Here is a 114,104-nt window from a genome sequence, read left to right on the forward strand (position 1 = left end):
CATGCTCAAGGTCGCCGTCGACAACCCGTCGCTCATCACCTACCTCGTCGGCGAGCTGCTCAAGGACCACTCCAAGAAGATGGACAGCCTGCGCACGTTCATGCCGACCGCGCAGGACGAGGACTGGGAGCTCTTGCAGGCCGGTCAGCGCGCGCAGGTCATGAAGAAGGACCCGAAGAAGGGCGGCGTGCTGCAGTTCGGCACCGAGGTCGTGACCTCCGAGGACGGCAGCATCGCCGGACTCCTCGGCGCCTCGCCTGGGGCCTCGACCGCCGTGTCGATCATGCTCGGACTCCTGCGCCGCTCGTTCCCCGACCAGATCGCCGGTTGGGAACCGCGCCTGCGCGAGCTGATCCCCAGCTACGGCGAGACGCTGAACGCACGACCCGAGGTGGCGCGCGAGGTTCTCGAGGAGACGTCCGAGGCGCTCGCCCTCACCGCCTGAGGCGCTCGCCGCCACCGCCTGAGGCCACTCGCCGCAGCCGGCTGGGGCTCGGCGCCGCCTCCTCGGATTCGGTGCCCCGGGCACGTCGATGGGCATCTCTGCCCATCCGGAGAGGTCACGCGGCGAGGTTAGGATGAACATCCGCGCCGACCGAGGTCGGCGTGTGCCGCGGGTGGGCGGCGAACCGAGGGGGAGACCGGTACATGAAGGCTTTGTCGTGGATGCGCACGCGCCCCAAAGCCCTTGCATCGGCCGCCGGTGTCACCGTCGGCGTCATGGCCATCACGACGATGGCGTTCGCCTACGAGGGCTTCCCCACGACAGAGGTCGACCTCAACGACGGCGGAGTGTGGATCACCAAGACCTCCAGTCTGCTGGTCGGCCACTTCAACCATGAGTCCACCGTGCTCGACGGAGGCCTGCGCACCACCGGTGAGAACTACGACGTCCTCCAGGACGCCGCGAACATCCTCGTCGTGGACCAGGGCAACTCCACCGTCACGGCCGTCGACCCCGCTCGCGTCTCGCTCGGCGACTCCGCCGGCATCCCTGGCGCCGCGAAAGTCGCGCTGGGCGACAAGACGGCCGCGATCCTCGATCAGAAGTCCGGTTCCCTGTGGGTGGTTCCGGTCCAGACGATCGCCTCTTTCGAGATCGAGGCGGCCGAGCCGAACGCGGAGCTGGGCGAGAACGCCGACGTCGTGGTCGCGGACGACGGAACGGTCTTCGGGCTCTCCAGCGCCCGCAAGGAGGTCGTCACCGTGGCCGTCGACGCCAACGGCGAGGCCCAGGAGCCTTCGACCGCGTCTCTCGATGAGCTCGACACCTCCGGCGCCGCGACGATCACCGCCGTCGGTCGCACGCCCGTGGTGCTGGACCCGGTCGCCGGCGAGGTCATGACGCCCGGCGGGTTCCGCACGGCGATCCCCGACGCCGACGGCGCGGTGCTGCAGCACGCCTCCGCGCAGACGGGGGCCGTCGCCGTCGCGACCGCCTCGTCGCTGCTGAGCGTGCCCCTCAAGGGCGGCGAGCCGGTGGTGACGGATGCCGGTGGCCGGGGTTCGCCCGCGGCGCCGGTGTGGCTGCGCGGCTGCACCTACGGCGCGTGGGCCGGGTCGGCGGCGTTCGTGCGGGACTGCGACCGCACGTCCAGCGACGTCCGTGCGACGATCCCGGACGGAGCCGACTCGGCGAGCCTCGTCTTCCGTGTCAACCGAGACGTCATCATCCTGAACGACGCCGTCGGCGGCGCCGCGTGGCTCGCGAACGAGAGCCTCCAGCGCGTCGACAACTGGAACGACCTCACGCCGCCCGAGGGCGAGACGGAGAACGAGGAGGACTCGACGCAGGAGACGGTCGAGTCGACCCTCCCCGAGCGCAGCGAGATCAACACGCCCCCCGTCGCGGAGGACGACTCGTTCGGCGTCCGGCCCGGCGGCTCGGCGCTCCTCCCGGTCATCGACAACGACAACGATCCCGACGGCGACGTCCTGGTCGCGACGGTGGTGGGTCAGCAGCCGTCCATCGGCACGGTGCAGCAGATCTTCAACGGCGCGTCGCTGCAGATCGCGGTGCCCGAGGACGCCTCGGGCACGTCGAGCTTCCAGTACGAGGTGGATGACGGCCGCGGCGGCAAGGACACCGCGACGGTGACCCTCGAGGTGCACCCGGACGACGAGAACTCGGCACCCGCCCCCAAGCGCAAGACATCGCTCACCGTGGAGACCGGCGGCACCGTCTCGTACAACATCCTCCCGGACTGGATCGACCCGGACGGCGACGACATCTACCTCAAGGAGGTCGTGGCCGCCCCCGGCGACGAGGTGGACTTCAGCACCGACGGACAGCTCACCTACAAGGCGACGGCCAGCCTGCAGGGCCGCAAGGACGTGCAGGTCACCGTCGCCGACGGCCGCGGCGAGTTCGCGTCCTCGACGATCCTCCTCGACGTGCGGCCGCAGGGATCGACCAAGCCGAAGACGAACGCCGATCACGTCGTCACCCGTGTGGGCGAGCAGATCACCGTGGCGCCCCTCGCCAACGACACCAGCTCCGGGCGGGAGCCGCTGCGCCTCGGCCGCGTGGACGAAGTGCCCGGTGCGACCGTGGTGCCCGACTTCACCAACAAGACCTTCACGTTCAGCGCCCCCACGGTGGGCGTCTACTACGTGCAGTACCTCGCCACCGCCGGACCCGAGAACGGCGAGGGTCTCGTGCGCGTCGACGTCATCGAGGCCGCCGACGTCGACCTGCCACCGGTCGCCGTGCGCGACGTGGCACTCCTCCCGACGGGGGGCGACGTGCTCGTCGGCGTGCTGAACAACGACGCCGACCCGGCCGGCGGCATCCTCGTCGTCCAGTCGGTGTCGATCGAGCCGGGGGCGGGCGTGTCCGTCTCCGTCCTCAACCACGAGACGCTGCGCATCACCGATCAGGGCACCCTCGACCAGCAGATCCGCATCTCCTACCGGATCTCCAACGGCAAGCAGTCCGCCGACGGCGAGGTCGTGGTGGTGCCTATCCCCGCCCCGGAGCAGATCCTGCAGCCGGTCACGGCGCCCGACACCGCCTACGTCCGCACCGGCGACGTCGTGACGATCCCGGTGCTCGCCAACGACACGCACCCAAGCGACGACGTGATGCACGTCGCGCCCGAGCTCATCGAGCCGCTCGTCGACCCGGAGGACGGCGAGGCGTTCGTCTCGCAGGACACCGTGCGGTTCCGCGCCGGCCCCGTGGCCAAGACCGTCTACCTCACCTACGAGGCCGTCGACTCGCGCCAGCAGAAGGCGGCGGGCTACGTCACCATCCAGATCCTGCCTGTCGACGAGGAGACGAACGCGGCACCGCGTCCACGCGATCTCGTCGCGCGGACGCTCTCCGGCACCGCGATCGACATCGCCGTCCCGCTCGACGGCATCGACGCCGACGGCGACTCCGTCGAGCTCATCGACCTCTCCTCCAGCCCCAGCAAGGGACGCGTCGTGGAGGTCGCGCAGAACTACCTGACCTACGAGGCCTTCGAGGGCTCGACCGGTGTGGACGTGTTCACCTACCGCGTGCGCGACCGGCTCGGCAAGGAGGGCACCGGCACGATCCGCGTCGGCATCGCCCCGGCGGAGCAGATCAACCAGGCGCCGTACGCGGTCAAGGATGCCGTCGTCGTGCGTCCCGGCCGCGAGATCGCTGTCCCCGTGATGGCGAACGACTCCGACCCCGAGGGCGACAAGATCTCCCTCGTCGAGAACGGGCTCGAGGTGCCCGCCATCGAGGGGCTGTCCGCTCGCGTGTCGGGCGACCGAGTGCTGGTGAAGGCGCCGGACCGTGCGCTGGAGACCTCCCTGCAGTACACCGTCACGGACACCCGCGGCGCCACGGCCACGGCCGTGCTGCAGATCACGGTCGACGAGAACGTCCCGCTGCAGGCGCCGATCGCCCGCGACGACCGACTGCAGCCCGCCGACCTGGTCGAGGGGAGCCTGACGGCCGACCTCGACATCCTCGAGAACGACGAGGACCCCGACGGCACGACCGACAGCCTCGATCTCGAGCTCGGCGCGGGCGCGACCCGGCTCGAGGACGGCAAGGTGCGGGTCAGCGTCACCGATGAGCTCCAGCTCATCCGCTACACGCTCACCGACCAGGACGGCCTGCAGTCCTCGGCGTTCATCTTCGTGCCCGCCGTGTCGGGCCTTCGGCCCACCCTGACCTCCACCGCACCGCTCGAGGTGCTGAGCGGAGAGACGAAGGAGGTCCCGCTCGCGGACTACGTCACGGTCGCCGGCGGCGGTCAGGTCGTCATCACCGAGCACGCCAAGGTGAGCGCGGTCAACGCCGACGGCTCCGACCTGGTGAAGGACGAGCGGACGCTGGTGTACACCTCCGCGCCCGGCTACTTCGGCGAAGACGCTCTCACCTTCGAGGTCACCGACGGCACGGGCCCCGACGACCCCGCCGGGCGCAAGGCCACGCTCAGCATCCCGATCACCGTCCTGCCGCCCGCCAACCAGCCGCCGACGTTCACCGGCGGACAGGTCAGCGTCGCCCCGGGCGAGGACGCCAGCACGCTCGACCTCGCGGCCCTCACCAACGACCCCGACCCCGAGGACGAGGGCAGGCACCAGTACTCGCTCGTCGGCGGCGAGGGCAAGGGCATCACCGCCCAGGTGGACGGCTCGACGCTCCGCGTGCAGGCCGCCACGACCGCGCAGAAGGGAGCGGCCACCACGCTCACCCTGCGCATCACCGACGGTGTCACCGAGGCCGTGGAGGGGTCGGTGCTCGTCCAGGTGACCGCGTCGAACCGCGCGATGCCGGCCGCCAACACCGACACCATCGCCGAAGCGGACCAGGGCAAGGCCGTGACCGTGCCGGTGCTCGCCAACGACTACAACCCGTTCCCCGAGACGCCGCTCAAGCTGCGCGCCGCGAACGTGGAGACGGGCGCCGGCAGCGCGCGGGTCGAGGGCGACAACGTCGTGGTCACTCCGTCCGCGGACTTCGTGGGCACCCTCGTGGTGCGGTACACGATCCAGGATGCGACGGGTGACCCCGATCGCGAGGCGACCGGCCAGGTCGTGCTCACCGTCCAGGGCAAGCCGGCCGCCCCGGGCGCGCCGACGGTCACGAGCGTGCAGGACCGCACGGTCGTCGTCTCCTACGGCGCCCCGTCGAACAACGGTGCCGAGATCACGAAGTACACCGTCAAGGCGGTGCAGGGCGGCGCGTACTCGAAGGAATGCCGTTCGACGACCTGCACCCTCGACGGACTGACGAACAACGTCGAATACGTCTTCCAGGTGACCGCGACCAACCGCGTCGGCGAGTCCGACCCCTCCGGTTCGTCGCCGGTGGCCCGTCCCGACGCGCGTCCCGACACCCCCAACCCGCCGTCGCTGAAGTTCGGCGACAAGTCGCTGCAGGTGGCGTGGACCACGCCGACGACGCCGGGCTCGCCCGTCGAGCGCTACACGCTGGAGATCTCGCCGGCTCCGCCGTCGGGCGTCACCCGCAAGGAGGTGACCGGCAACTCCGTCACCTGGGAGGGGCTGGAGAACGGCGGCAACTATCAGGTGCGCGTACAGGCGCACAACCGCGCGCCGGAGCCGTCGAGCTGGAGCAACTGGTCGGCATCCGAGATCCCGGCGGGCCCGCCGCTCGCGGGGTCCGCGCCCACCACGGCGGAGCTGCAGCCGGTCGGAGATCAGGCGCAGATGCAGGTGAACTGGGGCACGCCCCCGGCCAACGGCGACGCGATCGACGCCTACCAGCTCGAGGTGCGCGAGGGCTCGAGCGTGCAGAAGACCCTCACGCCCGCGCCGGGCACCAACAGCCAGGCCGTGGTCGTGCCCACCTCCGAGGCCGCGTACACGTACCGGATCCGCGGTCACAACAAGGCGGGCTGGGGCGAGTGGAGCGAGCTGTCCGCGCCGCGACGCGGTGTGGTCGCGCCCTCCGCGCCCACGGTCACCGCCGTCCGTCCCGCAGACCGCTCGGTGAGCGTCGACTTCAGCCCGGGGTCGCGCAACGGCGCCCGCGCCGAGGAGATCACCTACCAGTACCGCCTCAACGGCGGCAACTGGGCCGGCTTCCCCGGCAACGGTGTCATCGGCGGCCTGACCAACGGCCAGTCGTATGCGGTCGAGATGCGCGCCGTCGCGACGGTGGACGGAACGACCTATGCCGGCGGCGTCTCGAACAGCGTCAGCGAGATCCCCTACGGCGCGCCGACCACGCCGCGGGCCAACGCCAGGAACCTCGGCGAGAGCGTGGAGCTGAGCTGGGATTCCAGCGGCTCGAGCAACGGCCGACCCATCACTCTGACGCAGATCCGCATCGACGGCGGGGGCTGGCAGGACGTCGGGCAGAACAACTCCCGCACGGTCGGCAACGGCTATTCGGAGACCCACAGCATCGACGTGCGGGCGCAGGACAGCACCGGCGCCTGGACGCCGGTGGCCTCCGCCTCCGCGCGGACCGACGACCCGCCGCCGGCCAAGGTCTGGGTGACCCAGGGCGACGCCGCGGGCAGCTGCGTCAACGGATGCCGGCAGTACGTCGTCAACTGGGAGAACCTCAACATCGGCAATGCGACGGTGTGGTGCTACTCCAGCAACGACGGCCGCATCGCATCGCTGACCTACACGGTCAACTTCGACGGCAAGGGCAGCAAGCAGCTGGGTTGCTACGTCGGCCGCGACGGCCAGGACGTGTGGGTCGACATCCGCGGCTGGGGCGGCGACGTCGACACCGAGAAGAGATTCTGGGCGCGACCGTAGCCCTGCCCGACCTCCCCTCCACGACAGAGAGCATCACGACATGAGCATGACCCCCGAGCAGGCGGCCTGGTTCCACTCGACCTTCGACCGCCTGGTGAGCAACATCGACAAGGCGGTCCAGGGCAAGGGCGAGGTCATCGGGCTCGTGCTCGCGGCCATGCTCGCCGAGGGGCACGTCCTCCTCGAGGACGCCCCGGGCACGGGCAAGACCAGCCTCGCGAAGGCTCTGGCCGCCACCGTGCAGGGGACGAGCGCGCGCATCCAGTTCACGCCCGACCTCCTGCCGTCCGACGTCACCGGCGTGACGATCTACGACCAGCAGTCGCACCGCTTCGAGTTCCACAAGGGCCCGATCTTCGCCTCGATCGTGCTGGCCGACGAGATCAACCGCGCCTCGCCGAAGACGCAGTCCGCGCTCCTGGAGGTCATGGAGGAGTCGCGGGTCACCGTCGACGGCGTCACGCACGAGACGGGCCGCCCGTTCCTCGTCATCGCGACGCAGAACCCGATCGAGCAGGCGGGAACCTACAAGCTCCCCGAGGCGCAGCTGGACCGCTTCCTCATCAAGACCTCGATCGGCTACCCCGACCTCGCGGTCACCGAGAAGATCCTGGCAGGGGCATCCGATCGCAACCCCTCCGCCGGACTCTCGGCCGTCATCACGACCGGTGCCGTGGCCGACATGGCCGACCTGGCGGCATCCGTCCACGTCGAGCCCGCGGTCCTGCGCTACGTGGCCGAGCTCACCGCCGCGACGCGCGAGGACACCGCCACGCGTCTGGGCGTGTCCGTCCGCGGCGCCATCGCGATGATCCGCATCGCCAAGGTGTGGGCGGCCGCGCACGGGCGCCACTTCGTGCTCCCGGACGACATCAAGACCCTCGCCCACCCGGTGTGGCAGCACCGCCTGGTGCTCGACGCCGAGGCGGAGTTCGCCGGCACGAGCAGCGCCACGGTCATCGCCCGCGCTCTCGACGGGATCGCCGCCCCGCAGGCGCGAACGGCGGCCTGATGGTCGCGGAGGCACTGCCGGCGCAGGGGGACCGCGACGCCGGATGGCGTGACGTCGCGGCGCTCCTCGGCGCGCGTGCGCTGACGCGCCTCCGCATGATCGGCTCGGTCGTCCGTCCGCTGGCGTGGGTGCTCGCGGGGATCGCCGTCGGCTCGTGGATCGTCGGCCAGATCATGGGGTGGCGCGAGCTCATCGTCGTCGCCGTCATCCTGGCCGTGACGCTCGCCGTCTGCGCGCTGTTCCTGATCGGCCGCACCGCGTACGACGTCTCGCTCGACCTCGCCCGCACGCGCGTCGTCGTAGGCGAGCGCGCGGTCGGCGCGCTCACCCTGGCCAACCGCGGGACGCGCGCCATCCTGCCGTCGCGCATCGTGCTGCCCGTCGGATCCGGGCGCGGCGAGTTCGGCATCCAGCGCCTCGCGCCGGGGGAGGAGGCCGAGGAGCTCTTCGCCATCCCGACCCAGAAGCGCGGCGTGGTGAAGGTCGGCCCCGTGAGCGTCGTACGCGGCGACCCCCTCGGCCTGTTCGAGCGCGCTCATCGCCGCGACGAGCCCGTCGACCTCTTCGTGCACCCGCGCACCGTGGCCTTCGGCGGCCAGTCGCTCGGCTACCTCCGCGACCTGGAGGGCCTGCCGGCCGCAGACCTCTCGCGCGACGACGTCTCCTTCCACGCCCTCCTCGAGTACCAGCCGGGTGACGACCTCCGCCACGTGCACTGGCGTTCGACGGCGCGCACCGGCACCATGATGGTCCGCCAGTTCGAGGAGACCCGCCGCTCCCACTTCGTGATCGGCCTGTCGCGCTCCGGCGCCGACTACGCCTCCGCCGACGACCTCGAGCTCGGGATCTCGGCCGCGGGCTCCATCGGCCTGCGCGCGCTCCGCGATTCGCAGCGCGTCGACATGCGCGTGCAGGGCCGCGAGCTGCCGGCCGCCACCGGCAAGCAGCTCCTCGACTCGCTGTCGGCCGTCGAGACGGGCAAGGCGCGCGAGGGCGGCATCGCCGACCTCGCCGGCACCGTCGCGGCCGCGATGCCGCTCGCGAGCGTGGTCGTGCTCGTCTGCGGAGCGACCGTGCCGTCCGACGATCTGCGCCTCGCATGCTCCCGGCTGCCGTTCGGCGCACGCGCCCTGGTCGTCATCGCCGACACGCGGGCCGACGCACCCGCCCTGCGCCGCATCGGCGACGCCGACGTGATCACGATCGGCGCCCTCGAGCAGATCCCGCTGGCCCTCCAGAAGGTGCTCGCATGACCGCGCCCGCACCCGCCACGATTCCGCGCTGGCGCTGGTTCCTGGATGTCGCGGCATCCGCCGTGCTCCTCATCGTCGCCCTCCTCGGGTTCTGGCCGACGTTCGCCGGTCCGGCCTTCCTCCCGGCGGCGCTCGGCGGACTCGCCCTCGGGATCGGCGTCGCGGCGGCGGCGGCCTGGCGCCGGTGGGGCATCCTCGTCATCACGGGACTCGTGCTGGCGGCGTACTTCGTCTTCGGCGGCGCCCTCGCGCTGCCGCAGACCACCCTCCTCGGCGTGGTTCCCACCGTGGACACGCTGCAGAGGCTGGCCCTCGGCACGGTGACGTCGTGGAAGCAGATGCTGACCACCGTGGCGCCGGTCGCGGCATCCGACGGCCACCTCATCGTGCCGTTCCTCCTCGCCCTCGTGTTCGGCGCTCTGACAGGCTCGCTGGCCCTGCGTCTCCGGCAGGCGGCGTGGGCGCTCATCCCGGTGGGCGTGCTGGTCATGCTGGTCATCGCGCTCGGCACGCCCGACCCGGCCTTCCCGGTGCTCCAGGGGCTGGTGCTCGCGGCCGTGAGCATGGTGTGGCTCGCGTTGCGTCAGGTGTGGGCACCGCAGAACACGGCCGTGTCGGTCGGCGAGGTCGACCCCGCGCGGGCCTGGCGGATGCGCCTGCGCCGGCTGCTCGCGGGCGTGGCGGTGCTGGCGGTCGCCGGTGGCGTGGGTGTCGCCGCGAGCGCGCTGGCCGTCCCGGCGGAGCCGCGGCACGTGTTCCGCGACGTCATCATCCCGCCCTTCAACATCCGCGACTACCCGAGTCCGCTCCAGGCCTTCCGCAAGAACGTGCGCGACGAGGCCGACGAGACACTCTTCACGGTGCAGGGTCTGCCGAAGGGTGCGCGCATGCGCACGGCGGTCATGGACGAGTTCGACGGCACGGTCTACAACGTCACCGACGGCGGTCCGACCACGTCGAGCGCGTTCACCCCGCTGCGCTCCGGCATGTCGCCTGATGCCCGGGGCGTGCCCGTCACGCTGAAGATCGCCGTCGACGCGTACGACGCGGTCTGGCTGCCCACCGCCGGCGCGCTGGAGGACATCCGCTTCGACGGCGACCGCGCGGACGAGCTGCGTCGCGCCACCTACGTCAATGCCGCGACCGGAACGACCGTGACGACCTCCAGGCTGCGGGCGGGAGACGAGTACACCGTCGACGCCGTCATCCCGGCGACCCCTGACGACGACCAGCTCGCCGACGTGGCCTTCGCCGCCGTCCCGCAGTCGAAGCAGCAGAACGTCCCGGAGGAGCTCGCCTCCCTCGCCGCCGAGATCGTGGCCGACGCGGAGTCCCCGATCGAGCAGGTGCGGGCGCTGGAGACCTACCTCGCGGAGGAGGGGTTCTTCAGTCACGGACTCGAGGGCGAGGTGCTCTCCCGCGCCGGCCACACCTCGGAGCGCATGACCACGCTGTTCGGCGGCGATCAGATGATCGGCGACGACGAGCAGTACGCCGTCGCGATGTCGCTCCTCGCGGGCGAGCTCGGCATTCCGGCGCGGGTGGTGATGGGGTACTACCCCGACGAGAACCAGGAGGGCGACGCGTTCTTCGAGGCGTCCGGCGATGACGTGCACGCGTGGGTCGAGGTCGACTTCGCGGGCGTCGGCTGGCTGCCGTTCGACCCGACGCCCCCCGAGGACCAGGTCCCGAACGACCAGAACACGAAGCCGCGGGTGGACCCGAAGCCGCAGGTGCTGCAGCCGCCCCCGCCGCCGCAGGAGCCGGTCGACCTGCCGCCGACCCTTCCCGACGACCGCGAGTCCGAGGACGAGACGCTGAACATCGCCGGCATCATCGGCACCATCCTGCTCATCGCCGGCATCTCGCTGGCCATCCTCGCCGTCCTCCTGTCGCCGTTCATCGCGATCGGCGTGTGGAAGGCGGCCAAGCGCCGGTCGCGCCGGACGGCACCGCGCACGGCCGACCGCATCAGCGGCGGCTGGGACGAGCTGACCGACCGCGCCGTCGACTACGGCGCGCGGCTGACGCCGGGCAGCACCCGCACCGAGGAGGCCGCGTCGGTGGTCGCCACGCTCGCCGTCCCGCAGGTCACGTCGCTGGCCGACCGGGCGGACGCCGAGGTCTTCGGACCCGCGGATCCCACACCCGACGACGTCGACGCGTTCTGGCGCGAGGTCGACGAGATCGTCGGCGGCCTCGGTGCGGGCGCAGGCTTCTGGAGGCGCCTGAAGGCGCGCCTCAGCCTCCGCTCGCTCCTGAGCGACACGAGGATGTCGAACGGCGTCCGCAGCCTGCGCGACGCGGCGACCGCGCGCATGCGCCGCGAATCGGGCACGATCGGAAGCAGCAGCACGACGCCACCCGCCGCCCCCGAGAGCGAGACCCCATGACGGAGCCCGCAGCCGTGACGATCGCCCCGATCTCCCGCCGCGCGATCGGCTACCTCATCGACGCCGTGATCGCGGCCGGTCTCGCGATCGTGCTCTACGGGATCGTCGTCGTGATGGCGACGGTCGCGGGGGCGGACGGGATGCTGGGCGCCCTGCTCGTCGGGATGCCCGTCGCCTCCGCGCTGCTGCTCGCCTGGTTCCTCGTCTACACGTTCATGCAGTCGCGCTCCGGGTCGATCGGCATGCGCGCGCAGGGGCTGCGCCTGGTCCGCGCGCGCGACGAGGCCCCGCTCGGCTTCGGCCGCGCGCTGCTGCGCAACCTCGTGTTCGGGCTCGCGTGCTCGATCGTCGTCGGGTACTTCACACCGCTGTTCGACGGCTCGGCCCGTTTCCAGGGCTGGCACGACCGGGCGGCCGGTGCGCTGATGACGGATGCCCGGGCCACCGGTCCCGGGTCGGTGCCGGCGCGCCGCGGGAAGGCCGCTCCGGTGACTCCGGTCGCGCCCGCCGCCTCCGCCGCGGCGTCGAGCGCTCCCGCAGCGGGAACGCCCGCCGCGCCCGCTCCGGGTAGGGCTGCGCCGGCCGTGCCCCCGCTGCCTCCCCGCACCCCGGTCGCAGAGCCCCGCCCTGCGAGCCCCGTGCCGCCGCGGCCTTCCACCGCCGCGCCCGACGGCGCTGAGCCGCTGATCGCCTTCGTGCCGGGCATCACGCAGGACCCCGCCCCCCGCGCCACGCCGCCGGTCGCCCCCGCGACGCCTGCCGCGTCGGGCACCGCGGTGCCGCAGCATCCGCTCGGTCGGGGCGGCGACATCGCCGAACTCGATGCGACCGTCGTCGGACAGCGCGTCGCCGCCGAGGCCCCGCCGGCCCCCGCGGCTCCCGCCGCGTCCGCGCCCGAGGTGCCCGCACCCCCGGCCAGCGCGCGCGAGGTCGAGCCCATCGAGGACACGAGGATCAGCATCCCCGGTCACCGGCTGGTCTTCACCTGGGACGACGGCACGCGCGTGTCGGTCTCGCGGCTCACGGTCTTCGGGCGCAACCCCGCCCCCCAGGAGGGGGCGGTGATCGTGCCCGTGCGCGACGAGACGCTCTCCCTGTCCAAGACGCACTTCGAGGCGGCAGCCGAGACATCGGGCGGCTGGATCATGGACCGGCACTCCACGAACGGCATGACGCTCGTCCGCGACGGGCAGCGGATCGCCTGCCCGGCCGGTCAGCGGGTTCCCGTCCGGCTCGGCGACGCGATCGAGATCGGCGACCGCATCGTCACGATCGGGGGCTACGCGTGAGGCCCGCGGCGCTCATCGTCTCGACCGGTGCGGCGACGCACACGGGCCTCCGGCGTGCGCTCAACGAGGATTCCCATCTGGCCACCGCTCCGGTCTTCGTCGTCGCCGACGGCATGGGCGGCCACGAGGCGGGGGAGCGGGCGAGCGCCGCGGTCATCGCGGAGTTCTCGAGCTCCGTCGGGCGTGCCGCGCTGGAGCTCGACGACGTGCGGCTCGCGCTCTCGCGCGCCCGGGCGAGCGTAGAGGAGCTGTCGGCCTCGGGCAACGGCCGCGCCGGCACGACGCTCAGCGGGGTCGTCATCTCGTCCGTCGACGGCATGGGCTACTGGCTCGCCGTCAACATCGGCGACTCCCGCACGTACCGTCTCGCCGACGGCGAGCTCGAGCAGATCAGCGTCGACCACTCGGTCGTGCAGGAGCTCATCGACGCCGGCGAGCTGACCGCCGAGGACGCGCTCGCCGACCGCCGCCGCAACATCATCACCCGCGCGATCGGCGCGAGCAGCACGGGCGACGCCGATTACTGGCTGTTCCCCGCCGAGCTCGGCGACCGGATCATGGTGTGCTCCGACGGACTGACGTCGGAGGTGCCCGACGCGCGCATCCGCGCAGTGCTCCACAGCGAGCCCGACCCGCAGCGGGCCGCCGACGTCCTCGTCGAGGAGGCGGTCGCCGCCGGCGGTCGCGACAACATCACCGTGGTCATCGTCGACGCCGTCTCGGTCGCCTCACGGCCGGGCACGCTCCTGGAGACCGACGACGACATCGATGCGGACACGCGCCCGCGCGAGACCGCAGCTGGAGGAGTGCGCTGATGCAGACGACCTACCGATCCGGAGACTGGTACGTCATCGTGCTGCCGGGCGCCCTCGTGGCGCTTCCGCCGGACGCGCCGGCCGACGTCGTGACGGGGATGTGGGAGCGGATGCCGCACCAGCCCGCCCTCGCGACGGTGCTCGATGTGCTCGCCTCGCAGGCGGGCGGGATGCTGGCATCCCTGCCGCCCTTCGCCGCCGCGATCTCCGAGGGCGACGACGTCCGCATCGCCGTCCGCGGCGACGCCGTCGTGCGCGTCCGCACAGCCTCGGACGTGCGCGAGTTCTCCGGAGCCGACGCGTCGACCTGGAACGAGCGCTTCGTGTCCGACGCGACCCGCGTCGAGCTGACGATGGATGCCGCGGCCCAGGGTCCCGCCCTGCCGGTGCGCAGCGCGGTCGTGCGCGCGGCGGACGTGACGGTGGAGCTCGGTTGGGACCCGGCGGCCGGACAGGCGCCGGTGGTCGAGGCTGTGCCGGTCGTCGCGCAGGGCGCGCCGGTCGTTGCGCAGGGCGCGGAGCCGGAACCTTCCCCGGAGGTCGAGCCGGTGTCCGTCGACGACTCGGTCGGCGAGTCGTCCGACGAGTCTCAGCCTGCTCTCGAACCGGAGCCCGCCGCCGAGCCCGAGCCTGAGCCCGAGCCCGAGCCCGAGCCCGAGCCCGAGCCCGAGCCCGAGCCCGAGCCCGCTCCCGAACCCGAGCCTGCTCCCGCGCCGGAGCCCGCACTCGAACAGGAACCCGCTCCCGCCTCCGAGCCGGTCATCGACGCCGCCCCGGCCGAGGACGCCGCCCTCCCCGAGCCGAGCGAGCTGACCCTCGCCCCCCCGAGCGACGACTCCGACCAGCTCTGGGGAGCGACGGTGCACTCCGTCCCCGCCGTCGCGGTTCCGCCCCTGCCGCCCCTGCCGGCGGCGCCGCTCGCCGGCGATCACGACGGCGAGACGATCTCCGCGGCGCAGTTGCGGGCCGTGCGCCCCCAGCCGACAAGCGACGACACCCCCACCGCCGTGCTCCCGGTCGCGACGGCGGCCACCGGCCGCATCCGCGTCTCCACGGGCCAGGTCGTCACGCTCGACCGCACCGTGGTCATCGGCCGTCGGCCGCGCTCCACGAGGGCGAGCGGTGCGAACATGCCGCACCTGATCGCCGTCGACAGTCCCGAGCAGGACATCTCCCGCAGCCACCTCGAGATCCGTCCCGAGGGCGACACGGTGGTGGTCATCGACCTGCACACGACCAACGGGTCGACCCTGCTGCGCCCCGGCGCCGACCCGGTGCGGCTGCATCCGGGGGAGCAGACCCTCGTGCTGTCCGACGACGTGGTCGACCTCGGCGACGGCGTCACGGTCACCTTCGAGGGACTTCCGTGAGCCGTCCCCCCTCCCCGCCGCCGGACCTGCCCGGCTTCCGCTACCTGGAGCCGCTCGGCACGGGCGGCTTCGCCGACGTGTTCCTGTACGAGCAGCAGATGCCGCGGCGCGAGGTCGCGGTCAAAGTGCTGCTCGCCGACCGCCTCACCGCCGGTGCGGCGCAGGAGTTCGCCGACGAGGCGAACGTCATGGCGATGCTCTCGACGCACCCCGCGATCGTCACGATCTATCAGGCGGGCGTCGCCGGCGACGGCCGCCCCTACCTCGTCATGGAGTACTGCCCGCGGCCGAACCTGCAGCTGCGCGCGCGCAAGGAGACGTTCTCCGTCGCCGAGGCGCTGCGCGTCGGCGTGCAGGTGGCGGGAGCCGTCGAGACCGCCCACCGCGCCGGCGTGCTCCACCGCGACATCAAGCCGGCGAACATCCTCGTCACCGCCTACAACCGCCCTGCGCTCACCGATTTCGGCATCGCCTCGACGACCGGTGCGACGAGCGAGGCCGCGGGCATGTCGATCCCGTGGTCGCCGCCGGAGTCCTTCGCCGAGCCGCCGCGCAGCGGGCCGCGGACGGACGTCTGGGCGCTCGGTGCGACCCTGTTCACGCTGCTCGCCGGCCGGTCGCCCTTCGAGCGGCCCGGGGAGCGCAACTCCAGCGCCGACCTCATCGAGCGGATCGAGCGCGCCGCCGTCCCGTCGCTGAACCGCCCCGACGCCCCGGAGAGCCTCCAGCGCGTGCTCGACCGCGCCATGGCGAAGAATCCCGACGACCGCTATCCCAGCGCCGTCGCGTTCGCCCGGGCGCTGCAGAAGGTGCAGATCGAGCTCTCGCACTCGGTCACGCCCATCGACATCGTCGACGACCACCCGCCTGCCGAAGACCTCGACGACGACAACGACGGTCTGACGCGCGTCCGCGAGATCGTCAGCATCGATCCGGATGCCGCGGGTCTCACCCGTCCGTCCGCCACCACGGAGCGCAAGCCGTCGTCGCCGGTGGGACCGGCCGTTCCTCGCTTCGACCCGCCGCCGCCCTCGGGGCCCGTCGACGACGCGACGCAGATCCGCACGTCCTCTCGACCGGCCGCCCCCGCGCCGTCGACGGCGGACGACCGCACGATCGCCCGGCCGCCGATGGTCGTCGCGCCGCATCCGTCCCCGTCGCCCGTCCCGGCGGCGCCTCCGGCCGCGGAGGCACCCGCACGTGCGGGGCGGAAGGGGCTGTGGATCGGCCTGTCGGCCGCGGCCGCCGTCGTGATCGTCATCGCCGCCTTCATCGGCGTCAACACGCTGGCCGCGGGCATCGACAGCACGCCGGTGGCGAGCCCGACCGCGGAGCCGCAGGACGTGGTGACCGACTTCGTCCCCAAGGTGGCGGAGCTCACCGGCACGCGCCAGGGCGAGCAGACCGTCTTCACCTGGGTCAACCGCGACCCGCAGGACGGCGACACGTTCATCTGGAACGTCGTGGACGTCTCGGGTGCGGTCGACACGCAGCAGTCCGCGAACGCCGTCGCCCAGGTGCCGGCGAGCTCGGGCACGACCTGCATCGACGTGATGCTCCGGCGAGAGGACGGCCGGGTGTCCGAGCCCGTCCGGGGGTGCGTCGACGGATGATCTGGGAGATCGACGAGAAGCGCTCCGAGATCGAGGGGGTCGACGCGCAGGGACGAGCGGATCCCGCATACGCCGCGGCGCTCGGCCTGCTCCGTGCGCCGTTCGGTCGTCGTGCCCTGGCCGCCGTCATCGACGCGGCTCTCTGGCTGATTCTGGCCATCCCGTTCGTCGTGGGGGCCGTCCCGCTCCTGCTGAAGCTCGCGACGGGCTCGATCTCGGCCTACGGCTTCCTGAACCACCCGGATTTCGTCCTCGCCGCGGTCCTCGCCGCAGTGTCGACCCTGTTCGGCCTCATCTACCTCGTCGTCCAGCTCATCCTGCACGGCGTCAAGGGCCGAACGATCGGCAAGTCGCTCACCGGCATCCGCAGCGTCGACGTGCGCACCCTCGCGAAGCCGCGCGTCAGCCGCGTGCTGCTGCGCTTCCTCCTGCTGGTCGCCGCAGGCGTCGTGCCCGTCATCGGCGTCGCGCTGCTGCTCGTCTCGCCGACGTTCGATCCGGAGCGCCGCGGGCGGGGGCTGCACGACAAGGCCGTCGGGATGTGGCTCGTCGACGTGCGCCGCGGGCTCAACCCCTACGACGAGAAGCGCATGCGCGTCGCGCGCAAGATGGTGAAGGCCGAGCCGGTCCTCGGGCGCTCGGCGCTGCCGTCGCTGGCCACGCCCACCGCGCCCGGCGCGCAGCCCGAGTACCGTCCCGGCAACAGGGTCAGCGCGGGCATCCTGGGCCTCGCGAGACCGCACGACTCCCGAGAGCGGCCGAGCGTCGGACTCTCGCTCGCCACGCCCGTCGTGCCGTCGGCTCCCGCCGAGCCCGGCCGGCCGGTGCTCGGCGGCTACCGGCCCCTCGATGCGACGGGGTCCGACGCCGTTGCGCCGGATGCGGCGACGTCCGCGGTCGCCGCGCCGTCGGCCGTTGCGCCGCCGGCGGATGCGCCGGCACCGGCACCGGCACCGGCATCCGCCCCGCCGGTCGCGGCGCCGAGACCCGCGCCCATCCCGACGCCGGAACCGGCGGCTACGCCCGCCGCGATGCCCGAACCCCAGCCCGAACGCGACCTAGCTCCCGAACCCGGTCCCGCACCGGCGCCCGGACGCGCGCCCGGCTACGGCCTGCGGTTCGACTCGGGAGAGGACGTGCCGATCGAGGGTCCCGTGCTGATCGGACGCAACCCCGACCCTGCCGAGCACCCGGGCGCAGCCGCCGTCCCCCTGGTGGACGACAGCAGGTCGCTGTCGAAGACCCACCTGCTGGCGCGGCCGCTGGCGGATGGCATCGAGATCACCGACTGGCGGTCGACGAACGGCTCGGGCCTCGTGCGCGGCGGCACCGAATACGCCGTCGTCCCCGGCACGCCCCTGCACATCGCCGTCGGCGACGTGATCCGGCTCGGCGATCGGGTGGCCACCGTGGTGCTGCTGCCGTCCCGCGCCGACGCCTGACGATGACCGACGCACCTTCCCGCAACACCAGGAGACATCCGTGAGGCTCAAGCTCACCCTGCGACGTCCGTCAGGCGACCCCGTCAACATCGTCATCACCACCGATTCCACCGCCACGACGGGTGACGTCGCACGGCACGTGGCGATGGCCGATCCGACGCGGTCGATCCCCGTCGTGGAGGGCGACGTGCTCACCCTGGCGGTCGCTCCGCCCACCGGGGAGCGGTTCGTCACGCTGCAGCCCGACGTCCCCATCGGCGAAGCGCCCATCGGGTCGGGCTTCGCAGCATCCATCGTCAATCACGGCCGCGACTACCGCGGCGCCGATCGGCGGGAGAGCGCCGGTGTGCTCGTGGCCACCGCCGGAGCGCTCGCCGGCCAGGAGTTCCCGATCGCCGCGGGGCATGTCTTCATCGGGCGGGAGCCCGGCAACGACGTCGTGCTCGCCGACCCGATGGTCTCGAAGCGTCACGCACGACTGGAGGTCGGCACGCACATCGAGGTCGTCGACCTGAACTCCGCGAACGGCGTGCTCGTGGACGGGATCGCCGTCCAGCGCGTCCGCGTCGAGGAGGGGGAGCCGTTCGTCATCGGCGGCACCACGCTGGTGCTGCGCCTGGCCCGCTCGTTCGACGGCTCCGCGTCGGAGGAGCCCATCATCGAGCGCGGCGGCGACCTGCTGTTCAACCGCAGCCCGCGCGTGGAGGTGCGCTACCCCGGCACGCTGTTCAAGGTTCCGCGGATGCCCACCGAGAAGATCGGGCGGATGTTCCCGTGGCCGATCCTCGTCGCGCCGATCCTGATGGGCATGGCGCTGTACGCGCTGAACGGCAATCCGCGATCGCTGCTGCTGATCGTGATGACGCCGCTCATGGCCTTCGGCAACCTCATCAACCAGTCGGCCCAGAGCAAGAAGGGCGAGAACCACGAGATCCTGCTCTTCGAGCGCCAGTTCGAGAAACTCGAGGAGGACTTCTTCCACGGCAAGCCGGAGGAAGAGCTCGCGCGCAACGCGGAGGCGCCGCCGGTGGCCGAGATCTTCGACCAGGCCATGCGCCTCGGGCCGATGCTCTGGACCCGGCGCCCCGAGCACTGGAACTTCCTCGGCCTGCGCCTCGGCAGCTGCCGTCTCCCGGCGCGCAACAGCATCGACGAGACCGAGAGCCCTGAGGGTCTGCCAGACTTCATCGACCGCGTCGACCGGCTGCGCGAGCGCTACGCCTTCGTCGACGACGTGCCCGTGTTCGAGACGTTCGTCGACGCCGGCTCCATCGGCATCGCCGGTCCGCCGCAGCCGGTGGCCGACGCGATGCGCGGTCTCGCCGTGCAGCTGTTCGGCCTGCACGCCCCCAACGACGTGGTCGCGGTCGCCTTCGCCGATTCCGCCTGGACGCCGGAGCTCGACTGGCTGACCTGGATGCCGCACACCTCCAGCGACAAGAGTCCGTTCCGCGACATCGCCCTCGCCGACTCCGCGCCGACCAGCGCTGCGCTCCTGAGCACCCTCGAGGAGTACGTGCAGCGAGCGGAGGGGGGCGTCGGCGGAGGCGGGGAGCCCCGAGGTCCCTTCAAGGAGGACTGGAACCCGCTGCTCTACGGCACCGACGTGTCGCGCGCGGCCGAGGAGCACAAGAAGACCCCGGCGCTGTCGGTCGTCGTCTTCGTCTCCAGCGACGCCCCGGTCGACCGCGGCCGGCTTCTCGACGTGCTCGAGCGCGGTGCCGACCACGGCGTGCACGCGGTCTTCGTCGCGCCGACCGTCGAGTCGCTCCCCGCGGTCTGCCGCAGCTACATCGACGTCACGGCCGGTCTTGAGGACGCGGAGGTCGGGCTCGTGCGCAACGGCGAGAACTTCGACCACGTGCGCGTCGAGGGCGTCTCGCACGCCTACATGGAGATGCTCGCCCGGCGACTCTCGCCGGTGGTGGATGCCAGCACCGGCGTGCACGACTCGTCCGACATCCCCAACTCGGTCATGTTCCTGCAGCTGGTGGATCCGGCCATCGCGGAGGATCCGCAGGTCGTCATCGAGCGGTGGCGGCAGAACAACACGATCGTCGACAGGTCCGCCGCCCCGCGTCCGCGGCTCAAGAAGGCGGGCACGCTCCGCGCCATCATCGGTCAGGGGCAGAGCAACGCGATGGTGCTCGACCTGCGCACCCACGGACCGCACGCGCTCGTCGGCGGCACCACGGGTGCCGGCAAGTCGGAGTTCCTCCAGGCGTGGGTGCTCGCCATGGCCGCCGCGCACAGCCCCGACCGCGTGACGTTCCTCTTCGTCGACTACAAGGGCGGGTCGGCCTTCGCCGACTGCGTCGAGCTGCCGCACTGCGTCGGGCTCGTCACCGACCTGAGCCCTCACCTCGTCAGTCGCGCGCTCACCAGCCTCCGTGCCGAGCTGCAGAACCGCGAGCACCTGCTCAACCGCAAGAAGGCGAAGGACCTCCTCGAGCTCGAGAAGCGCCAGGACCCGGAGTGCCCGCCGGCGCTGGTCCTCGTGATCGACGAGTTCGCCGCCCTGGCGTCGGAGATGCCGGAATTTGTGGACGGCGTCGTCGACATCGCCCAGCGCGGACGCTCCCTGGGCATCCACCTGATCATGGCGACCCAGCGGCCGGCCGGCGTCATCAAGGACAACCTGCGCGCGAACACCAATCTGCGCATCGCCCTGCGGATGGCCGACGAGGCCGACTCGCGCGACGTGGTCGACGACCCCATCGCCGCGAGCTTCCCCGCGACGATCCCCGGCCGGGCGATCGCCAAGACCGGCCCCGGCCGTCTCGTGCCGTTCCAGTCCGCCTACGCCGGCGGCTGGACCACGGAGGACGACTCCGACACGGCCGACGTGCGCGTCGCCGAGCTCGGGTTCGGCGCGCGCGGGGAGTGGGAGCCCGATCGACCCGCCGACGCCGACGCGCACCTCGAGGACCTCGGTCCGAACGACCAGAAGCGCATCGTCTCGACGCTGATCCGCGCCAGTGAGCGGGCCGAGCTGCCCCGTCCCCGACGGCCTTGGCTCGACGACCTGCCGCCGCTGGTCGATCTCCTCGATCTGCCGAACGAGGGCGATGCGCGCATCCCCCTCGCTCTCGTGGACGTGCCCGAGAAGCAGCTGCAGCAGTCGGCGGTGTTCTCTCCCGACCGCGACGGCTCGCTCGTGATCTACGGCACGTCGGGCTCGGGCAAGTCGACCCTGCTGAAGACCATCGGCACCGCGGCGGGCATGCGCCCGGACCTCGGGCGGGTGCAGGTGTACTGCCTCGATTTCGCCTCCGGCGCGCTCGGCGCGCTCGCCGCCCTTCCGCACGTCGGCTCGGTGGTGGACAGCTCCGACGTGGAGCGCATCCAGCGGCTGCTGCGCACCCTCGACGGGGAGATGGACCGCCGGGCGGCGGCGTTCTCGGCCGCCAGTGCCGCATCCGTCCAGGAGTACCGCGAGCTCAAGGATCCGCGGATGCCGCGCATCCTCCTGCTCATCGACAACTACCCCGAGTTCAAGAAGGACTGGGAGGTGGCTCCGGGACGCGGACCGTTCTACCGGATCTTCATGCGGATCCTGGGGGAGGGTCGCACCCTGGGCCTGCACACCGTCATCACCGCCGATCGCGGCAACGCGGTGCCCAGTGCGGTCGCGGCGAACATCTCGCGGCGTGTGGTGCTGCGCATGGGCGACCCCAGTCAGTACATGCTGCTGAGCGTGCCGCGCGACGTGCTCGACGAGCAGTCCGCGCCCGGGCGCGCCGTCGTCGACGGCCACGAGGCGCAGATCGCCGTGCTGGGCGGCACGGCGAACGTCGTCGAGCAGACCAAGGCGCTGCAGGCGCTCGGCGAGCGGCTGCGCGCCGAAGGCGTGCGCGACCTCCCCGAGATCGGTGCGCTGCCGACGACGGTCATGGCCGACGAGATGCCCGCGCAGGCGGACGGGATGCCGGTCTTCGGCGTCGCCGACGACACGCTGGCTCCCCGGGGCTTCGAGCCGGTCGGTTCGTTCGTCATCTCCGGGCCGCCGGCATCCGGTCGCACGAACGCGCTCAAGGCGCTCGTCGTGGCGATGGAGCGCTTCGATCCGCAGGTGAAGATGTACCACTTCGGCAACCGCCGCTCCGAGCTGAAGGACTTCCGTCCGTGGGTGCGCAGCGCCATCCGACCCGAGGACGAGAAGGAGCTCGCGACGGAGCTGGCGGAGCTGGTCGTCAGCGATGCGCCGGGAGGCCGCATCCTGATCGTCATCGAGGACATGCCGCACCTCGCCGACGGACCGGCCGACCGGCCGATGCGGGCGCTCCTGCAGGCGATGAACAACAGCGATCACCTGCTCCTGGGCGAGGCGGAGATCTCTCGCGCCAGCGGCAGCATCGGCGTGCTGGGGGAGTGGAAGACGGGGCGGCAGGGCATCGTGCTCAAGCCCGACACGTACGACGGCGAGTCGGTCTTCAAGCTCGCGTTCGGCCGCGTCAAGCGATCGGACTTCCCTGCGGGTCGCGGCATCTTCGTGCAGGCCGGACGCGCCGTCACCCTGCAGATGCCGTTGGTGCCGGACGCGTGATGGGCAGAGGTGCATGGGTACCACTCCCCGTGTGCCGATTCCGGATCATTGGCTAGCCTCGACACCAGAGGGGCCGCAGGGCCTGAACACGACGAAAGACGGAGGCGGTTCTCATGGCCGGACATGATTTCGGAGCAACGTACAGCGAGATGGAGAGCGCCGCTGCGCGCCTCCGCGACGGACGCAGCACCGTCACCGACACCCTGAAGGAGCTGCAGGGCGTCATCGATGACCTGGTGCAGGACGGGTTCAAGACGGAGAACGCCTCCGACGCGTACTCCACGGCCTATGGCGAGCTCACCTCGTCGCTCGACGACGCCGCGGAGGCCGTGAACGACATGGCGGACGCGCTCGACCGCATGGCGGACTCCATCCGCGACAAGGACGCCGAGCTCGCTGCCGGCTGAGTCCTGACGCAGCAGACGGATCGTGGCCCTGGTCTCCGGACCGGGGCCACGACCCGTTCGACGGCAGAGGGAGGCGCGCGACGTGACGAATAGGATCGTGGAGTGAACGGGGAGCAGAGCAGATGAGTGGTGGGCAGGCCTACTGGTACAACCTCTCGACGCAGGCGGTCGAGCGTGCCGACGCACGACCCTCGGAAGACACACTGGGGCCGTTCGCCTCCGCCGCCGAGGCCGAGGACGCGCCGGCTCTCTTCCTCGAGCACGCCCGCGCGTGGCTCGAGAGCGAGGAGAGCGAGCGCTTCCGCGAGATGGCCGAGGGTGACGACGTCGATCTCGCGTGAGACGACGCCGATGAACGCTCCCCGCCGTCTCGCGGCCGCGCTTCTGAGCGCCGTCCTCGTGCTGGGGCTGGCTGCCTGCGCGCCGGGGCTTCCCGAGACGGTCGTGCCCGGCACCACGGTGACGGCGGGGTGGAGTGGTGAGCTGACCTCGACCAACGCGGCCGCGGATCCGACGTCCGGCAACATCGATGTCGCCGCCGCCACGCGCGGCGGCTTCGGACGCGTCGTGTCCGGGGACTACGTGCCCGATCCCTCCTTCGGCACCGTCACGATCGTCAGCGAGAGCCCGTTCACCGTCCGCTACGACCTCGCCGAGCCGACCTGGTCGGACGGCATCCCGCTCGACGCCGCCGATCTGCTGCTGGCGTGGGCCGCAGCATCCGGACTTCTGAATCAGGATGCCGCGGGCACAGGATCGACGGAGGCGGCGGATGTCCTGGTTCCCGTCGTCGACGAGTTCGCCCGGTCCATCGACGTGACCTATCCGCAGCCGATCTCGGATTGGCAGCAGCGCATCGACGTCGCGGTCCCGGCGCACGTGGTGGCCCAGCGTGCCTTCGGTCAGGACGATCCGATGGAGGCCAAGCAGGCGCTTCTGACAGCGATCCGGAATCGGGATGCCACGGCGATCGCTCCGCTGGTCGACGTCTGGAATGACGCCTTCGCCGTGCCGGAGGAGGGTGAGCCGGCGAGCGACCTGCTGCTGTCGAGCGGGCCTTTCCGGGTCGACTCGGTGCAGCGCGACGCAGAGGGGCAGAGTGTGACCCTCGTGCCCAACGCGTCGTATCGCGGACCCGTGGCGCCGAAGGTGGCGACCATCCGACTCGTGCCCGCGGGGCCGGATCCGATCGCGGAGATCGGTGATCGCCTCGATGTCGCGCAGGTCGCGCCGCTCGCCGCGAACGCCGCCCCGATAGACGCCCTGGAGCGACGGGACATCCCGATCGCGACCACCCACGACGGCACGGTGTGGGCGCTGCTCCTCCGCCCGGCCGGGCTCTTCGCCACTCCCGCGGCGCGCGCGGCGTTCCTGCGGGCCGTCCCGGCGCGGCAGCTGATCGAACGCGGCGGCGGCGACTGGGCGTCGAGCTACACCAGCTCCTCGTCGATGCTCACCGCCCCCGGTACACGCGCCTACGACATCGCGACGGAGGACTCCGGCTTCGACGCCGCCCTCACCGGGGCCGACGACGCCGCGGGCGAGCGCACGGCGGCGGGCGTCGCCGCCGGGACACCCGTGTGCGTGCTCTTCGACCGCCGCAGCGAGTTCGCGTCCGGCGCCTTCGCCGGACTCCGCGACGCGGCGCAGGAGGCCGGCTGGAGCGCGGTCGACTGCGGTACGGACGACGTCGACTCCGCGCTCGGCCAGAACGGGTGGGACGCGGTGATCACGCGGGTGCCGATCCCGCAGACCGCCGGCGACGTCGCCGCTCAGTGGGGCACGGGCGGGTCCTCTCCGCTGGTGGGGGTCACGGACGCTGAGCGCGACGCGCTCATCGCCCAGCTCGCCGAGACCACCGACGTCTACGCCGCGCGTGACGTGCGCGCGCAGATCGAGGCCTCGATCGTCCGGGCGGCCGTGGCGCTGCCGATCGCCGTGAACCCGGTCATCACGGTGACCGACACCGCGGTCACCGGGGTGACGCCGCGCGACGGCGCCGCCGCCCCGCTCACGTGGGACGTGGCCCAGTGGGCGGTCGTGCCGTGATGCGCCGACAGCGGCGATCGCGTCCGGCGGTGGGGAGTGCTCCCCATCGCAGGGGTGCCGGCGGGACTTCTAGGGTCGTGGGTGTGGAGGTGCTGTTGTGGGGATGATGTTGCCGAATGAGCTTGTCTGGGTGATGGAGAAGCTGGGTTTCGAGTGGCCGGATATCGATGAGGATGAGGTCCGCAAGGGTGCGGTGCTGGTGCGCAATCTGGGGACGGATCTGGAGGCGGCGATCCAGGCGGTCGATTCCCGGATGAACGGGGATGTGTCGGCGGCGATGCGCGGGCAGACGGGGCCGGCGACGTTGGGGGCGTGGAATGCGAACCGGTCGCAGAATCTGCAGAAGCTGATCGACATCATGCCTCCTGCGGCGGTGGCGATGGATGTCGGGGCGGAGGCGATCCTGGCGTTGAAGATCAAGGTGATCGTCGATGTGACCTCGACGATGATCGCGTTGGTGGCGATGCTGACGAATCCGATCTCGGCGTTGGGTGCGGGGCCGATGCTGCTGATCAAGAAGAAGCTGTTGAACGCGGCGGTGGACATCGCGGTGGAGCAGCTGCTGAATCAGCTGCTGCCGATGGCGATCGAGCCGATGGCGGAGCAGCTGCCGGCGGTGGTGGATGCGATCCTCGATGCGCCGGTGGTGGAGGCGACGGCGGGGGATTCGGATGAGTTCTACGCGGATCTTGCGGCGTTGGAGGAGGCGCAGGCGACGTTGAAGCTGCACGGTTCGGACATCCAGGCTGTGACGTCGACCTTCTATGCGGAGTTCTCGGCTCTGGATTTCGGTGGGGATTCCTGATGTCGGCGATCAAGTCGGTGATCCGGGAGCTGAAGGATGCCGTGCTGAAGGGCATGGCGCACAGCAAGGACAGGCTCCATCAGGTCACCGACAACGTCAACACGCACCTCGATGACGTCGTCCGCCAGGTCCGCGCCCAAGACACCTTCACCGACGCGCCGGCACTCACAGGCAACAGCACGAACCGCGTCGACCGCACATCGACCGAGATGCTCTACCGCTCCGACAACCGCCCGCCATCGGCCATCTTCGAGGAGGGCTTCCAGGTTCGGGACCCGTCGAACAACGATCTCGAAGGGTTCGTGCGGACGAACGGTCCGTCCAACTTCGTCAGCACGACCAGGGACGAGAACCTCTACCGGCGCTGGGGCTCCGCGTATCGGTACAGCGTCGATGCTCCCGGCGGAATCGATGTCGACGCGACGATGCCCCACGGGCCGTACGCCCCGCACACCCCCAACCCGGAGTCGGAGGTCGCGTTCCAGGGAGGCATCCCCGCGCAGAACGTCGTCGGCGCTCACCCGGTCCTGCCCGGCGGCGATCTGGGGGGCTGGATCCCGAATCCGAACTACGGTGGTTCTCGATGACCTCTCCGGAGGAAGGGACGGATATGACCGCGTCGACGACGCCGCCCGTGACCGAGGCGCTCAGGGCAGAGGCTCGCGCCAACCCGGGTGCATGGATCTATGCCGTCGACCCGGGCTTCGCCGGTCAGGCGGAGGTGCCGCCGGAGGGCATCGTCGGCGCATGGCGATCTGATGAGAACGGTCGTCTGACGGACGAGTTCACGCCGAACGCGCGCCACCTCCCCACGCCGCAGGCGCGCGGGTGGGACGAGCCCCGCTCGGCACTCGAACGCGTTCTGCAGCTGGTGCTGTCGGGCTATCTTTCCGAGACGCAGCTCTGGGAGGCGTTCGCGCATGAAGTGGTCTTCGTCTTCTCCGGGCCGGATCAGGCGCTCTTCCTTGCTCCGGCGCAGGATGCGGGACGCCTGGTCTACGCGTACACGGACGAGGAGAAGGTGTCGGCCACAGGGGCCGGGGACTATCGTGCGGTCGTCGGTGGTGAGCTCGTCCCGACTCTTCCCGAGGACGTCAGGATCGCGATCAACCCCGGCGCTGCGGTGTCCGCCGTCATCCGTCCCCAGGATGTGCCCCGAGCATGATCCACAGCCCTCAGGCGATACAGGTCGCGCGCGACGGGGAGGTGTCCGACGCCACTGTGGCGTGGAGCTACTCCCGGGGATTGTGGGCGGTGACGGTCACCTCGCCCGCTTTCGGAACGATGGAGGCGAGCGCCGACGACGCTTTCGAGGCCCTGTGGCGCATCCGTGAGGAGCTCGAACCCCTCGGATGGCGGATCGGGGTCGCCGGTGCGCAAGCGGATGTCTGGCCCAGTGGTATGGCTCGCGATCAGGGCGGCGGGCTGAGTGCGTACCGTGTCGGCGGCGGTGACGGCGAGAGCGTGGTCGACACCTTCGCGCCGGTGGATCCGCGCACGGTCACCACCACGACGACGCAGAAGGCCGAGATCGATCGCCTCATGGGGTGACGGAGCACGATCCGTTCGCGGCCGCGAGCATCGTCTAAGGGGGAAGACGGGTCCCGCCGCACTCGTGGAGCAGACGCCGATCGTCTCGCACCCTGTCCCGTCGTGGGAAGGGCTACCCATGGCCGCCCACGGTCCCGCCTTCTAGGGTCGTGGGTGTGGAGGTGCTGTTGTGGGGATGATGTTGCCGAATGAGCTTGTCTGGGTGATGGAGAAGCTGGGTTTCGAGTGGCCGGATATCGATGAGGATGAGGTCCGCAAGGGTGCGGTGCTGGTGCGCAATCTGGGGACGGATCTGGAGGCGGCGATCCAGGCGGTCGATTCCCGGATGAACGGGGATGTGTCGGCGGCGATGCGCGGGCAGACGGGGCCGGCGACGTTGGGGGCGTGGAATGCGAACCGGTCGCAGAATCTGCAGAAGCTGATCGACATCATGCCTCCTGCGGCGGTGGCGATGGATGTCGGGGCGGAGGCGATCCTGGCGTTGAAGATCAAGGTGATCGTCGATGTGACCTCGACGATGATCGCGTTGGTGGCGATGCTGACGAATCCGATCTCGGCGTTGGGTGCGGGGCCGATGCTGCTGATCAAGAAGAAGCTGTTGAACGCGGCGGTGGACATCGCGGTGGAGCAGCTGCTGAATCAGCTGCTGCCGATGGCGATCGAGCCGATGGCGGAGCAGCTGCCGGCGGTGGTGGATGCGATCCTCGATGCGCCGGTGGTGGAGGCGACGGCGGGGGATTCGGATGAGTTCTACGCGGATCTTGCGGCGTTGGAGGAGGCGCAGGCGACGTTGAAGCTGCACGGTTCGGACATCCAGGCTGTGACGTCGACCTTCTATGCGGAGTTCTCGGCTCTGGATTTCGGTGGGGATTCCTGATGTCGGCGATCAAGTCGGTGATCCGGGAGCTGAAGGATGCCGTGCTGAAGGGCATGGCGCACAGCAAGGACAGGCTCCATCAGGTCACCGACAACGTCAACACGCACCTCGATGACGTCGTCCGCCAGGTCCGCGCCCAAGACACCTTCACCGACAAACCCGACCTCCCCCACGGGACCCCGCACGGCCCGCAACTGCCCAACCCGCACGGAGACGGTCCGGTGGAGTTCTACGTGCCGGAGGGTGCGACGCCCGCCGAGGTCGCCCAGTTCCACGACTACGTCAACCGGAGCAACCAGTACCTGGCCGACGGCTCGCTCTCCGGATCCGGTCGCGTCAGCACGGCCGGAGAGATCTCCCGCGAGGCCCGGCGCGAGGCGCGCCTGGAACGCCTTCGCGCCACCCAGGCCGGGACGCCGTACCAGGGCGTCGTGGCGCACATCCCCGATTCCACCTGGGTCGGTCACGGCAAGCCGCCCGGCTGGGGTGATTACACTCAGAACGTGAATTCCAGCCTCGCCGGGCAGGTCAACCGTTACCCGGTGGGGCACGATCCGACGATCTTCATTGTGAGGGAACGATGACCGACTGGCCTTCCAAGATCGTGGAACTCGTCCGCATCAAGGAGCGCATCGCCCGCCTCGACGTCGACAAGATCTTCCCGTACACGCTGCCCGCGGTCGCAGCGGATCCGGACCGGCTCACCCTCTTCGAAGAGCGCACCGGAGTGACCCTCGACGCCGGCCACCGGTCGTTCCTCGCCGCCGCCGACGGCTGGCCGGCGTTCTTCGAAACGCAGGACCTCCTCAGCATCGAACAGCTCGCCGGCGGCGAGCACCGGGATGCCTTCACCGCCTGGATGGAGTCCGCTCCGCCCCAGGCGCGCGCTGAGGGCTACACCGCTGCGACGCTGCTGCCCATCGCCGTCGACCTCGACATGCCGCTGTTCGCCGCGATGCCCGTCGTCGACGGGCGCGTGGCGAGTCAGGTGCTCTCCCTGGACCCGTCCGGGATCATCGACGACTTCGACTCCTTCAGCGCGTATTTCGACTCGACGATCGCCTACACCGAGCGCAACCTCGCGGACTTCGAGTCCGGCGCCTACCGCCTCTGACGCCACCTCGGACGAGCAGAGCGACGAGCTTCGTCCGAACCTCGCCTGACGGCGACGTCCGCCGTCCGAGCGCGGCGCCCCGTGGCAGGATGATCCGCGGGGGCACGACGTGACTGATGTGAATGCTGCGACGGAGACCGGACGCGTCGACGGAGACGAGGCGGACGGCGTCGCGCCGCTGCGCCTCGAGTTCGCGGGGGAGTGGCACGACCTCCCCGCCGACAGGCCGTTCGTCATCGGACGCGAGGGCGATCTGGAGGTCGACGACAACCCGTACCTGCACCGGCACTTCCTCGAGCTGCAGCACCGCGACGGCCTGTGGTGGATCTCCAACGTCGGAGTGCGGCTCGCAGCGACGATCTCCAGCGCCGGCGGCGCCGTGCAGTCCTGGCTGTCGCCGGGCGCGCGCATGCCCCTCGTCTTCGAGCGCAGCGTGATCGTCTTCACCGCCGGCCCGGTGACCTACGAGCTCAGCCTGCACACCGAGCAGGCACCGTACGAGGTCTCCCGTCAGGTGCAGGAGTCGATGAGCGGCGAGACCACCGTCATGCCGGTGAGCTTCACCCCCCTGCAGCGGCAGCTCATGGTCGCCCTCGCCGAGCCGATGCTGCGCCGGGAGGGCGTGAGCATGAACGAGCTCCCCTCCTCCAGCGACGCCGCGAAGCGGCTCGGCTGGACCATGAGCAAGTTCAATCGCAAGCTCGACAACGTCTGCGACAAGCTCGACCGCATGGGCGTCCAGGGGCTCCGCGGCGGTGCGGGGAAGCTGGCCACCAACCGTCGCGCGCGCCTTGTGGAGTATGCGGTCACCTCGCAGGTCATCACCCGCGCCGACCTGCCCATCCTCGACGACGCCGCGCTGCGCGCGCAGGCCGCCTCCGACGACGACTGACCCGCGACGGCGGAGCGCAGCATCCTGTTCCGTAGACTCGGCGGGTGGCCAAACTGTACTTCCGCTACGGAGCGATGAACTCGGGCAAATCGACCGCCCTGCTCCAGGCCGCGCACAACTACGAGGAGCGCGGCCAGCGAGTCCTCCTGGCCAAGCCGCGCATCGACACCAAGGGCGCGGGGCAGATCTCGAGCCGTCTCGGGATGACCCGTCCGGTCGACTTCCTGATCGACGCCGACGACGATGCGCGCGGTCTCTTCGCCGAGCACCAGGCCCGCGTCCGCTACACCCACGACGAGCTCGCCGGACTCAGCACCGGCCCCGCCGAGGTCTCGTGCCTCCTCGTCGACGAGGCGCAGTTCCTCACCGCCTCGCAGGTCGACGACCTCTTCCGCGTCGCCGTCCTCGATGACATCCCCGTGCTCGCCTACGGCATCCGCACCGACTTCCGCACCGAGGCGTTCCCCGGTTCTCGACGGCTCATGGACGTCGCCCACGCGCTCGAGGAGCTCAAGACGATCTGCCGCTGCGGCCGGAAGGCCCTGTTCAACGGTCGGCTCGTCGACGGGCACTTCGTCTTCGACGGCGATCAGGTGGCCATCGACGGCGCCGAGGTGACCTACGAGTCGCTGTGCGGTGAGTGCTATCTCCGCGAGTCCGGCGGCCGACTGGCGAGCTGACGCTCCTCCGAACCTGCGCTTGCCTGTGGTCTGACCACAAGCTACTGTGGTCAGACCACGACGGGCGAGCAAGGAGGCACCGTGACCGCGATCGATGACGCCGCGCCGACGACGGCCCGCGCCTGGCGCGCGGTGCTGGAGCGCATCGAGACGCAGCTGCTCGAAGGCGTCCTGTCTCCCGGTGATCGCCTTCCACCGGAGCGCGAGCTGGCCGCGACACTCAGTGTCGGACGGTCGAGCGTTCGCGAAGCACTCCGCGTGCTGGAGGTCATGGGACTCATCCGCACCGGGACGGGATCGGGCCCGACGTCGGGCGCGATCATCGTCGCCACACCTCGCGGGGGCATGGCCGCGCTCCTTCGGCTCCAGGTGGCCGCGCACGGCTTCCCGCTCGACGACGTCGTGCGCACCAGGTTGGTGCTCGAGGCCGCCGTGGTCTCCACGCTGGCGGCCGATCCCGAGCGTTCCATCGAGACCGCGCGCGCCGCCGCGGACGCGATGGATGCCGCGGCTCTGACGTCCGCGGAGTTCCTCGTGCTCGACGCGCAGCTGCATCTCGCGCTGGCCGAGGCGTCGGGAAACGTCGTCATCGCCGCGATGATGGCGGGGCTCCGCACCTCGATCGAGTCGTACGTGCAGGCGGGAGCGGCCCGGATCCCCGATTGGGATGCCGCGGCCACCCGCCTGCGCCAGGAGCACCGCGGGATCCTCGACGCCATCGACGCGGGGGATCCCGAGCGGGCCCGCACGCTCGTCGAGGAGCACATCAGCGGCTACTACGCCGGGGCCGCCCTGGGCGGCTCCGCCGGAACGCACGCCTCCGGCTGACGCCGACCTCACCTCTCCGGCTCACGCCGACCCCACCTCTCCGGCTCTCACAGAACCGCCCGACCTCACCTTCCCGGCGCACGCCGACCCGATCCACGAAAGGCCCGACGATGGTCACCCGACAGCTGCCCAAGGTCACCGAGCTCCTCGAGCTCATGCAGTTCAAAAAGCCCGAACTCGACGCGCGCAAGCGCCGGCTCGACGCCGCCCTCACGATCAGCGACCTGCGCGCGATCGCCAAGCGGCGCACGCCGAAGGCCGCGTTCGACTACACCGACGGCGCCGCCGAGGGAGAGCTCTCGATCACCCGCGCCCGCCAGGCGTTCGAAGACGTCGAGTTCCACCCCGACATCCTGCGCCCGGCGGCGGTGGTCGACACCTCGACGCAGATCCTGGGCGGACCCAGCGCGCTGCCGTTCGGCATCGCGCCGACCGGCTTCACCCGGCTCATGCAGACCGAGGGTGAGAGCGCGGGCGCCGGCGCGGCCGCCGCCGCCGGCATCCCCTTCACGCTGTCGACGCTCGGCACCACCTCGATCGAGGACGTCAAGCGAGCCAACCCGAACGGCCGCAACTGGTTCCAGCTGTACGTCATGCGCGACCGCGACATCTCCTACGGTCTGGTCGAGCGTGCCGCGAAGGCGGGCTTCGACACCCTGCAGTTCACCGTCGACACCCCGATCGCCGGCGCGCGGCTGCGTGACAAGCGCAACGGCTTCTCGATCCCGCCGCAGCTGACCGTCGGCACGATCGTCAACGCCATCCCGCGTCCCTGGTGGTGGTACGACTTCCTCACCACGCCGAAGCTCGAGTTCGCCTCCCTGTCCACCACGGGCGGAACGGTGGGGGAGCTACTCAACGCCGCCATGGACCCGACCATCAGCTACGACGACCTGAGTGTCATCCGCTCGCTGTGGCCGGGCAAGATCGTCGTCAAGGGCGTGCAGAACGTCATCGACGCGGCACGCCTCGTCGACGAGGGCGTGGACGGCATCGTCCTGTCCAACCACGGCGGGAGGCAGCTGGACCGCGCCCCGATCCCGTTCCACCTCCTGCCCGAGGTGGTGCGCGAGGTGGGCTCCGACGCCACCGTGATGGTCGACACGGGCATCATGAACGGCGCCGACATCGTCGCGTCGATCGCCCTCGGCGCGAAGTTCACCCTGATCGGCCGCGCCTACCTCTACGGCCTCATGGCCGGCGGGCGCCAGGGCGTCGACCGCACGATCGAGATCCTCCGCAGCGAGATCGAGCGCACGATGACTCTGCTCGGTGTCGCGTCGCTCGAAGAGCTCGAGCCGCGCCACGTCACGCAGCTCGTGCGGATGGTGCCGCGTCCGCGCGACGGCGCGCGGGAGAGCACCGTCTGACGGGGGTCAGCCCCGCGGGGGAAGGGTCGGGAGCAGCGCGTCGAGGAAGTCGGCGGTCTGCTCCCACCCGTGCACCGCGTGGCAGGTGACCCCCATCGCGAGCACGGGATAGTCGTTGCCGTCGACGTCGAGACGGTCGCCGACGAAGAGCATCTCGTCGAGCGCGACCCCGGTGGCGGCGGCGAGCTTCTCCATGCCGTAGGCCTTGTCGATGCCCTGGTGGGTGATGTCAACGGACGTCGATCCGCCCGAGCGCACCTCCAGCCCCGGGAGGCGGGCGGCGACGGCCTCGCGCAGCGCGGACTTCTTCTCACCCGTCGGGTCCCAGGCGGTCTTCGCCTCCAGCGGGGCGTTCTGTCCCAGCGCCGAGAAGGTGATCTGCGAGCCGCGGTCCTCGAGGATGTCGCCCCACGGCTCCGCCTCCCAGAGACCGAGGCGGCGGGCCTCCTCCTCGACGGCGGCGAGGGCCTGAGCCTTCTCGTCCTCCTCCAGGACGTTGGCGTAGACCACGTCGAACGAGGTGCCGTCGTGACGGTAGTACTGCGTGCCGCAGGTGGGCATCAGGTGCACGTGCGCGAGGACGGATGCCGCGGCATCCGGCAGCCGGTCGATCACCTGCGTGCGGAACTGCACGATCTGGCCGCCGGAGATGATCGCGACCTCGACGAATTCGGCCAGCGCGATGAGCTGCGCGCCGATGCGGGGGTTGATGGCGGTCTTCGACGGGGCGAGGGTGTCGTCGAGGTCGAAGGCGACGAGCTTCGGAGGAACGCCGCCGGCGGACGGATCGTACGAGGGCAGTGAGGCGGTGTCCGGCACGATGTTCCCGTTCGTCGAGTCGAGGCTCCTGTGGAAAAGGCTCCACCCGGATGTGCCGGGTGGAGCCTCTGTGCTGTCGGGGTGACAGGATTTGAACCTGCGGCCTCGTCGTCCCGAACGACGCGCGCTACCAAGCTGCGCCACACCCCGTGGCAACCCTCCGAGTCTACCCGATCGGAGAGCGTGCGCCGAACCGGCGCCGCATCCGAGACCTCATCGGCGGGGGAGCAGGGTGATGACCGACGCCTCCGGTCGGCAGGCGAAGCGCACCGGAGCGTAGATCGAGTGACCGAGGCCGGCGCTCACGTTGAGCGGCACCGTGCGACCGTCGTGCGTCCACTCGCTGAGACCGCGCGCCTGGTCCAGCGGGATGTCGCAGTTCGCGACGATGGCGCCGTAGCCGGGGATGCGCACCTGCCCGCCGTGCGTGTGTCCGCCGAAGAGCACGTCCGCGCCGAGGTCGGTGAAGGAGTCGAGCACGCGCCGGTAGGGCGCGTGCGTCACGCCGAGGTGGAGGTCCGCGTCCGGCTGTGCGTCGACCAGGGCGGGGAGGGCGTCGAGATCGTCCCAGTCGCGGTGGGCGTCGTTGACGCCGAAGCCCGCGACCGAGAGGTCACCGACGGGGACGGTGCCGGCGGCGTTGTTGAGGTCCGTCCACCCGAGCTCGTCGCTGAGGTAGGAATCGAGTGCCGGCGTGTCGAGCGGCTCCGGCTTGTGGACGGCTCCCGACGGTCCGGTGAAGTAGAGGAACGGGTTGCGCGGCGCGGGCGCGGCCGTGTCGTTCGACCCGTGGACGAAGAAGCCGGGTACGCCTCGGAACGGCTCGAACGCGGCACGGATGCCCGCCAGCCCGTCGCGGTGCCCGAGGTTGTCGCCGGTGTTGATGACGAGGTCGGGACGGTAGGCGGCGAGTCCGGCGATCCAGCGCTGTTTGCGGTGCTGCCACGGAGCCATGTGGGCATCGGAGAGGTGCAACACGCGGAGCGGTCGCGCCCCGCGGGGCAGCACGTGCAGCGTGTGCACGCGGGTGGTGAAGAGGTACCGCTCGATACCGATTCCCCAGATGCCCGCGGCCGCGCCCGCCGCTCCCAGCGCCGCCGTGGCGGTCACCAGGGAGCGGACGGGTCGGGGCCCGCGTCCTCGACCGCGCCGGGTCACGGACAGGTCTTCGCGGAGTAGTTGACCGTGATCGCGGCGTTCTTGCTGACCGCCGTGCCGCTGGCCGGGTTGGTGCCCGTGGCGATCTTCTTGTTGCCGTCGGTGTTCGGGTCGACGGTGCACGTGCCGGGTTGGACGTTGCCGAAGCCCGCCGAGCGCAGATCGCTGATGGCCTTCTGAAGCTCTCCGGACACGCCCGGCACCGTCGCGCCCTGCCCGTTGCTGGGGCTGATCGTGACGTTCGAGCCCGCCACCACGCGTCCGGCACCCGGATCCTGCGCGGCGATGGTGCCCTCCGGCTCCGCCGAGTCGATCGCGTCGCCCACGGTGACGTCGAAGCCGGCGTTGCGCAGCGTCGAGGTCGCCTGGTCGATCGACTGACCGATCACGTTCGGCAGGTCGTCGAAGCGCTGGCGGGTGTAGCTCGAGTCGACCTGCGGGAAGTCGTCGCCGCCGTAGATCGAGTCGACGACGCTCTGCACGCCTTCGGCGATGCCGAAGCGGAGCTGCGAGAGCTTCGTCCCGTTGTAGTACTTCGAGAAGATGTCGGCGGTGCCCTCGGAATTGCCGACCCATGTCGCCGTCGCGACCTTGTTGCTCGACTCGATCATCCAGGTGTTCCACTGCTCGTGCGTACCGGTCTTGCCCAGCAGCGGCGTCCCGTCACCGGGGTTCGCCTGGCTTCCCGTGCCGCCTCGCTGCATGACGCCCTGAAGCGCGGATGCCGCGGCCGCCGCCACCTTCGGATCGATCACCTGGGTGCACGTCGTCGCCGGGAGCTGCTTCTCGTTGCCGTCCTTGTCGACGATGCGGTCGATGGCCTTCGGCTGGCAGTAGATGCCGTTGTTGGCCACGGTCGCGTAGGCGCCGGCCATCGCCATGGGCGAGACGTACTGGATGCCGATCACCGAGGTCGCGACGCCCATGTTGAGGTCGGTTCCATCGGCGTTGGTGACGCCCATCTTGTTGGCCACCTTGCCGATGTCGCAGAGGTCGAGCTCCGAGGCCATGGCGAGGTAGCCCGAGTTGAGCGAGTCGCGGGTGAACTGCATGGGCGTGCCGTAGTAGCCGGGCGCCTTGTCGAAGTTCAGGACCTTCTCATCGGTGTAGTTGATCCAGTCGCCGGTGCAGCTGTTCGGAATCTTGTCGATGACGCGATACCGGCCGTCGACGCGCTCGTTGAGGGAGTGGCCCTTCTCCAGCCAGTCGACGAGCGTGAAGATCTTGAACGTCGACCCCGCGCCGAAGCCTCGCGAGTTGCCGTTCTTCAGCGTGCCGGCGTAGACGATCGACGTGAGGTTCGGATCGGTCTCGGCCGCGGCGGTCTCATTGAACGCGGTGTTCTGCGTGATCGACAGGATGCGACCCGTCGAGGCCTCCAGGCTCACCGACGTCGCGCCGAACTTCATGCCCTCGACCGAGGACGGGGCGTTGTCCTTCATGATCTGCTCGGCGGGCCATTGCACGCGCATGTCGATCGTCGTATATACGTTCAGACCCCCGCGCTGGAGTGCCTTGTCGCGGTCTTCCTGCGTCTCGCCGAAGGCGGGATCCGTCTTGATGATCGACTTCACGTACTGGCAGAAGTAGGCGGACCCCTGCGCAGTGATGCAGCCCGTGTTGGCGGGCTGAATGTTCGGGGTGATCGGCTCGATCGCCGCGGCGACGTAGGCGTCGCGCGTGATCTTGCCGTCGTTGAGCAGGCGACTGAGCACGTAGAGCTGACGGCTCTTGGTCGCGCTGTAGCCGTCGGCTGCTGCGACGTACTGCTCCTGCGTGATTGTGCCGTCGTTCAGCAGTGCGGTCAGACCGGTGATCGACTGCGGATCGACGTCGTCGATGGATCCGTCCGGTGCCTTGTTGTACAGGGTGCCGTCGTTGCCGGAGATCGAGCCGCCCGGCTTGTCGATGCGGTAGGTGTTCGGGTTCTGCACGATACCGGCGAGGATCGCGGCCTGGGAGAGGCTGAGGTCCTTGGCGGCGACGCCGAAGTAGTGGCGTGCCGCGGCGTCGATGCCGTAGGTGGTGCCGCCGAAGTTGGCGATGTTCAGGTAACCGAGCAGAATCTCGGTCTTCGAGTACTTCTGCTCGAGGGCGATGGCGTAGCGCATCTCCTGCAGCTTGCGCTGGATTCCCTCAGCGCCGGTGGCGTTGGTCGCGTCGGTGAAGCAGTTGGCGAGCACCTGGTCGCGGGTGAGGGTCTCCGTGGCCTGCGCATTGGACTCGCAGTTCTGCACGAGGATGTTCTTCACATACTGCTGGCTGATCGAGGATCCGCCCTGGGTCTCTCCGCCGCCACGGGCGTTCTGCAGCAGGGCGCGCGACGTTCCGATGAGGTCGATGCCGCCGTGCTGGTAATAGCGCGGGTCTTCGCTGGAGAGGATCGAGTCGTACATCACCGGCGCGACCCCGTCGAAGCCGACGGGGGAGCGGTTCTGGTCGTAGAACTGCGCGAGGACCTGCTGGTTGCCATCGGGGTCGGTGTACCAGAACGTCGTCGGCAGCTGAAGGTCCTCGATGTCGAGGATGCTGGGCAGGTTGTCGAACATCGTGATGGCGCTCGACGCAGCCGCGCCCGACACGGCGATCGCGGGGGTCACCGTGGCCGCGATGAGCACTCCGGCGACCGTGCTGAGGCCGACGAGGCCGGCGATCCCGCCGAGCACACCGGTGGCCGTCCGTTTGGTATCAGGCATAGGCTGATCGTAAGGGAGTTAGCTGGGGGAAGCCTTGAGAGCACGCGGCCTGACGCTGGTGTGCGCCTCCGTCTTCCCAGATCAGCCGCCCTTTCCGTCGACCGCCCGCCACGCCGAGGAGTCCAGATGACGACGTGGGAGTACCTCACCACGCCCCTTCTCATCCACAACACCGCCGCCATCCTCAACAACTGGGGCAAGCAGGGATGGGAGCTGGTCCAGGTGGTCCAGGGACCCGAGGGCGGGCTCGTCGCCTACCTCAAGCGCCCCGTCGGCGGAGACGACACCCGACAGAACGCCGGACTGGATGCTGCGGCTCAGGCCGCGCGTCAATTCGACGGTCAGTGAACCGACCGACAGCGAGGATCGAACGATGACCAATTCCGACCGTCTCGCCGAACTCGGCATCGAGCTGCCGGCCGTCGCCACACCAGCCGGCTCGTACGTGCCCGCGAAGGCGCACGGCGACCTCGTCTTCACCGCGGGGCAGCTGCCGCTCGTGTCCGGTGCGCTCCCCGCGACGGGGAAAGTCGGCGACGGCCGTCGTCTGGTGGATCCGTCCGACGCCCGCGACTACGCCCGCCTGTGTGCGTTGAACGCGATCGCCGCCGCAGCAGCGGCCGTCGGAGACGTCGACCGGCTGACCGGCGTGGTGAAGGTCACCGGCTTCGTGGCATCCGTCCCCGAGTTCAGTGGACAGCCCGGAGTCATCAACGGCGCGAGCGACCTCCTCGGCGAGGTCTTCGGCGACGAGGGCCACCACGCCCGCTCGGCCGTCGGGGTTCCGGTGCTGCCGCTCGACAGCCCCGTCGAGGTCGAGGTCATCTTCTCCTTCGCCTGACCCCGCCCGCCCGCGCGCCCGCCCGCCCGTTCGCTGACCGCGAGACTGCAACGGGACGTCCAGACGTAGGGGTTTCCCCTCGGACTCGCCGACCGGATGCAGTCTCGGCGATGAAGGCCCGGGTGGGCGGCGGGGAATGCGAAGGGCGGCGCTCGAGCCGCCCTCACGATGAGGATGCCGCGGCCCGGGGCCGCGGCATCCGTCGTCCGTCAGCGCACCTGCGCCGAGATGACGCTCATCACCGCGGTGTCGGCCAGCGTCGTCGTGTCGCCGACCTCACGACCCTCGGCGACGTCGCGCAGGAGGCGCCGCATGATCTTGCCCGACCGCGTCTTGGGCAGCTCCTCGACGATGTAGACGTCGCGGGGGCGTGCGATCGGGCCGATCTGCTCGCCGACCCACTGCCGCAGCGTCTGCGCCAGACCCTCGGGGGAGTGCGCCTTCAGGTAGCTCTGCTTGATGATCACGAACGCGGCGACGGCCTGGCCGGTGGTCTCGTCCGACGCTCCCACGACAGCCGCCTCGGCAGTCGCCTCGTGCGCGACGAGAGCCGACTCAATCTCGGCCGTCGACAGGCGGTGACCCGAGACGTTCATGACGTCGTCGACGCGGCCGAGCAGCCAGACGTCGCCGTCGTCATCCAGGCGCGCGCCGTCGCCGGCGAAGTAGTAGCCCTTGTCGGCGAACTTCTCCCAGTACGTCTCGACGTAGCGCTCGGGGTCCCCCCAGATGCCGCGGAGCATCGACGGCCACGGCTCGGTGACGACGAGCAGTCCGCCGTTGCCCTCGCCGACGGGCTCACCCGCGTCATCCACCACGTCGATCGAGATGCCGGGGATCGGAACCTGCGCCGATCCGGGCTTGGTCTCGGTGACGCCCGGCAGCGCGGAGATCATGATCGCGCCCGTCTCGGTCTGCCACCACGTGTCGACGATCGGCGTGCTGTCGTGACCGATGACACCGCGGTACCACATCCACGCCTCGGGGTTGATGGGCTCGCCCACCGAGCCGAGGAGGCGCAGCGACGACAGATCGAAGCCCCCGGGCACATCGCGGCCGATCTTCATGAACGACCGGATCGCCGTGGGCGCCGTATAGAAGATGGAGACGCCGTACTTCTGGATGATCTCCCACCAGCGACCCGGATGCGGCGTGTCGGGCGTGCCCTCGTAGAGCACCTGGGTGGCGCCGTTGGCCAGCGGGCCGTAGGTGACGTAGGTGTGGCCGGTGACCCAGCCGATGTCGGCCGTGCACCAGTAGACGTCCGTCTCGGGGTGGACGTCGTGCACGACGCGGTTGGTGAAGGCCGCCTGCGTGAGGTAGCCGCCGGAGGTGTGCAGGATGCCCTTCGGCTTTCCGGTGGTCCCGGACGTGTAGAGGATGAAGAGGGGGTTCTCGGACGGGAAGGGCTGAGCCTCGTGGTCGGCGGATGCCGTCGCCACAGCTTCGTGCCACCAGAGGTCGCGTCCCTCGGTCCACTCGATCTCGTTCCCGCCGCGCCGGACGACCAGCACGTGCTCGACGCTCTCCTGCACGCCGCAGCCGTTGCGGTCGGCGAGGGCCTGGTCGACGGCCGGCTTCAGCGCCGACACCTTCCCCTTGCGGTAGCCGCCGTCGGCGGTGATGACGAGCTTCGCGCCGGCGTCGTCGATGCGAGCGCGCAGGCTGTCGGCCGAGAAGCCGCCGAAGACGACCGAGTGGATGGCGCCGATGCGTGCGACGGCGAGCATGGATGCCACGGCCTCGGGAATCATCGGAAGGTAGATGGCGACGCGATCCCCGGCGCCGATGCCGAGGCCCTCCAGCACGGTCGCGAGGCGCTTGACCTCGTCGGTGAGCTCGGCATACGTGACGCGACGCTCATCGCCGTTCTCGCCCTCCCACAGGAGTGCGACCCGGTCGCCGTTGCCGGCTTCGACATGACGGTCGAGGCAGTTGTAGGCGACGTTGAGCTCGCCGTCGCCGTACCAGGAGGCGAACGGGGGGTTCGACCAGTCGAGCACCTCCGTGAACGGCGTGTGCCAGTGCAGCAGCTGACGCGCCTGGTCGCCCCAGAAGCCGAGACGGTCTTCGGCGGCGCGGGCGTAGAGGTCGGCTGTTCCGACCGCGTCGGCGGCGAAGGCGGCCTCCGGCGCGAACCGCCGCGTCTCGGTGAGAAGGTGATCGATGTTGCTGCTCATGCGGCGCTCCTTTGCGGGCCGTGCGTCTGTCACTCGCGCCGTCCGGAGAGGTCGGTCGCGACAGCACCATTCAGCCACCGGCGCATCCTCGGCGCTACCGCCGTTAGTTGGTGGGGCTGGGCCGATGGCGCTCTATACCCCCTTGTCGCTTAATGGAGCAGAAGAGATCCATTTTGCGACACCAGCGATATATCGGAAAGAACCGCTGGATGCGTTTGAATGGGCGCGGAGCCTTGCGTATGCTCAGGTTTCGGCCGAACTTCGATTCTGGCATCGCAGCCCCTAACCCCCCTGGGGCGCTGCACGCGGCGGCATCCCATTCCCCCCATGGGATGCCGCCCTTCTTATGACTACTGCGCCCTGTCGCGTGGGCGTCCTCCACATGCGGAGACGGCTGCGGACAGTCCCCGAGGCGGCTCTCCCAGGCGATGACCGTCGGATGCCGCGGCCTACCGTCGTGGCATGTCCGAGCCGTTCGTCGTCACGCCGAGAGTCACCGCCGTGCCGGTGGTCGGCAGGGCGGCGACGAGGGGGCGGGTTGCTGCTGAGGAGGACCCCTCGACCGTGCGGGCTGCGCGGCACCGAGTCGTGGGGGAGCCGGACGAACCCGCGCTCGACGGCCCGCGTGCAGTGGCGTTCGTCCCGGCCGCCACGAGGCGGAAGCGAGAGGTGCCCCCTCCGGTGCCCGCAGACAGGCCCGCGGCGCTGGAGCCGCTGGGTCGGTACCTCGACGACGTCCTCGTCACCGACCTGTTCATCAACGGTGCCGCCGGGCTCTTCGTCGACCGGGGGGACGGCCCCGTCCGCCAGCCGGCGTGGCGCGCGGGAGAAGACGAGGTGCGGGCGCTCGCGGTCGCCCTGATCGCGCTGGGCGGCAGACACATCGACGACGCCACACCGTGCATGGATGTGCGGCTGGACGGCGGCATGCGCGTCCACGCGGTACTCCCGCCGGTGTCGGCGGAGGGGACGGTCATCTCCATCCGCGTGCCCCGCGTCGGCGTCGCCGATCTCGACCGGCTCGAGCGGCGCGGCATGTTCTCCACCGCGGTCGGTGTGCGGCTGCGCGGCATCGTCGAACGCCGGGAGAACGTGCTCATCACCGGAGCCGCCGGCGCGGGCAAGACCACCCTGCTCGCCGCCCTCCTCGCGCTCACCCCCTCCCAGGAGCGGATCGTGACGATCGAAGACGTCGCGGAGCTGCGCATCGACCATCCGCACCACGTGCGACTCGAGGCGCGTCAGCCCAACTTGGAGGGCGCGGGCGCGATCGGACTGGCTCGTCTCGTGCGGGAGGCGCTGCGGATGCGACCCGACCGGCTCGTCATCGGGGAGTGCCGCGGCGACGAGGTGCGCGAACTGCTGTCAGCGCTCAACACCGGGCACGACGGCGGCGCCGGCACGGTACATGCGAACGGACTCGACGACGTGCCGGCACGCCTCGAGGCTCTCGGCGCGCTCGCCGGACTCGACGCCGTCGCGCTCGCCCGGCAGGTGGTGAGCGCGATCCACTGGGTCATCCACGTGTCCCGCGACGACACCGGCCGGCGGATCGTGTCCGGCCTGGGGCGGCCGACAGTGGACGACCGAGACCGGCTGACCGTCACCGTCGAGGACCTGTCGTGAGCGCGCGCGTGACGGCCTTGCTGCGCACGTCGCTGTTCGGACGATGGCGACGCGGTCGCCCGGCCGACGGCGACAGCCGCGGCGCTGCCGCGGAGGTCGTGCTGCAGCTCGCCGTGCTGCTGCAGGCGGGCATCGCACCCGCTCGCGCCTGGCAGCACCTCGCCGACGGCGGTGACGAGACGGCCCGGGCGGTCGTTGCGGAGGTGACGCGGGGCGTCGCCCTCGCGGATGCCGTCGCCGCGCGCGGCGACGAATGGCGCGAGGTGGGGGCGGCCTGGCACGTCGCATCCACCGTGGGGGCGCCGCTCGCGCTGAGCCTGCGCTCCATCGCCGCGGCCCTCCGCGACGCGAGAGAGGCTGCCGACGAGGTGCGGGTCGCGCTCGCCGAGCCGGCCGGCACGGCCCGGCTCATGTCCTGGCTTCCTCTGGTGGCGGTCGGGCTCGGGGTCGCCCTCGGCTTCGACACTTTGCGGGTGCTCCTGACCAATCCGATCGGCATCGTGTGCCTGGTCGCCGGTGCAGGCCTCATCTTCGCCGCCCACCGCTGGACCCGTGCCCTCGTGCTCAAGGCGCGCCGGACGAGTGGTGTCCCGGGGATCGACGCGGAGCTCGTGGCGATCGGCCTCAGCGGGGGAGCGTCCATCGACCGGGCGCGCAGCATCGTCCAGACGGCCACCGGCCGCGAGCGGGACGACGCCGTCGAGACGGTCCTCACGCTGTCCTCGACGGCCGGCGTGCCGGCGGTCGAGCTGCTCCGCGCGTCTGCGACTCTCGCGCGTCATCGAGCCCGCACAGAGGGACGACTGCGCGCCGCGGTGCTCTCATCCCGACTCCTCCTGCCTCTCGGCGTCTGCACCCTGCCGGCGTTCCTGCTGCTCGGTGTCGCTCCGATGCTGCTCAGCGTCCTCTCCTCGACCTCGCTCACGCTGTGACCTCGACGTGTCCACCCGCCCATCCCTTCCAGAGAAAGAGTTCGCATGTCCACCCTCACCACTCCGACCGCACGCCGGCACCGATCGATCCCGCGCCGCCTCAGCTCCTCCGCGTCGCTTGCACCACGCGGGAAGAATCGTGTTCCGACTCTGAGCAACCGGCGCGCGGCTCTTCTTTTCGGCGACGAGACCGGAGCCGCGACGGCCGAGTACGCCATCGCCACCATGGCGGCGGTGGCGTTCGCCGGGCTGCTGGTCGTCATCATGCGCAGCGATGAGGTGCGCGGCATCCTGACCGATCTGGTCCGTCGCGCGCTCACGGTCGCGTGACCGGCGGGGCGGCTACGAGCGTCATCGGGCGCGCGCGGGCTCTCGCGTCCACCACGCTCCGGGCGGTCGCCCACGACAGGGGAGCGGTGGCGGCGGAGTTCGCCGTCGCCCTCCCCGCGGTCGTCCTCGTCGTGCTGCTGACGTCAGCGGCGCTCGGTGCGTGTGCCACGCAGGTCCGGCTGCAGGATGCGGCGGCCGACGCGGCGCGTCTCGCCTCGCGCGGCGAGGACCCTGGTCGCATCGCGCAACCCGTCGCGGCTATCGGCGGCACCGTCGCGGTGGGCGCACGCGGCGACCTGGTGTGCGTCACGGCGACGGCCGAGGCGGGCATCATCCCGGTCACGCTGACGGCCAGTTCCTGCGCGCTGGACGGCGGCCGCTGATGGCGGGGACCGTGCTGTCGGTCGGCATCGCCTTCTGCACAGCGACCCTCGCCGCCTCCTTCGTGACGGCCGGAGCCGCGGCCGCCTTCGGTCAGCGAATGGCCGGTGTCGCCGATGCCGCCGCCCTCGCGGCGGCAGACACGGCGTCCGGGGCCGTCACCGGCATCCCGTGCGACCGGGCTGCCGAAGTGGCCTCCGCTGCCGGGGCCGACATCGCCTCGTGCAGCCTGGACGGGCTCGTCGCGACGGTCGGGATCGCCTCGTCCTTTCTCCGGCTTCCGGCCTCCGCCACGGCACGTGCGGGCCCCCCGCCGTCGTGAGGGCAGTGCATTCCGCCGCGCAGGACCGCCGCGGCGGCGCGGCCTGATTCACAGTGTGCGGTGTGTATGGTGTGCAACGAAGAAGGGACCACCAGTGCCACAGAAAGCGTCGACGGGCAAGAAGCTCGTGATCGTCGAGTCGCCGACCAAGATGAAGTCCATTCAGGGCTACCTCGGCGACGGGTACGAGGTGCTGAGCTCGGTCGGCCACATCCGCGACCTCGCCGACCGCCGCGACATCCCCGCCGAGCTGAAGAAGACGTCCGTCGGCAAGTACTCGATCGACATCGAGAACGAGTTCGCTCCTTATTACGTGGAGTCCGAGCGCGGCAAGAAGACCGTGGCCGAGCTGAAGCGCGCACTCCGCGGCGCCGACGAGCTCCTGCTCGCCACAGATGAGGACCGCGAGGGTGAGGCCATCGCGTGGCACCTCCTCGAGGCGCTGAAGCCGAAGGTCCCCGTCAAGCGCATGGTGTTCCACGAGATCACCCAGGATGCGATCCGCGCGGCCGTCGACAACACGCGTGAGCTCGACCTCGACCTCGTCGATGCGCAGGAGACCCGCCGCATCCTCGACCGGCTCTACGGCTGGGACGTCTCGCCCGTGCTCTGGATGAAGGTGCAGCAGGGCACGTCGGCCGGCCGAGTGCAGTCCGCCGCCATCCGCCTCGTCGTCGATCGTGAGCGCGAGCGCATGGCGTTCGTGTCCGCGTCCTACTGGGACGTCGAGGCGCAGGCGTCGAAGACCTCCGACTCCTTCGGCGTCAAGCTGTCCCGTCTCGCCGGTGCCCAGATCGCCCGCGGCTCCGACTTCGACGACACCGGTTCGCTCAAGAAGGCCGTCGTCGTCCTCGACGAGGCCCAGGCCGCCGAACTCGCCACGCAGGTGACGGCGGCGGGCGAAGCATCCGTCTCCTCCCTCGAGTCCAAGCCGGGCACCCGTCGCCCGTACGCCCCCTTCACCACCTCCACGCTCCAGCAGGAGGCCGGCCGCAAGCTCTCGATGAGCGCGAAGCACGCCATGAGCGTCGCCCAGCGACTCTACGAGAAGGGCTTCATCACCTATATGCGCACCGACTCGCAGTCGCTGTCGGCGCAGGCGATCGGTGCGGCGCGCGAGCAGGCCGTGCAGCTCTACGGCAAGGACGCGGTGCCGCTGCAGCCCCGCCTCTACAAGAGCAAGAGCAAGAACGCGCAGGAGGCTCACGAGGCGATCCGTCCGTCCGGTGAGCACTTCCGCACGCCTTCCTCGATCTCCGGGCAGCTCGACCGCGACGAGCAGCGCCTCTACGACCTGATCTGGAAGCGCACCGTCGCCAGCCAGATGTCCGACGCGAAGTACGAGACCACCACGGTCACGCTCGAGGTGAAGGCGGGCGACCGCATCGCCGAGTTCACCGCCTCCGGCACGGTCTACACCTTCAAGGGCTTCCTCGAGGCTTACGAGGAGGGGTCCGACGAGAAGCGCGGCGACGCCGACAAGGCCGACGACCAATTGCTGCCGCAGCTCGCCGTCGGCGACACGCTGCGCCTGCACGACGTCGAGGCGAAGGGCCACGCCACCAACCCGAAGCCCCGCTACACCGAGGCATCGCTGGTCAAGGCACTCGAGGAGCGCGGCATCGGCCGTCCCTCCACGTTCGCGAGCATCATCGACACGATCATCGCGCGCACCTACGTCTCCAAGCGGGGCCAGGCGCTCGTCCCCAGCTGGCTCGCCTTCAGCGTCGTCCGGCTGCTCGAGGAGCACTTCCCCGACCTCATCGACTACGACTTCACCGCCGCGATGGAAGACGACCTCGACGCGATCGCCCGCGGCGAGCAGCGACGGGTCGAATGGCTCACCGAGTTCTACTTCGGCTCCGAGGGACATGTCGGACTGCGCAACGTCGTGGAGAACCTCGGTGAGATCGACGCGCGCGAGCTCAACTCCCGCCCGATCACCGACACCGCCACCCTCCGCATCGGCCGCTACGGACCGTACCTCGAGGTCGTCGACCCGGAGGCGCCCGAGGCCAAGCCGCGGATCGTCAACATCCCCGAAGACCTCGCACCCGACGAGCTCACGCCCGCGAAGGCGCAGGAGCTGGTCGACGCGCCGGTCGCGGGCGACCGGGTGCTGGGCACCCACCCGGAGTCGGGCAAGCTCATCGTCGTCAAGGACGGCCGCTACGGCCCCTACGTGCAGGAGCTCGAGCCGGAGGAGCCCGGAACGGTCGATGAGGCGACGGGCGAAGTGCTCGAAGCCGCTCCCGAGCCGCCCAAGAAGCGGGCGGCGAAGGGCACCAAGGCGGCTGCAGCGAAGAAGGATGCTGCGCCCAAGCCGCGCACCGCGTCGCTCTTCAAGTCGATGACCGTCGACACCGTCGACCTCGAGACCGCCGTCAAGCTGCTGTCGCTTCCTCGCGAGGTGGGCGTCGACCCGGAGTCCGGCGAGATGATCACCGCCCAGAACGGCCGCTACGGTCCGTACCTGAAGAAGGGCACCGACTCGCGCACCCTCGACAGCGAGCAGCAGCTGCTCGACATCGAGCTGCCCGCCGCCCTGGAGATCTACGCGCAGCCGAAGTACGGCGCCCGCCGTGCGTCGAGCGCGCTGGCGGAATTCGAGGCGGATCCGGTGAGCGGCAAGCCCATCCGCATCCGCGACGGCCGCTTCGGCGCCTACGTCACCGACGGCGAGACGAACGTCACGATCCCGCGCGGTCAGATGCCCGCCGACATCACGTACGAGATCGCGGTGCAGATGCTGGCCGACAAACGCGCGAAGGGCCCCGCGCCCAAGCGCGCGACGACGCGCAAGCCCGCGGCGCGCAAGACCCCGGCGAAGAAGTCCTCGTGACCCAGGCCGCCTCCGGCGGTCGCCCGACGAACACCGGGCGAGGACTGTTCATCACGCTCGAGGGCGGCGACGGCGCGGGCAAGACGACTCAGGCCGCGCTCCTCGAGGCGTGGCTGACGGATGCCGGACGCACCGTGGTGCGCACGCGCGAGCCCGGCGGCACCGAAGTGGGCGTGCTCGTGCGCGACATCGTGCTGCACCACCGCGGGGGAATCGCTCCGCGCGCGGAGGCGCTCCTTTATGCGGCCGACCGCGCCCATCACGTGGAGACCGTGGTGCGGCCTGCGCTGGAGCGCGGCGACGTCGTGATCCAGGACCGCTACCTCGACTCGTCGGTCGCCTACCAGGGCGCCGGGCGGGTGCTGGGCTCGGCGGAGGTGCGCGACCTGTCGGTGTGGGCCACCGGGGGACTGCTGCCCGACGTGACGGTGCTGCTGGACGTCGACCCCTCGGTCGCCCGGGGCCGCCTCGACGCCGATGACAAGCCGTTCGACCGGCTCGAGTCGGAGAAGAGCGCGTTCCACGAGCGGGTGCGGTCGGAGTTCCTGGCGCTCGCCGCCGCCGAGCCCGACCGGTTCCTGGTGCTCGACGCCGCGCGCCCGATCGACGACCTCGCCGCCGTCGTACGCGACCGCGTCGCCCGCGCGCTCGACGCCTGACCCGTCGCGCGTTTCGACTCGCTTCGCTCGCTCGACGAGCGTCGCCCGGCTCACCCCGCTCGTTGAGCGAGGAGCGCCGGCGACGAGACGAAACGCCCCGACGTCTGCACCACCGTCGCCGCGCGGGCGCCTCATCCTCCACCGAGTCCGCACCGGCACGACGGGTCGTACAGACGTCGGCCCAACCGGCGGGGCCGTCCGGGGCCGCGGTTAGGCTGGGGACCATGGACGCCCCCGCCGCCGCCCCCGCGGTCGAACGCCACGCCGCGTTCCCGTGGGACGAGGTGGGGGGTCAGGACGATGCCGTCCGCACGCTGGCGGCCGCGGCATCCGATCAGGCCGGCATGACCCACGCGTGGCTCATCACCGGCCCGCCCGGCTCCGGCCGCTCGACGTTGGCCCACGCCTTCGCGGCGTCGCTCATCGCCGAGCCCGGCGACGAGGCCGCGATGCGGCAGGTGCTCGCGGGCACGCATCCCGACCTCACCGCGCTGCGCACCGAGGGCGTCATCATCACCATCAAGGACGCACGCTCCCTCGTCGAGCGCTCATACTTCTCGCCGTCGCTCGGGCGCTACCGCGTGATCGTCATGGAAGACGCCGACCGCATGGTCGAGCGCACGTCCAACGTGCTGCTCAAGGCTCTCGAGGAGCCGCCGGAGCGCACCGTCTGGATCCTCTGCGCTCCCAGCGAGGCCGACCTCCTGCCGACCATCCGCTCGCGGGTGCGGGTGCTCCGCCTGCGTGAGCCCGACGTCGAAGACGTCGCGCGCCTCATCGAGCAGCGCACCGGCGTCGACCATGCCACCGCGGAGCAGTCCGCACGGCACGCACAGCGTCACATCGGCATGGCCCAGAGGCTGGCGACGGATGCCGCGGCCCGCGGCCGTCGGGATGACACGCTGCGCGGCGTGCTGCAGGTGCGCGGCGTGAGCGGCGCGGTCGACGTCGCCGGGCGCATCGTCCAGGCGGCGACCGAGGACGCCAAGGCCCTCACCGCGGAGCGCGACGAGGCCGAGCGGTCGAGTCTGCTGCGCACCGTCGGGGTCGCCCCGGGTGCCGCTGTGCCCCCCGCCGTGCGCTCGCAGATCTCCGCCCTCGAAGACGAGCAGAAGCGCCGCGCGACGCGCAGCCTCCGCGACGGCATCGACCGGGTGCTGACCGACCTCCAGTCGCTGTTCCGCGACGTCGTGCTGCTGCAGTTCGGGCGCGCCGACGACCTCATCAACCGCGAGCTCGAGTCCGAGCTGAGGTCGGTGGCCGAGGCCTGGGACCCGCGTCGCACGATGGTCGTCCTCGATCAGATCGCCGAGACGCGGCGCAACCTGGAGCAGAACGTCGCTCCCGTCCTGGCTCTGGAGAGCATGCTCGTGACCGTCGCCACCGGGAGGACCCCCTGAGGATGAACAAGCCCACCGCCACCCCGCGCCGAGCGCGTCGGCTCGTCGCCCTCGTCGCGGGGCTGGCGGCGGCATCCGTCGTCCTGTCGGGCTGCCTGTACGCGGTGATCCCCGAGGCCGGCCCGACGTCCACCGCGAGCGCCGCCCCCGACACCGAGGGCGTGACGACCGAACTGCTGCCGTACTACGGGCAGACGCTGTCGTGGGAGTCCTGCGGCGGGTCGGGCTTCGACTGCACGACGGTCCGGGCGCCGCTCGACTGGTCCGACCCGTCGAAGGGCGACATCGACCTCTCCGTCATCCGTCACCGTGCCGAGAGCGGCACGGCGATCGGCTCGCTGCTCACGAACCCCGGCGGTCCGGGCGCGAGCGGCGTGGCGCTCGTGCGCGACTCGCTCTCCTTCGCCGTCGGTGACCAGCTGGCCTCCGACTTCGACGTCATCGGCTTCGACCCCCGCGGAGTCGGCGAATCCACCGCGGTCACGTGCCTCGATCCGGCGGGGATGGACGCCTACCTGTTCGACATCCCCTCCGCGCCGCGCGGCTCCGATGCCTGGACCGCCGAGCTGCAGGCCGCCAGCGCGACGTTCGCCGACGCGTGCGAGGCGAACAGCAACGGGATCCTGCCGTACATCACCACCGACGCCGCCGCGCGCGACATGGATCTGCTCCGCGGCGTGCTCGGCGACAAGACGCTGAACTACCTGGGCTACTCGTACGGCACGTTCCTCGGCGCCACCTACGCCAAGCTCTTCCCCGAGAAGGTCGGTCGGCTCGTGCTGGACGGCGCGATCGACCCGGCGATCTCGGGTCTTGACGTCGGCATCACGCAGGGCGTGGGCTTCGAGTCCGCGCTCCGCGCGTACATGGCCGACTGCATCGCGGGCAGCGACTGCCCGTTCCGCGGCACGGTCGACGACGGTATGGCCGACCTCGGCACGCTGCTGGCCAGCGTCGACCGCACGCCGCTGCCCGCGTCCGACGGACGCGAGCTGGGCTCGAGTTCGCTGCTCACGGCGATCATCGCCGCGCTGTACTCGCAGGACAGCTGGCCCTACCTGTCGCAGGCGCTGTCCGGTGCGCTGCAGGGCGACCCGGAGGTCGCCTTCCAGCTCGCCGACTTCTACTACGGCCGTTCGAACGGGTCGTACGACGACAACTCCACCGAGGCGTTCAGCGCGTACAACTGCATGGACTACCCCGACGACGCGACGCAGGAGCAGAAGGACGCCGCCGACGCGCGCCTGGCGGCCGAAGCCCCCACCATCGCTCCCTACTGGCAGGGCGGCGACGCCTGCGCCGTCTGGCCGTACCCGCCCACGGGTGTGCGCGAGCCGATCGCAGCCGAGGGCGCTGCTCCGATCGTCGTCGTGGGCACCACGAACGACCCCGCGACGCCCTACGAGTGGTCGGTCTCGCTGGCGGATCAGCTCTCGTCCGGTGTGCTCGTCACCCGGGTGGGGGAGGGACACACCGGCTTCAACAAGGGCAACGCCTGCGTCGACGACGCCGTGATCGCCTACCTCACCGCGGGAACCGTCCCCGACGACGGGCTGCGCTGCGAATGAGATGAGGGGATGCTGCGGCCGCAGCATCGCCTCATCTCGCTCGATTCCGCCTCAGCGCCGGAGCACCCTGCGCGCGAGCGAGTTGCCGAAGAACTGCACCGCCTGCACGATCACGACGATGACGAGCACCGCCGCCCACGTCACCGCGGGGTTGAACTGGCGGAAGCCGTTGACGATCGCGAACTGACCGAGTCCGCCGGCCGCCACGACGCCCGCCATGGCCGTCATGTCCACGAGCGCCACGACGATGAACGTGTAGCCGAGGATGAGCGGGCCCAGCGCCTCCCGCGGCACGAGCCGGAACAGGATGCGCGAGCGGCTCGCCCCCGCCGCGCGGGCAGCCTCGATCACGCCGGGCCGCACGGTCAGCAGGTTCTGCTCCACGACGCGGCCGATCGCGAACATCGATGCCAGCGAGATGGCGAAGATGCCGAACTCGATGCCGATGCCGCGGATACCGAGGCCGCGGGCGAGGGGCTGCACGGCGGCCAGCAGGATGATGAAGGGGATCGGACGGAACGTGTTGACGAGCACGTTCAGCACGGTGAAGGCGATGCGCTGCGGGAACAGACTGCCGGCGCGGGTCGCATACAGCGCGAGGCCGACGAGCAGCCCCGCGATGCCGCCGAACACGAGGCTGAGGGTCACCATCAGCAGCGTCTCGGCCGTCGCCGACCAGAGCTGGGGCAGGAGCTCGATGAGCCTATCCACGGGCGTCCTCCTCGATGAGCGGCGCGACGGCGCCGGCGGCGGCCACCGCGCGGTCCAGAGCCGCGGGATCGCCGGTGAGCGCGAGCGTGAGATGTCCGAAGACCCGCCCGCCGATGTCGTTGATGCCGCCGTGGATCAGCTCGAAGCGCACGCCTTCCGCCGACAGCGCGGCGAAGACGTCGGCCTGGGGCACGTCGCCGTCGCGCACGGTGAACGTGACGATCCGACCGGGATGCCGCTCCCGCAGCGCCCGCCACTGCTCGCCGCGCGGCACGTCCTCGACGATGCTCGACACGAAGCGGCAGGTCGCCGCCTGCTGCGGCGCGGAGAGGATGTCGAAGACCGCGCCCTGCTCGATGATGCGTCCGCCGTCCATGACGATCACACGGTCGGCGATGGAGCGGACGACGTCCATCTCGTGGGTGATGACCAGGATCGTCACGCCCAGTTCGCGGTTCACTCGGCGCAGCAGCGCGAGGACCTCCGCGGTGGTGTCGGGATCGAGTGCGCTCGTCGCCTCGTCGGCGAGCAGGATGCGGGGGTTCGTCGCCAGCGCCCGGGCGATGCCGACGCGCTGCTTCTGCCCGCCGGAGAGCTGCTCGGGGTGGCTGCCCGCCTTGCCGGAGAGGCCGACGAAATCGAGGAGCTGGGCGACGCGTGCCGTGATCTCGGCCTTCGGGCGGCGGGCGACCTCCAGCGGGTACGCCACGTTGCCGGCGACGGTCCGCGAGTCGAAGAGGTTGAACTGCTGGAAGATCATGCCGATGTCGCCGCGGAGCGCACGCAGTTCGCGCTCGCCGAAGCGGGTGATGTCGGCTCCGTCGACCTCCACGCTGCCCGACGTGGGCTTCTCGAGCGCGTTGACGAGGCGCAGCACGGTGCTCTTGCCGGCGCCGGAGTAGCCGACGATGCCGCAGACCTCGCCCGCGGCGACGTCCAGGTCGACGTGGTCGACGGCGATGACGGGCGCGGCGCCCTTCCGGGTCGGCGGATACGACTTCGTGACACCGCGCAGTCGGATCAGGGTCATGGGGTGCATCTCCTCGGGATGACGCAGCGGCGGCCCGCCGGAGCGGGCCGCCGCCGAGGGTGTCTACTGGTTGGCGCGGATGTCGTCCTCGACGTCGGTCAGCGCCTTCTGGAGGTCGGCGACCGGCGTCTTGACGAACACCGCCGTCCCGCCCGCGGCCTCCTGGGCGCCGTCGAGCACGCCCCGCGTGTTCTGGTAGATCTCGACGAGCTTCTGGTACGTCGGGTTGTCGGCATCCGCGGCCTTGGCGGCGAAGATGTTGACGTACGGCACCGCGTTCGGGTCGGACGGATCGTCCTTCGCGATCGCGTCGTCGAAGGAGAGCCCCGCGTCATCGACGAAGTCGTTGTTGATGATCGCCGCGGCGACATCGGGCAGCGAGGTCGCCGTCAGCGCCGCATCCAGGGCCTCCACCTTCACCTTCGAGTCGGGCTGGACGTCGGCCACCGTCGAGAAGATCGAGCCGCCGTCGGCCAGCTCGATGAGTCCGGCCGACTGGAGCACGAGCAGACCGCGGGCCTGGTTGCTGTCGTCGTCGGGCACGACCACGGTCGATCCGGCGGGGATGTCGGCGACGTCGTCGTACTGCGTCGAGTAGAGCGCGAGGGGGTAGATCGCCGTTGCGCCGATGGGCTGCAGGTCGTCGTCGGAGGCGACGTTGTAGGTGGCGAGGTAGACGATGTGCTGGAACTGGTTGAGGTCGAGCTCGTCGGCCGACAGCGCCGGGTTGGGCTGGGTGTACTCGGTGAAGTCGACGATGTCGACCGAGATGCCCTCGGCGGCCGCGGCCTCCTTGTAGGTCTCCCAGTAGGGGTCGCCCGCGCCGACGACGCCGATGCGCACCGGGGCAGAGGAGGAGCCGTCGGAGCCGGCCGTATCGGATCCGCCGGCGCAGGCGCTGAGCAGGAGAGCGACGGGGAGGGCGAGTGCCGCTGCTGTGATGAGTCTTCTGGACGTGGACATGGGGGGAACTCCTCGGATCGACGTCCGCGACTGCGGTCTCGACCGCAAGCGCGACCAGGTGCCGCACTCGCCTCGCCGCGGAACCGTCACGACGCTACGTGCCGGTTCCGCGTCCGGAGAATCGGCCGTAACACGTCGACACGCGGCCGAACCCGCCGCCGAGCGCGGTTCGCGAGGGCCGTGGCGACAGGGTAGGATTGTGGATCGTGCATCGCGTCAGCGAGGCGCGCCACCTTAGCTCAGTCGGCAGAGCGATTCACTCGTAATGAATAGGTCAAGGGTTCGATTCCCTTAGGTGGCTCGGATGATTCGGGCCCGCTGCGGCGGGCCTTCGTCGTACTCGTCCGGAACGGCGGGCCCATGGACTCGACGCTCGATGCCGTCGTGGAGATCTTCGCGCGGGCGGGTTTCGGACTCGGCGCCCTCATCGCCGGCGTCGCCCTGGTGCTCTTCCTGCTCGACGGCACCTGGGTGCCGGTGCAGGCGGTCGTCGAGGAGGGCGAGCACGGCCTGCTCGCGCGCTGGTTCGGCGAGGACGGCGCGGTCAACGAGGCGCCGCTGAGCGCGCACGACCACGCCGAGCTCGGCGGTCGCGACATGGTCGAGGTCTACGCGCGACGCGGGTGGATGAACCGGATGCGCACGACGCCCGGCTCTCCGGCGGTGCGCGCCGCCAAGCTCCTGTCGCTCGGACTCATCGGCGTCGGCGTGGTGGCGCTCATCACCTCGTGGATCCTGCTGTTCGTGCGCGGCTGACCCGGTTCGCGGCCCGCAGCCGACACACAGACGTCGGTGCCGCGCCTCGGGTGGCGCGCAGAGCCCTTCGCTAGATAAGCTAGCGAAATGACTCCGCCTCCGTCCCGCCGCACCCGCGCGTCCGTCTCGCCGTCACGCTGGCTACGCGTCGGCATCCCCGCGCTCCTCGTCCTGATCTGGCTCGTCGGCGGATCGATCGGCGGACCGTACTTCGGCAAAGTCGACGAGGTCTCCTCGAACGATCAGTCGAGCTTCCTCCCGCAGAGCGCGGACGCGACCCAGGTCAGCGAGCGCCTGCCCGAGTTCCTGGGCGACGAGAGCATCCCCGCCGTGGTTGTCGTGACGGGCGACGGCGCGCTCACGGAGACGCAGGTCGCCGACATCCAGTCGCTCGGCGAGACCATCGGCGGCGTCGACGGCGTGCAGGACGGCGTCTCGCCGCCCATCGTCTCCGACGACGGCGAGGCGGCGCAGATCTTCGTGCCGATCGACGCGTCGGGGGAGGTCCGCGACAGCGTCGAGGCGGTGCGCACGGCGGTGCAGGCCGCCCTGCCCGACGGCCTGCAGGCGTGGGTCACCGGCCCGGCGGGCTTCACCGCCGATCTCGTCAAAGGCTTCCTCGGCATCGACGGCCTCCTGCTCGGCGTCGCCCTCGGCGCCGTCTTCGTGATCCTCGTGATCGTCTACCGCTCGCCGCTGCTGCCGATCCTCGTGCTGCTGACCTCGGTCTTCGCGCTCTGCGTGGCGCTCCTCACGGTCTGGTGGCTGGCCAAGGCGGGCATCTTCGTCCTCAACGGCCAGGTGCAGGGCATCCTCTTCATCCTCGTGATCGGCGCCGCCACCGACTACGCGCTGCTCTACGTCGCCCGCTTCCGCGAGGCGATCGGCGAGGGCGAGAAGCGGTGGGATGCCACGACCCGGGCCTGGCGCGGAGCGTTCGAGCCGATCGTCGCCTCCGGCGGAACGGTGATCGCTGGCCTCCTCTGCCTGCTGTTGTCCGACCTCGCGACGAACCGCGCCCTCGGGCCGATCGCGTCGATCGGCATCGTCTTCGCCGTGCTCTCGGCGCTCACCTTCCTCCCCGCGCTCCTCGCCCTCTTCGGGCGCGCCGCGTTCTGGCCGTTCATCCCGAAGCGGGCCGGGGCCGGCATCCCCGACGACCTGACCCAGCCGGTGACGGGCATCTGGCCCCGTCAGGCGCGGTTCGTCGCACGCCACGCCCGCCCGGTGTGGATCGTCTGCACCGTCGTGCTCCTGGCGTCCGCGGCGGGGGTGCTCCAGCTCAAGGCCGACGGCGTACCGACGAGCGACCTGGTGCTCGGCGCCTCCGAGGCCCGCGACGGCCAGGTCGCGCTCGCTGAGCACTTCCCCGGTGGTTCGGGCAGCCCTGCGTACGTCATCGTCCCCGAAGACCGCGTGGCGGAGGCCGTGACGGTGCTCGACGGGAACGACGGCGTCGAGTCGGTGGCCGCGGCATCCGCGGATTCCCCCACAGGACAGGCCGCCGTCACGGTCGAGAACGGCGCGCCGGTGTTCGCGGCCGTCGGTCCTCCCGGCACCGCCGCGCCCGCGCCGACCGTCGCGAACGGCGACGTGCTGCTCGTGGCGACCCTCACCGACGCTGCCGATTCGGTGCCCGCGGAGGACACGGTGCGCGAGCTGCGCACGTCGATGGACGACGCGCTCGGAGCGGGCACGGCCCTGGTGGGCGGCGTCACGGCGACCGACATCGACTCCAACGCCACGTCGATCCGCGACCGGACGCTCATCATCCCGATCGTGCTGCTGGTGATCCTGCTGATCCTCATGCTGCTGCTGCGCGCCGTGCTGGCTCCCGTGCTGCTGGTGCTGAGCGTCATCCTGTCGTTCGGTGCCTCCCTCGGCGTGAGCGCGCTGGTGTTCGACTTCGCCTTCGGCTTCGCCGGGGCCGACCCAGCGGTGCCGCTCTACGGATTCGTGTTCCTGGTCGCGCTGGGGGTGGACTACAACATCTTCCTGATGTCGCGCGTGCGCGAGGAGTCGCTGGTGCACGGCACGCGGTCGGGACTCCTGCGCGGCCTCGTGGCCACCGGCGGCGTCATCACCTCGGCCGGCCTGGTGCTGGCCGCCACCTTCGCGGCGCTCGGCGTGATCCCGATCCTGTTCCTCGCGCAGCTCGCTTTCATCGTGGCGTTCGGCGTGCTGCTGGACACCTTCCTCGTGCGCTCGCTGCTCGTGCCCGCCGCGGCCTACGACATCGGCCGCGCCATCTGGTGGCCGTCGAAGCTGTGGCGTCGAGGTCCGGAAACCGTCGACGCACCGCCGGCGTCGCGCTCGCCCCGCTCGCGCCGGGAGATGCGCGCCCGTCGCGACGGCTGAGGCAGGGGGCTCGCGGCGTACTGTCGAGGTATGACGCGAGCCCTCTTCATCGTCGACGTGCAGAACGATTTCACCGAGCGCGGCGCGCTGGGCGTGGAGGGCGGGGATGCTGCGGCCGCGCGCATCTCTGAGTTCGTCGCCGCGCACGCCGCCGACTACGAGATCGTCGTCGCGTCGCGCGACTGGCACGACGGCGACGGCGACAACGGGGGGCACTTCTCCGAGACACCCGACTTCGTCGACACCTGGCCCGTGCACTGCGTCGCGGGCACCGATGGTGCGGCCTACGACGACGTCTTCGACACCGCGCCGGTCACCCATCACCTCAAGAAGGGGCAGGGTCGGCCCGCCTACTCGCTCTTCGAGGGCGTGACCGACGACGGGCGGACGGCCGCCGACCTCCTCGACGCGGACCGGATCCGCGACATCGACGTGGTCGGCATCGCGACCGACTACTGCGTGCGTGCCTCCGCCCTCGACGCTCTGGCGGCGGGGCGGACCGTGCGGGTGTTCACCGACCTCATCGCGGGCGTGCACGCCGACTCCTCTGCCGCCGCGCTCGACGAGATCGCCGCGGCCGGCGGGCGTCTGCTCCCGTCGACACAGGCCGGGGACTCCGACGAAACGCCGGCACGATGAAGGTGCGGCGCATCCTGGCCACCGACGCGGAGCGCGTGCGCGCCCTGCGCCTGGAGGCGCTCGACGACCCGGCTGCCGGACTCGCGTTCCACGAGACGCGGCAGATCGCCGAGGCGCGGCCCATGCCGTTCTGGACGGACCGGGCCGTCACGGGCTCACTCGGAGACGACTCCGGTCAGTTCATCGCCGAGGACGGGCCCCGGTGGGTCGGCACGGCGACGGTCTTGGCAGCGCGGCCCGGGCGGCGGGCGCTGCTCGTCGGCGTGTTCGTGTCGGCCGATCACCGCGGCGCGGGTGTCCTGGACGCGCTCGTGGATGCGGCGGGGGAGTGGGCTCGGGTGCGCGGCGCCGACGAGCTCGGCCTCGAGGTGCACGTCGACAACCACCGCGCCCAGGCGGCGTACCGGCGGCTCGGGTTCACGCCCACCGGCGTGACGGTGACCGGACCGAACGGGCAGGAGCTCGCGATGGCCCGCCCGCTCGTGGGGTGAGAGGCCGCGGCATCCGTTGATCCATTCGGACGAATGGTTCTATCGAGCGTGCGTGCGCTCTGTCAATACCCAGTTTCGGGTTTCGGCATCCGGTAGTCTCGCAAGTCCAAGGGGAGTACTCCCGACCGCGGTCGGCTCGTCAATACGGATGCACTCGCATCCCGGGTCGCCGGTCCTCATCTCGAGGATGGAGGAGACCTTGGCGTCACTCTCGTCAGCCACGCCACCCCTTGGAGTCTTCCGTGGAAATCACCCCGCTCATCTGGATCATCACCATCGCGGTGACCATCCTGTTCTTCGTCTACGAGTTCTTCGCGCACGTCCGCAAGCCGCACGAGCCGTCGATCGGCGAGTCCGCCCGGTGGTCGGCCTTCTACATCGGCCTCGCGCTGCTGTTCGGCGTCGGCATCGGCGTCGTGTCGGGATGGACGTTCGGCGGTGAGTACTTCGCCGGCTACCTGACGGAGAAGGCGCTGTCGATCGACAACCTCTTCGTCTTCCTCATCGTCATGACCGGGTTCGCCGTGCCGAAGATCTATCAGCAGAAGGTGCTGATGATCGGCATCATCATCGCGCTGATCCTGCGCGGCATCTTCATCGCCGTCGGTGCGACGCTGATCGAAAACTTCTCGTGGATCTTCTACATCTTCGGCGCGCTGCTGCTCTTCCTGGCCTACCGCCAGGCCTTCTCGCACGGTGAGTCCGACCCGGCCAACGGCAAGTTCATGCAGTTCGTGCGCCGTCACCTGCCCGTCACCGACGAGTACCACGAGGACAAGCTCACGGTGAAGAAGGACGGTCGCCGCTTCGTCACCCCGATGCTGCTGACGATCATCGCGATCGGCTTCGTCGACCTGATCTTCGCGGTGGACTCCATCCCCGCCATCTACGGCCTGACCGACGAGGCGTACATCGTCTTCACCGCGAACGCCTTCGCGCTCATGGGGCTGCGCCAGCTGTACTTCCTCATCGGCGGACTGCTCGAGCGCCTCGTCTACCTGGCGCAGGGTCTGGCCGTCATCCTCGCCTTCATCGGCGTGAAGCTCGTGTTCCACGCCCTGCACGTCAACGAGCTGCCCTTCATCAACGGCGGCGAGCCGCTGCTGTGGGTTCCGGAGATCCCCATCTGGTTCTCGCTCCTGTTCATCGGCCTCACCATCACGGTGGCCACGGTCGCCAGCCTCATGAAGACGCGCAACGCTCCCCAGGCGACCGCCGCCGAGACCTCGGCGGTCGAGCCCGAGGTCAGCGTCGCCGCCGGCAGCGAGGGAGCCGTGACCGGCCAGGTCGAGCCCACCAAACCGGTGCGGCCGATCGACGAGCAGCGGAAGCGCTCCCGATGACGCGCGGCTCCACGGCGGCGTCGCCTGACGGCGACAGTCCCCGTACCCGGGTCCGGCCGGGTCTGCACGCCTCCGCGACGGGGGAGATGCGCTGATGGGCGATCTGCTGCTCAACGTCGTGCTGGTGCTGGTGTTCGTCCTCGTGGGCGGCGTGTTCGCCGCCACCGAGATGGCCCTGGTCACGCTCCGCGAGAGCCAGCTGAACCAGCTGGCCGCACGGGGCAAGCGCGGCGAGAAGGTCGCGGGCCTCGCCCGCAATCCGAACACCTTCCTCTCCGCCGTCCAGATCGGCGTGACGGTCGCCGGGTTCGCGTCGGCGGCGTACGGCGCGGCATCCATCGCCCCGTCCGTCGCGCCGCTGCTCGAGGCGGTCGGGGTGGAGGCTCCGCTGTCGACCACGCTCGCGACGGTGCTGCTGACCCTCGTGATCGCGTATCTCTCGCTGGTGCTCGGCGAGCTGGTGCCCAAGCGTCTGGCGATCCAGCGCAACGCGCAGTTCGCCTACGCCGTCGCGCCCGTGCTCAACGGCTTCGCGATCGTGATGCGCCCGGTGATCTGGCTGTTGTCCGTGTCGACCAACGCCGTCGTGCGGCTGCTGGGCGGCGACCCGCACAAGACGGTCGACGAGCTCAGCGAGGAGGAGTTCCGCGATATCGTCGCCAGCCAGCAGGGACTCCCCGAGGAGGAGCGCCGCATCCTCGACGACGTGCTGTCGCTGCGCGGACGCCAGCTCAGCGAGGTCATGCGGCCGCGCCCCGAGGTCGTCGCCCTCGACGAGTCGGGCACGGTCGCCGACGCGATCGAGCAGGTGCGGGACCTGCCCTTCTCCCGCTATCCGGTGTCGGAGTCGTCCATCGACGACATCGTCGGGTTCGTCCACGTCCGCGACCTCTTCGAGGCGGCTGCCGCCGATCCCGAGCGCCCGCTCGACCGGCTCGTGCGGTCCATCCCCTACCTCCCGTCCACCGCCCGGGTGCTGCCGACGCTGTCGCGGATGCGCGCAGACGGCAGCCACATCGCTGTCGTCATCGACGAATACGGCGGAACGGACGGCATCGTCACCCTCGAGGACCTGGTGGAGGAGGTCGTCGGAGAGATCTTCGACGAGTACGACACCGACGTCGCGGCGATCGCAGAGGGCGGCGAGGTCGACGGCCGCCTCAACCTGCAGGACTTCGAGGAGGCCACGGGCCTTGCGCTGCCGCGCGGCGCGTCCGACACGGTCGCGGGGTTCGTGACCGAGCAGCTCGGGCGTCTCGCCGTCGTCGGCGACAGTGTCGAGGTGCCGGGCGCGACCATCCACGTGACCGCCATGGACCGCCGCCGCATCGCGACGCTGCGCGTCGCGGCGCACGCCGACGAGGAGCGTGCTGCGGCCGAGCCGGTCGCCTGATCGGGCGGTCGCCGTTGTTCACCTGACGCGTGTGGTGGGTACCGACGGGTTCCTGCGGCGAGACGCGTCAAGTGAAGCGGATGCTGCAACCCGGCGCCGCAGCATCCGTCGCGTCAGAGCGGCTGTGCCAGGAAGGCGAGCGTCTGTCCGATGAGGCGTCCGGGCGCCGCGGGTTCGGGAGGTCCGGGCGGCTGTTCCCACTGCGAGAGCTGCAACGACGTCTCGACGACCGCTCGGGCTCGCTCGAAGCGCCGCGCGGCGAGCTTCTCCGCCAGCTCGGGGAACGCCAGGCCTGATGCCGCCAGCTCGCCGAGCACGACCGCATCCTCGATCGCGAGCCCGGCCCCGTACGAGATGTGCGGCGTCGTGGTGTGGACGGCGTCGCCGATCAGCAGCGTCCGGCCGGCGTGCCAGGGCGGTGCCATCAGCAGCCACGTCAGAGCACGGAAGTCGACCTGGTCGGTGTCCGTCAGCTGCGATGCGACGGCAGGGGCGAAGCCCCCGAACCGTGCGAGGCGTTCGTGGAAGAGCCGCAGAAGGTCCTCCCGCGGCGGCCGCGCCGCGCCGATGCCAGAGTCCAGCATCCAGAGATAGAGGCGACCATCGGGCAGCGGCACCAGGCCGAGGCGGATCGGCCCGTCGAGCATCATCGTGTAGCGGTCGAGCCCCGGCGGGCAGACGGCGGCGGCTCGCCAGATCGACTGTCCCGCGTAGGCCGGCTCCGCGGCATCCGGGAAGAGGCGTTGCCGGAGTGCCGAATGCGCTCCGTCCGCGCCGATGACGTAGTCGACGGCGACGTGCGTCCCATCCGACAGGGCGACGTCGGCGTGATCCTCGGAGGTCACCATGTCCTCGACGGTGGTGCCGAGGCGCACGGCGATGCGCGCGCGCTCGACGGCCGACACCATCACGTCGTGGACCGCCTCGCGCGTCATCCCGAGGAGCGGCGGGTCCTCCGGGGTGTTGACGTTCAGCTGGGGCATCTGGGCGATCGGGGTGCCGTCGGCCGCGCACATGTCGATCACGTCGTGTCGTCGACCGACGTGCACCAGGTCCTCGTGGATGCCGAGACTCTTGGTCGCGCGCTGCGGCGCGCTCTGCAGTGCCAGCCCGATGCCGCCGGGTCGCCAGTCCGCGGAGGCCTCCACGATCTCGACATCCGCACCCGCTTGGGTCAGCGCCAGTCCTGAAGCCATCCCGGCGGGTCCGCCGCCCACGATCAACACCTTCGTCACGCCGTCACCGTAGTGGGCGGAGGGCGGCCTTCGTAAGCGAAAGTTTTCGGGAGTGCGCCCTTCCGGGCCTTGTCTGCCACCCCTCGGGGTGTGGTGCACCGCCGCGACGGGATGTCACGCTGAGTCGTGGGATCGGCGGATCTGGGGTTCGCCCCCACCCGGCACCGTCCCGTCTCGGTGGGGCGGTGGGACGGTGCCGATTCCGCGGTCAACCCCGCCGCCCGGTGCATCATCGACGGTAAAATCGCGCATGGCGTCTCATCGGACGTGCCGTGCAGCGACAGCCCGAGGAGCAGCGACATCGACGACCACACCGTCCCGCCGGCGCAGCCGTCGGCCGGGTGTCGCCATCGCTGATCGCAGCGGGGCTGAGCCCCGCACCCGCACCCGCACCCGCACGGCGTGGTCCACCGTGTCCCGGCTCGTGCACATCTCCCGGCCGGTGCTGTGGATCAACGCCATCGGCACCGGTGTCGTGGGTATGTGGCTGACCGGACAGCTGTTCGACCTGCAGGCGCTGCCGATCCTCGTGTGGCTCACCCTGCCGTTCAACCTGCTGATCTACGGCGTCAACGACATCTTCGACCAGGACACCGACGCGCTGAACTCGCGCAAGGGCTCCATCGAGGGCGCGCTGATCGAGCCGACAGAGGTGCGGCTCATCGCGTGGGCGGTCGCCGTCACGAACCTCCCGTTCCTCGTCTACTTCGTCATCGCGCTGCCGCCGCTGGCGGTGGCGGTCATCCTGCTCTACACGCTGATCTTCGTGTTCTACTCGGCTCCGCCGCTGCAGTTCAAACGGCGCCCGTTCCTCGATTCGCTGAGCAACGCTGCCTACGCACTGCCGCTGCTCATCCTCCCCGTCGCGCTCCGCGCCGACCCCGTGTGGCCGGCCGTCATCGGCCTGATGGCGTGGAGTGTCGCCAAGCACGCGTACGACGCGGTCCAGGACATCGAGGAGGATCGCGCGTCGGGCATCACCACGACGGCGGTGCGGCTCGGACCGCGCGGCACCGCGATCTGGAGCGGGATCTGGTGGCTGGTCTCGACCGCCCTCTTCGCCCTCGTGAGCGTGCCCGTCGCCATCGTCAACATCGTCCTCGCGGGCTTCCTGGTCGTGCAGCTGCTGCGGCGTCCTCTGCCCGCGACGGGCCGTCGCCTCTACCCCGTGTCCGTCGCCTTCCCGTACATCGCCGGCTCCGTTGCGAGCGGTCTCCTCTTGGCCGCGATGTTCCTCGGGATGTATCCCTGATGCGGCCCGCTCTCCGCAGACGAGGAGTCATGTCGTGAGTCGTATCGTCGTCATCGGAGCGGGGCTCGGTGGGCTCGCAGCATCCGCTTTCCTCGCCCGCGCCGGTCATCAGGTGACGGTCCTCGAGGCGGCCGCCACCGTCGGCGGCAAGAGCCGTCGCATCGAGATCGACGGGGAGCGGATCGACACCGGTCCGTCGCTGGTCACCTTCCCGGGTGTCTGGGACGAGCTCCTGCGCCGCCTCGACGCCGGCGGTCGTCCGATCTCGGACGCGGGCGCCATCGAGCTCGAGCGCCTGCCCGAGGTGGGGCGTTACTACTACGACGGCGAGACCGTCTCGCTGCCCGTGCCACCCGATCACCCCTGGTACCCGGCGTGGCGCCGCTTCAGCGATCTGCACGCGCCTCTCGCCGACGACGTCACCGCGCTGCTGATCGCGGATCCGCTCGACCGTTCGTCCTTGCCCGCCCTGCGCCGCCTGCTCGCCGTGTACGGTCCGCGACTGACCACCCGCGCCTACCTCGACAGCCTCGACTGGCTCCCCGACGGCCTGCGCGAGATCATCGCCATCCACACGCTCAACGCGGGCGTCTCGCCCTCGCGCACGCCCGCGCTGTACGCGAGCATGCCGGCGATCATGGCCGAGACCGGGGTCTGGGTGCCGCGCGGAGGCGTCTACGAGGTCGCGCTCGCCCTCGCGAGACTGGCGGATGCTGCGGGTGCCGTGGTGCGGACGGGCGAGGCCGTCACGCGGGTCGAGCGCGGTCGGGTGACGACGACGCAGGCCTCGTACGCCGCCGATCTCGTGGTCAGCTCGCTCGATGCCGACCGGCTGGAGCAGCTGCGGGGGGACCGCGCCCGCGGCTCGCACACGCTCTCGTGCTCGGCCCTCGCGATCTACGGCGTGCTGCGAGACCCGCTGCCCGAGCACATCGCGGCGCACAGCGTCATCCTCCCGACGAAGCCTGCCGCGCTGCACCGCAGTCTCGCCGCGGGCGACGAGCCGGCCGACACGATGGCCTTCGTCAACCACTACCGACCCGGCGAGGTGTACCCGAACGGCCGGAGCACGCTCGGCATCCTGCTGACCGCGCCCGCCGACGGCGGCGACTACACGCTCGAGCACCCGTTCGTGCGACGCGAGGTCGAGCGCATCTCCACCACGATGGGCTTCGACGCGCCGCTCACCGACGCGATGGTGGGCAGCACGGTGCTCGACCCGCAGTACTTCGGCTCGTTCGGCGAACCCCACGGTGCGCTCTACGGCGCGGCGCGTCCGCTCTGGATGAGCGGCCCGCTGCACCAGCCGGGCTACCGGGATCTCCGCGCGCCTTGGCTCTGGCGCGTGGGCGCCTCGGTGCACCCCGGCGGCGGCATTCCCGCCGTGATCGGGGGAGCGATGATCGCCATGTCGAAGCTTCTGGCCAAGCACCCCGCCTGATGCCTGCTCAGTCGTGGGTTCGCGCCGGGCGGTATAGCGCGGCCGTGACCCCTGAGCTGAACGCGCGCCTGTCGACCGACTCGAGCTCCACGCGCTCGCCGAGTCCGGCGAGGAGCGTCGGACCATGGCCGGCCAGAACCGGGTGCACGAGGAACTCGTATTCGTCGATGAGTCCGAGGTCGGCCAGCGCGGTGGGGAGGGTCACGCCGCCCACCCAGAGTCGCCCGCCCGGCTGATCCTTGAGCCGCTGCACGTTCTCGCGGAGGTCGCCCGAGAGCAGCTCGGCGTTCCAGTCGACCTCGCTCAGCGTGGTCGACACCACGTGCTTGCGCGCGCCGTCGATCGCCTCCGCGAAGGCGACGGCCGCGGCATCCATCCATGTGGGCCACACTCCGTCAGCCGGCCGGCGCCATGCCGACCGCATCATCTCGTACGTGGTGCGGCCGAAGATCAACGCGTCCGCATGCGCCATCTCATCGGTCCAGAAGCGCATGGACTCCTCGTCCGGCGGGAGGCCGGCTTCGTGGTGGCAGCAGCCGTCGAGCGTGACGTTGATCGAGTATCTGAGCGTCCTCATCGCGACTCCTTCGTCGTCGTGCGGGTGGTCCTCGATGGCGCCGACTCCACTCGCGTTGCCCTCCCACCGAACAGGATCTACCGGGGAACGGGGCCCTGTCGAGAGTTCTCGCTCAGAAGCGGTCGTAGAGCTCCTGATCGGTGACACCCGTCTGTCCGACGGCGTGGACGCCACGGACCGGCCGCAGCTCGAATGTGCCGTCGGCGCTCCGGTGCAGCGTTGCGGTGTAGTCGCCGCGAGTGTCCAGCTTCACCTCCCAGAGGTCGGAGTCCATCAGGCGCAGTGTGACGATGGCGCCGCTGCGGGCGACGAAACGGGTCTCCGTCTCTGCGGCGGAGGGGAGGGGGATGAGCGAGTCGGCGGACGCCATGGGTGAAGTGTAGAAGCACGGTCGGACCATCGGCTTCGCGCTCCGGTCACGACTGCAGAGCTCTCCCGCCGACACGGCTCGCTAGCATGCGGAGCATGACCATCAGCATCGCGAATGTCGGGATCGCGGTCCGCGACCTCGAAGCGGCCGTGTCGTTCTTCACCGATCTCGGGTTGGAGGTCGGCGGGCGCGACACCGTCAGCGGCGCCTGGGCCGACACCGCCGTGGGTCTCGACGGCAACCACGCGAAGATCGCCGTCCTTCGACCACCGGAGGGCGGCGGCGAACTAGAGCTCTTCGAGTACGTCCATCCCGATGCGGTCGAGAGGGAGCCGATCCGGCCCAACGAGATCGGCATGCACCGAGTCGCTTTCGCCGTCGACGACATCGAGGGGGCGCTGGCCATCGCCGGACGTCACGGCTGCTTCCCGCTGCGGAGTGTCGCGACGTACGAAGACGCCTACAAGCTCACGTATCTCCGCGGACCGAGCGACATCATCGTGATGTTCGCCGAGGCATTGCATCGGGGCTGATCAGGCCGCATCCTCAGCAGTACTCCACTCCGTCGTCGCGCGCGTACATCCGGTGCTTAGGTGGAGGGCCCGCCTTCACCTAGGCCCGGGTGCGCCAGTCGGGCAAGGCGGACGCGCATACCGGTGAGCAGCGCTTCCAGCCCCGCCTCGAAGGACGCATCGGACGCACGTCGGCCGCCCGCGGTACTGCGCCTCGACTGGATCACGCGGCTGAGGGCGGGAGCGTCGTCGGGGTCGCTCAGGTCGAACATCTCCGCGGGAGCGACAGCGTCCAAGGCGGCACCGAGGATGAAGTTCTCCAGCGCCACGAGGGCGACCATGACATCGCTGTCGGGCCATCCGGCGTCGAGGAACGCCTGGACGACGTGCTCGTACATCTCCGTCGTGCGGACCGCGCCGTTCAACGGTGTGGTGGCGAAGACGGCGATGGTCGCCGGATGACGGGCGAAGGCATCGCGGTAGGACCGCCCCCAGAGGTACAGGGCCTCGAAGAACGGCGCGGTCGCGAAGACGGAGGTGTCGATGCGATCGCTCACCAGCTCGCGGACCCGCGCGAGGACCTCTTCCTTGCCGGCGACGTGGTTGTACAGAGCAGAAGGGCCGACGCCCAGTCGGCGCGCGAGCTCCGACATCGTGAAGTCGCCGGATTCATCGAGCAGACCGATCGCGGCAGACGCGATGCTCGCGACGCTGAGCAACGGCGCCGTCGGGCGGCCTGCGCGCCGCGCGATGCTCGACCCTGCTCTTGATTCGCTGTTCACGAGAACTCCAGCGTATCGATGTCGGCCCCCTCGCTTCGCGACGGAACGATGCCGCACGCCGCCCTCGTCACAAATGAAGACTGTTCATATGATCACGAAGAAGACCTCGTACACAAGCTTGGAACACGTTCGTAACATGCCGTTCTCACCCGTAATTCCGGTGCTTGTGGAAGCGGCGCACGTCGGTCTACTATCAAGCCTCAACAAATGAATTGCATTCATTTGACGGGGAATGCGGCCGTCACCGTCGTCGGTCGGCCCCCTACGGCTCGCTCACGAAGCACCAGCCGCCCCCACCGAAGCTCCACCCGCTGCACCTCCTGCACCCTGTCGAGTTCCATTCCCTCACTCAGAGAAAGTTCGCCCATGCGCAGAACCATCCGTCTTACCGCCGCCGCCGCCATGGTGTCGGTCCTCGTGCTCACCGGCTGCACCAATCTCGCCGCCTCGTCCGGCTCCTCGGCCGCCCCCGCACCCGCGGACAGCGGATCGAGCGACAAGGGAGCCGTCGCGCTCAGCTTCGGCGGTCTCGATATCCAGGTCTGGAACACGCTCCTCGACAAGGTCGGAACTTCCGTGGAGGCTGCCGGTTACGAATTCCTGAGCGATGACCCGCAGTGGGACTTGCAGACGCAGATCTCCGACTGGGAGTCCTGGATCGCCCGCGGTGATGTCAAGGCCATCATGGGCTACCCCGTGCAGTCCGACTCCATGGTCACGGTGACCCAGCAGGCCCAGCAGGCCGGTGTGCAGGTGCTCGGCTATGCCAGCGCATGGGAGGGCACGAGCGCCGCGGTGCTCATCGATAACCGCAACGACGGCATCCACCTCGGCGAGTCGATGGGCGAGTGGGTCAACGACAAGTACGGGAAGGACGCGGAAGTGCCGGTCGCCCTTCTCGGGTACTGGGATACCGACCTGGGACGAGAGCGCTCCGAGGGCATCGTCGAAGGGCTCAAGAACGTTGGCGCCAACGTGTCGATCACCGAGCACTCGGTCATCTCGCTCGATGACGGATACAAGGCCGCGCAGAACCAGCTCGCCGCGAAACCCGACACGAAGATCTGGCTGTCGATGGGCAATGACCCGGCGCTCGGCGCGTACCAGGCGCTGCTCGACTCCGGTGTCAACCCGCAGGACCCGGATGTGACCCTGGGCAGCATCGACGCCACCGACGAGATCCTCGACATCGTCAAAGACCCCCAGTCCTTCTGGCGGATCCTGTACTCCCCGAACCTTCAGGACATCGCGGACGCGATGTCGGCGCTCCTCATCGCATCGGCCGGCGGCACCGAGCTGTCCGACACGACGCTCGCCTCGGAGCGTGTCACGGCGGACAACATCGACACCTTCTACGTCAAGTGACGCACGCGATGACATCGGAGACGGTCGTGCGAGATATCGATCGAACACCCCGTCTCGCATTGACGGACATCGGCGTGCGGTTCGGTGCCACCCTGGCGCTCGACGAGATCGACTTCGAGGTGCCCGCCGGTCAGATCGTCGGTCTGCTCGGTCATAACGGAGCGGGCAAGACGACCCTGTTCAACGTCGTCTCCGGTGTCATCGCGGCCACGTCGGGCCGGTTCAGCATCGACGGGCAGGATACGGGCAGGGGTCTGACTCCGCGGGACGCGAGCGACCTCGGCATCACCGTGATCCACCAGGAGCCGGCCCTGGCGCAGAACCTGTCGGTGCTCGACAACCTCTATCTCGGGCGCCCGGGTCGGGGGCACCGCGCGGAACGTGCCGCCGCCGCCCGTGCCGCGCTCGATCGCGTCGGGTCCTCGGTCGCCCTGGACACCCCCGTGGGAGCACTGGGCCTCGGCGACCGGCAATTGGTCGACCTCGCGAGAGGTCTGCTGGCCGGAGACATGAAGCTGCTGCTGCTCGACGAGCCCACCGCGGCTCTGGGCCGTGCCGAGACCGACTACCTCCACGACCTGATCCGCTCCCTCGCGGCCGAGGGTGTCACGGTCATGTACGTGTCGCACCGCTTGCCCGACATCCTCACCGTCTGCGACCGGATCGTGGTGCTTCGCGGCGGACGCATCGTCAAGGACGATGACGCGGCATCCTTCACCCCGTCACTCCTCGCCTCTGCGCTCGTCCCCGACATCCAGGAGAATGTGTTCGCCGACGCTCGCATCGGAGAACGGATGCTCGAAACCACGCGGGGTTCTCAGGTGATCGCGCACGCGGGCGAAGTGGTGGGTCTCTTCGGGATGGCGGCCGGTGAGCAATTCGACCTGCTCAGCGCGCTCGGCGGCCAGGACGGCCGATATTCCGTCCTCCTCGGCGGCACCCGCACGACGGTGACCAGCCCGGCCGATGCGATCACCAAGGGCATTTTCCTGGTGCCCGCCGATCGTGAGCGCGACGGTCTCGTTCAGGAGCAGACCGCCCTGGAAAGCGTGCTGCTGCCGTGGTACTCGCGGCCGTGGTGGCGGGCCTTCTGGGTCACCGGTTCCTCCGGGCTCGACGTCTACCGCCGGGCGCGGGAGGACTTCGGCATCACGGGCCCCGACCACACGGCCGCCATCTCCTCGTTCAGCGGCGGCAACCGCCAGAAGCATCTGCTCGCCCGATGGACCCATCCGCAGACCCCGCGTGTCCTCCTCCTCGCACAGCCGACGCAGGGTGTCGACGTGGGGGCCAAGGTCGACATCGTGCGCGTGGTGCGCGAGACGGCGGCTCGCGGCGTGTGCGTCGTGGTCGCTTCCGCCGAGTCCGACGAGATCGCGTCGATGTGCGATCGCTCCTACGTCATGGTCGGCGACCGTGTATCCGAGGTCGCGCGCTCTGACCGTTTCGACGAGAACCTTCTGGGCGAGCTGCTGGCCCTCGCTGCCGCGGCCGCCTGACCCTCGACCTTCACACAGGAGAACCGACCCAATGAACAGCTCCCGAGCCAAACTCTTCCTCGCGAAGAACGGCATCTTCATCGCGCTGGTCGCGCTGATCGCACTCTTCGGCGTGCTCAACCCCAACTTCCTCACGCTGTCCAGTGCGACCAACGTCCTGATGCAGGCCACGGAGCTCGCGATCATCGCGCTGCCGCTCGCCTTCCTCATCATGTCCGGGACCATCGACCTCTCCGTCGGATCGGTCGCCTCACTCGCCGGTGTCAGCGCCGGCATGGTGATGGCATCCACCGGCTCGACGGCGATGGGACTCCTCGTCGGACTGCTGGTCGGACTCGCGGCCGGCGCTCTGAACGGCGTGCTCATCGCCTACCTCGGCCTCAACTCCTTCGTCGTGACGCTCGGTGCGCTGAGCGTGTGGGGAGGACTGGCTCTGCTGATCACGGGAGGCAAGACGGTGACCCGCACCGATCTCCCTGAGGACTTCCGCAGCATCGGCACCGCAGGTCTCGGACCCGTCCCGGTGCAGATCGTCATCTTGGTCCTGCTCATCATCGGCGGCTGGTACGTCCTGAATCGCACGCAGTTCGGAAAGCAGGTGCTCGCCATCGGCGGCAACCGCCGAGCCGCACGCCTCATGGGTGTGCGTGTGGCTCGGACCCAGTTCATCCTGTTCGCAGTGAGCGGTCTGTTCGCGGCCTTCGCCGGCATCATGCTCGCCGCGAAGGTGCAGTCCGCCAGCCCGACGATCGGCACCGGTATGGAGCTCAACGCCCTCACCGTCGTCCTCCTGGGTGGCGTTGCCTTCGAGGGCGGCCTGGGGCGCATCTCCAACGTCGTGGCCGGCCTGTTGTTCTTCCGGGTGCTGAACAACGGACTCATCTTCCTGCAGGCGTCCCCGTTCCTGCAGACCGTCCTCATCGGCGTCATGCTGATCGTCGCCGTCGGATTGGACTCGACCATCCAGCGCATCATCCGATCGTCCTGGGCGCAGCTCGGACGCAGATCGACCTCTTCCCAATCTGCCGCCGCCACCGTGGCCGCCAAGTAAGGGGCCACCATGGCAACGCCCGACCTCATCGTCATCGTCGATTCCGTCCTCACCCTCGACCCATCCGTCCCGGACGCCCGCGCGGTCGCCGTCAGCGATGGGGTGATCAGCGCCGTCGGGGCTCCTGAGGACATCCGCGCTCTCGCCGGAGACGCGACAGCCATCGAGCAGGTCGGCGGGGTGCTGACACCGGGACTCACGGATAGTCACACCCACGTCGTCTGGGGGCTGGAGCTCACGCGTGGAGTGCAGCTCACCGACCTCGACCTCGACACCGTGCGCGAGCGGGTACGCACGGCTGCCGCGGCGACACCGGCGGGGGAGTGGGCGCACGGCTGGGGATTGGACCCGAATCTCTTCACCGAAAGCGGATTCACCGGCCGCGTCTTCGATGACGTCACCGGCGATGTGCCGACGTTCCTGCGCATGCGGGACGGACATTCCGCGATCGTGAACGCGGCCGCGATCCGCGTCGCCGGTCTCACCGGAGCGGAGACGTTCCCCGACGAGTCGCGCATCGGGGTGTCTGATGACGGGTCGCCGAGCGGCTACATCCTCGAAGTCCGGGCGATGGACCTCGTCTTGAGCTACGCACCGGACGAGTCGCTCGAGGTGATGGCCGCGCGTCTTCGGAATGTGCTCGACGGCATGGCTGCGGCGGGTATCACCACCACCTACGTCATGGACTACCACCGCTTCACCGCGCCGCTGATGGAGATCCTCGAGCAAGACGACGACCTGCCAGTCCGTCTGAAGTTCTCGCCGTTCGTCTACCCCGGCGCCTCAGCGGCGGACCTCGAGGAGGTCAGAGCGCTGCAGGGCACGGGTGGACGCCGTTGGCGGGTCGAGGGGGTCAAGTTCTTCATCGACGGCACGATCGACAACGGCTCCGCTTGGCTAGACACCCCCGATGCTTACGGTCAGGGGACCACGTCCATCTGGACCGATCCCGACGAGTACCGCCACGCCGTCGCGTTCTTCGTCGAGCACGGGATCCCGACGGCCACACACGCCATCGGGGATCGCGGCGTCGCGTTCGTCCTCGACGCGCTCGAGGCGCTGGGTCCCCAGGTGGCGGCCGGCGCTCATCGCATCGAGCACATCGAGACGATCCCCGACGACGTCGTCCCGCGCTTCGCGCAGCTGGGTGTCGTCGCGAGCATGCAGCCCGTTCACGGGACGCACCACACTCGCGCGGACTTCTCCGACAACTGGTCGACGCGTTTAGGCGTGGAACGAGCCGGTCACGGGTGGCGCTGCCGGGACCTCCGTGACGCGGGCGCGGTGATAGCGCTGGGCTCGGACTGGCCGATCACGCCGTTTGACCCCCGCGCCATGATGGCGGACACCATCCTGCGGCGACCCGTCGAGAGACCGGACGTCGAGCCTATCCGCGCCGATCAGGGACTCACCGCCCGAGAGGCGCTCGAGGGTTACACCGTCAACGCCGCCCGCGCCGCAGGCTGGCAGGACGTGGCCGGCACGATCACGGTCGGCAAGCGCGCCGACTTCACCGTGTGGCAGACGGACCCGCTGTCTGTCGATGCCCAACGCCTCCCGGATGTCGAGATCATCGGCACCTGGATCGAGGGTCGGCGCGTCGGGTGACGGACTCCGAGCGGATCGGGAGCCCGTCATGGGCGTAACGGTGTTCCACGGCGGCGCCATCCGGATCGACGGCGTCACGCCTGACCCCGCACGACTGGTGGTCGTCGACGGAGTGATCGCTCCGGCGGGCTTCGCTGTTCCTCCCGATGCCGAGAGCGTCGACCTGAAGGGGGGTCTCCTTCTCCCCGCCTTCGGCGAAGGTCACGCCCATCCGCTTCTCGCCGGCAGGGAGCGCGTGGGACCCGAGCTGCGCGACGCGAGGACGGTGAAGGACGTTGCTGCGCGCGTGCGCGCCTGGGCCGAGACGTCCGACGCGCCGTGGCTGGTGGGCGGCAGCTACGACGCCACCATCGCGGCAGGCGGCAGGTTCGATGCCGCGTGGCTCGACGAAGTCGACCGCCCGGTCGTGCTGCACGCATGGGACTACCACACCGCCTGGGTCAACTCGGCAGCCCTCCGCGCGGCGGGAGTGGACGCATTCACGCGTGATCCTGCTCTCGGACGGATCCTGCGCCGACCCGACGGCACACCGCTCGGCACGCTCGTTGAGCGGCCGGCCATCGACCTCGTGCTCTCGCACGCACCCCAGCCGAACCTCTCGGCCGATGTCGATGCGCTGGTGTGGGCGGGGGAGCACCTCGCCGCCCACGGCATCACCTGGGTGCAGGAAGCGTGGACAGAACTGCAGGACGTGCCGGCGTGGCGAGCAGCAGCCTTATCCGGTCGCCTCGTCGTCGACGCGGACATCGCCCTGAGGGCTGACCCCGATCGCTGGCCCGCGCAGCTCGATGAGCTCCGGCAGGCGGCCGACGAGCTCTCCGATGTGCCGGGCCTCACCTGCCGCACCGTGAAATTCTTCGTCGACGGGATCCTCGAGAACCACACCGCGCACCTTCTCGAGTGCTATCACGACGCCCACACGCGCGGCCTGCCGAATTGGGCGCCGGACCGTCTCGTGGACGCGGTCACCGCCTGCGACGCCGCCGGGTTCGACGTGCACCTCCATGCCATCGGCGACGCCGCCATTCGCGCAGCGCTCGATGCGGCCGCCGGCATCCGGGAGAGTCTGCGACGCGGACGCCGACTCACGATCGCGCACGCGCAGCTGATCGACCCCGCCGACCTTCCGCGGCTCGCCGACCTCGACGTGACCATCTGCTTCCAGCCGCAGTGGGCGCTCGAGGACGCCGTCATGACGGATCTCACGTTGCCCCGTCTCGGTCCGCGCCGCGAACTGCAGTACCGGATGCACTCGGCCCGACGAGCCGGCGCGCGGCTCAGCTTCGGCAGCGACTGGCCGGTCGCGGCCCCAGACGTGCTGGCCGGCATCCGAACAGCGATCTCCAGACAGGATGCTGCGGGTCGGCCCTCCGGCGGCTGGCAGCCGGAGGAGCGCATCACGGTGGACGAGGCGATCGACGCCGCCACGAGTGGCGTCGCCTGGCAGGCGGGCGATCAAGGCCACCGTGGCGCTCTGCGCCCCGGAATGGTCGCGGACCTGGTCTGGCTGGATCGCGACATCCGGGCCATGGATCCGACGGGCATGACCGACATCGGAGTGCGCGGCACCTGGCGTCGGGGTATCCGCACCTTCGGTTCGCCGGTCACGCCGACCGCCGAACCCGAGCGCAGGCCGGACCGACTAGTCTACGTCACCGACTGAGGGATGCCCAAGTGGACGGTCCTTCGTCTCCACCACGTCTACACGACGCCGGACGTGCCCAGAAGCGCGCCGATGGCGAACGTCGCCAGCAGTGCGAGCGCTCCTCCGCCGACGATGCGAAGGATCGGGCGCAGGACGGGACTGCCGCCGATCCGAGCGCTGAGCCAGCCCGTCAGCGCGAGTGCGAGCAGAACGACCGCGAAGGTGACGGGAACGCGGACGTCGGGTGGTGGCAGGAGGATGGCCAGTAAAGGCAGAACAGCGCCGAGGGTGAAAGCGAGCGCGGAGGCGCCCGCCGCGGCGAGCGGACTCGCGACGCTGTCCTCGCGGAGGCCGAGCTCCGCGTCGAGGTGGGCGGCGAGGGGATCCTTCGACGTCAGCTCCGTGGCCACGAGCCGCGCGGTGGAGGGCGTCAGCCCGCGCGCTTCGTAAAGTCCGGCGAGTTCGTCGAGCTCCCCGTCCGGATCCTCGGCCAGTTCGATCCGCTCCTTCGCGATGAGCGCTCGCTGACTGTCGCTCTGGCTGCTCACCGAGACGTACTCGCCGAGGGCCATCGAGATCGCTCCGCCGACGAGTCCGGCCACACCGGCGGTGAGCAGCGCGGGTGTGGCCGTGGTCGCACCCGCTACGCCGACCACGAGGGCGGCGACCGACACGATGCCGTCGTTGGCGCCGAGGACCCCGGCTCGAAGCCAGTTCAGCCTTCCCGTGAGGTCGCCGTCGTGCGGCTCGACCGGAAAGGATGTGCCCCGCGCGTCGTCTGTCATGAAGCCGATGCAAGCACTGCTCGGGGGTGCGCACCAGCAAGGCGACACTCACCTCGCACGACGACCTTCCTCAAGCAGATGTGCGGCGCCCGCGCAAGGGTCGGCCTGTTTCTACCCGCGCCGCATGCGACGCGAACGCGCGGACGCATACTGGCCTTCGCTCGCCCACGCTCACAGAGGACCACTCATGTTCGACACCTTCTTCGGACTCCCGCTGCACCCCCTCGTCGTCCACGCGACCGAGGTGATCGTGCCGCTCGCCGCTCTCCTGGTCGTCCTCACCGCGGCGTGGCCGCGGTTCCGTCGATGGGGCGCCTACCTCACCGCCGGCACCGCGCTCGTCGCGGTCGCGCTCGTGCCCATCACGAAAGAGTCGGGAGAGCGGCTGGAGGCTCGCGTCGGTGAGAACTCCCTGATCGAGGCCCACGCCGAGCTTGCGGACGGACTTCTTCCGTGGACGATCGGTCTGCTCGTGGTCGCGGCCGCGCTGCTGTGGTGGAACATCCGGGAGCGTCGCGCGCGGGCCTCGACCGAGGACGCGCCCGCGTCGACGCGCGCGACCCTGCGATGGGTGCCCGTCACCCTTCTGGTCGCGGCCGTCGTCGTCGCCGGCGGCACGACCGTGGATGCCGTCCTCATCGGTCACAGCGGTGCCACGGCCGTCTGGTCGGGAGACATGGGCTGACGTCCGCCTGCCGCGGCTCTGTGTCCGCTCGATCGGTCGTGACAGAGGGGCAGTATTCCGACGATGGGTGACGTTCCTGTGCTCGGCGGCATCGCGTGCCTCGGGCAGGCTGTTCGTATGTCGAATGACGCGCGCCCTGTCAGTCATCTCCACGTCGGCGAGACGGTGCAGATCGAGTACATCGACGAGGGGCCGACCGACGGACCAGTCGTCGTCCTGCTGCACGGTTATCCCGACATCCCGGCGACCTGGGATGCCGTCGTCGGGATGCTGCCGCCCGGGCTGCGCATCATCCGTCCGTGCCTCCGCGGCGTCGGGTTGACCAGGATCATCGATCCGCGGGCGCGTTCCGGGCAGGTCGCCGCACTGGCGTCCGACGTGAGAGAACTCCTGTGCGCGCTCGACCTCCGCGATGTCGTCCTCGTCGGACACGACTGGGGAGCGCGTGCGGCGCATGCTGCCGCCGTCCTCGAGCCGGAGCTGTTCCGTGGGCTCATCACACTCTCGACCGCCTACGGCGACGGTCGCGGACTCACGGCCGAGCAGTCGCTGGCCGACGTCTCCGTGGCCTGGTACCGCTACTGGCTCTGCACCGAACGAGGCGCCGCCGCGTTCCGCGCAGACCCCGCCGCGCTGACACGGTGGGCGTGGCGACACTGGTCGCCGTCGGTGAAGCTGACGGAGCATGACCTCGAGGCGATCCTCACCGCGACCGATACAGATGAGTTCGCCGACGATGTGGTGCACTACTACCGCCACGGCGCCGGCGAGGCGGACGGAGCGCCACTTTACGCAGACACGCAGGCGCATCTGGACGCCTGGCCTCGGATCCGCGTCCCTGCGACGTTCCTCATCGGCACGGCGGACGGATGCGAGACGCTGGCGCCTGCCCGAGCGAACGGGCACCTGTTCGACGCCGAGCGGACGCTGATCGAACTCGACGGTGTCGGCCACTTCATTCAGAGGGAGCAGCCGCGCGCCGTCGTCGACGCCATCGTGTCTCACCTCCGCCAACCTCAGACCGACTGACTCCTCCCCGATCAATCGATCCACCCGCGTCAGCGCTTGGGGTGCGACATCGTCGAAGGACTCCATCCGCCGCACGGCTCTGCGTCGGCGGTGGAGCGCGGCGTACGCTCGGACCATGTCGATCGAGGATGCCGCCTTCCCTGTCATCGATGGGCACAACGACCTGCCCTGGGAGCGTCGCGAGTCGCACGATTCGGGACTGGACGGCATCGACTCGGAGGTCGACTCCCTTCACACCGACCTGCCCAAGCTGCGCGCCGGCGGCGTGGTCGGGCAGTTCTGGTCGGTCTTCGTGCCGACGGACGTGCCGGATCCCGTGGCGGCGACGCTGCAGCAGATCGATCTCGTGCACCGGATGGTCGACCGCTATCCGCGCGACCTCGCTCTCGCCCGCACCGCCGCCGAGGTGCGCTCTGCCGTCGATTTCGGGCGCATCGCGTCGCTGCTGGGCGCCGAGGGCGGGCACTCGATCGGTGACGATCTCGCCGTCCTCCGCACCTTCGCGAGGCTCGGCGTGCGCTACATGACCCTCACCCACAACGACGACACCCCGTGGGCGGACTCTGCGACGGGATCGCACCCGCATGGCGGGCTCACCGGCCGCGGACGCGAGATCGTCGCAGAGATGGAGCGGATCGGCATCCTCGTGGATCTCTCCCACACCTCGCCGGCGACGATGCGCGACGCGCTCGATGTCGCGACGCAGCCGGTCATCTTCAGCCACTCGTCGACCACTGCCGTCGCCGATCATCCGCGGAACGTGCCCGACGACGTGCTGGCCCGTCTTGCGGACAACGGCGGCCTGGTCATGATCACGTTCGTGCCGCAGTTTGTGTCCGTGCCCTACGCCGAGTGGCTGGCGGCCGGATCGTCCGGTGAGCCACCCCTCGTCACGGTGGCTGATGTCGCCGATCACGTGGAGCACGCCCGCGACGTCGCAGGGTCCGCTCACATCGGCCTCGGCGGAGATTACGACGGAACGCCCGTTCTCCTCCCGGACCTGAGGGACGTGTCGCGCTACCCGGTGCTCGCGGACGAGCTGCGCAGACGCGGGTGGGACGACGCCGACCTGCGCGCCCTTGCGGCGGGCAACATCCTGCGCGTGCTCGAGGAGACGGACCAGCGATTCACGGCGTGGCGATGACGGGCTGATTCTTCGGGCCGCGTCATCGTGCCGGTCGCGACGTGGTCGGCGAGACTCCGAACGCGTATCCCTCAGCGCGCCCGGCGGTCGTCCGTCTCGAAGCCCGCGCGGCCCTGACGTTGCTCGAGTGTCTCGAGCTCTTGGAAGAACGTGACCTGCCAGCCGGCAGGACCCTGGACGCGGGCGTTGATCGTCCGGAACGGGGTCTCGGTCGGGCGCGCAAGAACCTCCCTTCCCGACTCCTCGGAGAGGGCGACCGCCTTTTCGGTGTCGGCCACCTCGAGTGCGATCCGGAGCGTCGGCCCGTCCGTGGCCGGAGCATTCTCCATGGCATCGACCGCGCGCGAGTGCGCGGTCGTCGCGAGTTCGATCGTCGCGACACCCGCGTGCAGGTTCGACACGCGATCATCGCCCGTTGTTGCGAACGCCGGTTGCTCGGGCATGCCCAAGACGTCCCGGTAGAACCGGACCGCCTCATCGAAGTCGTCGGTCTCGATGATCAAGCGGAGCTGGCGCGGCTGAGGAAGAGTCATGGCACCACCTTGCACGCTATCCGCCGATTCAAGCCCCAACTCGACGTCCACCGACGGCTGACATCTGCGGCAGAGCGGGCTGTCGCAGGCGCCGGCGAGAATGGCGGTGTGACCAGCGATGAACGGCGGGATCACTCTGCATGAGCTCGTCCAGCGCTGGCAGGTGACGCGTGGGGTCGCCCCCACTGACATCGGCCCGCAGTTCGAGCTGAATCGATTCTCGAGAAGCTGGCACAGAGACCACCCGAACAGCACCCACGCGCAGATGCTCTCCGCGTGGGCGGTCCACCGGAACCACCCCCGCGACGACGGGACGACTGATGGAACAGAGGCCGATCCGTCCCGAGCGGATGCTCCGCCATGGTTGGTCCTATGCCTGACTAGGCAGCGCCGGCGGTCACCTCGTCCACTCCGTCATGACGCGCGAGGGTGACGACCAGCTTCTCCGACGACAGGCCGCCGCGAACGGTGTCGAGGGCGCCCTGGATGGCGGAAAGGCCACCCGGCAACACGCGAGCGTCCGGATAGAGCTGATGGCTGCCGTCGGCGAGGGCATTCGGCAGGTAGCTGCGCCAGACGGCCGCCCCGACAGGGGAGAAGGCGATGGCGCTGCCCCAGATGAAAGACGCGCGCACTCTGCCGAGAAGGCTCCGGGCTTGCAGCAGCGCCGACCGGGACCCCAATCGGAGGAACAGCCGGACGCGTTCGAGGGAAAGTCCCGCGCGACGCGGTTGGTCGTAGAACAAGACGGGTGGGCTGGCCATGGCCACCCGTCTCGCGCCGGTGGCCCGCGCGATCCTGACGCTGGGGGTTCCCGAGCCGATGGCGATGGCGAGGATGCCGGCGACGGTCGAACCGGCAGTCGCGGCGACGATCCGGTCGACGACCTCCGGGTCGTGGTAGTCGAAGACGGCTTCGGCACCGAGGCTCCTCATCCGGTCGTGATTGCGGGTCGAGGCCGTCGTGATGACCCGATAGCCGGCTGCTCGGGCGAGCTGGATGGCATTCCCACCGACAGAGGTCGCCCCACCCCAGATGACGACGATCTCGTCCCGGGGTCGGGCCTGCCCCAGCGCGGCGTAGTCCAAGCCGAGCTGCTTCTCCTCGAACAGACCGGCCGCCGCCGTACTCAGCGCCAGCGGCATCACGGCCGCATCCTCGAACGCCGTCGCCTCGGGCAGCGGTGATGTCAACGCGGCATCGACCGCCACGAAGGCTTGGAAACCGCTCTCCGTGACGGCGTCCCTGCCCCGCTCCAAGCCCATCGCGTAGGACACCACCCGGTCGCCGGCCGAGAAGTCCGAGGTCTCAGCACCGACGTCGACGACGACCCCGGCGACGTCCTCCCCGAGGACGACGGGATAGCGCAGCCACCCGTACATGACCCGGCCATTCGATTGGATGATCGCATCCAGCGGATTTACCGCCAGCGCCCTCACTGCGATCACCAGCTGGTGGCGTCCTGCCGTCGGCATCGGCGCGTGGCGGACGGAGAGGTCCGCATACGGGGCGTCGATCCATGCAGCGCTGTTGTTCATCATGGGAGATCCTTCAGTCATGACACGTCGTGTCATCACTGTACTACCGATGACACGACGTGCCATCATGGTCGTATGCCGAGATGGTCGCCCGACGCTGCGCTCCGCCTCGAGGCGGCCGCCATCGACTTGTTCGAGCAGCACGGTTTCGCCGACACGACGGTGCCGCAGATCGCCGAAAGAGCCGGACTGACCACTCGGACGTTCTTCCGCCACTTCGGCGACAAGCGAGATGCGCTGTTCCTCCGCGATCGAGAGTTTCCCGAGGCCGTCCGAGACTTCGTGCAGACCGTACCTGCGGACAGTTCGCCCGTCGCGACGGTGCACATGGGGTTGACGGCCGCCTGCCGCGGTCTGCAGGGATGGCGGGAGCAGATCGCCCGTCGGCAGGCGATCATCCGCGGCGAGCCGGCGCTGCGAGAACGCGACTTCCTCAGGCGTCATCACCTCGGCGTCGCCATCGAGCAGTCGCTCGTCGACCGCGGTGTCGATGAGGGGCAGGCGCAGATCCTGGCGGCGATCGCCGTCACCTGCTTCGATCTGGCCATCGATCGGTGGCTCGCAGCATCCCCGGCTCCTGCACTCGAGGATGTTTTCGCGACGGTGTGGAGTGACGTCCGAAACGCCATGGACGGCTGACGCGCGTCCCGCCGACGAGGCGACCGCGTCCTCTGCCGTGGGCTATGCGCCGACCCGATCGAGGAACGCGACGAGATCGCCGAGGCCGAGGTAGGCGATGGTGCCGTGGGTGGCGGCGGCGACGATGCGGTACGTGACGTCCATGCCCTGCGACTGCACGAGCGCCACGTAGCCCTCGGTGTCGGCGGGGCGCACGAGCTCATCCTTCAGACCCTGCACGACCAGCAGGGGAGCGGTGAAAGAGGCGCCGCCCGCGGAGTTCTCCGTCAGGAGTGTGGCCCAGGGCTCGGTCGTGGTCGGGTCCGCCGAGACGAACGAGCCGACGACAGGCTGGGCGATCGCGTGCAGCTGATCGATGTGGGTGAGCAGGCAGAGCTCGTTCATCTGCGGCTGGATGGCGACGGCGGCCGGAGTGAGGATGCTGGAGATGTCAGCTCCACGGTCGGCATAGATCTCGGAGAATGCGCTGAAGGCGTAGGAGCCGATCGTGACGCCCGAGATGTCGTCGAGGTGCGTCTTCATCAGCGCGGAGAGATCGGCGGCCGGCGCGGCGGCAGCGACGGCCTTCACCGTCAGTTCGGGGGCATAGGTGGCGGCGAGCTCGGCGGCGAACAGCACCGCCTGCCCACCTTGCGAGTGGCCCCACAGCACGACGTCCGTTCCGGCCTCCGCCTCGGGGATCGCCCGCGCCGCGCGCACCGCGTCGAGCACGTTGTGCCCCTCGGTCGCACCGATCAGGTAGGAGTCGGGACCGGCTGCGCCCATGCCGGTGTAGTCCGTCGCGACGACGGTGTAGCCGCGGTCGAGGAGGACGCGCATCCCTTCGATGCCGAGGGAGGGGTCGGCTCCGAGGGAGGGCGCACACGCTGCGGCGGACCCTGTGGTCGGGTGTCCCCACGAGGCGACCGTCCGTCCGCCGGATGGTCCCGATCCCCGCGGCGTCACCACGACGCCGGTGGCGATCACCGGGGCGCCGTTGAGATCGGTCGAGCGGTACATCACCCGCCACGCCCGCGTGTCCAGCGGCACCCCGAGCAGCGGCTCGCTCTTCACGATCGACCCGGGCGGGCCGGCCGGTGCGTCGGCGGGGATGTCGTAGAACGCTGCGATCCCACTGCGTTCGTCGAGGTCGCCGACGATGCGCCCCGCGTTGAGAGCGAGCACGCCGCCGAGCAAGGCCACCACCACGACCCCCGCGGACAGTGCGCGGCGGTACGCGCGGACGAACTTCGGATGCCGGACCGGAGCGGGCGTCTGCATGGCACCATCTAAGCCGCGAGGGTCCTCGTCGTGAAGACTGCTATCCCCCGCTGCGCCGCGAGCGGAGGAAGCGCATGACCATCGGAAGAACGATCGGAAGGAATCTGAGAAGTTTGTACATGAGAGCTCCTGGTGGCCGAGCGCTGTGCCGACACCGCGGAAGGCGGCGTCGGCACAGTCGCGCGGGTTTTACGGGCGCGGGGGCAGCGGAGGGCGCTGCTGCTGAACGCGGGTGGCGGCCTGCGCCTGGTTCGCAGCCTGCTTCGCCTGCTCGGTGACGCTCGGGGCGCCCTGAACCTGCTGCTGGATCTTCGGAGCTTCTTCCTCCGCCTTCGTCAGCATCGCCTCCCAGCGCTGCTGCATGGGCTTGATGAGTCCGCCGCCGGCTCCGACGATGATGACACCGGCGATGATGGCGAGAACCGCGATGAGGATGGGCGTGGTGACCGAGGTCGCGACCTCGATCTGGTTGAGGGCGGCGGTCACGCCGAGGAAGAGGATGAAGATCGCGACGATGTTGCCGAGGATCTTTCCGTAGGACAGCCCGCCGAGCGTGTTCTGGATCAGGCCCTTGGCGCCGGCGGCGATCGCCGCGGCGATGACGATGATGATGATCGCGACGATGATCTTGGGCAGGAAGGCGATGATGCCTGCCAGCAGGTCACTCACGGGGTTGGGACCGAAGACACCGAACGCGAACTGCAGCACGAAGAGCACGAGCGTGTAGTAGACGATCTTCGCGACGATGTCGGAGGCGTCGAGCTTCGACGTGGCGAGCGCCTTCTTGATGCCGCCGCGCTCGACCAGCCGGTCGAAGCCGACCTTCTCGAGAAGCTTCTCGAGGCCTTTCGAGATGAGTTTCGCGACGATCAGCCCGACGATCAGGATCAGCAGGAACAGGAGCGCGAGAGGGACGAACGCGATGACGACGGCCAGGCCGTCCTGGAGGGATTGCATGATGTTCATGAAGTCTTCTTTCTTTCGATGGGTTGACGGATGCCCTCAGGGCGGCGAGCCATCGGGCAGCCGATGGCGAGCCGGAAACGGGCGCTCCCGCGTGCAGTCAGCGAGCCCGTTGTCAAGAACTCGGACCTGCCGCTCCGCGAGAGCGAAGATGGGAAGGCAGGGGTGTGGTGGAGACGTCGCTCCGAGAGGATCGGCTCGACGCGGGCTTGCTTACACCGTAAGCATGTCGACCTCCGCGCCGCCGGCTAACGCCATTGACAGGAGGATCTCGAGTGAGTAAGCGGTCCGGCGCGACGCCGCCCAAACTGAGCCGGGATCTGATCATCGCCACGGCGCTCGAGATGATCGATGAATCGGGCGCGCAGGGGCTCTCCATGCGATCTCTGGGGCAGCGGCTGAATGTCGAGGCGATGTCGCTCTACCGCCACGTGCACGGGCGGGAAGATCTTCTCGAGGGCGTGGTGGCGCTCTTGATGAACGACCTCTCGAGCACGATCGCCGAAGAGGCGGAACAGCACTGGCAGCCGTTCCTGCAGATCGTGGCCCACGAAGTCCGTCAGATCGCCGTGGACCATCCGATGGCGTTTCCCTTGGTCGCCACCCGCCATCCGGCGGCGCCCTGGTTGAGGCCGCCGCTGCGCAGCATCCACGTCGTCGACCTCTTCCTGGCCACGTTGATCCGGCACGGCTTCAGCGATCAGCAGGCCGTGGACGCTTACCGGTCGTTCAGCAGCTTCCTCCTCGGGCAGCTCCTGCTCGAATCCGCCGTTCGGGGAGCGAGGACCGCGCCTGTCGAGGAGCCACTCGACGAGGGCGACGCCGACATCCCCCTAGAGGACAGCAACCTCTCACTCGACTCGGCGCCGGAGGTCCGCAGGCTCCGCCCTCTCCTCAGCGAGGACCGCAGCAAGGAGGAGTTCGAGGTCTCGCTCGAGGCACTCCTCGACCGGCTCGATCACGTCTTGGCTCAGTGAACCGGTTGCTTACGCTGTAAGCTCGGCATGCGGCTCGGGGTCAGGTATGGCGGTCGAGGCGTGCTCGAAGTGGCGGCCGACGTCCGACCAGTGACAGGTGGGGAGCGCGAGAAGGAGATCTCATCCATGACGTTCCTCAGCCGGGGCACCATCGAACAGTGGGTCGAGGAGTTTCGATCGTCACGACGTCTCTCTGCCACGACCGTGTTCGTGATGCGGCAGGACGGAGCCGCGGGAGCCAACACGGGGCTGGTGGGCGTTCAGCTGACCCACCCGTCGGTGACGCTGTACATGGAGCCCGAGTCCCCGTCATCGGAGACGTGGCTCGTCACTTTCGAGCCCCGCGAGATGGTCGCGGTCCTTGATGCGGCGTCCGTCGCGCGACTTTCGGCCGAGCTCGCAACCACGTCGGAGCTCTGACTTCTCCGACCGAGGTCACTTGCATCCCGTAACCGCGTGCTAGTCGATCGACGGTTAGGCCGGGACCTTGTCGGCGAGGATGTCGATCCGTTCGATCTGCGGCTGGCCGAAGAGGACGCCGGTGTTGGCGCCGAGCGCCTGACCGACTCCACCGGCGAGGTGGGCGTTTCGAGCTTCGTCGTCGGGGAACACGTCATACACACCGAACGTCGAGGGACCAAACCGAATGGCGAACCACGCGATGGTGCCCGGCTCCTCCATGACCACCGACCGAGCATGGATCAGGAAGTCCGCGAGTTGCTCCTCCTTGCCCGGCAGTGCCTCGAGGCGAACGAGAAGAGCTTTGGTCAGCATGGTCGCACTCCTTCGCTCCGGGAGCGACGCTGTGGCCTGGCGGACACACGTGGACGGCGCCCCTGAGCTGTCTCCGCTCATTCTTCGCTGCCGTCCTGTGCCCCTACATCCCGTGAATGGGTGATTCCGGGCGGGGATGCCGCCTGAGGCTAGCTCGAGAGGCAGAGGTGCTCGGCGATTTCGCGATTGGGTCGCCGCCGCAGCTCGGCCACCCGTTCCAAGGTCGACCGCCGTAAGCCTGTCCATCTACGGGTGGTGACCCGCCTGCGCTGTGGTGCTGGCGGGTCACGCTCAATCAGGCACGTTCTACGGGAAGCCAAAGTTCACAGGTGGCGGTGCTGAAGTCGTCGGCTCGGTCGAGTACTGCCACGATGGACGGGCTCGGGCGAAGTCGCCATGGGTTGGACGGGAACCATTCGGTCGCGGTGGCGGCCTATGCTGCCTGTAGCGCGCCGGGGTACTCGCCTTGCGCTCGATGACGAAGGAAACGACCTCCGGCACACCGCGGCATCCCTCGCGATCTCTGCCGGCGCGAACGTCAAGGCAGTGAAGCGCATGCTCGGACACGCGTCCGCCGCGATGACTCTCGACACCTACGCCGACCTGTTCGACGACGACCTTGACGCGGTTTCAGCGGCATTGGACGACGCTGCGAGTGATTCAGGTGTTGTCAGATTGTTGTCACGCGGCCACTTCGGCGAGAACTGAAACACCGCGATCCCAGTCGAGAGTAAAGATCGCAGCGATCGGAAGACGGTGGGCCCCGTGGGGCTCGAACCCACGACCCGCGGATTAAAAGTCCGATGCTCTACCGACTGAGCTAGAGGCCCCTGCTGTGCCAGCCTACCCGGGGCCGCAGCATCCCATCGGCACCGAGCGACGCCTCAAACGCGAAACACAGGCGTGCAAAAGCGAAGAGACCGTCGACGCCCGAAGGCATCGACGGTCTCTCCGCCGTTCATCCCGTCAGAACCCCCTGCACGGGATGATTTCCGACTTAGGAAGCCGGGGGCATCAGCACCGTGTCGATGAGGTACACGGTCGCGTTGGCGGTCTTGACGCCACCGCAGATGACAGCGGACTCGCCGTTGACCTTGATGTTGTCGCCGCTTCCGGTGACCTCGAGGTTGGCGCCGTTGACCGTGGCGTGCGTGCCGTCGATCGCGTCAGGCGCGATCTGGCCGGGGACCACGTGGTAGGTGAGGATCGACGACAGCGTGGCGCTGTCGGTCTTCAGAGCCTCGATGGTGGCGGGGTCGATCTTGGCGAAGGCGTCATCCACCGGTGCGAAGACCGTGAACTCGCCGCCGTTCAGCGTGTCGACCAGGTCGACGTCGGGGTTCAGCTGGCCGCTGACCGCAGCGGTGAGCGTCTTGAGCAGCGGGTTGTTCGACGCGGCGGTGGCGACGGGGTCGGCCGACATGCCCTCGACGGAGCCGGCGCCGGACGGAACGGCAGCGGCGTAGTCGGCGCAGCCGGGGCCGACGAGGTCGGACGCCGGGTCCATGGCCGACGACGAGGCCGACGGCATGCTCGACTGCGAGGGAGCCGTGGTCGGCGCCATCGTCTCGGCGGTGGTGGAGCCTGCGCCACCCGCACAGCCGCTGAGCGCGATGGCGGCAGCGAATGCGAGGGAGATGCCTGCGGTGAGGCGAGTGTTGCGTGACATTTCGTTCCTCCTATGCGATCTCGTCGATCGCTGTTTGGATCAGAACCCCGGTGCGGGGGTAACCGGCGTTCGGTGTCGGTCTGTCAGCTCTTCGGAACCTGGTCGGAATCGGATGGGCCGGATCGAAATTTCTTCAGGAAAGTTCTGAACGGCCGGATCCGCGCCACGTCAACCGCCCGCGCCGAATCGGAAAGCCCTTCCTCTTAAGGCATGCTGGAGGAATGGTCATCGACGGGGTGGACGTACCCGACACGGGGTCGTCTCCGGTCGACCATGTCGGCGAGCTTCTGCAGCGCGTCTCGCAGGGAGATCAAGGGGCCTTCGCCCGGCTCTACGACCTGCTCTCCCCGCGCGTCTTCGGACTCATCCTCCGCGTCCTCGTCGATCGGTCGCAGAGCGAGGAAGTGCTGCAGGAGGTCTTCCTCGAGGTGTGGCAATCCGCCGCGAAGTTCGCTCCGAACAGAGGTCAAGGCAGGTCGTGGATCCTCACGATCGCCCACCGTCGGGCTGTCGATCGCGTGCGATCGTCACAGGCGAGCACGGATAGGGACGTCAAAGCGGGTTTCCGCGACATGGATGTTCCCCATGATCGTGTTGCAGAACACGTAGAACTGAAAATCGAGGGTCGCAGGGTCGTACGGGCCCTCGCTACTCTGCCGGAAGCGCAGCGTGAGGCACTCACGCTCGCGTACTACGGCGGCTACAGCCAGAGCGAGATCGCCGCTCTGGTCGGAGCGCCACTGGGGACCATCAAGACACGAATGCGCGACGGACTGACACGGCTGCGCACAGAAATGGGGGTGACGACATGAACGAGAAGGACTTCGCCGAGCTGGCAGCGGGCCACGCCCTGAACGCTCTGTCGTCCGACGACGAGCAGACGTTCGTCGACGCACTTGCCGCGCACCAGGAGTGGGACGCGCAGCTGCGCGCCGACCAAGACGTCGTCGCATTCCTCGCCGAAGGCGTGGCCGACGCGACTCCGCCGCTCAACGCGCGCTCCGAGGTGCTGCGCCGCGTGGCGGCGCTGGCCTCCGGGGCCGACCCCGACGCCCCGGCTGCCGAGTCGTCGACGCCTCCTGTGCCCGGCATCTCCGCCGCGGACGCCGCGCTGCTCCCGCCCGGATCGCGTGAGGACGGCACGACGCCCGAGCCCGCGCCAGACACCAACACGGTGCAGACCATCGCCCGCCGCAACTGGACGCGAGGCATCTTCGCCCTCGCCGCGTCGTTCGTCCTGCTCCTCGGCCTCGGCTTCGGAGCCGTGCTGATCAGCGAGCAGGTCAACAAGCCGGTTTCGGTGGTCGCCCTCGACCAGATCCAGTCCGCGCCCGACGCGCAGGTCGCCTCCATCGCCCTGGACGGCGGCGGATCGGCCACAGTGCATTGGTCGCCGGAGCTGGGCAAGACGGTCCTCGTCTCCGACGGACTGCCGGCGCTCGCGCCGCAGGAGGCCTTCGAGATGTGGTTCGTCCGTGGAGACACGCCCGTCGCGGCCGGCGTCTTCACGCCCGGTCCCGATGGTGACGCCACGGCGCTCATGGACGGTGCGATGCAGGCGGGCGACGTCATCGCCGTCACGGTCGAGCCCGCCGGCGGTTCACCGACCGGGGTTCCGTCGACCGACCCGATCATCGCGATCCCCACGGCCTAAACCGTCGCGGCGGTGCCGCCGGTAGCGTTGCGACCGTGGCATCCGCTCCCTCGCTCTCGACGCTCGCGCACCTCCGTCGCGCCCGGGACCTGATGGACCGGGAGTACGCCCGGCCGCTCGACGTTCCCACGCTCGCCTCCCGTGCACTGATGTCGCCCGCGCACTTCTCGCGCGAATTCAAGGCCGCCTACGGCGAGACCCCCTACGCCTATCTGATGACCCGGCGCGTCGAACGGGCGATGGCGCTGCTGCGGGACGGATGGTCGGTGACGGATGCCTGCACCGCCGTCGGCGCCACATCACTCGGCTCGTTCAGCTCGACGTTCCGCGACATCGTGGGGGAGACGCCGAGCGGCTACCGTTCGCGCCCGCACGTCATCGACGAGGCGATGCCGGCCTGCGTCGCGAAGATCCTGACCCGCCCCGCGCGCCGGTACTGACGAGCAGGATCGGAGAAGCGCCGCAGCCCGCGTCGTCCTAGCCTGAAGCCATGGCCCGCATCTCTCTCGCTTACTGCCCCGTGACCGTGGACGACGTGGATGCTGCGATCCCGTTCTATCGCGACGGACTGGGTCTCGACATCCTGAACGACGTCTCCTACGACGGACACCGCTGGGTGAGCTTCGGCTTCGCCGAGCAGCCCGGCGTCATGATCGTGGTGTCCGACCCATCGGCGGGCCGCTCCGCCGAGGACGGCGAAGCTCTCGAGCGGCTCGTGGTCAAGGGCTCCGGTCCGGGACCGTACGTGTTCTCGACCGACGACCTGGATGCGACGTTCGAGTGGCTGCGCGCGTCGGGTGCGGAGGTGCTCCAGGAGCCGATCACGCAGTCGTGGGGTGCCCGCGACTGCGCCTTCCGCGACCCGGCGGGCAACCACCTGCGCATCAACCAGCGCTGAGGCCGCAGCCCCGCCCGTCGGCGTGGGCCGCGGGTAGCCTGGACAGGTGAGCGACGGATCCAGGGATTTCCACAAGCCCGTGCGGCGACCCGCCGAGATGTTCGATCGGATCTTCGCCGCCGACGATCCCGCCGAGGTGTCGCGCGTCGCACACAGCACGGCGCAGGCGCTGCTCGCGCGGGTCCGCGCCGACGGCTCGGGGGAGGTCGTCGACCGCCTCGTGTCGTTCACCGACGCGCACGGCATCGACGACATCGCCGAGCTCTGGTCGCGGTCGCCCGCGCGCACGCTTCCCGGCGCGCTCTGGCGCCTCTACCTGCTGCAGCTGATGATCCACGACGATCCCCGGACAGCGGCCCTGCTGTACGAGCGGGGGCGCGTGCAGCTCGATTCGGCTGATCCGGTCGTCGCGGGGGCTCCCACTCCGGCGGGACCCGACGAGCTGGTCGAGCTCATCGACACCATCCTGCGCGGGCTCTTCCAGGGCGACTTCGCCGTCGCTCTGGATCGCGCCGCCGCCTTCGCACGGGTGCAGGCCGCAGGCGCGACGTATCTGGCCGACGACTACGACGCCACCGAGGCCGAGCGGGCATCGACACTGACGACGCGCGCGCTCCGCCTGTCGACCTATGCGGCTGACCTGACCACGTGCGCCACCCTGTGGCGTCGCGATGCGCTGACCTGAGCCGCGGCACGGCGGGCGCGGAGACACCCGCTGGAAGAAGTGCCGGACCGCAGAACGCCTCTCGGCGCGGAGCCGCTCAAAGCGGCAGATTTTGGAGCCCGGGGTTACTGCGGCCCGGCTCTTCAACGATAACGGACGCAGGGCACGGGGCATTCCCGCCCTAGGCTCGATCCATGGCTTGGCGTTACGCGATGATGCTCGACCCCGCAGCATCCGATGTCTCCCCGTCGTCCTTCGCCGACACGTTCCACGCGGTCGATCCGACGGCTCCGGCTCTCGCGGTGGGGGAGCTGAGCGCTCAGCGCGGCGACGGCGTCTTCGAGTCGATCGGCGTGATCGACGGTCACCCGCAGCAGCTCGGACCGCACCTCGAGCGCCTCGCGCACTCGGCCGCGATCTGCGACCTGCCGGCGCCGCATCTCGGACAGTGGCTCGAGGCTGTGACCGCGGCATCCGCTCACTGCGGCCCGGGGGAGTCGGTGATCAAGCTCATCCTCAGCCGGGGCGTCGAGCAGGGTCCGTCTCCCACGGCATGGGTCACGGTGGCGACGGCGGCCGACAACTCGCGCGCCCGCGCAGAGGGCGTGCGGGTCGTCACGCTCGACCGCGGCATCGACAGCGGGGCCGCCGCGCGCGCGCCCTGGCTGCTGCTCGGGGCCAAGACCCTGTCGTACGCCGTGAACATGGCGGCGATCCGCGAGGCCAAGCGCCGTGGCGCGGACGACGCCGTCTTCGTCACGAGCGACGGCATCGTGCTCGAGGCGCCGACGGCAACGGTCATCCTCCGCATCGGCGCCACGTACGTCACGCCGGCGCCGACGGGGGCGATCCTGCACGGGACGACGCAGCTCAGCGCCTTCGACTGGCTCACCGCACAGGGGCACGCCGCCGAGTACCGCGACGTGCCGGTGTCGGCACTGCGGACGGCGGATGCCGCGTGGCTGGTCTCGAGTGTCCGGCTCGCGGCTCCGATCTCCTCCGTCGACGGGGCGGCGATCGCCGTCGACGCAGAGGTCACGCGCGCGCTGAACGACCACCTGCTCACTCCGCACGACTGACCCGCGGAGACGGCGAGAGGGGTGGACGCCGCGCCGGGGCATCCACCCCTCTCTTCCGGCCTTCGGACTTATCCGAAGCGACCCGACACGTAGTCCTCCGTGGCCTGCACGGCGGGGGTCGTGAAGATCGACTTGGTCTCGTTGTACTCGATGAGCTTGCCCGGCTTGCCGGTGCCGGCGATGTTGAAGAACGCGGTCTTGTCGGACACGCGCGACGCCTGCTGCATGTTGTGCGTCACGATCACGATCGTGAAGTCCTGCTTGAGCTCCTCGATCAGCTCCTCGATCGCGTACGTGGAGATCGGGTCGAGGGCCGAGCAGGGCTCGTCCATCAGCAGCACCTGCGGGGAGACGGCGATGGCGCGGGCGATGCACAGACGCTGCTGCTGTCCGCCGGAGAGGCCCGAGCCGGGCTTGTCGAGGCGGTCCTTGACCTCGTTCCAGAGGTTGGCGCCCTTGAGCGACTTCTCGACGAGGCCGTCGGCGTCGGACTTGGAGATGCGCTTGTTGTTGAGCTTCACGCCGGCCAGCACGTTCTCGCGGATCGACATGGTCGGGAACGGGTTGGGGCGCTGGAAGACCATGCCCACCTGGCGGCGGACCGCCACCGGGTCGACCCCGGTGCCGTACAGGTCGTCGCCGTCGAGGAGCACCTCGCCCTCGACGCGCGCGCCGGGGATGACCTCGTGCATGCGGTTGAGCGTGCGGAGGAAGGTCGACTTGCCGCAGCCCGACGGGCCGATGAAGGCCGTGACGGAACGGGGCTCGATGGAGAGCGAGACGCCCTCGACCGCGAGGAAGTCGCTGTAGTAGACGTTGAGGTCGTTGACTTCGATGCTTTTGGACACGGGAGTTCTTTCTGCGGGTGAGTGGTCAGCGACCGGTCTTGGGCGAGAACACCTTGGCGATGACGCGCGCGACGAGGTTGAGGAGCATGACGATGAGGATGAGCGTCAGGGCGGCGGCCCAGGCGCGGTCGGTGTAGGCCTCCGGCGGGATGCCCTGGTTCGCGTACTGCGTGTACGTGTAGACCGGCAGCGTCTGCATGCGGCCGTCGAACAGGTTGTAGTTCACCGAGTCGGTGAAGCCGGCCGTGATCAGCAGGGGCGCCGTCTCGCCGATGACGCGCGAGATCGACAGCATCACGCCGGTCGTGATGCCCGCGATCGCCGTCGGGAGCACGACCTTGACGATCGTCAGCCACTTCGGCACCCCGAGGGCGAACGAGGCCTCGCGCAGCTCGTTGGGGACGAGCCGCAGCATCTCCTCCGTGGAGCGCACGACGACGGGGATCATCAGCACCGCGAGAGCGATCGCGCCCATGATGCCGAGGCGTGCACCGGGGCCCAGGAAGATCGCGAACAGGGCGTAGGCGAAGAGTCCCGCGACGATCGAGGGGATGCCGGTCATCACGTCGACGAGGAACGTGATGCCCCGCGCCATCCGGTTGTCCTTGCCGTACTCGACGAGGTAGATGGCGGTCATGAGGCCGATCGGAATGGAGATCACGGCCGCCGCCAGCGTCACCAGCAGGGTGCCGATGATGGCGTGCAGCGCGCCGCCGCCGGGGCCGACGACATTGCGCATCGAGTTGCTGAAGAACAGCGGGTCGAAGCGGGAGACGCCGTTGGCGACGACGGTGATCGCGACCGAGACCAGCGGGACCATGGCGATGAGGAAGGCCACCGTGACCAGGCCGGTCACGAAGCGGTCGGTGGCCTTGCGGGTTCCCTCGACGATGCTCGAGATGACGGTGATGAGCACGAGGTAGACGACGGCGGAGGTGACGAGCCAGCCGCCGTAGTTCAGTCCGCCGCCCGAGACGCCGTCCATGACGAGGAAGACGGCGAGCATGACGAGCAGGGATGCTGCGAGGAGGGCCCAGGGGACCCACCGGGCGAGGCGGCCGCTGCGCAGCGTCTCGGGGACGGGCGCGGCCTTGACGGGCGCGGGAGCAAGGGTGGTCATGTCAGTTCGCTCCCGAGAATTCCTTGCGACGGTTCACGATCCAACGCGCGACCGCGTTGACCACGAACGTCACGATGAAGAGGATGAGGCCGGTCGCGATCAGGACGTTGATGTTCGTCGCATAGGCCTCGGGGAAGGTCAGCGCGATGTTCGCCGCGATCGTCGACGGGTTGGTCGAGGTGAAGAGCTGGAACGACACGGCACCGGTGGCGGAGAGGACCATGGCGACGGCCATCGTCTCGCCCAGCGCGCGGCCCAGGCCCAGCATCGAGGCCGACACGATGCCCGAGCGACCGAACGGGAGCACCGCCATGCGGATCATCTCCCAGCGCGTCGCGCCGAGGGCCAGCGCGGCCTCCTCGTGGAGGACGGGGGTCTGCAGGAAGATCTCGCGGCAGATGGCCGTGATGATCGGCACGACCATGACGGCGAGCACGATGGAGGCGGTGAAGATCGTGCGGCCGGTGGCCGAGGCATCGCCCGCGAAGAGCGGGAACCATCCCGCGTTGGAGTTCAGCCACGCGTACACCGGCTGCACCGCCGGCGCGAGGATCAGGATGCCCCAGAGGCCGAAGACGACGGAGGGGACGGCCGCCAGCAGGTCGACGATGTAGCCGAGACCCTGCGCCAGGCGGCGGGGCGCGTAGTGGGTGATGAAGAGCGCGACGCCGAGGGAGAGCGGCACCGCCATCAGGAGGGCGAGGAGTGCCGCCCAGACCGTGCCGAAGAGCAGCGGGCCCACGTACGACCAGAAGTCGGACGTCAGGAGCGAGGCGCTCGCGCTGGTGGCGCCGAATGCCGGGATGGACTGGATGATGAGGAACAGGGCGACGGCGGCGAGCGTCGCGAGGATCATCGATCCGGCGAAGAGGGCTGAGCCGGAGAACCAGAGGTCGCCGGGCCTCTGCTTCACCTTCGTCCGCGCCTCGGGCGCCGCGGTGGTGGCTGTCATGTCCAGTCCTCTGTCTCTGGGAGGGGCGGGGTCGTCCGTCGGGCGGGGGTGCGGCCCCGAGCCGACCGCGAGGGTCGGCCCGGGGCCGCGGGAGGGGTGTTACTTGATGGCGTCGATCGCGGTGGTCGCCTTCTCGCGGAGCGAGTCGGAGATGGGTGCGCTGCCCGCGTTCGAGGCGGCCGACTCCTGGCCGCTCTCGCTGATCGCGGTGGTGAAGAAGCCCTTCACGAGCTCCGCGGCAGCCGCGTCCTTGTACTCCGCGCAGCCGATGAGGTAGCTGACGAGCATGACGGGATAGGCGCCGGCCTCGGTGGTGGTGCGGTCGATCTTGATCGCGAGGTCGGTGTCGGCACGGCCCTCGTCGAACGGCGACGCGTCGAGCGCGATCGCGGCACCCTCGGGGGAGTGGGCCACGAACTCGTCGCCGACCTTGACGCTGACGGACGAGAAGTCCGCGGCCTGCGAGGAGTCGATGTAGCCGATGGTGCCCTGGCCGCCCTTGACGGCGTTGGCCACACCCGACGTGCCCTGAGCCGCCTCGCCGCCCTGCACCGGCCACTCCTCGACGGAGCCGTAGGTCCACGCGGACTCGGCGGTCTTGGAGAGGTAGTCGGTGAAGTTGGCCGTGGTGCCCGACTTGTCGGAGCGGTGCACGGGGGTGATGGCCGTGGAGGGCAGCGTCACGCCGGAGTTCGTGGCGGCGATCGCCGGATCGTTCCAGGTGGTGATGGTCCCGGCGAAGATGCCCGCGAGGGTGGCCGCGTCGAGGTTCAGCGAGTCGACGCCGTCGAGGGTGAAGACGATCGCGATCGGCGACACGTAGGCAGGGATCTCGACCAGGTCGGAGCCGGCGGCGCACGCGTCGAACGGTCCGGCGGAGATCTCCTCGGCCTTGAAGGCGCGGTCGGAGCCGGCGAACGCGACGGCGCCCGAGCCGAAGGACTCACGACCCGTGCCCGAGCCGGCGGGGTCGTAGTTCACGGTGACGTCGGGGTTGGTGGTCTGGAACTCGGCCGTCCAGGACTGGACGGCGACCTGCTGCGAGGTGGCGCCGGAGCCGGTCAGCGTGCCGCTGAGGCCCGCGGGGGCGTCGCTGGAGGCGGGCGGCGCGCCGGCCCCGCTCTCGTTCGACGCGCAGCCGGCGAGGGTGAGGGCCGCGATGGCGGCGACAGCGCCCAGCTGGGCGATGCGGGAGATCTTCACAGTGTTCCTTCTCGGGTCAGGGTGAGGTCCGGTGCAGGACCCGTTCTGAAACGTAGGAGGCCGTTCTTACGCGCCAGGGCCGACAAGGTGAACGGACGGTGAACGACCCCGGGATTCAGCTGTGGATCTGACCGCCGATCAGGGCTTGGGTTCGTGCGTCTCGATGGCGATGATGCCCGATCCCGGGTTCGTCGTCGAGAGGTGCACCACGGAGAACGAGGCGGGCTCGAGGGACGACGCGCTCCCGAGGTAGGAGCCGCGCATGGTCCCCGTGGCGAGCGCGATCTCGCTCAGGATGTCGGGCAGCACCGGTCCGTGGCTGCACAGCACCGCCGGCTTGCCGGATCGCACCCGACGGCCGATCACCGAGCGGGGGTCGGACTCGCCGCCTTCCCAGGCGTCCTGACTGATCAGCGATGTGCGGACGATCTTCCGCCCCAGAGCCGCCGCGAGCGGAGCCACCGTCGTGAGGCAGCGCACGGCGTCGCTGCTGACGATCTTGCGCACGCCGAAGGCGCTCAGCGGTCCGACGATGCTCTCCGCCTGGCGCACGCCTCGACGGGTCAGCGGTCGGGCGGCGTCCTCCCCGCTCCACTGCTCCCGCGGCGTGGCCTTGGCATGCCGCAGCACGATGATCGGGAAGGTGGAGAGCACGCCGTCGTCGACGAAGCGCAGGAAGTTCTGCAGGATGTCGACGTCGACGGGGTAGCTCAGCGAGCTCAGCGCCTTCTTCGGCGTCATCCACTCGAGTGCCGCGATCTCGCGGTTCGGCCGGAACGCCGAGGCGCGGATCGCCTCCTCCGTCGCGTGGGCCGACCAGTAGTGCACGATCTTCTGGCGTCTGCTCGGGAGCTTGTACCGCGACACGCCCACGGGGATGCCGAGGTGCACGCGGATGCCCGTCTCCTCGAAGATCTCCCGCACGGCGGTCTCGGCGAGCATCTCGCCGGGGTCGACCTTGCCCTTGGGCAGCGTGATGTCGGCGTAGCCCGTGCGGTGCACGGCGAGCACCATGAGCTTGCCCTCCACCTCGCGCCAGACGACACCGCCCGCGGCGTAGACCGCGGTCTCGGTCATCGCACCGCCCGTGCCCGGCGGCGGCGCTGCACGGTCGCCATCGTGCGCTCCTGCAGGTCGACGAGCGGAGCTCCCTCGGCGTCGGTGCTGTGCCGCGTCCACTCGCCGTCGACGCCCAGCCACCACGAGCTGGTGGTGTCGGCCATCGCGAAGTCGAACAGGTCGGTGAGCTCCTTGATGTGCGCGGGGGCCACCACCCGCACCAGCGCCTCGACGCGGCGGTCGAGGTTGCGGTGCATCATGTCGGCGCTGCCGATGTAGACCTGCGGGTCGCCGTCATTGTGGAAGGCGAAGATCCGCGAGTGCTCCAGATAGCGACCCAGGATGCTGCGGACGGTGATGTTCTCGCTCATCGCGGGCACGCCGGGCTTGATCGAGCAGATGCCGCGCACCCAGACCTCGACGGGCACGCCGGCCTGGCTGGCACGGTACAGCGCGTCGATGATCTGCTCGTCGACCATCGAGTTCACCTTGATGCGGATGTGCGCCGGTTTGCCCGCCTGCGCGTTGCGGCGCTCCTTGTCGATGGCGCGCAGCAGGCCCTTCCGCAGGTGCAGCGGCGCCACGAGCAGGCGCTTGAACTTCTTCTCGATCGCGTAGCCCGAGAGCTCGTTGAAGAGGCGGGTGAGATCGCGACCGACCTGGTCGTCGTCGGTGAAGAGGCCGAAGTCCTCGTAGATACGGCTGGTCTTGGGGTTGTAGTTTCCCGTGCCGATGTGCGCGTAGTGGCGCAGCACCCCGTCCTCCTCGCGGATGACGAGCGCGAGCTTGCAGTGGGTCTTCAGGCCCACCAGGCCGTAGACGACATGGACGCCGGCCTTCTCGAGCTTTCGCGCCCAGACGATGTTCGCCGCCTCGTCGAACCGGGCCTTGACCTCGACCAGCGCGAGCACCTGCTTGCCCGACTCGGCGGCGTCGATGAGCGCCTGCACGATGGGGCTGTCGCCCGACGTGCGGTACAGAGTCTGCTTGATGGCCAGCACGTGCGGGTCGCGAGCGGCCTGCTCGAGGAACGCCTGGACGCTCGTGGCGAAGGACTCGTAGGGGTGGTGGACGAGCACGTCGCCGGCGCGGATCGCCGCGAAGAGATCGGCGCGCCCGTTCTGCTCGGCCGGCTGGAACGCCACGGCGGTCTTCGGCACGTGCGGGGGGTACTTGAGCTCCGGGCGGTCGATGCGGCCGAGGCCGAAGAGCCCGCGGAGGTCGAGGAGCCCGGGCAGGCGGTAGACCTCCTGCGCCGTGATCGACAGCTCGCTGATGAGCAGGTCGAGGGTGACGTCGTCCATGTCGTCGGTGACCTCAAGGCGGATCGGGGGACCGAACCGGCGACGCAGCAGCTCCGCTTCCAGCGCCTGGATGAGGTTCTCGGTCTCGTCCTCCTCGATGACCACGTCTTCGTTGCGGGTGAGGCGGAACGTGTGGTGGTCGAGGATCTCCATGCCAGGGAACAAGTCGCCCAGGTGGTTGGAGATCAGGTCTTCGAGGGGCAGGTACCGGATGATGTCCGTGTCGGGGTCGTGGGGGACCTCGATCAGCCGCGGCAGCATCGGCGGCACCTTCAGACGCGCGAACTCCTGGCGGCCCGTGCGGGCGTTGCGGATGCGGATCGCGAGGTTCAGCGACAGGCCCGAGATGTAGGGGAACGGGTGCGCGGGGTCGACGGCCAGCGGCATGAGCACGGGGAACACCTGCGACTGGAAGTACTCCGACAGATTCTCCCGCTCGATGTCCGACAGCTCGGGCCACGAGATGACCTCGATGCCCGCGTCGGCCAGCGCGGGCCGCACCAGGGTGGTCCAGGCATCCGCGTGCCGCTCCTGGAGGCGGTGCGCCTCGCCGGAGATGTCGGTCAGGACGTCCTGGGCGGCGCGCCCGACGTTGGTGGGCACGGCCAGACCGGTGACGATGCGGCGCTTGAGGCCGGCGACGCGCACCATGAAGAACTCGTCGAGGTTGCTGGCGAAGATGGCCAGGAAGTTCGCCCGCTCGAGCACCGGGATGCTCGGGTCCTCCGCCAGCTCCAGCACCCGCTTGTTGAACGCGAGCCAGCTCACCTCGCGGTCGAGGTACCTGTTCTCGGGCAGCTGCGCGTCTGCGGCCTCGAACGCCTCGTCGAAGTCGTCGTCGTCCGCGTCGCCCAGTCCGGCATCGAGCAGGTCGTGTTCGATCATCCCCTCATCATTGCAGGGTGAGGTGACGCGCGCGTGAACGGGCGGAGGCCTGGCGCAGCGTCAGGATCGGACGGCCGGAGCGGGCAGCTGGTCGTCTTCGTAGACGTTGAAGCGGTAGCCCACGTTGCGCACGGTGCCGATGAGCTGCTCGAGGTCGCCGAGCTTCGCGCGGAGGCGGCGGACGTGCACGTCGACGGTGCGGGTGCCCCCGAAGTAGTCGTAGCCCCACACTTCGCTGAGGAGCTGCTCGCGCGTGAAGACGCGCGAGGGGTGCGTGGCGAAGAAGTGCAGGAGCTGGAACTCCTTGTAGGTGAGGTCGAGCGCCTTGCCGTGCACCTTCGCGGAGTAGGAGGACTCGTCGATCGTGATGCCGGAGGTCTGGATGCGGGTGCTGACCTGCTCCGCACTCTGGCGTCCGATAGCAAGGCGGACGCGGGCGTCCACCTCGGCAGGGCCGGCGGTGACGAGGATGACGTCGTCCACGCCCCAGTCGGTCGAGACCGCCGCCAGGCCGCCCTCGGTCACGACGAGGAGGAGCGGGGCATCCAGTCCCGTCGTGGTCAGGATCTTGCACAGCGACTTGGCGCTGACGAGATCGAGCCGGGCGTCGACGATGACCACGTCGGCCGCCGGGGCGTTCACGAGCGAGGCCGGTTCGGCGGGGATCTGCCGCACGCGGTGGCTGAGGAGCTCGAGGGACGGCAGGACGGCGCCACCCCCCAGAGTGGAGCTCAGAACAAGAAGCTGTGCCAAGAAGCGCCGTCCTTCCGCGGCGGATTCCCGGCCACGTCGGCTTCAGTTTACGACGAGCACGCCCCTCCTCCGATCGGCGGCTGTGACGGATGCCGTCACATGCCGACGGGGACGGATGCGGCGGCGTGCCCCGTGGGGGATGATGAGGGTGTGGTCGTTCCAGAACTCGCCCCGCGGCGCACCTTTGGAGGCGTCGTCGCGGTGTGGGGCGTGGCCGCTCTCGTCGGCGTCGTCATCGGCGCCTTCGTGCCGGCCGAATGGCGTGCCGCCTGGCTCATCGTGAGTCTCGGCGGATGCCTGCTCCTGAGCTTCGGCGTGCAGCTGTGGTTCGGACGCTCGCAGGGCTTCACGGAGCGGGTCGCCGCCGGCGTGCTCGGAGCCCTCCTCGTGCTGGGCGTCATCAGCGCGGGGTTCGGTCTCGCGTCCATCGTTCCGGGATAGGATCGCAGCATGGACGGTCTCCTCGCGCTCGAATTGTTCTTCGTGGGCCTTCTCGTGCTCGCATCGCTGGCGATCTTCTTCGTGTCCGGTGTGGTGCTGAAGAACCTGTTCCGCGGCCAGCGCTGAGTCGCGGCGTCGTGTTCGACCTGCCGACCGACCTCCCCGCCGACCTGGTGCCGCTCTCTTGGCTCATCGGCGTGTGGGAGGGCACAGGGATCATCGACTACACCGTGGGCGATACCCGGTACAGCGGTGAGTTCGCGCACCGCGTGAGCTTCGTCGCCGACGGCGGTCAGCTCCGCTATGCCGCCGACGCCTGGTTCCTCGAGGGTGCGGGCGAGGAGCAGACGAAGACGCCGCTGGTCTCCGAAGTGGGCTTCTGGCGCCTCGCCCGTCCGGCGGGACCGCACGATCCCGGCCCGGGGCTCCTTCCGGCCACCGCGCCGGCCGTGGTCCGCACCGCCGACGACGTCGAGGCGCTCCGCAACGCGGAGGGCGGCTTCGACATCGAGGTGCTCCTCGCGCACTCCGACGGCGTGAGCGAGCTGTACCTCGGGCAGGTACGCGGGCCGCGCATCGACCTGGGCACCGACCACGTGGCGCGCACAGCGTCGGCGAAGGCCTACGCCGCAGCATCCCGCATGTACGGACTCGTCGACGGACACCTGCTCTGGGCGTGGGACATCGCGGCCCTCGGGCAGGAGCTCGGCTCCCACGCCTCCGCGCGGCTCGCGCGGGCCGAGTGATGGACGCCACCTCCGCCCCCGACGCCGAGTTCGCCCGCGTGCCCGGTGCCGTCGTCGACGAGACTGGCCTGCACCACCTCGGCAACCCGCTCGGCGAGCAGCGCGCGCTCGCCACCGGCACCGCCGTGGCCCCCCTCGCCGATCGTCGCGTGCTCGCGGTCTCGGGCGAGGACCGGCTGACCTGGCTCGACTCCGTCGCCTCGCAGGCGCTCGCCCGGCTGCAGCCCGGCGTGAGCACCGAGCTCCTCATCCTCGACCCGCAGGGGCGCATCGAGCACGCCGCGTCCGTGGTCGACGACGGCGAGACGACCTGGCTGCTCGTCGACGACTCCGACGCCGACCCTCTCCTCGCCTGGCTGCTCCGGATGCGGTTCCGTCTCCGCGTCCAGCCCCGTGACGCCTCGGACGAGTATGCGGTGGTCGGCGGCACGGCCGCGGCCGCAGCATCCCTCCCCGTGGCATCGCCCGCGGGTGTCCCGCTCGTGTGGCACGACCCGTGGCCCGGCGTCTCGGTCGGGGGCTGGGGCTACGCCGTCACCGCGCCCCACCCGGGCGGCGACCGCGACTGGGCGGAGGCCGTCGTGCCCCGCGCGCTCCTCGCCGAGCTCGCCGACGCGGCTGTCCGAGGAGAGCGGATGCTGGCCGGCCGGGATGCCGCGGAGGCTCTGCGGATCGCCGCCTGGCGCCCGCGCCGCTCGGCCGACGTGGACGAGCGCGCCATCCCGCACGAGCTGGACTGGATGCGCACCGCCGTGCACCTCGACAAGGGCTGCTATCGCGGGCAGGAGACCGTCGCGAAGGTGCACAACCTGGGCCACCCGCCGCGGCGCCTGGTCGCGCTGCAGCTCGACGGCAGCGGCTCGGAGCTTCCGAAGCCGGGCGCGGGGGTGCGCGTGGGCGACGATGTCGTCGGCGCGGTGACCTCGGTCGCGCTGCACTTCGAGGAGGGGCCGATCGCGCTCGCGGTGGTCAAGCGCACGACGCCCGTCGACGCGCAGCTGCTGGTCGACGGAGCCGACGGTCCCATCGCCGCCGGGCAGGAAGTGGTCGTGCCGCCCGAAGCGGGCGCCACGGCGAACGTTCCGCGGCTGCCCCGCTTGGGTCGGCGCACCCGCGCATGAGGCCTCCCGCGAGGGCGCGATGAGCGGCTCGCGGGAGCCGGCGACCGGCACGACGGTCATCCCGACCGGCTGGCGGGCGCGCATCGATCCCCGACCGGGCCTCGTCCGGGTCTACGGATCGACCAACGCGATCCTGCAGATCGTGATCGCCGCGACCGGCGCCTATCTGTTCGCCACCGGGGTGCTGGGCCACACCGCACCTCTGCTGGCGGCCACCGTCACCGTCTCGAGCCTCGGTCTCGTGCGCGACGCGCGACCCCGGCGGGTGCTGGAGACGGTGCTCGGGATGCTGGTGGGCATCCTGGTCGCGGAGCTGCTGCTGCTCGTCGCCGGCTCGGGGTGGTGGCAGCTGGCCATCGCGCTCGCCGCGACGCTCGCCGTGGCGCGCTTCCTGTCCGATCAGGCGAGCTTCGCGATCGCGGCGGCCATCCAGTCGCTCATCGTGATGATCATCCCCGCGAACACGCCCTTCCTCCGCCTGGCCGACGGTCTCGTCGGCGGGGTCGCGGCGCTGCTGGTCACCGCTCTCGTGCCGCGCAATCCGAGCCGGGCCGCCGCCCGCGACGGCGCCGCGCTCTTCGCGCGCTTCGACGGCGCCGCGTCGACTCTCGCCCAGGCGCTGCGGCGCGCCGACCGCATCCGCGGTGCCCGCGGACTCGAGAAGGCCCGCGCGCTGCAGCCACTCGTCGACCAATGGCGCTCGTCGCTGGAGTCGGGGCTGTCGATCGCGCGCATCTCGCCCTTCCTCCGCCGTCAGCGCTCGGAGCTGGAGCGCGAGGAGCGCATCCGGCAGTCGATGGATCTGGCGACGCGCAACCTGCGCGTCGTCGCCCGGCGCGCGGTGTACCTGCTCGACGACGGCGTGTCCCGGCCGGTCGCGGCCGACGTCATCGGGGAGCTCGCGCAGGGGGCGCGGCTCATCGCCGACTCGCTGCACGACATCTCGCAGGAGCCGATCGCCCGCGAGGTGCTGCGCGCCGTCGCCGGGCGGCTCGAGCCGTCCGACCTCCTGCCCGGGGCCTCGCTGGGCGACCACAACCTCATCGCCGCGCTGCGACCGCTCGCCGTCGACCTCCTGACCGCGACGGGCATGCCCGCCGCCGAAGCGCGCGCGAGCGTTCCGCGCATCTGATCCCGAGTCGGTCTGCCGAGCCGTCTGCCGCGCGTCAGCCGGGAGCGACGGCGCTCCACGGCACCGTGGCCTCGCCGAGCCGCCAGCGCGTGCGCTCGAGCAGGGGCCAGCCGGCATCCGTCATCGACTGCAGGGCGCGCCGCCACCGCTCGACCGGTCCGAAGGGCGCGAGGGCGACCGCGCGTTCCCACTCGGCGTCGAGCGCGGAGAAGTAGGAGTGGACGCGCTCGCCGGCCACGTTGTGGTGGATGAGGGCCTTCGGGAGGCGCTCGGCGGCGATCGAGGGATGCTGCAGCCCGGCCAGCCGGAGTGACACGGTGAGCGTGCGCGGCGTGGCGTCGGAGCCGATCGCGACCCACGTGCAGACACGGCCGATCTCGTCGCACGTGCCCTCGACGAGAAGTCCGCCCGGGGCGAGCCGATCGGCCATGCGGCGCCAGGCGGCGGCGACGTCCGCCTCGTCGTACTGTCGCAGCACATTCATCGCCCGGATCACGGCGGGCCGGCGACCGCCGGGCAGCGGCACCTCGAAGCCGCCGATGCCGAACGACACGGCGGCGTCCGGTGGGAAGGAGGTCTCGCCGGCGTGCACGGCCGCCAGCTGCTCGCGGGCGCGCTCCACCCGGGCGGGCTCGATCTCGAGCCCGCGCACCTCGACGTCGGCGCGCGAGCGGGCGAGACGCGCATGCAGTTCGAGCGCGGTGACGCCGCTGGCGCCGTAGCCGAGATCGACGACGAGCGGATCGGCCGCCCGCTGCAGCTCCGGCCGGCGGGCGATCCAGCGGTCCACCCGCCGGAGACGGTTCGTCCCGGTCGTGCCGCGGGTCACGCGGCCGATGGGGGATCCCGCTCTCGCCATGCGTCCATGATCCCAGCTGCGTCCTGTCGCACGCCGCGCGGACACGGAGCGCAGCATCCCCTCGATATCATCGAGGCATGAGTGCGCCCCACACGCTGATCCTCCTTCGCCACGGCCAGAGCGAATGGAACGAGCTGAACCTGTTCACCGGCTGGGTGGACGTCCGCCTGACCGACCAGGGCAAGGCCGAGGCCAAGCGCGGCGGTGAGATGCTCGCCGAGGCCGGCCTGCACCCCGACGTGCTGTACACGTCGGTTCTGAGCCGCGCGATCCAGACGGCGAACATCGCCCTCGACGCCGCGGACCGCCTCTGGATCCCCGTGAAGCGCTCCTGGCGCCTGAACGAGCGTCACTACGGCGCTCTGCAGGGCAAGGACAAGGCCCAGACGCTCGAGGAGTTCGGACAGGACCAGTTCATGCTGTGGCGCCGCTCCTTCGACGTGCCGCCGCCGGATCTCGCAGACGACAGCGAGTGGAGCCAGGTCGGCGATCCCCGCTACGCGGGCATCGACGGCGAGGTTCCCCGTACCGAGTCGCTGAAGATCGTCATCGACCGTCTGCTGCCGTACTGGGCCAGTGACATCTCCGCCGACCTGTCGGCGGGCAAGACCGTGCTCGTGACCGCGCACGGCAACTCGCTGCGCGCGCTCGTGAAGCACCTCGAGGGCATCAGCGACGCGGACATCGCCGAGGTGAACATCCCCACCGGCATCCCGCTCGTATACCGCCTCGACGAGAACCTCGAGCCTCTCGGCCCCGGCACCTACCTCGACCCGGAGGCCGCGGCTGCGGGTGCGGCCGCCGTCGCATCGCAGGGCAAGAAGTAGTCCTCCTCACCGACGACGAAGCGGCTGCCACCCTCGGGTGACAGCCGCTTCGTCGTTCGTGCGCTCAGACGGTGAGGGGGACGCTCTCGGAGTCGGCGTCCTGCGCCCAGTCGCCGGTGGCGAGGTAGACGACCTTCTTCGAGACCGACACGGCGTGGTCGGCGAAGCGCTCCAGGTAGCGGCTCGCGAGGGTCGCGTCGACCGTGGCCGACGGCTCGCCGGTCCAGCTGTCGCTGAGCACCTTCTCGAAGACGCTGATGTGCAGCTCGTCGATCGCGTCGTCGGAGTTGCGCAACAGCTCGGCGAGCGACAGGTCCTCGTTGCGCAGCAGCTCGGTCAGCGTGCGGGCGACCTCGACGTCGAGCTCGCCCATGCGGGTGAACGTCGACTTCAGGCCCTTGGGGATCGCGCGCTCGGGGAAGCGCATGCGGGTCAGCTGCGCGATGTGCTCGGCGATGTCGCCCATGCGCTCCAGCGATGCGCTCACGCGCAGGGCGGTGACGACGATGCGCAGGTCGCGGGCGACGGGCTGCTGACGGGCGAGGATCTCGATGGCCAGCTCGTCGAGGGCGATGGCCTTGTCGTCGATGACGTTGTCGGCCTCGATGACCTCCTCGGCGAGGGAGATGTCGCTGCTGCCGAAGGCGCGGGTGGCCTTGTCGATGGCGATGGTGACGAGCTCGGAGATCTCGACGAGCCGAGCCTGAACGTCCTCGAGTGACTGGTGGAATACTTCGCGCATCTGAGCACCTCTCCTGATCCGCGGCGTTTCCGGGCGTGCCGCGACGACGATTCTCGCCGGGGCGATCATCGCCAGCGAAGGTTAACGGCTGGTGCCGCCGGGGTGAATAGTACCCGGGTCCTTCCTCGTGAGGGCCGTCCGGGCCGTGGGCGGCAGGCTCCGCGGATTACTGTGGAGGGATGGATACGATGCAGCTCCTGCTGCTCGCCCTTCTGGTCGGCGCCGCGTTCGGGGCATTCGTGTCGGCCGTCGTCGTCCTCGCTCTGCGGGCCCGCGACCGCCTCCGCGTCGCCACGTCGCTGGAGATCCCCGACGGCGTGCGCGAGGTGCTCCACAGCATGGATGACGGCGCCGTCGTGATCGACACGTCCGGCACCGTGCTGGCCGCATCGGCGCAGGCCGGCGCGTTCGGGATGCTGGAGGGTGAGGCTCTGCGCAGCGACGAGCTGCGCGCGCTGGCGCGTTCGGCTCGCGGCGGGCATCTGGCCGCCACGGAGACGATGCGCCTGCGTCGCGGTGCCGCACCGGCCGAGCCGCGGCTCGTCGCCGCGCGTGCGACCCGCATCTCCGAGCGCCTCACGCTCCTCATCTTCCGCGACATCACCGAGCGCGAGCGGGTGGAGGAGATGCGCCGCGACTTCGTCGCCAACACCTCCCACGAGCTGAAGACCCCCGTCGGTGCCGTCCTGCTGCTCGCCGAGGCCATCGAGTCCGCGGCGGACGACCCGGACCAGGTGCGCCACTTCGCGGTCCGCCTCGGGGCGGAGGCGAACCGACTCGCGGGCCTCACCTCGCGCATCATGAGCCTTTCCCGGCTGCAGGCCGCCGACGAGCTCAACGAGAACCGCCGCGTCTCCGTCGACGAGGTCGTCGCCTCCGCGATGGACGCCCACGCGCTGCAGGCCGACTCCGCACGCGTCGAGGTGCAGCGCGGCGGCGACCGCCGCCTCTACGTTCAGGGCGACATGCAGGTGCTCAGCGAAGCGGTCGGCAACCTGCTCGCGAACGCCATCGCGTACTCGCCGGCCGGTTCGAGCGTCGGCATCGGCGTGCGCGCCGTCGGCGATGTCGTCGAGATCGCCGTGACCGACCGCGGCATCGGCATCTCCGAGGCCGACCAGCAGCGCATCTTCGAGCGGTTCTACCGCGCCGACCAGGCGCGCTCGCGGCGTACCGGCGGCACCGGGCTGGGGCTGTCGATCGTGAAGTACGCCGTGCAGCGCCACGGGGGAGAGGTGCGGCTGTGGTCGCGCCCGGGCCGCGGTTCGACCTTCACCATCCGGCTGCCCCTCGTCGAGGCGCCCGAGGAGCAGGTGCGTCCGAAGAAGCCCGCACGCAAGAAGAAGCCGGCGGCCGCGAAGGCCGCTCGCACTCCGGTGACCGCGCCCGCGGCATCCGGAACCGACGTCCCGAACGGAGACACCCCATGACCCGCGTCCTGATCGTCGAGGACGAGCCGGATCTGGCCGACCCGCTCGCCTATTTGCTGCGTCGCGAGGGCTACGACGTCGAGATCGCCGAGGACGGCCCGTACGCCCTCACCGCCTTCCGCGAGCGCGGCGCCGACATCGTGCTGCTGGACCTCATGCTGCCCGGGATGCCGGGAACCGAGGTGTGCCGCCAGATCCGCATCGCCTCGGCGGTGCCGATCATCATGCTGACGGCGAAGGACTCCGAGGTCGACATCGTCGTGGGACTCGAGCTGGGCGCGGACGACTACGTCACCAAGCCGTACTCCGCACGCGAGCTGCTGGCGCGCATGCGCGCGGTGCTGCGGCGCCTGGTGCAGCTGGACAACGACCTCGACGAGCGCGTGCTCACGGGTGGGCGCGTGACGGTCGACATCGACCGGCACACGGTCGCGGTGGACGGTCGGGAGATCGGGATGCCGCTCAAGGAGTTCGAGCTGCTGGAGGTGCTGATGCGCAACGCCGGCCGCGTGCTGACGCGCGGTCAGCTGATCGACCGCGTGTGGGGGACCGACTACTTCGGCGACACCAAGACGCTCGACGTGCACATCAAGCGCATCCGGTCGCGCATCGAGAGCAATCCGAGCGAGCCGACGATGCTCGTGACCGTGCGCGGGCTCGGCTACCGCTTCGAGGGCTGAGGCGGCTGCAGGCCGGTGCGGCGGGCAGCTGTCCGCCGACCCGCGATCGCGCTTCGCGTGCGCGGCGTAGCTCCTGCGCTGGTCAGCGCGTGGCGGAGGGCGTCGGGGTCGGCGCCAGGTCGCGCAGGTAGTCGAGCGTGTTGTCGAGCACCGGCACCTGGGCGAGCGAGCCCTGGTCGCCGGAGGCGAAGTAGATCGGGAGAAGCGAGCCGGGCTGCGCGTCGATGCCCTCGAGGAGGAGCGGCTCGTCCTCGGACGTGCCGAGGCTGACCGTCGAGTTCGCGGGCACGCGGATCGAGTCGGTGACCGTGCCGTTGTCGACGTCGATGTCGAGCGTCTGCGGCTCGTTCGACTCGTTGACGATGGCCGCGACGAGGTTGCCCGCCGTGCCGGCCTCGTTCGCGACGATGAGGACGTTGCGCACCTTGAGGGCGCCGGTGCCCATCACCTCGACACCGTCGGAGGGGGCGTACTGGATGAGCGTCGCCTGCGGCGAGATCAGGCTGCAGCCGGTCGATCCGAGAAGGACGGCGGCCCCCAGGGCGACGGACGCGATGAGGCGCGATTTCACGGGTCCTCCAGAGAAAGAGCGGACGGCTGTGCCCCTCAGTCTATGGGGTTTCACGGCCGACCCGCAGGCGGGCGCGGGGCGCACCGGGCGAACCTTAGCGTATGGGGCCTGTGGTATCCTGGTGGTTGCCGAAAGGACATAACTGCATGCTTTTTGAGGTTGGCGAAACAGTCGTCTATCCGCACCATGGCGCGGCCACCATCTCCGAGGTCAAGACCCGGATGATCAAGGGCGAGGAGAAGATCTACCTCAAGCTCCGTGTCACTCAGGGCGACCTGACCATCGAGGTTCCGGCCGACAACGTCGACCTCGTCGGCGTGAGAGACGTCATCGGCAAGGAGGGTCTCGAGCGCGTCTTCGACGTGCTGCGCGCCCCCTTCACCGAGGAGCCGACCAACTGGTCGCGTCGCTACAAGGCGAACCTCGAGAAGCTGGCCTCCGGTGATGTGATCAAGGTCAGCGAGGTCGTTCGCGACCTGTGGCGCCGCGATCAGGACCGCGGCCTGTCCGCGGGTGAGAAACGGATGCTCGCGAAGGCGCGCCAGATCCTCATCTCCGAGCTGGCTCTGGCTGAGAAGACCGACGAGGACCGCGCCAGCGTCGTCCTCGATGAGGTCCTCGCGAGCTGACCGCTCTTCGTCGCGGTCCGCGGCGGCGCTCAGCGCTAGCCTCGGAGTCGTGAACCTGGAACCCGTGCCCTCCGTGGCCGTCATCGTCGTCGCGGCCGGCTCGGGAACGCGTCTCGGCGCCGGCGCGCCGAAGGCTTTCGTCGGGCTCGACGAGCACACCGTGCTGCGCCGGGCCCTCGACGGCGTGTTCGCCGCCGCGTCGGCGCAGGTCGTCGTCGTGGCGCCCTCCGGATACGAGGGGGCGGCGCGCACCGACGCCCTCGCCGCCGCCGGCGAGCACGCGGACCTCGTCCGGATCGTCACCGGCGGGGCGACGCGTCAGGCCTCGGTCGCGGCGGGTCTCGCCGCCGTCTGGGCCGATGTCGACATCGTGCTCGTCCATGACGCCGCTCGCGCGCTCACGCCGCCCGACGTGTTCGCCCGGGTGATCGACGCGGTGCGCGGAGGTGCGCCCGGCGCGCTCCCGGTGCTCCCGGTGGTCGACACGATCAAGCGCGTCGCCGACGGACACGTCATCGGTCCCGTCGACCGTGCGGAGCTGGCGGCCGCGCAGACGCCGCAGGCGTTCGACCGCGCGGTCCTGGATGCCGCCTACCGCGCCGCGGATCGCGAGTACACCGACGATGCGGCGCTCGTCGCCGACCACGTCGCCGGCACCGCCGGCCGGATCGCCGCCGTGGCCGGCGACCCGCTCGCGTTCAAGATCACCGGCCCCGACGACCTCGCGCGTGCGCGGGCGCTCGTGTCGCAGCATCCCGTGTCCGCCCCGCCGTCCGCAGCGCTCCTGCCGCGTGTCGGAGTCGGGACCGACGTGCACGGCTTCGGCGGGAAGGGCGTGCTGTGGCTCGCCGGACTCGAGTGGCCGGGCGAGAAGCCCCTGTCCGGACATTCCGACGGCGACGCGGTCGCCCACGCGATCGTCGACGCGCTGCTGGCGGCTGCGGGGATCGGCGACATCGGCACGCACTTCGGCACGGACAAGCCGGAGTACGCCGGAGCGCATGCCGCAGTGTTCCTCGCGCGCACCGTGGAGCTGCTGGCGGAGGCCGGCTGGCGCGTCGGCAACGTGTCGGTGCAGGTGCAGGCGAATCGTCCGCGGATGTCGGCGCGCCGCGTCGAGTCGGAGCGCGTGCTGTCGCGGGCGCTCGGCGGTGCTCCGGTCTCGGTCAGCGCGACCACGACCGACGGGCTGGGCTTCACCGGAACCGGCGACGGCGTCTCGGCCTTCGCGGTCGCGCTGGTGGTGCCCGCGGGCTAGAGGCGTCGCGTCATGTACGTCGAGAACGGGTCGTCGGTGTAGCTGCCGAACGGTCCGCACTCGACGAAGCTCTCGCTCGCGTAGAGCCCCCGGGCCGCCGCGAAGTCGGCCGTCGACCCGGTCTCCAGCCAGAGGCCTGTGAGGCCCTCGGCGCGCGCGGCGTCGAGGATGTGCCTCAGCAGCGCGCGGCCGACGCCCGTGCCGCGGAACGCGTCGGGCACGCGCATCGACTTGATCTCGCCCTGGTCTGCGTCGAGGCGCGACAGGGCGCCGATCCCCGCGAGTGCGCCGTCGATGCGAGCAGACCACACGGTGATCGATGGATGCCGCAGCCCCTCGATGTCCAGAGCGTGCACGCTCTCGGGCGGCGAGGTGTCGTGCATGCCGGAGAGGTGTAGAACGAGCAGCTCCCGCACGTCGGGGGAGGACAGGTCGGCCACCTGGATGTCGAGCTCGTCGGTCACGCCCCGATCCTCCCATCTCGCCGCGTCCCCGCTCGTTGAGCGAGCGCCACTTGCTCGTTGAGCGAGCGAAGCGAGTCGAAACGCGCGTACGCGTCCGGAGGAGTCGTGTCGATGCGGAGGAGGATTCGGGATGCAGCGTCCTCCCGTTCACCGCATCTCCTCCGGTCTGCTGCCGCGTTTCGTCTCAGTCGCTGCGCTCCCTCGCTCAACGACCGGTAACACCCACCGCTCGTTGAGCGAGCGAAGCGAGTCGAAACGCCCGTACGTCTGCGGAGGAGTCGTGTTGATGCGGAGGAGGATCCGGGATGATGCGTCCTCCCGTTTCCCACATCTCCTCCGGTCCCGCAGCCGCGTTTCGTCTCGGTCGCTGCGCTCCCTCGCTCAACGACCGGGAAGCTCGCTCGTTGAGCGAGCGAAGCGAGTCGAAACGCCTCAACCCGCCCACACCGAAGCCGCCGAATTGTGTAACAATCTCACCCATGCCCCGCCTCCTGCCTTTCGCCGCCGTGCTGCTCGCGGCGCTGTGCTTCGCGACGACGGGCACGGCGCAGCAGCTCGCCGACGTCGACGCGAGTCCGCTGTCGGTCGGGGCGGCGCGGATCCTGATCGGCGGCGGCATCCTCGGTCTCATCGCCCTCATCACCACGGTCCGCCGCGAGCGACCGGCGTCGCGGCCGGCCCGGAGCGGTGTGCCGGTGTGGGTGCTGGTGGCCGTCGGCGCGATCGGTGTCCTCGCGTATCAGCCGACGTTCTTCGCCGGCACGCGGCTCAACGGCGTCGCGGTCGGCACCGTGCTCGCCCTCGGGTCCGCGCCGATCGTGACCGGCGTGCTCGATGCCGTCGTGCGCCGCCGCCCGCCCGGCAGACGCTGGCTCGTGGCGACCACCGTGGCCCTCGTCGGCGTGGTGATGGTCACCGGTCTGACCGGGGGCGGGGTGGGCGCACCCACGCCCGGCGGCATGCTCGCGTCGTTCGGCGCGGGCGCCTCGTACGCGGTCTACGCCGTGGCATCCAAGCTCCTGCTCGACCGGGGATGGGGCGCGCCGCAGGTCATGGGCGCCGTCTTCGGCACCGCCGCCGTCTTCAGCCTGCCGGTGCTGCTGGCGACGTCGCCGGTCTGGCTCGTCACCCCTGCGGGGATCAGCCTGGCCCTCTGGCTCGGCGTGGTCACGACCGCCGTCGCGTATCTGCTCTTCGGCTGGGGGCTCCGGGTGCTGGCGCCGGCGACCGTCGCCACGCTCACGCTCGCCGAACCGCTCGGCGCGACGCTGCTGGGCGTGTTCGTGCTGGGGGAGCGGCTCGGCGTGATCGCGGTCATCGGCCTGGTCGTGCTCGCCGCGGGGCTGGCGCTGCTCAGCATCCCCGCTCGCCGGAGGGAGGCTCATGTCGTCCTCGACACCTGACCGGCACCATGACGCCGCAACGGCCGCGGAAAGCCGGCCCGCAACAGCCGCGGAGAGTCACCCCGCGGCTACCGCCGCCGCGCGCCTCGCGGAGAAGCTGCGGTCGCGCATCCTCGACGGCGAGATGCCTCCGGGCACTCCGCTGCGGGAGGAGGAGCTGGCCCGGCGCCACGGGGTCTCCCGGCACACGGTGCGCACCGCCCTGGCCGCCCTCACCGCGGAGCGGATCGCACGGGCCGTCCCGTTCGCCGGCACGCGCGTGGCCACGCTCGACGACGACGAGCTCGTCGCGCTCCAGCAGCTGCGCGCCGCGCTCGAGACCGAGGCGGTGCGCCTCATCACGGCCGCGCACGGCACCCCGTGGCCGGCGGGCATCGTCGAAGGGACACACGCGGCCCTCGACCGCCTGGCCGCCGCGGAGGCCGCCGGCGACTGGATCACGACCACCCGCGCCCACGCAGCGGTCCACCGCGCCATCGTCGACGCCGCCGGCAGCCCCCGCATCTCGGACGCCTACGCCGCGCTCGAGACGGAGATCCTCCTCCTGCTCGCCCACGTGCGTCCGCACTACGCGGCCCCCGGACTCGCCGACGAGCACCGCCGCTATCTCGAGCTCCTCCCGACGGACGGCGGCGAGGCCGTGCGCGCGCACCTCGAGCACTCCACGCAGCTCATCCGTGCGGCCCGAGGCAGTGCGGGCGACGACGACCGGCCCGGCTCCCTCCCGGTGCCGCACAGGGGCGGCCGGTAGGCTGGAGGGGTGACCCTTCGGCTGTACGACACCCAGGCCCAGGCCGCCCGGGAGTTCGTGCCGCGCGTGCCCGGCGACGTGTCCGTGTACGTCTGCGGTCCGACCGTGCAGTCGGGTCCGCACATCGGACACCTCCGCGGAGCGCTGAGCTTCGACATCCTCCGCCGTTGGCTCGCCCACCGGTTCGGTCGCGTCACCTTCGTGCGCAACGTCACCGACATCGACGACAAGGTGCTCGCCAACGCGACCGACGCCGAGCCGTGGTGGGCGCTGGCGTACCGCATGGAGCTGGCCTTCACTCGCGCCTACTCCGCCATCGGCATCCTCCCGCCGACGTACGAGCCGCGGGCGACCGCCTCGATCCCGCAGATGCTCGAGCTCATCGAGCGCCTGATCGAGGCCGGGCACGCCTACGCCGCCGATGAGGACTCGGATGCCGCGGGTGACGTCTACTTCGACGTGCGCTCCTGGGGCGCCTACGGCTCTCTCACGCACCAGTCGCTCGATGCCATGGAGCCCGCCGCTGACGCCGACCCGCGCGGCAAGCGGGATCCGCGCGACTTCGCGCTCTGGAAGGGTGCGAAGCCCGGCGAGCCGTCCTCCGCGACCTGGACGTCACCCTGGGGCGCGGGGCGCCCCGGCTGGCACATCGAGTGCTCCGCGATGTCGCGGCGCTACCTCGGCGCGGAGTTTGACATCCACGGCGGCGGCCTCGACCTGCGCTTCCCGCACCACGAGAACGAGCTGGCGCAGTCCACGGCCGCCGGCGACGCCTTCGCCCGCTACTGGGTGCACAACGGACTCGTCACCGTCGACGGTCAGAAGATGTCGAAGTCGCTCGGCAATTTCGTGCTCGCCGACGACGCGCTGCGCGGCCGCGACCCGCTCGTCGTCCGCTACGCCCTCGGCGCGGCCCACTACCGTTCGAGCCTCGACGTCACTGACCGCGCCTTCGACGAGGCCGAGTCGGCGCTCGAGCGCATCCGCACCTTCCTGGAGAGAGCGGAGCGGATGCTGGGCACGGCCTCCTGGCTCACGGTCGCTCCGCTGCCCGACGCCTTCGCCGACGCGATGGACGACGACCTCGGGGTGCCGCAGGCGCTCGCCGTCATCCACGACACCGTCCGCGCCGGCAACTCGGCCCTCGACGAGGGCGACCGCGACGCCGCAGCGCGCGCGTCGATCGAGGTCGGCCGGATGGTCGGCATCCTCGGCATCAATCCGCTCGACCCCCAGTGGCGTGCATCGTCCGACAGCGCGGAGAGCGCCGCGCTCGAGACCCTCGTGCAGACCATGATCGGTCAGCGTGCGCAGGCGCGCGCCGACAAGGACTGGGCGAGCGCCGACCGGGTGCGCGACGCGCTGACCGCGGCGGGCATCGTTCTGGAAGACACCCCTGACGCAACGCATTGGAGTTTCGATGGCAGGTAAGCCGCCGCGCGCAGGCGCCAACAAGGGCAAGAAGAAGGGTCCGCTCAAGGGCACCGGCGGCAACGGCCGCCAGGCGCTCGAGGGCCGCGGACCGACGCCGAAGGCGGAGGACCGCGCCTGGCACCCCGCGGGCAAGCGGAAGGCCGCCGCCGAGCGCTACGCGGCTGCGGGCGGTCGCGGCAAGCCCGGCGGCCAGCCGCAGTCGCAGTCACGACCCCGCGCGGCCAAGAAGGACGACGACACCGAGACGGTGACCGGCCGCAACTCGGTGCTCGAGGCGCTGCGGGCCAAGATCCCCGCGACGGCGTTCTACATCGCGCAGCGGGTGGAGATGGACGACCGCGTGAAGGAGATGCTCTCCATCGCGACGCACCGCGGCATCCCCGTCCTCGAAGTCACCCGCCCCGAGCTCGACCGCATGGCAGGCTTCGACGGCGTCCACCAGGGCGTCGCGATCAAGGTGCCGCCGTACGAGTACGCGCACCCGCACGACCTTCTCGAGCAGGTGCTCGACCGCGGTCAGCTGCCCCTGTTCGTCGCGCTCGACGGGATCACCGATCCACGCAACCTCGGCGCCATCATCCGCTCGACCGGCGCATTCGGCGGGCACGGCGTGATCCTGCCGCAGCGCCGCTCCGCGAGCGTCAACAGCGCCGCGTGGAAGACGAGCGCCGGCGCCGCCGCCCGGGTGCCGGTCGCCATCGCGCCGAACCTGACCACGACGCTCAAGGACTTCAAGCGTCAGGGCGTCTTCGTCCTGGGCCTCGACGGCGGGGGAGACGTGTCGCTCCCTGCGCTGCAGCTCGCCGACCGCCCCGTGGTCATCGTGATCGGTTCGGAGGGCAAGGGTCTCTCCCGACTCGTCACCGAGACGTGCGACCAGGTCGTGTCGATCCCGATCGAAGCCGCCACCGAGTCGCTGAACGCCGGCATCGCCGCATCCGTCGCGCTCTACCAGGTGTCGGTCACGCGCTCCGCGTCGGAATGAGTCCCGCCGGGAATGCCCCGGCCCACCCCGCACTTGTGAACGACCAGGCGCAGACGTCCGGTCTGCGCGACCCGCAGGAAGGGAAGACATGTCTCGCATCGCTGTCATCGGAGGAACCGGCTACGCCGGATCGCACATCGTCCGGGAAGCCGTCTCGCGGGGTCACACCGTCGTGTCGGTGGCGCGTTCCGTCGCGTCCGACCGCGTCGAGGGCGCGACGTACCTGGAGGGCACCCTCCTCGACGTCCCCACGCTCGTCGCCCAGCTCGAGGGCGTCGACGTCGTCGTCTCGTCGGTCGCCGCGCGCGGCGACATGCTCGGCCAGCTGCGTCCGGCGATCGCGGAGCTTGTCGCCGCCCTGCCGGCGAACGTGCGGGTCGGCGTGATCGGCGGCGCGGGCGGGTCGCTCGCG

Annotated in this window: 105 protein-coding genes, 3 tRNA genes and 2 pseudogenes (2 of these 110 only partly in view); 78 read left to right on the forward strand and 32 right to left on the reverse strand. The window is 70.2% G+C overall.

The features are described 5' to 3' along the window. From ABC304_RS09065 to ABC304_RS09185, 25 genes are all read left to right on the forward strand, one after another. A protein-coding gene (locus ABC304_RS09065) for a malate:quinone oxidoreductase (RefSeq protein WP_412930283.1) crosses the window boundary here: on the forward strand, positions 1-445 show its end. Its footprint begins 1,028 nt before the window's first position; the window shows 445 of its 1,473 coding nt (coding positions 1,029-1,473); its start codon lies beyond the left edge, outside the window; it ends in the stop codon at positions 443-445. Positions 446-666: 221 nt separating this feature from the next. Next, on the forward strand, positions 667-6,723 hold the full coding sequence (locus ABC304_RS09070) for an Ig-like domain-containing protein (RefSeq protein ID WP_412930284.1): 6,057 nt from the start codon (positions 667-669) through the stop codon (positions 6,721-6,723). 40 nt (positions 6,724-6,763) lie between these two features. Continuing rightward, positions 6,764-7,735, forward strand: coding sequence for an AAA family ATPase (locus tag ABC304_RS09075; protein ID WP_412930285.1), 972 nt, complete (start codon positions 6,764-6,766; stop codon positions 7,733-7,735). After that, the gene (locus tag ABC304_RS09080; protein ID WP_412930286.1) at positions 7,735-8,988 is read left to right on the forward strand and encodes a DUF58 domain-containing protein; all 1,254 of its coding nucleotides are present in this window, start codon (positions 7,735-7,737) and stop codon (positions 8,986-8,988) included. The genes ABC304_RS09075 and ABC304_RS09080 overlap by 1 nt, the downstream gene beginning before the upstream one ends. Then, positions 8,985-11,381 (forward strand): transglutaminase TgpA family protein, encoded by a 2,397-nt coding sequence (locus ABC304_RS09085; protein ID WP_412930287.1) that lies wholly within the window; start codon positions 8,985-8,987, stop codon positions 11,379-11,381. The genes ABC304_RS09080 and ABC304_RS09085 overlap by 4 nt, the downstream gene beginning before the upstream one ends. Further along, complete coding sequence (locus ABC304_RS09090) at positions 11,378-12,670, forward strand: RDD family protein (RefSeq protein ID WP_412930288.1); 1,293 nt, start codon at positions 11,378-11,380, stop codon at positions 12,668-12,670. Before ABC304_RS09085 ends, ABC304_RS09090 begins: the two co-directional genes overlap by 4 nt. After that, positions 12,667-13,485, forward strand: coding sequence for a PP2C family protein-serine/threonine phosphatase (locus ABC304_RS09095; protein ID WP_412930289.1), 819 nt, complete (start codon positions 12,667-12,669; stop codon positions 13,483-13,485). The genes ABC304_RS09090 and ABC304_RS09095 overlap by 4 nt, the downstream gene beginning before the upstream one ends. After that, on the forward strand, positions 13,485-14,855 hold the full coding sequence (locus tag ABC304_RS09100) for an FHA domain-containing protein (RefSeq protein ID WP_412930290.1): 1,371 nt from the start codon (positions 13,485-13,487) through the stop codon (positions 14,853-14,855). The genes ABC304_RS09095 and ABC304_RS09100 overlap by 1 nt, the downstream gene beginning before the upstream one ends. Beyond that, positions 14,852-16,468 (forward strand): serine/threonine-protein kinase, encoded by a 1,617-nt coding sequence (locus ABC304_RS09105; RefSeq protein WP_412930291.1) that lies wholly within the window; start codon positions 14,852-14,854, stop codon positions 16,466-16,468. Before ABC304_RS09100 ends, ABC304_RS09105 begins: the two co-directional genes overlap by 4 nt. Continuing rightward, positions 16,465-17,910: an RDD family protein gene (locus ABC304_RS09110; protein WP_412930293.1), complete on the forward strand. Its 1,446-nt coding sequence runs from the start codon at positions 16,465-16,467 to the stop codon at positions 17,908-17,910. The genes ABC304_RS09105 and ABC304_RS09110 overlap by 4 nt, the downstream gene beginning before the upstream one ends. Positions 17,911-17,950: 40 nt before the next feature. Then, positions 17,951-22,456: a type VII secretion EssC family protein gene (locus ABC304_RS09115; protein WP_412930294.1), complete on the forward strand. Its 4,506-nt coding sequence runs from the start codon at positions 17,951-17,953 to the stop codon at positions 22,454-22,456. 113 nt (positions 22,457-22,569) lie between these two features. Further along, complete coding sequence (locus ABC304_RS09120) at positions 22,570-22,863, forward strand: WXG100 family type VII secretion target (RefSeq protein ID WP_412930295.1); 294 nt, start codon at positions 22,570-22,572, stop codon at positions 22,861-22,863. 122 nt (positions 22,864-22,985) lie between these two features. Further along, positions 22,986-23,204 carry a hypothetical protein gene (locus ABC304_RS09125; protein WP_127096217.1) on the forward strand — a complete coding sequence of 73 codons (219 nt, stop codon included), beginning with the start codon at positions 22,986-22,988 and terminating at the stop codon, positions 23,202-23,204. 10 nt (positions 23,205-23,214) lie between these two features. Continuing rightward, positions 23,215-24,912, forward strand: coding sequence for an ABC transporter substrate-binding protein (locus tag ABC304_RS09130; RefSeq protein WP_412930296.1), 1,698 nt, complete (start codon positions 23,215-23,217; stop codon positions 24,910-24,912). A gap of 133 nt (positions 24,913-25,045) precedes the next feature. Then, positions 25,046-25,717 (forward strand): WXG100-like domain-containing protein, encoded by a 672-nt coding sequence (locus tag ABC304_RS09135; protein ID WP_412932886.1) that lies wholly within the window; start codon positions 25,046-25,048, stop codon positions 25,715-25,717. Next, a complete protein-coding gene (locus ABC304_RS09140) occupies positions 25,717-26,304 on the forward strand; it encodes a scabin-related ADP-ribosyltransferase (protein ID WP_412930297.1) in 588 nt (195 codons plus the stop codon). The genes ABC304_RS09135 and ABC304_RS09140 overlap by 1 nt, the downstream gene beginning before the upstream one ends. Continuing rightward, a complete protein-coding gene (locus ABC304_RS09145; protein ID WP_412930299.1) occupies positions 26,301-26,882 on the forward strand; it encodes a type VII secretion system-associated protein in 582 nt (193 codons plus the stop codon). Before ABC304_RS09140 ends, ABC304_RS09145 begins: the two co-directional genes overlap by 4 nt. Beyond that, a complete protein-coding gene (locus tag ABC304_RS09150) occupies positions 26,879-27,268 on the forward strand; it encodes a hypothetical protein (protein ID WP_412930300.1) in 390 nt (129 codons plus the stop codon). The genes ABC304_RS09145 and ABC304_RS09150 overlap by 4 nt, the downstream gene beginning before the upstream one ends. 205 nt (positions 27,269-27,473) lie before the next feature. Beyond that, positions 27,474-28,145 carry a WXG100-like domain-containing protein gene (locus tag ABC304_RS09155; protein WP_412932886.1) on the forward strand — a complete coding sequence of 224 codons (672 nt, stop codon included), beginning with the start codon at positions 27,474-27,476 and terminating at the stop codon, positions 28,143-28,145. Beyond that, entirely contained in the window at positions 28,145-28,729 is a 585-nt protein-coding gene (locus tag ABC304_RS09160; RefSeq protein ID WP_412930301.1) for a hypothetical protein, read from the forward strand. The genes ABC304_RS09155 and ABC304_RS09160 overlap by 1 nt, the downstream gene beginning before the upstream one ends. Next, a complete protein-coding gene (locus tag ABC304_RS09165) occupies positions 28,726-29,259 on the forward strand; it encodes an SMI1/KNR4 family protein (RefSeq protein WP_412930302.1) in 534 nt (177 codons plus the stop codon). Before ABC304_RS09160 ends, ABC304_RS09165 begins: the two co-directional genes overlap by 4 nt. A gap of 118 nt (positions 29,260-29,377) precedes the next feature. Then, a complete protein-coding gene (locus ABC304_RS09170; RefSeq protein ID WP_412932888.1) occupies positions 29,378-30,151 on the forward strand; it encodes an FHA domain-containing protein in 774 nt (257 codons plus the stop codon). 44 nt (positions 30,152-30,195) lie between these two features. Next, positions 30,196-30,831 (forward strand): thymidine kinase, encoded by a 636-nt coding sequence (locus tag ABC304_RS09175; protein WP_412930303.1) that lies wholly within the window; start codon positions 30,196-30,198, stop codon positions 30,829-30,831. 81 nt (positions 30,832-30,912) lie between these two features. Then, positions 30,913-31,659 (forward strand): FadR/GntR family transcriptional regulator, encoded by a 747-nt coding sequence (locus ABC304_RS09180; RefSeq protein WP_412930304.1) that lies wholly within the window; start codon positions 30,913-30,915, stop codon positions 31,657-31,659. A 110-nt stretch (positions 31,660-31,769) separates the two neighbouring features. Beyond that, a complete protein-coding gene (locus ABC304_RS09185; protein ID WP_412930305.1) occupies positions 31,770-33,029 on the forward strand; it encodes an alpha-hydroxy acid oxidase in 1,260 nt (419 codons plus the stop codon). Positions 33,030-33,035: 6 nt separating this feature from the next. On the opposite strand, the gene ABC304_RS09190 is transcribed toward ABC304_RS09185, so the two are convergent. From ABC304_RS09190 to ABC304_RS09205, 4 genes are all read right to left on the reverse strand, one after another. Then, positions 33,036-33,848, reverse strand: coding sequence for an HAD-IIB family hydrolase (locus ABC304_RS09190; protein WP_412930306.1), 813 nt, complete (start codon positions 33,846-33,848; stop codon positions 33,036-33,038). A gap of 76 nt (positions 33,849-33,924) precedes the next feature. Next, positions 33,925-33,998 (reverse strand) — tRNA-Pro (locus tag ABC304_RS09195). Positions 33,999-34,061: 63 nt separating this feature from the next. Next, entirely contained in the window at positions 34,062-34,958 is an 897-nt protein-coding gene (locus tag ABC304_RS09200; protein WP_412930307.1) for a metallophosphoesterase, read from the reverse strand. Between the two features lie 44 nt (positions 34,959-35,002). Further along, entirely contained in the window at positions 35,003-37,702 is a 2,700-nt protein-coding gene (locus ABC304_RS09205; RefSeq protein ID WP_412930308.1) for a transglycosylase domain-containing protein, read from the reverse strand. Positions 37,703-37,828: 126 nt separating this feature from the next. Between ABC304_RS09205 and sp36 the strand changes: the two genes are divergently transcribed. Continuing rightward, positions 37,829-38,050 (forward strand): Sp36 family protein, encoded by a 222-nt coding sequence (sp36, locus tag ABC304_RS09210; protein ID WP_127096208.1) that lies wholly within the window; start codon positions 37,829-37,831, stop codon positions 38,048-38,050. A gap of 25 nt (positions 38,051-38,075) precedes the next feature. Then, positions 38,076-38,543, forward strand: a complete 468-nt coding sequence (locus ABC304_RS09215; protein WP_412930309.1) for a RidA family protein — start codon at positions 38,076-38,078, stop codon at positions 38,541-38,543. 209 nt (positions 38,544-38,752) lie between these two features. On the opposite strand, the gene acs is transcribed toward ABC304_RS09215, so the two are convergent. Next, positions 38,753-40,723, reverse strand: coding sequence for an acetate--CoA ligase (gene acs, locus ABC304_RS09220; RefSeq protein WP_412930310.1), 1,971 nt, complete (start codon positions 40,721-40,723; stop codon positions 38,753-38,755). Positions 40,724-41,185: 462 nt separating this feature from the next. Between acs and ABC304_RS09225 the strand changes: the two genes are divergently transcribed. From ABC304_RS09225 to ABC304_RS09265, 9 genes are all read left to right on the forward strand, one after another. Next, positions 41,186-42,349, forward strand: coding sequence for a TadA family conjugal transfer-associated ATPase (locus ABC304_RS09225; protein WP_412930311.1), 1,164 nt, complete (start codon positions 41,186-41,188; stop codon positions 42,347-42,349). After that, positions 42,346-43,281 (forward strand): type II secretion system F family protein, encoded by a 936-nt coding sequence (locus ABC304_RS09230; RefSeq protein ID WP_412930312.1) that lies wholly within the window; start codon positions 42,346-42,348, stop codon positions 43,279-43,281. Before ABC304_RS09225 ends, ABC304_RS09230 begins: the two co-directional genes overlap by 4 nt. Before the next feature lie 150 nt (positions 43,282-43,431). Beyond that, positions 43,432-43,611 carry a DUF4244 domain-containing protein gene (locus tag ABC304_RS09235; protein WP_412932890.1) on the forward strand — a complete coding sequence of 60 codons (180 nt, stop codon included), beginning with the start codon at positions 43,432-43,434 and terminating at the stop codon, positions 43,609-43,611. Next, positions 43,608-43,994, forward strand: a complete 387-nt coding sequence (locus ABC304_RS09240) for a TadE family type IV pilus minor pilin (protein ID WP_412930313.1) — start codon at positions 43,608-43,610, stop codon at positions 43,992-43,994. The genes ABC304_RS09235 and ABC304_RS09240 overlap by 4 nt, the downstream gene beginning before the upstream one ends. Then, positions 43,994-44,314 (forward strand): helicase, encoded by a 321-nt coding sequence (locus ABC304_RS09245; RefSeq protein ID WP_412930314.1) that lies wholly within the window; start codon positions 43,994-43,996, stop codon positions 44,312-44,314. The genes ABC304_RS09240 and ABC304_RS09245 overlap by 1 nt, the downstream gene beginning before the upstream one ends. Before the next feature lie 151 nt (positions 44,315-44,465). Further along, positions 44,466-47,156 (forward strand): type I DNA topoisomerase, encoded by a 2,691-nt coding sequence (gene topA, locus ABC304_RS09250; RefSeq protein WP_412932891.1) that lies wholly within the window; start codon positions 44,466-44,468, stop codon positions 47,154-47,156. After that, positions 47,153-47,815: a dTMP kinase gene (gene tmk, locus ABC304_RS09255; RefSeq protein ID WP_412930315.1), complete on the forward strand. Its 663-nt coding sequence runs from the start codon at positions 47,153-47,155 to the stop codon at positions 47,813-47,815. The genes topA and tmk overlap by 4 nt, the downstream gene beginning before the upstream one ends. Before the next feature lie 224 nt (positions 47,816-48,039). After that, on the forward strand, positions 48,040-49,215 hold the full coding sequence (locus ABC304_RS09260) for a DNA polymerase III subunit delta' (RefSeq protein ID WP_412930316.1): 1,176 nt from the start codon (positions 48,040-48,042) through the stop codon (positions 49,213-49,215). 2 nt (positions 49,216-49,217) lie between these two features. After that, complete coding sequence (locus tag ABC304_RS09265) at positions 49,218-50,783, forward strand: alpha/beta hydrolase (protein ID WP_412930317.1); 1,566 nt, start codon at positions 49,218-49,220, stop codon at positions 50,781-50,783. A gap of 51 nt (positions 50,784-50,834) precedes the next feature. Here the strand turns inward: ABC304_RS09265 and ABC304_RS09270 are convergent, their stop codons facing one another. The 3 genes from ABC304_RS09270 to ABC304_RS09280 form a co-directional block, all read right to left on the reverse strand. Beyond that, positions 50,835-51,494, reverse strand: coding sequence for a methionine ABC transporter permease (locus ABC304_RS09270; RefSeq protein WP_412930318.1), 660 nt, complete (start codon positions 51,492-51,494; stop codon positions 50,835-50,837). Continuing rightward, entirely contained in the window at positions 51,487-52,524 is a 1,038-nt protein-coding gene (locus tag ABC304_RS09275; protein ID WP_412930320.1) for a methionine ABC transporter ATP-binding protein, read from the reverse strand. The genes ABC304_RS09270 and ABC304_RS09275 overlap by 8 nt, the downstream gene beginning before the upstream one ends. 63 nt (positions 52,525-52,587) lie before the next feature. Next, positions 52,588-53,487, reverse strand: a complete 900-nt coding sequence (locus tag ABC304_RS09280; protein WP_412930321.1) for a MetQ/NlpA family ABC transporter substrate-binding protein — start codon at positions 53,485-53,487, stop codon at positions 52,588-52,590. A gap of 228 nt (positions 53,488-53,715) precedes the next feature. Between ABC304_RS09280 and ABC304_RS09285 the strand changes: the two genes are divergently transcribed. From ABC304_RS09285 to ABC304_RS09315, 7 genes are all read left to right on the forward strand, one after another. After that, positions 53,716-53,788 (forward strand) — tRNA-Thr (locus ABC304_RS09285). 59 nt (positions 53,789-53,847) lie between these two features. After that, entirely contained in the window at positions 53,848-54,243 is a 396-nt protein-coding gene (locus ABC304_RS09290) for a hypothetical protein (RefSeq protein WP_412930322.1), read from the forward strand. Between the two features lie 87 nt (positions 54,244-54,330). Continuing rightward, positions 54,331-56,601: an MMPL family transporter gene (locus ABC304_RS09295; RefSeq protein WP_412930323.1), complete on the forward strand. Its 2,271-nt coding sequence runs from the start codon at positions 54,331-54,333 to the stop codon at positions 56,599-56,601. 30 nt (positions 56,602-56,631) lie between these two features. Further along, entirely contained in the window at positions 56,632-57,240 is a 609-nt protein-coding gene (locus ABC304_RS09300; RefSeq protein WP_412930324.1) for an isochorismatase family protein, read from the forward strand. Next, on the forward strand, positions 57,237-57,731 hold the full coding sequence (locus ABC304_RS09305) for a GNAT family N-acetyltransferase (RefSeq protein ID WP_412930325.1): 495 nt from the start codon (positions 57,237-57,239) through the stop codon (positions 57,729-57,731). The genes ABC304_RS09300 and ABC304_RS09305 overlap by 4 nt, the downstream gene beginning before the upstream one ends. Positions 57,732-57,973: 242 nt before the next feature. Next, entirely contained in the window at positions 57,974-59,074 is a 1,101-nt protein-coding gene (locus tag ABC304_RS09310) for a TerC family protein (RefSeq protein ID WP_412930326.1), read from the forward strand. Between the two features lie 94 nt (positions 59,075-59,168). Beyond that, positions 59,169-60,467: a hemolysin family protein gene (locus ABC304_RS09315; RefSeq protein WP_412930327.1), complete on the forward strand. Its 1,299-nt coding sequence runs from the start codon at positions 59,169-59,171 to the stop codon at positions 60,465-60,467. Between the two features lie 113 nt (positions 60,468-60,580). On the opposite strand, the gene ABC304_RS09320 is transcribed toward ABC304_RS09315, so the two are convergent. Next, positions 60,581-61,702: an FAD-dependent monooxygenase gene (locus ABC304_RS09320; RefSeq protein WP_412930328.1), complete on the reverse strand. Its 1,122-nt coding sequence runs from the start codon at positions 61,700-61,702 to the stop codon at positions 60,581-60,583. 349 nt (positions 61,703-62,051) lie between these two features. Here ABC304_RS09320 and ABC304_RS09325 point away from each other — a divergent pair, with 349 nt between their 5' ends. Beyond that, positions 62,052-62,954 (forward strand): UbiA family prenyltransferase, encoded by a 903-nt coding sequence (locus tag ABC304_RS09325; RefSeq protein WP_412932893.1) that lies wholly within the window; start codon positions 62,052-62,054, stop codon positions 62,952-62,954. Positions 62,955-62,988: 34 nt separating this feature from the next. Beyond that, entirely contained in the window at positions 62,989-64,395 is a 1,407-nt protein-coding gene (locus ABC304_RS09330) for a phytoene desaturase family protein (protein ID WP_412930329.1), read from the forward strand. Between the two features lie 7 nt (positions 64,396-64,402). On the opposite strand, the gene ABC304_RS09335 is transcribed toward ABC304_RS09330, so the two are convergent. Both ABC304_RS09335 and ABC304_RS09340 read right to left on the reverse strand, forming a co-directional pair. Then, entirely contained in the window at positions 64,403-64,972 is a 570-nt protein-coding gene (locus tag ABC304_RS09335) for a dihydrofolate reductase family protein (RefSeq protein WP_412930330.1), read from the reverse strand. Between the two features lie 112 nt (positions 64,973-65,084). After that, entirely contained in the window at positions 65,085-65,342 is a 258-nt protein-coding gene (locus tag ABC304_RS09340; RefSeq protein WP_412930331.1) for a hypothetical protein, read from the reverse strand. 95 nt (positions 65,343-65,437) lie between these two features. Here ABC304_RS09340 and ABC304_RS09345 point away from each other — a divergent pair, with 95 nt between their 5' ends. Beyond that, positions 65,438-65,875, forward strand: a complete 438-nt coding sequence (locus ABC304_RS09345; RefSeq protein WP_412930332.1) for a VOC family protein — start codon at positions 65,438-65,440, stop codon at positions 65,873-65,875. 56 nt (positions 65,876-65,931) lie between these two features. Here the strand turns inward: ABC304_RS09345 and ABC304_RS09350 are convergent, their stop codons facing one another. Continuing rightward, positions 65,932-66,636, reverse strand: coding sequence for a TetR/AcrR family transcriptional regulator (locus tag ABC304_RS09350; protein WP_412930333.1), 705 nt, complete (start codon positions 66,634-66,636; stop codon positions 65,932-65,934). A 366-nt stretch (positions 66,637-67,002) separates the two neighbouring features. Here ABC304_RS09350 and ABC304_RS09355 point away from each other — a divergent pair, with 366 nt between their 5' ends. Genes ABC304_RS09355 through ABC304_RS09375 form a run of 5 tightly spaced genes read left to right on the forward strand, consistent with a single transcriptional unit; the run spans position 67,003 to position 73,822 of the window. After that, positions 67,003-68,001, forward strand: coding sequence for a sugar ABC transporter substrate-binding protein (locus tag ABC304_RS09355; RefSeq protein WP_412930334.1), 999 nt, complete (start codon positions 67,003-67,005; stop codon positions 67,999-68,001). Positions 68,002-68,027: 26 nt separating this feature from the next. Beyond that, complete coding sequence (locus tag ABC304_RS09360; protein WP_412930335.1) at positions 68,028-69,500, forward strand: ATP-binding cassette domain-containing protein; 1,473 nt, start codon at positions 68,028-68,030, stop codon at positions 69,498-69,500. A gap of 31 nt (positions 69,501-69,531) precedes the next feature. Then, positions 69,532-70,551 carry an ABC transporter permease gene (locus tag ABC304_RS09365; RefSeq protein ID WP_412930336.1) on the forward strand — a complete coding sequence of 340 codons (1,020 nt, stop codon included), beginning with the start codon at positions 69,532-69,534 and terminating at the stop codon, positions 70,549-70,551. Between the two features lie 9 nt (positions 70,552-70,560). Next, positions 70,561-72,159 (forward strand): amidohydrolase, encoded by a 1,599-nt coding sequence (locus ABC304_RS09370; protein ID WP_412930337.1) that lies wholly within the window; start codon positions 70,561-70,563, stop codon positions 72,157-72,159. 28 nt (positions 72,160-72,187) lie between these two features. Continuing rightward, positions 72,188-73,822, forward strand: coding sequence for an amidohydrolase (locus ABC304_RS09375; RefSeq protein ID WP_412930338.1), 1,635 nt, complete (start codon positions 72,188-72,190; stop codon positions 73,820-73,822). A 38-nt stretch (positions 73,823-73,860) separates the two neighbouring features. On the opposite strand, the gene ABC304_RS09380 is transcribed toward ABC304_RS09375, so the two are convergent. Next, positions 73,861-74,589 carry a VIT1/CCC1 transporter family protein gene (locus tag ABC304_RS09380; RefSeq protein WP_412930339.1) on the reverse strand — a complete coding sequence of 243 codons (729 nt, stop codon included), beginning with the start codon at positions 74,587-74,589 and terminating at the stop codon, positions 73,861-73,863. A 187-nt stretch (positions 74,590-74,776) separates the two neighbouring features. Between ABC304_RS09380 and ABC304_RS09385 the strand changes: the two genes are divergently transcribed. The 3 genes from ABC304_RS09385 (at position 74,777) to ABC304_RS09395 (ending at position 77,447) form a co-directional block, all read left to right on the forward strand. Further along, on the forward strand, positions 74,777-75,274 hold the full coding sequence (locus ABC304_RS09385; RefSeq protein ID WP_412930340.1) for a DUF2231 domain-containing protein: 498 nt from the start codon (positions 74,777-74,779) through the stop codon (positions 75,272-75,274). Between the two features lie 63 nt (positions 75,275-75,337). Then, positions 75,338-76,303, forward strand: coding sequence for an alpha/beta fold hydrolase (locus tag ABC304_RS09390; protein WP_412930341.1), 966 nt, complete (start codon positions 75,338-75,340; stop codon positions 76,301-76,303). 115 nt (positions 76,304-76,418) lie between these two features. After that, the gene (locus ABC304_RS09395) at positions 76,419-77,447 is read left to right on the forward strand and encodes a dipeptidase (protein ID WP_412930342.1); all 1,029 of its coding nucleotides are present in this window, start codon (positions 76,419-76,421) and stop codon (positions 77,445-77,447) included. Between the two features lie 71 nt (positions 77,448-77,518). Here the strand turns inward: ABC304_RS09395 and ABC304_RS09400 are convergent, their stop codons facing one another. Together ABC304_RS09400 and ABC304_RS09405 are read right to left on the reverse strand one after the other, a co-directional pair. Further along, positions 77,519-78,115, reverse strand: coding sequence for a VOC family protein (locus tag ABC304_RS09400; RefSeq protein ID WP_412930343.1), 597 nt, complete (start codon positions 78,113-78,115; stop codon positions 77,519-77,521). Positions 78,116-78,360: 245 nt separating this feature from the next. Continuing rightward, the gene (locus ABC304_RS09405; RefSeq protein ID WP_412930345.1) at positions 78,361-79,521 is read right to left on the reverse strand and encodes a zinc-binding alcohol dehydrogenase family protein; all 1,161 of its coding nucleotides are present in this window, start codon (positions 79,519-79,521) and stop codon (positions 78,361-78,363) included. Between the two features lie 72 nt (positions 79,522-79,593). Between ABC304_RS09405 and ABC304_RS09410 the strand changes: the two genes are divergently transcribed. Continuing rightward, entirely contained in the window at positions 79,594-80,157 is a 564-nt protein-coding gene (locus tag ABC304_RS09410) for a TetR/AcrR family transcriptional regulator (RefSeq protein ID WP_412930346.1), read from the forward strand. 42 nt (positions 80,158-80,199) lie between these two features. Here the strand turns inward: ABC304_RS09410 and ABC304_RS09415 are convergent, their stop codons facing one another. Both ABC304_RS09415 and ABC304_RS09420 read right to left on the reverse strand, forming a co-directional pair. Next, positions 80,200-81,417, reverse strand: coding sequence for an alpha/beta hydrolase (locus ABC304_RS09415; protein WP_412930347.1), 1,218 nt, complete (start codon positions 81,415-81,417; stop codon positions 80,200-80,202). 189 nt (positions 81,418-81,606) lie between these two features. Next, complete coding sequence (locus ABC304_RS09420; protein WP_412930348.1) at positions 81,607-82,383, reverse strand: mechanosensitive ion channel family protein; 777 nt, start codon at positions 82,381-82,383, stop codon at positions 81,607-81,609. Between the two features lie 272 nt (positions 82,384-82,655). On the opposite strand from ABC304_RS09420, the gene ABC304_RS09425 reads away from it, so the two are divergent. Both ABC304_RS09425 and ABC304_RS09430 read left to right on the forward strand, forming a co-directional pair. After that, positions 82,656-83,357: a TetR/AcrR family transcriptional regulator C-terminal domain-containing protein gene (locus tag ABC304_RS09425; protein ID WP_412930350.1), complete on the forward strand. Its 702-nt coding sequence runs from the start codon at positions 82,656-82,658 to the stop codon at positions 83,355-83,357. A gap of 27 nt (positions 83,358-83,384) precedes the next feature. Beyond that, positions 83,385-83,777, forward strand: coding sequence for a hypothetical protein (locus tag ABC304_RS09430; RefSeq protein ID WP_412930351.1), 393 nt, complete (start codon positions 83,385-83,387; stop codon positions 83,775-83,777). Positions 83,778-83,831: 54 nt separating this feature from the next. Here the strand turns inward: ABC304_RS09430 and ABC304_RS09435 are convergent, their stop codons facing one another. Beyond that, entirely contained in the window at positions 83,832-84,131 is a 300-nt protein-coding gene (locus tag ABC304_RS09435) for a putative quinol monooxygenase (protein WP_412930353.1), read from the reverse strand. A gap of 295 nt (positions 84,132-84,426) precedes the next feature. Continuing rightward, positions 84,427-84,600 (reverse strand): annotated as a pseudogene (locus ABC304_RS09440) (AraC family transcriptional regulator); the annotation flags it as partial. Positions 84,601-84,617: 17 nt separating this feature from the next. On the opposite strand from ABC304_RS09440, the pseudogene ABC304_RS09445 reads away from it, so the two are divergent. Continuing rightward, positions 84,618-84,839 (forward strand): annotated as a pseudogene (locus tag ABC304_RS09445) (tyrosine-type recombinase/integrase); the annotation flags it as partial. 49 nt (positions 84,840-84,888) lie between these two features. Here ABC304_RS09445 and ABC304_RS09450 read toward each other — a convergent pair. Further along, a tRNA-Lys gene (locus tag ABC304_RS09450) sits at positions 84,889-84,961 on the reverse strand. 167 nt (positions 84,962-85,128) lie between these two features. Further along, entirely contained in the window at positions 85,129-85,800 is a 672-nt protein-coding gene (locus ABC304_RS09455) for a fasciclin domain-containing protein (RefSeq protein ID WP_412930354.1), read from the reverse strand. Positions 85,801-86,021: 221 nt separating this feature from the next. On the opposite strand from ABC304_RS09455, the gene sigK reads away from it, so the two are divergent. The 6 genes from sigK (at position 86,022) to ABC304_RS09485 (ending at position 90,095) form a co-directional block, all read left to right on the forward strand. Continuing rightward, positions 86,022-86,612, forward strand: coding sequence for an ECF RNA polymerase sigma factor SigK (gene sigK, locus ABC304_RS09460; protein ID WP_412930355.1), 591 nt, complete (start codon positions 86,022-86,024; stop codon positions 86,610-86,612). After that, positions 86,609-87,454, forward strand: coding sequence for an anti-sigma factor (locus ABC304_RS09465; protein WP_412930356.1), 846 nt, complete (start codon positions 86,609-86,611; stop codon positions 87,452-87,454). Before sigK ends, ABC304_RS09465 begins: the two co-directional genes overlap by 4 nt. Before the next feature lie 92 nt (positions 87,455-87,546). Next, complete coding sequence (locus ABC304_RS09470) at positions 87,547-87,894, forward strand: helix-turn-helix transcriptional regulator (RefSeq protein ID WP_412932895.1); 348 nt, start codon at positions 87,547-87,549, stop codon at positions 87,892-87,894. 50 nt (positions 87,895-87,944) lie between these two features. Continuing rightward, positions 87,945-88,352, forward strand: a complete 408-nt coding sequence (locus ABC304_RS09475) for a VOC family protein (RefSeq protein ID WP_412930357.1) — start codon at positions 87,945-87,947, stop codon at positions 88,350-88,352. Positions 88,353-88,398: 46 nt separating this feature from the next. After that, on the forward strand, positions 88,399-89,037 hold the full coding sequence (locus ABC304_RS09480) for a DNA-directed RNA polymerase subunit beta (RefSeq protein WP_412930359.1): 639 nt from the start codon (positions 88,399-88,401) through the stop codon (positions 89,035-89,037). Between the two features lie 173 nt (positions 89,038-89,210). Further along, on the forward strand, positions 89,211-90,095 hold the full coding sequence (locus ABC304_RS09485; RefSeq protein ID WP_412930360.1) for an aminotransferase class IV: 885 nt from the start codon (positions 89,211-89,213) through the stop codon (positions 90,093-90,095). A 68-nt stretch (positions 90,096-90,163) separates the two neighbouring features. On the opposite strand, the gene pstB is transcribed toward ABC304_RS09485, so the two are convergent. The 7 genes from pstB to ABC304_RS09520 all read right to left on the reverse strand — a co-directional run bounded on the left by pstB (position 90,164) and on the right by ABC304_RS09520 (position 98,219). Next, positions 90,164-90,943 (reverse strand): phosphate ABC transporter ATP-binding protein PstB, encoded by a 780-nt coding sequence (gene pstB / locus ABC304_RS09490; protein ID WP_412930361.1) that lies wholly within the window; start codon positions 90,941-90,943, stop codon positions 90,164-90,166. 25 nt (positions 90,944-90,968) lie between these two features. Next, entirely contained in the window at positions 90,969-92,063 is a 1,095-nt protein-coding gene (pstA, locus tag ABC304_RS09495; RefSeq protein WP_412930362.1) for a phosphate ABC transporter permease PstA, read from the reverse strand. A 1-nt stretch (position 92,064) separates the two neighbouring features. Next, a complete protein-coding gene (gene pstC, locus ABC304_RS09500) occupies positions 92,065-93,015 on the reverse strand; it encodes a phosphate ABC transporter permease subunit PstC (protein WP_412930364.1) in 951 nt (316 codons plus the stop codon). Positions 93,016-93,114: 99 nt separating this feature from the next. Beyond that, positions 93,115-94,218: a phosphate ABC transporter substrate-binding protein PstS gene (gene pstS, locus ABC304_RS09505; protein WP_412930365.1), complete on the reverse strand. Its 1,104-nt coding sequence runs from the start codon at positions 94,216-94,218 to the stop codon at positions 93,115-93,117. Positions 94,219-94,356: 138 nt separating this feature from the next. Continuing rightward, a complete protein-coding gene (locus ABC304_RS09510; RefSeq protein ID WP_412930366.1) occupies positions 94,357-95,295 on the reverse strand; it encodes an NUDIX hydrolase in 939 nt (312 codons plus the stop codon). Then, the gene (locus ABC304_RS09515; protein WP_412930367.1) at positions 95,292-97,466 is read right to left on the reverse strand and encodes an RNA degradosome polyphosphate kinase; all 2,175 of its coding nucleotides are present in this window, start codon (positions 97,464-97,466) and stop codon (positions 95,292-95,294) included. Before ABC304_RS09515 ends, ABC304_RS09510 begins: the two co-directional genes overlap by 4 nt. Before the next feature lie 60 nt (positions 97,467-97,526). Further along, positions 97,527-98,219, reverse strand: coding sequence for a winged helix-turn-helix domain-containing protein (locus tag ABC304_RS09520; RefSeq protein WP_127096149.1), 693 nt, complete (start codon positions 98,217-98,219; stop codon positions 97,527-97,529). A 150-nt stretch (positions 98,220-98,369) separates the two neighbouring features. On the opposite strand from ABC304_RS09520, the gene ABC304_RS09525 reads away from it, so the two are divergent. The 4 genes from ABC304_RS09525 to ABC304_RS09540 all read left to right on the forward strand — a co-directional run bounded on the left by ABC304_RS09525 (position 98,370) and on the right by ABC304_RS09540 (position 101,659). Beyond that, entirely contained in the window at positions 98,370-98,660 is a 291-nt protein-coding gene (locus tag ABC304_RS09525; protein ID WP_412930368.1) for a hypothetical protein, read from the forward strand. 137 nt (positions 98,661-98,797) lie between these two features. Continuing rightward, the gene (locus tag ABC304_RS09530) at positions 98,798-99,406 is read left to right on the forward strand and encodes a nitrobindin family protein (protein ID WP_412930369.1); all 609 of its coding nucleotides are present in this window, start codon (positions 98,798-98,800) and stop codon (positions 99,404-99,406) included. Beyond that, positions 99,406-100,527 (forward strand): CAF17-like 4Fe-4S cluster assembly/insertion protein YgfZ, encoded by a 1,122-nt coding sequence (gene ygfZ, locus ABC304_RS09535; protein WP_412930370.1) that lies wholly within the window; start codon positions 99,406-99,408, stop codon positions 100,525-100,527. Before ABC304_RS09530 ends, ygfZ begins: the two co-directional genes overlap by 1 nt. Before the next feature lie 19 nt (positions 100,528-100,546). After that, positions 100,547-101,659, forward strand: a complete 1,113-nt coding sequence (locus tag ABC304_RS09540; RefSeq protein ID WP_412930371.1) for an FUSC family protein — start codon at positions 100,547-100,549, stop codon at positions 101,657-101,659. A gap of 34 nt (positions 101,660-101,693) precedes the next feature. Here the strand turns inward: ABC304_RS09540 and ABC304_RS09545 are convergent, their stop codons facing one another. Further along, entirely contained in the window at positions 101,694-102,518 is an 825-nt protein-coding gene (locus tag ABC304_RS09545) for a class I SAM-dependent methyltransferase (RefSeq protein ID WP_412930372.1), read from the reverse strand. 77 nt (positions 102,519-102,595) lie between these two features. On the opposite strand from ABC304_RS09545, the gene ABC304_RS09550 reads away from it, so the two are divergent. After that, positions 102,596-103,345 carry a phosphoglyceromutase gene (locus ABC304_RS09550; protein WP_412930374.1) on the forward strand — a complete coding sequence of 250 codons (750 nt, stop codon included), beginning with the start codon at positions 102,596-102,598 and terminating at the stop codon, positions 103,343-103,345. A 64-nt stretch (positions 103,346-103,409) separates the two neighbouring features. Here the strand turns inward: ABC304_RS09550 and phoU are convergent, their stop codons facing one another. Next, on the reverse strand, positions 103,410-104,087 hold the full coding sequence (gene phoU, locus ABC304_RS09555; RefSeq protein ID WP_412930375.1) for a phosphate signaling complex protein PhoU: 678 nt from the start codon (positions 104,085-104,087) through the stop codon (positions 103,410-103,412). A 179-nt stretch (positions 104,088-104,266) separates the two neighbouring features. Between phoU and ABC304_RS09560 the strand changes: the two genes are divergently transcribed. Together ABC304_RS09560 and ABC304_RS09565 are read left to right on the forward strand one after the other, a co-directional pair. Next, entirely contained in the window at positions 104,267-105,517 is a 1,251-nt protein-coding gene (locus tag ABC304_RS09560) for a sensor histidine kinase (protein WP_412930376.1), read from the forward strand. Continuing rightward, a complete protein-coding gene (locus ABC304_RS09565; RefSeq protein ID WP_412930377.1) occupies positions 105,514-106,197 on the forward strand; it encodes a response regulator in 684 nt (227 codons plus the stop codon). The genes ABC304_RS09560 and ABC304_RS09565 overlap by 4 nt, the downstream gene beginning before the upstream one ends. Positions 106,198-106,279: 82 nt before the next feature. On the opposite strand, the gene ABC304_RS09570 is transcribed toward ABC304_RS09565, so the two are convergent. Beyond that, the gene (locus ABC304_RS09570; RefSeq protein WP_412930378.1) at positions 106,280-106,768 is read right to left on the reverse strand and encodes a DNA modification methylase; all 489 of its coding nucleotides are present in this window, start codon (positions 106,766-106,768) and stop codon (positions 106,280-106,282) included. A gap of 146 nt (positions 106,769-106,914) precedes the next feature. On the opposite strand from ABC304_RS09570, the gene ABC304_RS09575 reads away from it, so the two are divergent. After that, complete coding sequence (locus ABC304_RS09575; RefSeq protein WP_412930379.1) at positions 106,915-107,397, forward strand: CarD family transcriptional regulator; 483 nt, start codon at positions 106,915-106,917, stop codon at positions 107,395-107,397. Between the two features lie 49 nt (positions 107,398-107,446). Continuing rightward, positions 107,447-108,655, forward strand: coding sequence for a 2-C-methyl-D-erythritol 4-phosphate cytidylyltransferase (gene ispD / locus ABC304_RS09580; RefSeq protein ID WP_412930380.1), 1,209 nt, complete (start codon positions 107,447-107,449; stop codon positions 108,653-108,655). Here the strand turns inward: ispD and ABC304_RS09585 are convergent. Next, positions 108,652-109,119 carry a GNAT family N-acetyltransferase gene (locus ABC304_RS09585; RefSeq protein ID WP_412930381.1) on the reverse strand — a complete coding sequence of 156 codons (468 nt, stop codon included), beginning with the start codon at positions 109,117-109,119 and terminating at the stop codon, positions 108,652-108,654. The two genes, ispD and ABC304_RS09585, sit on opposite strands and share 4 nt — an antisense overlap. Positions 109,120-109,598: 479 nt before the next feature. Between ABC304_RS09585 and ABC304_RS09590 the strand changes: the two genes are divergently transcribed. The 5 genes from ABC304_RS09590 to ABC304_RS09610 all read left to right on the forward strand — a co-directional run. Continuing rightward, the gene (locus ABC304_RS09590) at positions 109,599-110,522 is read left to right on the forward strand and encodes a DMT family transporter (protein WP_412930382.1); all 924 of its coding nucleotides are present in this window, start codon (positions 109,599-109,601) and stop codon (positions 110,520-110,522) included. Beyond that, on the forward strand, positions 110,503-111,273 hold the full coding sequence (locus tag ABC304_RS09595) for a GntR family transcriptional regulator (RefSeq protein ID WP_412930383.1): 771 nt from the start codon (positions 110,503-110,505) through the stop codon (positions 111,271-111,273). Before ABC304_RS09590 ends, ABC304_RS09595 begins: the two co-directional genes overlap by 20 nt. A 9-nt stretch (positions 111,274-111,282) precedes the next feature. Continuing rightward, on the forward strand, positions 111,283-112,704 hold the full coding sequence (gene cysS, locus ABC304_RS09600; protein WP_412930384.1) for a cysteine--tRNA ligase: 1,422 nt from the start codon (positions 111,283-111,285) through the stop codon (positions 112,702-112,704). Then, on the forward strand, positions 112,694-113,692 hold the full coding sequence (gene rlmB / locus ABC304_RS09605; protein ID WP_412930385.1) for a 23S rRNA (guanosine(2251)-2'-O)-methyltransferase RlmB: 999 nt from the start codon (positions 112,694-112,696) through the stop codon (positions 113,690-113,692). Before cysS ends, rlmB begins: the two co-directional genes overlap by 11 nt. A gap of 88 nt (positions 113,693-113,780) precedes the next feature. Continuing rightward, positions 113,781-114,104: the 5' portion of an NAD(P)-dependent oxidoreductase gene (locus tag ABC304_RS09610; protein ID WP_412930386.1), read on the forward strand. 318 nt of this gene lie beyond the right edge of the window; 324 of the gene's 642 nt are visible here — the first part of the coding sequence; it begins with the start codon at positions 113,781-113,783; its stop codon lies beyond the right edge, outside the window.

It is taken from the genome of Microbacterium jepli, from assembly GCF_047237905.1.
Lineage (GTDB): Bacteria > Actinomycetota > Actinomycetes > Actinomycetales > Microbacteriaceae > Microbacterium.

Excerpts from the sequence above, each read along its gene's own strand:
- ABC304_RS09070 (WP_412930284.1), top strand. The coding sequence starts at position 667 with ATGCGCACGCGCCCCAAAGCCCTTGCATCGGCCGCCGGTGTCACCGTC.
- ABC304_RS09075 (WP_412930285.1), top strand. The coding sequence starts at position 6,764 with ATGAGCATGACCCCCGAGCAGGCGGCCTGGTTCCACTCGACCTTCGAC.
- ABC304_RS09080 (WP_412930286.1), top strand. The coding sequence starts at position 7,735 with ATGGTCGCGGAGGCACTGCCGGCGCAGGGGGACCGCGACGCCGGATGG.
- ABC304_RS09085 (WP_412930287.1), top strand. The coding sequence starts at position 8,985 with ATGACCGCGCCCGCACCCGCCACGATTCCGCGCTGGCGCTGGTTCCTG.
- ABC304_RS09090 (WP_412930288.1), top strand. The coding sequence starts at position 11,378 with ATGACGGAGCCCGCAGCCGTGACGATCGCCCCGATCTCCCGCCGCGCG.
- ABC304_RS09100 (WP_412930290.1), top strand. The coding sequence starts at position 13,485 with ATGCAGACGACCTACCGATCCGGAGACTGGTACGTCATCGTGCTGCCG.
- ABC304_RS09110 (WP_412930293.1), top strand. The coding sequence starts at position 16,465 with ATGATCTGGGAGATCGACGAGAAGCGCTCCGAGATCGAGGGGGTCGAC.
- ABC304_RS09120 (WP_412930295.1), top strand. The coding sequence starts at position 22,570 with ATGGCCGGACATGATTTCGGAGCAACGTACAGCGAGATGGAGAGCGCC.
- ABC304_RS09125 (WP_127096217.1), top strand. The coding sequence starts at position 22,986 with ATGAGTGGTGGGCAGGCCTACTGGTACAACCTCTCGACGCAGGCGGTC.
- ABC304_RS09130 (WP_412930296.1), top strand. The coding sequence starts at position 23,215 with ATGAACGCTCCCCGCCGTCTCGCGGCCGCGCTTCTGAGCGCCGTCCTC.
- ABC304_RS09135 (WP_412932886.1), top strand. The coding sequence starts at position 25,046 with ATGGAGAAGCTGGGTTTCGAGTGGCCGGATATCGATGAGGATGAGGTC.
- ABC304_RS09140 (WP_412930297.1), top strand. The coding sequence starts at position 25,717 with ATGTCGGCGATCAAGTCGGTGATCCGGGAGCTGAAGGATGCCGTGCTG.
- ABC304_RS09145 (WP_412930299.1), top strand. The coding sequence starts at position 26,301 with ATGACCTCTCCGGAGGAAGGGACGGATATGACCGCGTCGACGACGCCG.
- ABC304_RS09150 (WP_412930300.1), top strand. The coding sequence starts at position 26,879 with ATGATCCACAGCCCTCAGGCGATACAGGTCGCGCGCGACGGGGAGGTG.
- ABC304_RS09155 (WP_412932886.1), top strand. The coding sequence starts at position 27,474 with ATGGAGAAGCTGGGTTTCGAGTGGCCGGATATCGATGAGGATGAGGTC.
- ABC304_RS09160 (WP_412930301.1), top strand. The coding sequence starts at position 28,145 with ATGTCGGCGATCAAGTCGGTGATCCGGGAGCTGAAGGATGCCGTGCTG.
- ABC304_RS09165 (WP_412930302.1), top strand. The coding sequence starts at position 28,726 with ATGACCGACTGGCCTTCCAAGATCGTGGAACTCGTCCGCATCAAGGAG.
- ABC304_RS09185 (WP_412930305.1), top strand. The coding sequence starts at position 31,770 with ATGGTCACCCGACAGCTGCCCAAGGTCACCGAGCTCCTCGAGCTCATG.
- ABC304_RS09205 (WP_412930308.1), bottom strand. The coding sequence starts at position 37,702 with ATGCCTGATACCAAACGGACGGCCACCGGTGTGCTCGGCGGGATCGCC.
- sp36 (WP_127096208.1), top strand. The coding sequence starts at position 37,829 with ATGACGACGTGGGAGTACCTCACCACGCCCCTTCTCATCCACAACACC.
- ABC304_RS09215 (WP_412930309.1), top strand. The coding sequence starts at position 38,076 with ATGACCAATTCCGACCGTCTCGCCGAACTCGGCATCGAGCTGCCGGCC.
- acs (WP_412930310.1), bottom strand. The coding sequence starts at position 40,723 with ATGAGCAGCAACATCGATCACCTTCTCACCGAGACGCGGCGGTTCGCG.
- ABC304_RS09225 (WP_412930311.1), top strand. The coding sequence starts at position 41,186 with ATGTCCGAGCCGTTCGTCGTCACGCCGAGAGTCACCGCCGTGCCGGTG.
- ABC304_RS09245 (WP_412930314.1), top strand. The coding sequence starts at position 43,994 with ATGGCGGGGACCGTGCTGTCGGTCGGCATCGCCTTCTGCACAGCGACC.
- topA (WP_412932891.1), top strand. The coding sequence starts at position 44,466 with ATGAAGTCCATTCAGGGCTACCTCGGCGACGGGTACGAGGTGCTGAGC.
- ABC304_RS09260 (WP_412930316.1), top strand. The coding sequence starts at position 48,040 with ATGGACGCCCCCGCCGCCGCCCCCGCGGTCGAACGCCACGCCGCGTTC.
- ABC304_RS09265 (WP_412930317.1), top strand. The coding sequence starts at position 49,218 with ATGAACAAGCCCACCGCCACCCCGCGCCGAGCGCGTCGGCTCGTCGCC.
- ABC304_RS09275 (WP_412930320.1), bottom strand. The coding sequence starts at position 52,524 with ATGACCCTGATCCGACTGCGCGGTGTCACGAAGTCGTATCCGCCGACC.
- ABC304_RS09280 (WP_412930321.1), bottom strand. The coding sequence starts at position 53,487 with ATGTCCACGTCCAGAAGACTCATCACAGCAGCGGCACTCGCCCTCCCC.
- ABC304_RS09290 (WP_412930322.1), top strand. The coding sequence starts at position 53,848 with ATGGACTCGACGCTCGATGCCGTCGTGGAGATCTTCGCGCGGGCGGGT.
- ABC304_RS09295 (WP_412930323.1), top strand. The coding sequence starts at position 54,331 with ATGACTCCGCCTCCGTCCCGCCGCACCCGCGCGTCCGTCTCGCCGTCA.
- ABC304_RS09300 (WP_412930324.1), top strand. The coding sequence starts at position 56,632 with ATGACGCGAGCCCTCTTCATCGTCGACGTGCAGAACGATTTCACCGAG.
- ABC304_RS09305 (WP_412930325.1), top strand. The coding sequence starts at position 57,237 with ATGAAGGTGCGGCGCATCCTGGCCACCGACGCGGAGCGCGTGCGCGCC.
- ABC304_RS09315 (WP_412930327.1), top strand. The coding sequence starts at position 59,169 with ATGGGCGATCTGCTGCTCAACGTCGTGCTGGTGCTGGTGTTCGTCCTC.
- ABC304_RS09335 (WP_412930330.1), bottom strand. The coding sequence starts at position 64,972 with ATGAGGACGCTCAGATACTCGATCAACGTCACGCTCGACGGCTGCTGC.
- ABC304_RS09340 (WP_412930331.1), bottom strand. The coding sequence starts at position 65,342 with ATGGCGTCCGCCGACTCGCTCATCCCCCTCCCCTCCGCCGCAGAGACG.
- ABC304_RS09345 (WP_412930332.1), top strand. The coding sequence starts at position 65,438 with ATGACCATCAGCATCGCGAATGTCGGGATCGCGGTCCGCGACCTCGAA.
- ABC304_RS09355 (WP_412930334.1), top strand. The coding sequence starts at position 67,003 with ATGCGCAGAACCATCCGTCTTACCGCCGCCGCCGCCATGGTGTCGGTC.
- ABC304_RS09365 (WP_412930336.1), top strand. The coding sequence starts at position 69,532 with ATGAACAGCTCCCGAGCCAAACTCTTCCTCGCGAAGAACGGCATCTTC.
- ABC304_RS09370 (WP_412930337.1), top strand. The coding sequence starts at position 70,561 with ATGGCAACGCCCGACCTCATCGTCATCGTCGATTCCGTCCTCACCCTC.
- ABC304_RS09375 (WP_412930338.1), top strand. The coding sequence starts at position 72,188 with ATGGGCGTAACGGTGTTCCACGGCGGCGCCATCCGGATCGACGGCGTC.
- ABC304_RS09380 (WP_412930339.1), bottom strand. The coding sequence starts at position 74,589 with ATGACAGACGACGCGCGGGGCACATCCTTTCCGGTCGAGCCGCACGAC.
- ABC304_RS09385 (WP_412930340.1), top strand. The coding sequence starts at position 74,777 with ATGTTCGACACCTTCTTCGGACTCCCGCTGCACCCCCTCGTCGTCCAC.
- ABC304_RS09390 (WP_412930341.1), top strand. The coding sequence starts at position 75,338 with ATGGGTGACGTTCCTGTGCTCGGCGGCATCGCGTGCCTCGGGCAGGCT.
- ABC304_RS09395 (WP_412930342.1), top strand. The coding sequence starts at position 76,419 with ATGTCGATCGAGGATGCCGCCTTCCCTGTCATCGATGGGCACAACGAC.
- ABC304_RS09405 (WP_412930345.1), bottom strand. The coding sequence starts at position 79,521 with ATGATGAACAACAGCGCTGCATGGATCGACGCCCCGTATGCGGACCTC.
- ABC304_RS09410 (WP_412930346.1), top strand. The coding sequence starts at position 79,594 with ATGCCGAGATGGTCGCCCGACGCTGCGCTCCGCCTCGAGGCGGCCGCC.
- ABC304_RS09415 (WP_412930347.1), bottom strand. The coding sequence starts at position 81,417 with ATGCAGACGCCCGCTCCGGTCCGGCATCCGAAGTTCGTCCGCGCGTAC.
- ABC304_RS09420 (WP_412930348.1), bottom strand. The coding sequence starts at position 82,383 with ATGAACATCATGCAATCCCTCCAGGACGGCCTGGCCGTCGTCATCGCG.
- ABC304_RS09430 (WP_412930351.1), top strand. The coding sequence starts at position 83,385 with ATGCGGCTCGGGGTCAGGTATGGCGGTCGAGGCGTGCTCGAAGTGGCG.
- ABC304_RS09435 (WP_412930353.1), bottom strand. The coding sequence starts at position 84,131 with ATGCTGACCAAAGCTCTTCTCGTTCGCCTCGAGGCACTGCCGGGCAAG.
- ABC304_RS09455 (WP_412930354.1), bottom strand. The coding sequence starts at position 85,800 with ATGTCACGCAACACTCGCCTCACCGCAGGCATCTCCCTCGCATTCGCT.
- sigK (WP_412930355.1), top strand. The coding sequence starts at position 86,022 with ATGGTCATCGACGGGGTGGACGTACCCGACACGGGGTCGTCTCCGGTC.
- ABC304_RS09465 (WP_412930356.1), top strand. The coding sequence starts at position 86,609 with ATGAACGAGAAGGACTTCGCCGAGCTGGCAGCGGGCCACGCCCTGAAC.
- ABC304_RS09470 (WP_412932895.1), top strand. The coding sequence starts at position 87,547 with ATGGACCGGGAGTACGCCCGGCCGCTCGACGTTCCCACGCTCGCCTCC.
- ABC304_RS09475 (WP_412930357.1), top strand. The coding sequence starts at position 87,945 with ATGGCCCGCATCTCTCTCGCTTACTGCCCCGTGACCGTGGACGACGTG.
- ABC304_RS09485 (WP_412930360.1), top strand. The coding sequence starts at position 89,211 with ATGGCTTGGCGTTACGCGATGATGCTCGACCCCGCAGCATCCGATGTC.
- pstA (WP_412930362.1), bottom strand. The coding sequence starts at position 92,063 with ATGACCACCCTTGCTCCCGCGCCCGTCAAGGCCGCGCCCGTCCCCGAG.
- pstC (WP_412930364.1), bottom strand. The coding sequence starts at position 93,015 with ATGACAGCCACCACCGCGGCGCCCGAGGCGCGGACGAAGGTGAAGCAG.
- ABC304_RS09510 (WP_412930366.1), bottom strand. The coding sequence starts at position 95,295 with ATGACCGAGACCGCGGTCTACGCCGCGGGCGGTGTCGTCTGGCGCGAG.
- ABC304_RS09515 (WP_412930367.1), bottom strand. The coding sequence starts at position 97,466 with ATGATCGAACACGACCTGCTCGATGCCGGACTGGGCGACGCGGACGAC.
- ygfZ (WP_412930370.1), top strand. The coding sequence starts at position 99,406 with ATGGACGCCACCTCCGCCCCCGACGCCGAGTTCGCCCGCGTGCCCGGT.
- ABC304_RS09540 (WP_412930371.1), top strand. The coding sequence starts at position 100,547 with ATGAGCGGCTCGCGGGAGCCGGCGACCGGCACGACGGTCATCCCGACC.
- ABC304_RS09545 (WP_412930372.1), bottom strand. The coding sequence starts at position 102,518 with ATGGCGAGAGCGGGATCCCCCATCGGCCGCGTGACCCGCGGCACGACC.
- ABC304_RS09550 (WP_412930374.1), top strand. The coding sequence starts at position 102,596 with ATGAGTGCGCCCCACACGCTGATCCTCCTTCGCCACGGCCAGAGCGAA.
- phoU (WP_412930375.1), bottom strand. The coding sequence starts at position 104,087 with ATGCGCGAAGTATTCCACCAGTCACTCGAGGACGTTCAGGCTCGGCTC.
- ABC304_RS09560 (WP_412930376.1), top strand. The coding sequence starts at position 104,267 with ATGGATACGATGCAGCTCCTGCTGCTCGCCCTTCTGGTCGGCGCCGCG.
- ABC304_RS09565 (WP_412930377.1), top strand. The coding sequence starts at position 105,514 with ATGACCCGCGTCCTGATCGTCGAGGACGAGCCGGATCTGGCCGACCCG.
- ABC304_RS09575 (WP_412930379.1), top strand. The coding sequence starts at position 106,915 with ATGCTTTTTGAGGTTGGCGAAACAGTCGTCTATCCGCACCATGGCGCG.
- ABC304_RS09590 (WP_412930382.1), top strand. The coding sequence starts at position 109,599 with ATGCCCCGCCTCCTGCCTTTCGCCGCCGTGCTGCTCGCGGCGCTGTGC.
- ABC304_RS09595 (WP_412930383.1), top strand. The coding sequence starts at position 110,503 with ATGTCGTCCTCGACACCTGACCGGCACCATGACGCCGCAACGGCCGCG.
- rlmB (WP_412930385.1), top strand. The coding sequence starts at position 112,694 with ATGGCAGGTAAGCCGCCGCGCGCAGGCGCCAACAAGGGCAAGAAGAAG.